General features: G+C 55.8%; 102 protein-coding genes, 2 pseudogenes, 1 CRISPR repeat array and 1 riboswitch (2 of these 106 only partly in view). Of the genes and pseudogenes, 84 read left to right on the top strand and 20 right to left on the bottom strand.

Annotated elements, in window-relative coordinates:
- The 4 genes from ACTHO6_RS06330 to ACTHO6_RS06315 form a co-directional block, all read left to right on the top strand.
- A protein-coding gene (locus ACTHO6_RS06330; RefSeq protein WP_440240530.1) for an MIP/aquaporin family protein crosses the window boundary here: on the top strand, positions 1–577 show its 3' portion. 278 nt of this gene lie to the left of the window's left edge; the window shows 577 of its 855 coding nt (coding positions 279–855); its start codon lies beyond the left edge, outside the window; its stop codon occupies positions 575–577.
- Positions 578–682: 105 nt separating this feature from the next.
- The gene (gene glpK / locus ACTHO6_RS06325; RefSeq protein WP_440240528.1) at positions 683–2,182 is read left to right on the top strand and encodes a glycerol kinase GlpK; all 1,500 of its coding nucleotides are present in this window, start codon (positions 683–685) and stop codon (positions 2,180–2,182) included.
- Between the two features lie 158 nt (positions 2,183–2,340).
- A complete protein-coding gene (locus ACTHO6_RS06320) occupies positions 2,341–4,008 on the top strand; it encodes a glycerol-3-phosphate dehydrogenase/oxidase (RefSeq protein WP_440240526.1) in 1,668 nt (555 codons plus the stop codon).
- 13 nt (positions 4,009–4,021) lie between these two features.
- Complete coding sequence (locus tag ACTHO6_RS06315) at positions 4,022–4,618, top strand: glycerol-3-phosphate responsive antiterminator (RefSeq protein ID WP_440240524.1); 597 nt, start codon at positions 4,022–4,024, stop codon at positions 4,616–4,618.
- A 438-nt stretch (positions 4,619–5,056) separates the two neighbouring features.
- On the opposite strand, the gene ACTHO6_RS06310 is transcribed toward ACTHO6_RS06315, so the two are convergent.
- Positions 5,057–6,250 carry a multicopper oxidase domain-containing protein gene (locus ACTHO6_RS06310; RefSeq protein ID WP_440240522.1) on the bottom strand — a complete coding sequence of 398 codons (1,194 nt, stop codon included), beginning with the start codon at positions 6,248–6,250 and terminating at the stop codon, positions 5,057–5,059.
- 242 nt (positions 6,251–6,492) lie between these two features.
- On the opposite strand from ACTHO6_RS06310, the gene ACTHO6_RS06305 reads away from it, so the two are divergent.
- Both ACTHO6_RS06305 and ACTHO6_RS06300 read left to right on the top strand, forming a co-directional pair.
- Complete coding sequence (locus tag ACTHO6_RS06305) at positions 6,493–7,290, top strand: class I SAM-dependent methyltransferase (protein WP_440240520.1); 798 nt, start codon at positions 6,493–6,495, stop codon at positions 7,288–7,290.
- 120 nt (positions 7,291–7,410) lie between these two features.
- Positions 7,411–9,126, top strand: coding sequence for a methyl-accepting chemotaxis protein (locus ACTHO6_RS06300; protein ID WP_440240518.1), 1,716 nt, complete (start codon positions 7,411–7,413; stop codon positions 9,124–9,126).
- A gap of 81 nt (positions 9,127–9,207) precedes the next feature.
- Here ACTHO6_RS06300 and ACTHO6_RS06295 read toward each other — a convergent pair whose 3' ends face one another.
- Positions 9,208–10,341 (bottom strand): ABC transporter permease, encoded by a 1,134-nt coding sequence (locus tag ACTHO6_RS06295; RefSeq protein WP_440240683.1) that lies wholly within the window; start codon positions 10,339–10,341, stop codon positions 9,208–9,210.
- Between the two features lie 2 nt (positions 10,342–10,343).
- Positions 10,344–11,087 carry an ABC transporter ATP-binding protein gene (locus tag ACTHO6_RS06290; protein WP_440240516.1) on the bottom strand — a complete coding sequence of 248 codons (744 nt, stop codon included), beginning with the start codon at positions 11,085–11,087 and terminating at the stop codon, positions 10,344–10,346.
- Positions 11,088–11,277: 190 nt separating this feature from the next.
- Here ACTHO6_RS06290 and ACTHO6_RS06285 point away from each other — a divergent pair, with 190 nt between their 5' ends.
- The 50 genes and pseudogenes from ACTHO6_RS06285 to ACTHO6_RS06040 form a co-directional block, all read left to right on the top strand.
- A complete protein-coding gene (locus ACTHO6_RS06285) occupies positions 11,278–11,697 on the top strand; it encodes a hypothetical protein (protein ID WP_440240514.1) in 420 nt (139 codons plus the stop codon).
- Between the two features lie 132 nt (positions 11,698–11,829).
- On the top strand, positions 11,830–12,459 hold the full coding sequence (locus ACTHO6_RS06280) for a SurA N-terminal domain-containing protein (RefSeq protein ID WP_440240512.1): 630 nt from the start codon (positions 11,830–11,832) through the stop codon (positions 12,457–12,459).
- A gap of 170 nt (positions 12,460–12,629) precedes the next feature.
- Complete coding sequence (locus ACTHO6_RS06275) at positions 12,630–14,138, top strand: spore germination protein (RefSeq protein WP_440240510.1); 1,509 nt, start codon at positions 12,630–12,632, stop codon at positions 14,136–14,138.
- 28 nt (positions 14,139–14,166) lie between these two features.
- Complete coding sequence (locus ACTHO6_RS06270; RefSeq protein WP_440240508.1) at positions 14,167–15,348, top strand: Ger(x)C family spore germination protein; 1,182 nt, start codon at positions 14,167–14,169, stop codon at positions 15,346–15,348.
- Between the two features lie 21 nt (positions 15,349–15,369).
- Complete coding sequence (locus tag ACTHO6_RS06265; RefSeq protein ID WP_440240506.1) at positions 15,370–15,597, top strand: hypothetical protein; 228 nt, start codon at positions 15,370–15,372, stop codon at positions 15,595–15,597.
- A 93-nt stretch (positions 15,598–15,690) separates the two neighbouring features.
- Positions 15,691–16,026, top strand: a complete 336-nt coding sequence (locus ACTHO6_RS06260) for a DUF2512 family protein (protein WP_440240504.1) — start codon at positions 15,691–15,693, stop codon at positions 16,024–16,026.
- Positions 16,027–16,620: 594 nt separating this feature from the next.
- The gene (gene coxB / locus ACTHO6_RS06255; RefSeq protein ID WP_440240502.1) at positions 16,621–17,652 is read left to right on the top strand and encodes a cytochrome c oxidase subunit II; all 1,032 of its coding nucleotides are present in this window, start codon (positions 16,621–16,623) and stop codon (positions 17,650–17,652) included.
- A 41-nt stretch (positions 17,653–17,693) separates the two neighbouring features.
- Entirely contained in the window at positions 17,694–19,541 is a 1,848-nt protein-coding gene (gene ctaD, locus ACTHO6_RS06250) for a cytochrome c oxidase subunit I (protein ID WP_440240500.1), read from the top strand.
- Positions 19,541–20,167, top strand: a complete 627-nt coding sequence (locus tag ACTHO6_RS06245; RefSeq protein ID WP_440240498.1) for a cytochrome (ubi)quinol oxidase subunit III — start codon at positions 19,541–19,543, stop codon at positions 20,165–20,167. The genes ctaD and ACTHO6_RS06245 overlap by 1 nt, the downstream gene beginning before the upstream one ends.
- Positions 20,168–20,170: 3 nt before the next feature.
- The gene (locus ACTHO6_RS06240) at positions 20,171–20,488 is read left to right on the top strand and encodes a cytochrome C oxidase subunit IV family protein (protein ID WP_440240496.1); all 318 of its coding nucleotides are present in this window, start codon (positions 20,171–20,173) and stop codon (positions 20,486–20,488) included.
- Positions 20,489–20,697: 209 nt separating this feature from the next.
- Complete coding sequence (locus ACTHO6_RS06235) at positions 20,698–20,997, top strand: EthD family reductase (protein ID WP_005830709.1); 300 nt, start codon at positions 20,698–20,700, stop codon at positions 20,995–20,997.
- A 3-nt stretch (positions 20,998–21,000) separates the two neighbouring features.
- Entirely contained in the window at positions 21,001–21,462 is a 462-nt protein-coding gene (locus ACTHO6_RS06230) for a hotdog fold thioesterase (protein WP_440240493.1), read from the top strand.
- Between the two features lie 97 nt (positions 21,463–21,559).
- Positions 21,560–21,949, top strand: coding sequence for a PaaI family thioesterase (locus tag ACTHO6_RS06225; RefSeq protein WP_440240491.1), 390 nt, complete (start codon positions 21,560–21,562; stop codon positions 21,947–21,949).
- Between the two features lie 42 nt (positions 21,950–21,991).
- Positions 21,992–22,774, top strand: coding sequence for an enoyl-CoA hydratase-related protein (locus ACTHO6_RS06220; RefSeq protein ID WP_440240489.1), 783 nt, complete (start codon positions 21,992–21,994; stop codon positions 22,772–22,774).
- A 46-nt stretch (positions 22,775–22,820) separates the two neighbouring features.
- Positions 22,821–24,149 carry a phenylacetate--CoA ligase PaaK gene (gene paaK, locus ACTHO6_RS06215; RefSeq protein ID WP_440240487.1) on the top strand — a complete coding sequence of 443 codons (1,329 nt, stop codon included), beginning with the start codon at positions 22,821–22,823 and terminating at the stop codon, positions 24,147–24,149.
- Between the two features lie 49 nt (positions 24,150–24,198).
- Positions 24,199–24,972: an enoyl-CoA hydratase-related protein gene (locus tag ACTHO6_RS06210; protein WP_440240485.1), complete on the top strand. Its 774-nt coding sequence runs from the start codon at positions 24,199–24,201 to the stop codon at positions 24,970–24,972.
- Between the two features lie 9 nt (positions 24,973–24,981).
- Positions 24,982–25,758, top strand: coding sequence for an enoyl-CoA hydratase-related protein (locus ACTHO6_RS06205; protein WP_440240483.1), 777 nt, complete (start codon positions 24,982–24,984; stop codon positions 25,756–25,758).
- 23 nt (positions 25,759–25,781) lie between these two features.
- Positions 25,782–26,639 carry a 3-hydroxyacyl-CoA dehydrogenase NAD-binding domain-containing protein gene (locus ACTHO6_RS06200; protein WP_440240481.1) on the top strand — a complete coding sequence of 286 codons (858 nt, stop codon included), beginning with the start codon at positions 25,782–25,784 and terminating at the stop codon, positions 26,637–26,639.
- Positions 26,623–27,378, top strand: coding sequence for a 3-hydroxyacyl-CoA dehydrogenase family protein (locus ACTHO6_RS06195; RefSeq protein WP_440240479.1), 756 nt, complete (start codon positions 26,623–26,625; stop codon positions 27,376–27,378). Before ACTHO6_RS06200 ends, ACTHO6_RS06195 begins: the two co-directional genes overlap by 17 nt.
- Positions 27,375–28,574, top strand: a complete 1,200-nt coding sequence (locus ACTHO6_RS06190) for a thiolase family protein (RefSeq protein WP_440240477.1) — start codon at positions 27,375–27,377, stop codon at positions 28,572–28,574. The genes ACTHO6_RS06195 and ACTHO6_RS06190 overlap by 4 nt, the downstream gene beginning before the upstream one ends.
- A 36-nt stretch (positions 28,575–28,610) precedes the next feature.
- Positions 28,611–29,810, top strand: coding sequence for a thiolase family protein (locus ACTHO6_RS06185; RefSeq protein ID WP_440240475.1), 1,200 nt, complete (start codon positions 28,611–28,613; stop codon positions 29,808–29,810).
- A 30-nt stretch (positions 29,811–29,840) separates the two neighbouring features.
- Entirely contained in the window at positions 29,841–30,254 is a 414-nt protein-coding gene (locus ACTHO6_RS06180; protein ID WP_440240473.1) for a thioesterase family protein, read from the top strand.
- Between the two features lie 163 nt (positions 30,255–30,417).
- On the top strand, positions 30,418–31,272 hold the full coding sequence (paaX, locus tag ACTHO6_RS06175) for a phenylacetic acid degradation operon negative regulatory protein PaaX (RefSeq protein ID WP_440240471.1): 855 nt from the start codon (positions 30,418–30,420) through the stop codon (positions 31,270–31,272).
- A 109-nt stretch (positions 31,273–31,381) separates the two neighbouring features.
- The gene (locus tag ACTHO6_RS06170) at positions 31,382–32,260 is read left to right on the top strand and encodes a branched-chain amino acid ABC transporter permease (RefSeq protein ID WP_440240469.1); all 879 of its coding nucleotides are present in this window, start codon (positions 31,382–31,384) and stop codon (positions 32,258–32,260) included.
- The gene (locus ACTHO6_RS06165) at positions 32,261–33,289 is read left to right on the top strand and encodes a branched-chain amino acid ABC transporter permease (protein ID WP_440240467.1); all 1,029 of its coding nucleotides are present in this window, start codon (positions 32,261–32,263) and stop codon (positions 33,287–33,289) included.
- On the top strand, positions 33,286–34,053 hold the full coding sequence (locus ACTHO6_RS06160; protein ID WP_440240465.1) for an ABC transporter ATP-binding protein: 768 nt from the start codon (positions 33,286–33,288) through the stop codon (positions 34,051–34,053). Before ACTHO6_RS06165 ends, ACTHO6_RS06160 begins: the two co-directional genes overlap by 4 nt.
- Positions 34,054–34,064: 11 nt before the next feature.
- Positions 34,065–34,808, top strand: a complete 744-nt coding sequence (locus tag ACTHO6_RS06155) for an ABC transporter ATP-binding protein (RefSeq protein ID WP_440240463.1) — start codon at positions 34,065–34,067, stop codon at positions 34,806–34,808.
- Between the two features lie 37 nt (positions 34,809–34,845).
- Positions 34,846–36,030 carry an ABC transporter substrate-binding protein gene (locus ACTHO6_RS06150; protein WP_440240461.1) on the top strand — a complete coding sequence of 395 codons (1,185 nt, stop codon included), beginning with the start codon at positions 34,846–34,848 and terminating at the stop codon, positions 36,028–36,030.
- A gap of 101 nt (positions 36,031–36,131) precedes the next feature.
- On the top strand, positions 36,132–36,959 hold the full coding sequence (locus tag ACTHO6_RS06145) for a methyl-accepting chemotaxis protein (RefSeq protein ID WP_440240459.1): 828 nt from the start codon (positions 36,132–36,134) through the stop codon (positions 36,957–36,959).
- A 114-nt stretch (positions 36,960–37,073) separates the two neighbouring features.
- Complete coding sequence (gene paaA / locus ACTHO6_RS06140; RefSeq protein WP_440240457.1) at positions 37,074–38,042, top strand: 1,2-phenylacetyl-CoA epoxidase subunit PaaA; 969 nt, start codon at positions 37,074–37,076, stop codon at positions 38,040–38,042.
- 10 nt (positions 38,043–38,052) lie between these two features.
- Positions 38,053–38,400 (top strand): 1,2-phenylacetyl-CoA epoxidase subunit PaaB, encoded by a 348-nt coding sequence (gene paaB, locus ACTHO6_RS06135; protein WP_440240455.1) that lies wholly within the window; start codon positions 38,053–38,055, stop codon positions 38,398–38,400.
- A 17-nt stretch (positions 38,401–38,417) separates the two neighbouring features.
- Positions 38,418–39,251, top strand: a complete 834-nt coding sequence (paaC, locus tag ACTHO6_RS06130; RefSeq protein WP_440240453.1) for a 1,2-phenylacetyl-CoA epoxidase subunit PaaC — start codon at positions 38,418–38,420, stop codon at positions 39,249–39,251.
- Positions 39,252–39,265: 14 nt separating this feature from the next.
- Positions 39,266–39,769: a 1,2-phenylacetyl-CoA epoxidase subunit PaaD gene (gene paaD / locus ACTHO6_RS06125; protein WP_440240451.1), complete on the top strand. Its 504-nt coding sequence runs from the start codon at positions 39,266–39,268 to the stop codon at positions 39,767–39,769.
- A 25-nt stretch (positions 39,770–39,794) separates the two neighbouring features.
- On the top strand, positions 39,795–41,237 hold the full coding sequence (locus ACTHO6_RS06120) for an NAD-dependent succinate-semialdehyde dehydrogenase (protein ID WP_440240449.1): 1,443 nt from the start codon (positions 39,795–39,797) through the stop codon (positions 41,235–41,237).
- A gap of 304 nt (positions 41,238–41,541) precedes the next feature.
- Positions 41,542–42,432: a cytochrome c oxidase assembly protein gene (locus tag ACTHO6_RS06115; protein WP_440240447.1), complete on the top strand. Its 891-nt coding sequence runs from the start codon at positions 41,542–41,544 to the stop codon at positions 42,430–42,432.
- A gap of 35 nt (positions 42,433–42,467) precedes the next feature.
- Positions 42,468–42,926 (top strand): DUF420 domain-containing protein, encoded by a 459-nt coding sequence (locus tag ACTHO6_RS06110; protein ID WP_440240445.1) that lies wholly within the window; start codon positions 42,468–42,470, stop codon positions 42,924–42,926.
- 111 nt (positions 42,927–43,037) lie between these two features.
- Positions 43,038–43,973 (top strand): heme o synthase, encoded by a 936-nt coding sequence (cyoE, locus tag ACTHO6_RS06105; RefSeq protein ID WP_440240443.1) that lies wholly within the window; start codon positions 43,038–43,040, stop codon positions 43,971–43,973.
- A 135-nt stretch (positions 43,974–44,108) separates the two neighbouring features.
- Positions 44,109–45,023, top strand: coding sequence for a COX15/CtaA family protein (locus tag ACTHO6_RS06100; RefSeq protein WP_440240441.1), 915 nt, complete (start codon positions 44,109–44,111; stop codon positions 45,021–45,023).
- 224 nt (positions 45,024–45,247) lie between these two features.
- On the top strand, positions 45,248–46,489 hold the full coding sequence (locus ACTHO6_RS06095; RefSeq protein WP_440240439.1) for an exonuclease SbcCD subunit D: 1,242 nt from the start codon (positions 45,248–45,250) through the stop codon (positions 46,487–46,489).
- Positions 46,486–50,136, top strand: a complete 3,651-nt coding sequence (locus ACTHO6_RS06090; protein ID WP_440240437.1) for an AAA family ATPase — start codon at positions 46,486–46,488, stop codon at positions 50,134–50,136. The genes ACTHO6_RS06095 and ACTHO6_RS06090 overlap by 4 nt, the downstream gene beginning before the upstream one ends.
- 15 nt (positions 50,137–50,151) lie before the next feature.
- Positions 50,152–53,649 carry a helicase-exonuclease AddAB subunit AddB gene (gene addB / locus ACTHO6_RS06085; protein WP_440240435.1) on the top strand — a complete coding sequence of 1,166 codons (3,498 nt, stop codon included), beginning with the start codon at positions 50,152–50,154 and terminating at the stop codon, positions 53,647–53,649.
- Positions 53,618–57,451 carry a helicase-exonuclease AddAB subunit AddA gene (addA, locus tag ACTHO6_RS06080; RefSeq protein ID WP_440240433.1) on the top strand — a complete coding sequence of 1,278 codons (3,834 nt, stop codon included), beginning with the start codon at positions 53,618–53,620 and terminating at the stop codon, positions 57,449–57,451. Before addB ends, addA begins: the two co-directional genes overlap by 32 nt.
- A 100-nt stretch (positions 57,452–57,551) precedes the next feature.
- On the top strand, positions 57,552–58,961 hold the full coding sequence (locus ACTHO6_RS06075; protein ID WP_440240431.1) for an amino acid permease: 1,410 nt from the start codon (positions 57,552–57,554) through the stop codon (positions 58,959–58,961).
- 109 nt (positions 58,962–59,070) lie between these two features.
- Positions 59,071–59,589 carry a DUF402 domain-containing protein gene (locus ACTHO6_RS06070; RefSeq protein ID WP_440240429.1) on the top strand — a complete coding sequence of 173 codons (519 nt, stop codon included), beginning with the start codon at positions 59,071–59,073 and terminating at the stop codon, positions 59,587–59,589.
- An 87-nt stretch (positions 59,590–59,676) separates the two neighbouring features.
- A complete protein-coding gene (locus tag ACTHO6_RS06065; RefSeq protein ID WP_440240427.1) occupies positions 59,677–59,913 on the top strand; it encodes a hypothetical protein in 237 nt (78 codons plus the stop codon).
- 244 nt (positions 59,914–60,157) lie between these two features.
- On the top strand, positions 60,158–61,348 hold the full coding sequence (locus ACTHO6_RS06060) for an HlyD family secretion protein (protein ID WP_440240425.1): 1,191 nt from the start codon (positions 60,158–60,160) through the stop codon (positions 61,346–61,348).
- The gene (locus tag ACTHO6_RS06055; protein WP_440240423.1) at positions 61,345–62,106 is read left to right on the top strand and encodes an ABC transporter ATP-binding protein; all 762 of its coding nucleotides are present in this window, start codon (positions 61,345–61,347) and stop codon (positions 62,104–62,106) included. The genes ACTHO6_RS06060 and ACTHO6_RS06055 overlap by 4 nt, the downstream gene beginning before the upstream one ends.
- The gene (locus ACTHO6_RS06050; RefSeq protein WP_440240421.1) at positions 62,103–63,242 is read left to right on the top strand and encodes an ABC transporter permease; all 1,140 of its coding nucleotides are present in this window, start codon (positions 62,103–62,105) and stop codon (positions 63,240–63,242) included. The genes ACTHO6_RS06055 and ACTHO6_RS06050 overlap by 4 nt, the downstream gene beginning before the upstream one ends.
- Positions 63,243–63,259: 17 nt before the next feature.
- A complete protein-coding gene (locus ACTHO6_RS06045) occupies positions 63,260–63,931 on the top strand; it encodes a TetR/AcrR family transcriptional regulator (RefSeq protein ID WP_440240419.1) in 672 nt (223 codons plus the stop codon).
- 64 nt (positions 63,932–63,995) lie between these two features.
- Positions 63,996–64,151, top strand: a pseudogene (locus ACTHO6_RS06040) (transposase); the annotation flags it as partial.
- A 148-nt stretch (positions 64,152–64,299) separates the two neighbouring features.
- On the opposite strand, the gene ACTHO6_RS06035 reads toward ACTHO6_RS06040, so the two are convergent.
- Positions 64,300–65,466, bottom strand: a complete 1,167-nt coding sequence (locus ACTHO6_RS06035; RefSeq protein ID WP_440240417.1) for a hypothetical protein — start codon at positions 65,464–65,466, stop codon at positions 64,300–64,302.
- A 372-nt stretch (positions 65,467–65,838) separates the two neighbouring features.
- Between ACTHO6_RS06035 and ACTHO6_RS06030 the strand changes: the two are divergent.
- From ACTHO6_RS06030 to purU, 3 genes and pseudogenes are all read left to right on the top strand, one after another.
- Positions 65,839–65,975, top strand: a pseudogene (locus tag ACTHO6_RS06030) (transposase); the annotation flags it as partial.
- A 501-nt stretch (positions 65,976–66,476) separates the two neighbouring features.
- A complete protein-coding gene (locus tag ACTHO6_RS06025) occupies positions 66,477–68,675 on the top strand; it encodes a DNA topoisomerase III (RefSeq protein WP_440240415.1) in 2,199 nt (732 codons plus the stop codon).
- A 457-nt stretch (positions 68,676–69,132) separates the two neighbouring features.
- Positions 69,133–70,029 carry a formyltetrahydrofolate deformylase gene (gene purU / locus ACTHO6_RS06020; RefSeq protein ID WP_440240413.1) on the top strand — a complete coding sequence of 299 codons (897 nt, stop codon included), beginning with the start codon at positions 69,133–69,135 and terminating at the stop codon, positions 70,027–70,029.
- 456 nt (positions 70,030–70,485) lie between these two features.
- Positions 70,486–70,917: direct repeats of the CRISPR family, unit length 32 nt; unit sequence GTCGCATCCTACGCGGATGCGTGGATTGAAAT.
- A gap of 247 nt (positions 70,918–71,164) precedes the next feature.
- Here the strand turns inward: purU and ACTHO6_RS06015 are convergent.
- The 4 genes from ACTHO6_RS06015 to ACTHO6_RS06000 form a co-directional block, all read right to left on the bottom strand.
- A complete protein-coding gene (locus ACTHO6_RS06015; RefSeq protein WP_440240411.1) occupies positions 71,165–72,850 on the bottom strand; it encodes a YndJ family protein in 1,686 nt (561 codons plus the stop codon).
- 224 nt (positions 72,851–73,074) lie between these two features.
- Positions 73,075–73,770, bottom strand: a complete 696-nt coding sequence (locus ACTHO6_RS06010; RefSeq protein ID WP_440240409.1) for an alpha/beta hydrolase — start codon at positions 73,768–73,770, stop codon at positions 73,075–73,077.
- A 188-nt stretch (positions 73,771–73,958) separates the two neighbouring features.
- Entirely contained in the window at positions 73,959–74,615 is a 657-nt protein-coding gene (locus ACTHO6_RS06005) for a CoA transferase subunit B (RefSeq protein WP_440240407.1), read from the bottom strand.
- 57 nt (positions 74,616–74,672) lie between these two features.
- A complete protein-coding gene (locus ACTHO6_RS06000; RefSeq protein ID WP_440240405.1) occupies positions 74,673–75,365 on the bottom strand; it encodes a CoA transferase subunit A in 693 nt (230 codons plus the stop codon).
- Between the two features lie 325 nt (positions 75,366–75,690).
- Here ACTHO6_RS06000 and ACTHO6_RS05995 point away from each other — a divergent pair, with 325 nt between their 5' ends.
- The 5 genes from ACTHO6_RS05995 to ACTHO6_RS05975 all read left to right on the top strand — a co-directional run bounded on the left by ACTHO6_RS05995 (position 75,691) and on the right by ACTHO6_RS05975 (position 82,503).
- Complete coding sequence (locus tag ACTHO6_RS05995; RefSeq protein WP_440240403.1) at positions 75,691–76,929, top strand: efflux RND transporter periplasmic adaptor subunit; 1,239 nt, start codon at positions 75,691–75,693, stop codon at positions 76,927–76,929.
- Positions 76,922–80,176 carry an efflux RND transporter permease subunit gene (locus ACTHO6_RS05990; protein WP_440240401.1) on the top strand — a complete coding sequence of 1,085 codons (3,255 nt, stop codon included), beginning with the start codon at positions 76,922–76,924 and terminating at the stop codon, positions 80,174–80,176. The genes ACTHO6_RS05995 and ACTHO6_RS05990 overlap by 8 nt, the downstream gene beginning before the upstream one ends.
- Positions 80,177–80,394: 218 nt before the next feature.
- On the top strand, positions 80,395–80,778 hold the full coding sequence (locus ACTHO6_RS05985; protein ID WP_440240399.1) for a VanZ family protein: 384 nt from the start codon (positions 80,395–80,397) through the stop codon (positions 80,776–80,778).
- 64 nt (positions 80,779–80,842) lie between these two features.
- Positions 80,843–81,961 (top strand): acetate/propionate family kinase, encoded by a 1,119-nt coding sequence (locus ACTHO6_RS05980; protein ID WP_440240397.1) that lies wholly within the window; start codon positions 80,843–80,845, stop codon positions 81,959–81,961.
- 128 nt (positions 81,962–82,089) lie between these two features.
- Positions 82,090–82,503, top strand: a complete 414-nt coding sequence (locus ACTHO6_RS05975; RefSeq protein WP_440240395.1) for a S1 RNA-binding domain-containing protein — start codon at positions 82,090–82,092, stop codon at positions 82,501–82,503.
- 99 nt (positions 82,504–82,602) lie between these two features.
- Here ACTHO6_RS05975 and ACTHO6_RS05970 read toward each other — a convergent pair whose 3' ends face one another.
- Together ACTHO6_RS05970 and ACTHO6_RS05965 are read right to left on the bottom strand one after the other, a co-directional pair.
- Positions 82,603–83,634: an aliphatic sulfonate ABC transporter substrate-binding protein gene (locus ACTHO6_RS05970; protein WP_440240393.1), complete on the bottom strand. Its 1,032-nt coding sequence runs from the start codon at positions 83,632–83,634 to the stop codon at positions 82,603–82,605.
- Between the two features lie 36 nt (positions 83,635–83,670).
- Complete coding sequence (locus tag ACTHO6_RS05965) at positions 83,671–85,014, bottom strand: LLM class flavin-dependent oxidoreductase (RefSeq protein ID WP_440240391.1); 1,344 nt, start codon at positions 85,012–85,014, stop codon at positions 83,671–83,673.
- A gap of 381 nt (positions 85,015–85,395) precedes the next feature.
- On the opposite strand from ACTHO6_RS05965, the gene ACTHO6_RS05960 reads away from it, so the two are divergent.
- The 4 genes from ACTHO6_RS05960 to ACTHO6_RS05945 all read left to right on the top strand — a co-directional run bounded on the left by ACTHO6_RS05960 (position 85,396) and on the right by ACTHO6_RS05945 (position 89,297).
- Positions 85,396–86,574 carry an LLM class flavin-dependent oxidoreductase gene (locus ACTHO6_RS05960; RefSeq protein ID WP_440240389.1) on the top strand — a complete coding sequence of 393 codons (1,179 nt, stop codon included), beginning with the start codon at positions 85,396–85,398 and terminating at the stop codon, positions 86,572–86,574.
- Positions 86,571–87,344, top strand: a complete 774-nt coding sequence (locus tag ACTHO6_RS05955) for an ABC transporter ATP-binding protein (RefSeq protein WP_440240387.1) — start codon at positions 86,571–86,573, stop codon at positions 87,342–87,344. Before ACTHO6_RS05960 ends, ACTHO6_RS05955 begins: the two co-directional genes overlap by 4 nt.
- Before the next feature lie 15 nt (positions 87,345–87,359).
- Entirely contained in the window at positions 87,360–88,214 is an 855-nt protein-coding gene (locus tag ACTHO6_RS05950; RefSeq protein WP_440240385.1) for an ABC transporter permease, read from the top strand.
- 87 nt (positions 88,215–88,301) lie between these two features.
- Positions 88,302–89,297: an aldo/keto reductase gene (locus ACTHO6_RS05945; RefSeq protein WP_440240383.1), complete on the top strand. Its 996-nt coding sequence runs from the start codon at positions 88,302–88,304 to the stop codon at positions 89,295–89,297.
- A gap of 13 nt (positions 89,298–89,310) precedes the next feature.
- On the opposite strand, the gene ACTHO6_RS05940 is transcribed toward ACTHO6_RS05945, so the two are convergent.
- Positions 89,311–89,679 carry a hypothetical protein gene (locus ACTHO6_RS05940; protein WP_440240381.1) on the bottom strand — a complete coding sequence of 123 codons (369 nt, stop codon included), beginning with the start codon at positions 89,677–89,679 and terminating at the stop codon, positions 89,311–89,313.
- A 124-nt stretch (positions 89,680–89,803) separates the two neighbouring features.
- Here ACTHO6_RS05940 and ACTHO6_RS05935 point away from each other — a divergent pair, with 124 nt between their 5' ends.
- The gene (locus ACTHO6_RS05935; RefSeq protein WP_440240379.1) at positions 89,804–90,697 is read left to right on the top strand and encodes a LysR family transcriptional regulator; all 894 of its coding nucleotides are present in this window, start codon (positions 89,804–89,806) and stop codon (positions 90,695–90,697) included.
- Between the two features lie 5 nt (positions 90,698–90,702).
- Positions 90,703–91,560: an alpha/beta hydrolase family protein gene (locus ACTHO6_RS05930; protein WP_440240681.1), complete on the top strand. Its 858-nt coding sequence runs from the start codon at positions 90,703–90,705 to the stop codon at positions 91,558–91,560.
- On the opposite strand, the gene ACTHO6_RS05925 is transcribed toward ACTHO6_RS05930, so the two are convergent.
- Positions 91,541–93,364, bottom strand: coding sequence for an ATP-binding protein (locus ACTHO6_RS05925; protein ID WP_440240377.1), 1,824 nt, complete (start codon positions 93,362–93,364; stop codon positions 91,541–91,543). The two genes, ACTHO6_RS05930 and ACTHO6_RS05925, sit on opposite strands and share 20 nt — an antisense overlap.
- A gap of 4 nt (positions 93,365–93,368) precedes the next feature.
- Positions 93,369–94,379 carry a BMP family ABC transporter substrate-binding protein gene (locus ACTHO6_RS05920; protein ID WP_440240375.1) on the bottom strand — a complete coding sequence of 337 codons (1,011 nt, stop codon included), beginning with the start codon at positions 94,377–94,379 and terminating at the stop codon, positions 93,369–93,371.
- 198 nt (positions 94,380–94,577) lie between these two features.
- Here ACTHO6_RS05920 and ACTHO6_RS05915 point away from each other — a divergent pair, with 198 nt between their 5' ends.
- Together ACTHO6_RS05915 and ACTHO6_RS05910 are read left to right on the top strand one after the other, a co-directional pair.
- The gene (locus tag ACTHO6_RS05915; RefSeq protein WP_440240373.1) at positions 94,578–94,748 is read left to right on the top strand and encodes a hypothetical protein; all 171 of its coding nucleotides are present in this window, start codon (positions 94,578–94,580) and stop codon (positions 94,746–94,748) included.
- A 118-nt stretch (positions 94,749–94,866) separates the two neighbouring features.
- Positions 94,867–95,220, top strand: coding sequence for a response regulator (locus ACTHO6_RS05910; RefSeq protein ID WP_440240371.1), 354 nt, complete (start codon positions 94,867–94,869; stop codon positions 95,218–95,220).
- A 91-nt stretch (positions 95,221–95,311) separates the two neighbouring features.
- On the opposite strand, the gene ACTHO6_RS05905 is transcribed toward ACTHO6_RS05910, so the two are convergent.
- Positions 95,312–96,298 (bottom strand): ornithine cyclodeaminase family protein, encoded by a 987-nt coding sequence (locus ACTHO6_RS05905; protein WP_440240369.1) that lies wholly within the window; start codon positions 96,296–96,298, stop codon positions 95,312–95,314.
- An 18-nt stretch (positions 96,299–96,316) separates the two neighbouring features.
- Positions 96,317–97,618 (bottom strand): MFS transporter, encoded by a 1,302-nt coding sequence (locus ACTHO6_RS05900; RefSeq protein ID WP_440240367.1) that lies wholly within the window; start codon positions 97,616–97,618, stop codon positions 96,317–96,319.
- Positions 97,619–97,926: 308 nt separating this feature from the next.
- Here ACTHO6_RS05900 and ACTHO6_RS05895 point away from each other — a divergent pair, with 308 nt between their 5' ends.
- From ACTHO6_RS05895 to ald, 3 genes are all read left to right on the top strand, one after another.
- Complete coding sequence (locus ACTHO6_RS05895; protein WP_440240365.1) at positions 97,927–98,481, top strand: helix-turn-helix domain-containing protein; 555 nt, start codon at positions 97,927–97,929, stop codon at positions 98,479–98,481.
- A 554-nt stretch (positions 98,482–99,035) separates the two neighbouring features.
- Positions 99,036–100,277: a PucR family transcriptional regulator gene (locus ACTHO6_RS05890; RefSeq protein ID WP_440240363.1), complete on the top strand. Its 1,242-nt coding sequence runs from the start codon at positions 99,036–99,038 to the stop codon at positions 100,275–100,277.
- A 129-nt stretch (positions 100,278–100,406) separates the two neighbouring features.
- Complete coding sequence (gene ald / locus ACTHO6_RS05885) at positions 100,407–101,531, top strand: alanine dehydrogenase (RefSeq protein ID WP_440240361.1); 1,125 nt, start codon at positions 100,407–100,409, stop codon at positions 101,529–101,531.
- A gap of 76 nt (positions 101,532–101,607) precedes the next feature.
- Here ald and ACTHO6_RS05880 read toward each other — a convergent pair whose 3' ends face one another.
- From ACTHO6_RS05880 to ACTHO6_RS05870, 3 genes are read right to left on the bottom strand one after another with little or no spacing between them, the layout of a single operon-like run.
- Positions 101,608–102,783, bottom strand: coding sequence for a Ger(x)C family spore germination protein (locus tag ACTHO6_RS05880; RefSeq protein ID WP_440240359.1), 1,176 nt, complete (start codon positions 102,781–102,783; stop codon positions 101,608–101,610).
- Positions 102,780–104,162, bottom strand: a complete 1,383-nt coding sequence (locus ACTHO6_RS05875) for a spore germination protein (RefSeq protein ID WP_440240357.1) — start codon at positions 104,160–104,162, stop codon at positions 102,780–102,782. The genes ACTHO6_RS05880 and ACTHO6_RS05875 overlap by 4 nt, the downstream gene beginning before the upstream one ends.
- A complete protein-coding gene (locus ACTHO6_RS05870) occupies positions 104,152–105,252 on the bottom strand; it encodes a GerAB/ArcD/ProY family transporter (protein WP_440240355.1) in 1,101 nt (366 codons plus the stop codon). Before ACTHO6_RS05870 ends, ACTHO6_RS05875 begins: the two co-directional genes overlap by 11 nt.
- 144 nt (positions 105,253–105,396) lie before the next feature.
- On the opposite strand from ACTHO6_RS05870, the gene ACTHO6_RS05865 reads away from it, so the two are divergent.
- The 6 genes from ACTHO6_RS05865 (at position 105,397) to ACTHO6_RS05840 (ending at position 109,925) form a co-directional block, all read left to right on the top strand.
- On the top strand, positions 105,397–106,488 hold the full coding sequence (locus ACTHO6_RS05865; protein WP_440240353.1) for a quinone-dependent dihydroorotate dehydrogenase: 1,092 nt from the start codon (positions 105,397–105,399) through the stop codon (positions 106,486–106,488).
- A gap of 159 nt (positions 106,489–106,647) precedes the next feature.
- A riboswitch (cobalamin riboswitch) is annotated at positions 106,648–106,843 on the top strand.
- Positions 106,844–106,986: 143 nt separating this feature from the next.
- Complete coding sequence (locus ACTHO6_RS05860) at positions 106,987–107,751, top strand: energy-coupling factor ABC transporter permease (protein WP_440240351.1); 765 nt, start codon at positions 106,987–106,989, stop codon at positions 107,749–107,751.
- Positions 107,748–108,032 (top strand): energy-coupling factor ABC transporter substrate-binding protein, encoded by a 285-nt coding sequence (locus ACTHO6_RS05855; protein ID WP_440240349.1) that lies wholly within the window; start codon positions 107,748–107,750, stop codon positions 108,030–108,032. The genes ACTHO6_RS05860 and ACTHO6_RS05855 overlap by 4 nt, the downstream gene beginning before the upstream one ends.
- The gene (gene cbiQ, locus ACTHO6_RS05850; RefSeq protein WP_440240347.1) at positions 108,029–108,820 is read left to right on the top strand and encodes a cobalt ECF transporter T component CbiQ; all 792 of its coding nucleotides are present in this window, start codon (positions 108,029–108,031) and stop codon (positions 108,818–108,820) included. Before ACTHO6_RS05855 ends, cbiQ begins: the two co-directional genes overlap by 4 nt.
- 4 nt (positions 108,821–108,824) lie before the next feature.
- Entirely contained in the window at positions 108,825–109,676 is an 852-nt protein-coding gene (locus ACTHO6_RS05845) for an energy-coupling factor ABC transporter ATP-binding protein (protein ID WP_440240345.1), read from the top strand.
- A gap of 84 nt (positions 109,677–109,760) precedes the next feature.
- Entirely contained in the window at positions 109,761–109,925 is a 165-nt protein-coding gene (locus tag ACTHO6_RS05840) for a hypothetical protein (protein ID WP_440240343.1), read from the top strand.
- A gap of 53 nt (positions 109,926–109,978) precedes the next feature.
- Here the strand turns inward: ACTHO6_RS05840 and ACTHO6_RS05835 are convergent, their stop codons facing one another.
- Both ACTHO6_RS05835 and glnA read right to left on the bottom strand, forming a co-directional pair.
- The gene (locus ACTHO6_RS05835; RefSeq protein WP_440240341.1) at positions 109,979–110,128 is read right to left on the bottom strand and encodes a hypothetical protein; all 150 of its coding nucleotides are present in this window, start codon (positions 110,126–110,128) and stop codon (positions 109,979–109,981) included.
- A gap of 575 nt (positions 110,129–110,703) precedes the next feature.
- Entirely contained in the window at positions 110,704–112,122 is a 1,419-nt protein-coding gene (glnA, locus tag ACTHO6_RS05830) for a type I glutamate--ammonia ligase (RefSeq protein WP_440240339.1), read from the bottom strand.
- Positions 112,123–112,349: 227 nt separating this feature from the next.
- Between glnA and ACTHO6_RS05825 the strand changes: the two genes are divergently transcribed.
- The 3 genes in view from ACTHO6_RS05825 to ACTHO6_RS05815 are tightly spaced (at most 47 nt apart) and all read left to right on the top strand, a layout consistent with a single transcriptional unit that may run on beyond the window.
- Positions 112,350–113,279, top strand: a complete 930-nt coding sequence (locus ACTHO6_RS05825; protein ID WP_440240337.1) for a ketopantoate reductase family protein — start codon at positions 112,350–112,352, stop codon at positions 113,277–113,279.
- 47 nt (positions 113,280–113,326) lie between these two features.
- Complete coding sequence (locus ACTHO6_RS05820) at positions 113,327–114,262, top strand: 4-hydroxy-3-methylbut-2-enyl diphosphate reductase (protein ID WP_440240335.1); 936 nt, start codon at positions 113,327–113,329, stop codon at positions 114,260–114,262.
- A 9-nt stretch (positions 114,263–114,271) separates the two neighbouring features.
- Positions 114,272–115,343, top strand: the 5' portion of a protein-coding gene (locus ACTHO6_RS05815) for an MFS transporter (protein WP_440240333.1). The gene runs 152 nt beyond the window's last position; the window shows 1,072 of its 1,224 coding nt (coding positions 1–1,072); the start codon lies at positions 114,272–114,274; its stop codon lies off the right edge, out of view.

Genomic DNA, 115,343 nt, shown 5'->3' with positions numbered 1-115,343 from the left:
ATTCATGGGCGCGACCTTCGTCTGGATCTTTTACTACCCGCACTGGCGCGAGACGGACGACGCAGCAGCCAAGCTGGGCATTTTTGCCACTGGACCAGCGATTCCCCATACAGCCGCCAACTTGTTCAGCGAGATTTTAGGCACGTTTTTCCTGGTGCTTGGTCTTTTGGCTATCGGAGCGAATCAGTTTGCAGCAGGGTTGAATCCGTTTGTCGTCGGCTTCCTGATTGTGGCCATCGGTCTGTCTCTCGGCGGAACGACCGGCTATGCGATCAACCCGGCGCGTGATCTCGGGCCGCGATTGGCCCACGCTCTCCTGCCGATTCACGGAAAAGGACCCTCCAACTGGGGCTATGCCTGGATTCCTGTCGTCGGGCCGATCATCGGAGCGGTGGGCGGCGCCTTTTTCTACAAATGGACGTTTACCGATCACAGTCTGACCGGAGTAGTGGCCCTGGCGGTATTCATGGTCATCGCGATCGGTGTCGGGATGGCGGGCAAAAAGACAAACGCTGCGCCTGCAAGCGGCAAAGAACGACTGGCAACGGATCGGGCGCGCTCCCAATCGCATGGGTAGGCGGCCAGTCCCCCCGCTTTCGTCCCCCAAAAAAGCAGGGAAAAGACCCTGCCGCACGTAAAAAGAGTAGATTCGATGTTTCGATCAGAAGGAGGAGCAGCCGCTATGGACAACCAATACATGCTTTCGCTTGACCAGGGAACCACCAGCTCCCGGGCGATTTTATTCGATAAATCCGGCGCGATCATCGGGGTGGCCCAAAAAGAATTTACGCAACTGTATCCCAAACCGGGCTGGGTTGAGCACAACGCCGAGGAAATCTGGGAGTCCCAGCTGGACGTGCTGAAGGCGGTCTTGCTGGAGAACCACGTAAAGCCGGAGCAAATCGCAGGCATCGGCATCACCAACCAGCGCGAGACGACTGTCGTCTGGGATCGCCACACCGGAAAGCCGATTTACCAGGCAATCGTGTGGCAGAGCAGACAGACTGCCGATATTTGCAACCAGTTGAGAGAACAAGGCTATGAGCAGATGGTGCGCGAGAAGACGGGCCTTTTGATTGACGCCTATTTTTCCGGGACGAAAGTAAAGTGGATACTCGATCACGTGGAAGGCGCGCGGGAAAAAGCAGAGCGGGGCGACCTGTTGTTCGGCACGATCGACACGTGGCTGATCTGGAAGCTGACGAACGGCCGCGTGCATGTGACGGACTATTCCAATGCTTCGCGCACGTTGCTGTTCAACATTCATACGCTGGAGTGGGACGAGGAGCTGCTCGCCATGCTGCAAGTTCCGAGAAGCATGCTGCCGCGCGTCTGCCCGTCCAGCGAGCTGTACGGCTATACCGATGAAAAAGTGTTCCAGGTGCAGATTCCGATTGCCGGGATCGCCGGAGATCAGCAGGCGGCTTTGTTCGGGCAGGCGTGCTTTGCGGAGGGAGCGGCCAAGAACACGTACGGAACCGGATGCTTCATGCTGATGAACACAGGAGAGAAAGCAGTGGCATCGAAAAACGGACTGCTGACCACGATTGCCTGGGGCGTAGACGGCAAGGTGGAGTATGCGCTGGAAGGCAGCATTTTCGTGGCGGGGGCGGCGATTCAATGGCTGCGCGATGGTCTGAAGCTGCTTGCGAAGTCATCCGATTCGGAAAAGCATGCGCTGGCGGTCGACAGCACGGACGGCGTCTACCTGGTTCCGGCGTTTGTCGGGTTGGGCGCGCCGTATTGGGACATGGAGGCGCGCGGCGCGATCTTCGGCCTGACCCGCGGAACGACCGAGGACCATTTGATTCGGGCAGCGCTGGAGTCGCTCGCGTACCAGACGCGCGATGTGCTGGAGGCGATGGAGGCCGATTCCGGCATCAAGCTCCAGAAGCTGGCGGTAGACGGCGGCGCTGTAGCCAACAACTTCCTGATGCAGTTCCAGGCCGACATTCTGGCGACAGCGGTCGAGCGTCCGCGCGTGAACGAGACGACTGCGCTCGGTGCCGCCTACCTTGCAGGGCTTGCTGTCGGTTACTGGAACAACAAGGAAGACATCGTCCAAAACAAAGTGGTGGAGCGCACGTTTGTGCCGGAGATGGCAGAACAAAGACGCCAGGAGCTGTACGAAGGCTGGAAGCAGGCCGTACAAGCGACGATGGGTTACAAGATTAGGCATTGATTTTTGCGTCGAAGAGGAATAGAGTAAAGGTAAGTTAATCAATTGCTGTGGAGACCGTGGAGACAGCCAGTATCAAAAGGGCAATGGCCGAGTTCGTTGCTTCTTTTGGATAGTGGCTGTTTTTTGTTTTTTTCGGGGGAGAAAGGATGAAACCAACCATGAACGATCAACGAACATTGTCAGCAAGAAAACGTCAGGCATGTCTCGAAGAAATGGCGGGCGCGCGCCTCGATCTTTTGATTATCGGCGGCGGAGTGACAGGAGCGGGCATCGCGCTGGACGCCGCTTCACGCGGTCTGCGCGTGGGACTGGTGGAGAAGCAGGACTTCGCCGCAGGCACGAGCAGCCGCTCGACGAAGCTTGTGCACGGGGGCTTGCGTTATTTGAAACAGGGCGACGTGCAGCTTGTGCGTGAAGTCGGCCGGGAGCGGGCGATTTTGTACCGCAACGCCCCCCATATCGTCATTCCGGAAAAAATGATTTTGCCGATTGTGGAAAAAGGAACGTACGGCAAGCTCGCTACCTCCGTCGGGCTGTACATCTATGATGTTTTGGCGGGAGTCGCGCGCAAAGAGCGCCGCATCATGCTGAACAAACAGCAGGCGCTGGTAGCAGAACCGCTGTTGCGCACGGACATTTTGAAGGGGGCCGGCCTCTACTTCGAATACCGGACGGATGATGCGCGTCTGACCATCGAGGTGATGAAAACAGCCCGCGCGTATGGTGCCCTGTGCGTGAACTATACGGAAGCCGCAGCGTTTCTGTATGAGAACGGCAAGGTCACAGGGATTCGGGCGAAGGATTTGCTCACAGGCGCCGAGTACGCCATACACGCCAAAAAAATCGTCAATGCCGCAGGTCCGTGGGTGGATCAGCTCAGGGAAAAAGACCACTCCTTGTACGGCAAAAGGCTCCATCTGACAAAAGGCGTTCATCTGGTCGTCCCGTACAACCGACTGCCGCTCAAGCAGTCCGTGTACTTCGATGTATCCGACGGGCGCATGCTGTTTGCGATTCCCCGGGATAACAGCACGTATATCGGCACGACCGACACGAACTACGACGGGGTGCTGGAACGTCCGACCGTGACCCGCGAAGATATGGAATACGTGCTGCGGGCCGCCAACGAAATGTTCCCGACGGCGAAGCTGACCGAGCAGGATGTCAGCTCCAGCTGGGCGGGACTCAGGCCGCTCATTCACGAGGATGGCAAATCCCCGTCCGAACTGTCGCGCAAGGACGAGATTTTTTACTCCCCAAGCGGACTGATTACGATTGCGGGCGGCAAGCTGACCGGTTTCCGCAAGATGGCAGAGCGCATCGTGGACGTAGTGGCCAACCAGCTGACAGCAGAGGAAGGCAGAGCGTTCAAGCCTTGCCAGACAGACAAGATCGTGCTTGCCGGCGGCAGCTTCGCCTCTGCCGATCAGATTCCCGCCTATGTGAAGGAGCAGGCGGAGCGGCTGCGCGCGTGGGGCATCGGCGAGGAACAAATCCGCAGGCTTGTAGGAAAATTTGGCAGCAACAGCGAAAAAATAGTGACGATGTGCCAAGAGTATCTGGAGCAAGACGCGAAGCAGTCGGCGGCAGAGGCGCTGCTTTTGGCCGAACTGCATTACGCTGTGGAAGAAGAAATGGTCATGACCGCCAGCGACTTTTTGATTCGCCGCACGGGCAGACTGTTTTTTGAACGAGACACGCTGGAAGCCATCTATCCGCGGGTAATCGATGAGCTTGCCAACATGCTGCACTGGGATGACGCGCGCAAAGACCGTGAACGGACAGCTTTTGCCGAGGAATATCATCTTGCCAAAACATTTCGATAGGGGGGACTTTTGATTGGCTAACCAGATTCATCAACCGATTCTTCCCGCTGCCCGCACACTGAAAGAATTCGATGAACTGATGGAGACGTGCTACGAGCGCATTATTTTGCTGAATGCCCATATCGCGCAAGTCAAGCCGCTGGGAAAACGAGCGAGGGCATTTGGCAAAAAACTGCTGATTCACGCCGATCTCATCGATGGCTTGAAGTCGGATGAGTACGCGATGGAATTTCTTGCGCAGGAAGTGAAGCCCGACGGAATCATCACGACGAGAAACAGCGTGATCTTGGCCGCGAAGAAAAAAGGGCTGATCTCCATCCAACGGCTTTTTCTCATTGATACGATGGCGCTGGACAGCAGCCTCACGCAGTTGGAGCGGACGAAACCGGACTACGTCGAGGTATTGCCGGGGATCATTCCCCATCTGATCGAGGAGATTACCGAACGCACCCGGATTCCGGTGATTGCGGGCGGCTTCATCCGTACGCAGGAAGACGTGGAGCGGGCTCTGCAGGCAGGTGCAACCTCTGTCACCACTTCGCGCAAAGAGCTGTGGGCGAAAGCATGGGAAAACAGGGACGAACAACGTCAAAATCCGGACATTCCCTAAAGGAATGCTCCGGATTTTCTATTTTTTGTCAGGTGGCGCACAGGGAGAGGGGAGTGATAGGAAACATAGGTAGTCACCTGTTTTTCCCCGGCGCAGGATCATCGTCTATGCGGCTGAATCAGTCGCTGCATATAAACGTATAGTCACCAAAACCAACGAGAAAGAAGGCGACAGCATGTATTATCCAAGCACAAACTGGGCGTCATCGTACTCTTCTTCTTCCTATGGCCGCTCTTCCTACTATCCTTCGCAACGGGACGGCCAACGCCCGCCAGGCTGGGATCACGGCAGAGGCAGAGGGCAAGACTGGAATCGCAGACGGAGATGCCCCGATCACTGTCGACAATGTCCGCCGCCGTGCTGCGGACGTCGCTCTTGGTAAGCTCGTGAAAAAAAGGCAGCCTGGCATACAGCAGGCTGCCTTTTTATTGCCTGAAATTATTCCGGATGATTGCGGGTTGCGTGACCGACTTCGTAAGGGGAAGTTACCCCTTCGTACAACAGGTGCATGCTCATGCCGAGCGAGGCGTGGTTCTGGTTGTGGCAGTGATCCATCCACAGGCCGGGATTGTCTGCGCGAAAAGCGACGCCTGCCACGCCGTCTTCGGCATTGGGGACGTTCAGACCGTGCCAGTGGATGGTGACGCCATCCGCAATATCCTTGTTTTCCAGCACGACCTCGACCAGCTCGCCTTGCCTGATTCGCAGCTCCGGCCCCGGGTATTGCCCGTTAAACGTCCAGGCCTCCAGCGTTTTTTCCGATGACAGCCGCACCGTGGCTTTTTGCGCCGTCAATTGGAAGTGGCGATCCGCTTTTCCTTCGCGTGGTCCGGTCAAGTCTGCCACGCTCACTGTCCGGATCGCAGAAGGAGCGGCGGCATGCTCGGCATGGGCCGCCAGCGCCGTGCTTCGTCCGGTGTCGATGTTCGTATGTTCGGCCATTTTGAACTGCGCAGGCAATCGACTGGCCAAAAGCGCCTGTTGCCCCCCGAAAGCGATTGCAGCAGACAGGATCACGAGAACAGCCATCGCGCGCAAAAACCGAAAAAGAGGCGCAGGGGGCTTCCATTCCTCGGAGCAACAGCAACGCTGCTGTTTCCACGATTGCATGATCCAGAGAGCAGAGGTGACTGCCACAAGCACGCCCCAGGCCAGCAGGAGAATCGATGGCTCCAGAGTGATGGCGGGGTAGACAAGCTGGAGGAAGCAGGCCGTCAAGCTGCCAAGAACAGTTGCCTGTAGCGGGACGATCAGTTCAGGGGCTGCTGCGGCTTTTCGCCAATCCGCCTCGATCAGGTCAGACTCCGTCGCCAACTGCCGCAAGCGGGGCAGGGACAGGCAAAGAACCGCGAGCAAAGGGGCAGCTATCAGCGGAAAGAATCCGAGCGTCTGATCCTTTATGTAGAGCCAACCATACGATTGAAAAAGAAGGCAGGAGACGAGCAGCTGTCCGGCGAATACAAGCACGGACGGCCACACCCCAAAGAATGTCGCACGAGCCTTTTTTGCCAGCGCCGATCTGGTTGGCTGATAGACGAGCGCGTTGGCCTTGATTGCAGGGATCAGTGCCGTGAGAACCAAAATGAGAAACAAGCCGTAGTGAATTCCGGCGAGCACTTCAAAATCTGTCATCCATCATTCCTCCCGTATCCATTCCATTCTTCCATGATAGAGAGGTTCGGGGGTCAGCCAAACGTACCGGGGCCGTATTCTTCCTCCGCCTCCGGACGGATACCCGAAAGCAGAGGTGAATAGACCCGCATGTCGTTCGATTTTGTTGAAACGTAACAACGCTCTGTTCGTTGCCGTTCTCCGCCTGGGCTGGCTGTTTTGCGCAAACACTGGCTGTCTATCGAAAAAGGAGGAGAACAAGAATGAACCAAAAGACAGGAATCGAAGCTTGGAAACGCGAAGCAGAAGCGCCGTTTGCCGGTTGGGATTTCAAGCGGCTGACGGAAACAGGCAGGATGCAGGAAGCGCCGTTGTCCTGGAATTATCCGAGCATGGTCCAACGGCACATGAATGGCGTCAGCTCCATGCTCGACATGGGCACAGGCGGGGGAGAACTGTTGGCTGCGTTGAAGCCGCATCCTGCGCGGACAGTTGCCACAGAAGGGTATCCGCCAAACGTAGGAGTAGCGCGGGCAAACCTGGAGCCGCTCTCCATTCAGGTCATCGAGGCGGATGGCGAGGATGTGCTTCCTTTTGAGGATCACTCGTTCGAGCTTATCATCAATCGGCACGAATCGTATTGCCCCGAAGAGCTTCTTCGGCTGCTTGCGCCCGGCGGAACCTTTGTCACACAGCAGGTTGGCGGTCAGGATAATCTGGAGTTGAACCGTCTGCTCGGTGCACCGATTCCGCCGGATTACTTGCATTGGAAGCTGTCGTTTGCCACCGAACAACTGCGGAAGGCAGGGTTTTCCATTTTGCTGGAAAAAGAGGAAATGACCTTCACCCGATTCTATGATGTCGGAGCGATTGTCTACTATTTGAAGGCGATCGAGTGGCAAATTCGCGATTTCAGTGTGGAGCGATACGCAGATGCGCTCCTCGAGCTGCAAAAGCGGATGGAGCCTCTCGGTTATGTCGATATTCCCAACCACCGCTTCGTGATTGTGGCAAAATCGCCGGCGAATACTCGTAATCAGCAGGCTGCCTTTTGTCGATAAGACAAATAGGGAGTGTTTTGACAAAAAAAGCGCCCTTTGGGGCGTTTTTTGCTGGAAGAGCCGTCTTCCTTGTAAGGATGTATCAATCTATTGGACAGGGTGAAGGAGAAGTGAGCAAGGATGAGTAAGAGCCTGGCTAGTCGTGTGGTTGCGCTTGTCGCCGTAATTGTCGTGGTCATGATGGCCGTTACTATTTTCATGATGAACCAAAACAGCGCAACGACCGTTGAACGTACACTTTCGCGCTCAAGCATCGGAACGGCCGTGCATATTGCTTCGAAAATCGATGCGGAAAAGCTGGCGAAATTTTTGGCTCAGCCAGAGAAAAATGAGGATTATCAGTCCCTTCACGAAACGCTGAGGGATTATTTGGAAAAGACGGGGGCGCTCTTTGTGTACATCGTCCAGGCCGATGGAGAAAAGGTCAAGATGATGGTGGATGGATTGGTGGACGAAAACTTCCAGATTGGCCAGCCTACGACTTCGACCACGTTCGCTGACATTTCGCCTGCGCTTCAAGGCGGGACCAACAGTACGCCGATCGTGCATGACCCTGTGTACGGAGCGTACCTCAGTGCGTTTGCGCCGATTCTGGACAAGTCCGGAAAAGTCATCGCCGTGCTTGGCGTCGATACGGCGGCGGAAAAGGTCGAGCAGATCAACCAGCTGGTCCTGGCTGAAACGATGCCGCGCCTGATTGCCTTCATGGTGGCCGTCACAGCGATCGCGCTTCTTTCCGTGTACGTGGCAGTGAGAAAAATGCTGCGTCCGTTGGGGGTCGTCCAGGAGGCATCCGCACGCATTGCCGGAGGGGACCTGACGGAGACGCAGATCGCGGTTACGAACAGAAACGATGAGATCGGGCGCATTGTGGTGGCTTTTCGCGAGATGACGACCCAGCTGCGCCAAATCATCGGCGGCGTCAAGGAGACGACGGAGCGCATCGACAATATGGCTGTTTCCATCCGCCAAGGCGCCTCGTCTGTTCGAGAGCAGAACCAGAACATCGTCATCACCAGCCAGGAAATTGCGTCTGGCAATGAGCAAACCGCCACCGCGATGGAAACGGCCGTGCAAACCGTCCAGGAATTTTTGAGCGAGCTGTCCGAGCTGAATCGCGCAATCGAAGCGATGGACACGGTGTCCAACCACGTATCGGACATCGGTCAGAGCAGTTATCGCGTGCTACAGGAGTTTCTCGCGGACGGAACGGAAACCAACAACCAGTTCCGCGACGTACAACAGACGATGACGATTTTGGAAGAAAAATCGCGCAGCATCAATGACGTGATCGAAACGATCCAGCAAATTGCCGGACAGACCAACTTGCTTGCCTTGAATGCCGCCATCGAGAGCGCTCGCGCTGGGGAGGCGGGACGCGGATTTGCGGTAGTGGCAGACGAGGTGCGCAAATTGGCCGAGCAGACGGGAGCGGCGACACTGGTGATCCAGGAAAGCATCAAGGACATTCAGGACCAGGTGAAGCAGGCGACGGAAAAAACGAACGGGACCTTGAACCGCTACAACGCCGGGACGCAGCGTCTCGATGCGGTGGCAAAGGAAATCACGGAGCTGTCGGACATCACGAACACGCTCAAGGCGTCGCTTGCCAACGTCATGTCCAGCGTGGAGACGATGAAGCACGGACAAAACAAAGTGAACGAATCCATCTTGACGGTCACCGCCATTTCCCAGCAGACGGCAGCCGCCACCGAGGAGGTAACGGCTACGATTCACGAAGTCAGCGGCAACGTCGATCAGTTTGTCGCCGAAATTCAGGAGGTCACGGAAAATATTCAGGAACTGCGCCAAAAAGTGGATGCATTCCGTTTGTAAGCTCTGCCCGCAGTTGGCAAGGCTACGAGAAAAACCAGCCCTTCGCACAGGATTTGTCTCCTGGCGTAGGGCTGGTTTTTTCTACCACATGCCTGCCGCGATATGTACAGCTCCCTGTAGCAGCAGCAAAACCGAGCGCAGCCAGACAAAGGCACGCCGTTGCGCAGGCGCGGGAACAGGGAAGAGCAGCCCCGTGCTTCGATTGCTCTGCTGCCGCCAGAGGCTGTTTAGCTGAATTGCCGTCATGAACAGCAAAAGGGCCGCCGTTACCGCTTTTGCCAGCAGCACGGGCAGAAGCAGCACAAGAACGGTGCCGATCAGGACCAGCCGTCCATACATCCCGGCCAGTTCGCCGGAGCGGAGGAACGTTTTTACGAATAAATGCCGCGCCGTATACGCCTGGCCGTACGGCAAAAGCCGGGTCACCGCCGTCAGCCAAAAGCGCGGCTTTACCTGGCGCTGGATGGCGGGAACGTCCCGAAAGTTGTTCGCGAATTGATAAAACCGCTGCCGCAACCTGCTTTCCATCGCGAGCAGGCGGTACCATTGCAGCGGCAGTTTGGCCTGTATCTTGCGCATATGGGCATGGAGCCAGACGAAGAGAGCCGCGGCAATCACGCCGCCAAAAGGCACGTGCCCGAAGCTGAGAAACTGCCCGGCACTGAATACCCATGCCAGCACGAGGTAGGACAGGCCAAAGCGGACGAGCGTGTACAGCCTCTCCGTTTTTTTCGCGGACAGGCGCAAAAAAGTCCAACTGCTGTGGACGTTCCAGCCTTTCAGGAGAAAAGGCACCAGCCAGTACAGCCACAGTTGCACGCCGTTTGCCCCGACGACTCCCGCGTACATGGGCGAGAGCAGGAGCAACAGCACAAACAAACCACTGCTCTGTACGACAAAATTATAGACTTGCGTTTTGCGAAAATAACCGTCGAGCCTCGTCTCGTGCGGAGCGAGGAAGAGCAGATCCGCTTCCAGCAAAAAGGTGCGATGCGGGCTGCGCGTGACGAACAGGGCAATGACCAGTGCCAGGCCATGCGTCAGCGGAAACCAGGGGGGAATTATCGCGAGCAGGCTGCGGTAATAAAGCGACAGGACCCCGCTCAGGATGACGAACAGATACAGGACGCCGCCATTGGCCATATACCGCGCATACGTGATGAATTCTGTAGAAAAGGCGTGCAGCCTCTCTCGAAACAAGCGATCGGCATTCATCTTCACGGCTTTTCATCCTCTACGATATGCAAATAGATGTCATCCAGGGAATGGTTGGACAGCCCGGTGAACTGACGAAGCTCGTCCAGCGTGCCCTGGGCTTTGATTTCCCCTTTGTGCAATATGATGAAGCGGTCGCAATACTTCTCTGCGGTGGCCAAAATATGCGTGGACATCAGAATGCCTGCGCCCTGTTGCTTGCAGCGTTCCAGCCACGTCAGCAAGGAGCGTATCCCCAGCGGGTCCAGGCCGAGAATCGGCTCGTCCACGATATAGAGCGGGGGCTGTACGAGAAGCGCCATCATAATCATGAGCTTTTGCCGCATGCCTTTGGAAAACTGCTGGGGAAAGCGATTCTTCATTTCCTCCATGCGAAATTCCTTGAGCAGAAGCTCGGCCCGCCGGGAAAACTCTTCTTGGGCCAGGCCGTGGCTCATCGCCATCAGCTCGATATGCTCCCAGAGCGTCAGCTCCTCGTAGTAAATGGGAGACTCGGGAATGTAGCCGTACGAGAGGCGATAGCTGTCTGGAGCGGATGGAAACGATTGGCCCGCAATCCGGATCGAGCCGTCCAGCGGCTGCAAAAGTCCGAGAATATGCTTGATGGTCGTGCTTTTTCCGGCGCCGTTCAACCCGATCAGCGCGACGATTTCGCGGGCGTGAACAGCAAACGAGATCTTTTTGATGACAGGGTGGCTCGGGGAGTATCCGCCCGTCACGTTGCTTACTTCCAGCAAGGCTGCCATGGGTTCCTCCTTCTCCTTCTAACGAATGGCAATGGGTCGTCCCTCTATTGTAGCGCATCGGCAACGATTTGGAAAAACGCGGCGCGCAGCCTTTTTTGCGCCCCGGCTCCAAGGAAGGGATAACCGTACAAGCAATGGCATCACGATTTTCATAAACAAGGTATAAGAAGGGACGGAGGAGGTGTGACCTATGACGCCGGGGAATCAGGACAACCAAAGAGACACCGACACGCAGATGCAGCGTATCTATCAAAAACTGGACAAATTCGGAGAAAGAATCGACCAGCTTGAGGGACAAATGACGATCGTAACAAAGTGGTTGGAACGAATCGAACACAGGTTGGAGCGCATGGAAGACGTACGCATTGATTTGTTGCAAGCGATTGCGAAACTACAGACGGAACTGAAAGTACGAGAAGAAGAAGCGAGTAAAGAGAAAGACATCATTATGCAGCTAGTGAACAACGACAATCGGGACAAGGAAAATCTCGCACAGATCATAGTAGGGGACAAAAGCAGAAGGCAGGAACGTTTTTTACAAATATGGGCCGTTTTGGGTCCCGTCATCGCCTCCGTTCTCACTTCCTTTTTTACCCGATTTTTCATATAGCCGCCATGATTGGCGCGCCATTTGCGCCATTTCGATAAGAATGTGGAAAAGTTGTGGAATGCTCTTTCCATTTTTCTACCGTATCTTCTGACTATACTTGGTGGTCAGATAACAGAAAGCGAGGATATCCAAGTGAAGAAGTTCGACGTTTCTATACTCTCGGTTGCCGTTTTACTCACCGGACTGGCTGTACTCGGTGTCTACCAGGCAGGAGAAGCAGAGAAGGACCCGGTTCTGGTCAAGGCTGGCGATACCTCGATTACGCAATATCAGCTGTATCATGAAATGAAAACGATGTACGGCAAGCAGATGATACACGAGCTGGTCGCCCAGTCGCTGATCTCGCAGGAAGCCAAGGCGCAAAACGTCACGGTGACCAAGGAAGAAATGGACAAGGAAATTGCCTCGATGAAAGAGCAGGCGGGTTCGGAGGAAGCGTTCCAAAACTATTTGCGGAGCATGAGCATGACCGAGCAACAGCTGCGTGAGAAGCTGACGGTGTTGATGACGCGCGACAAGCTGCTCGACAAGGCGTTTCCGGTTACGGATGAACAGATCAGAAAGTATTACGACGAGAACAAGCAGCAGATGGGATCGCCGACGCCGGAATTCGAAAAGGTACGGGAGCAGATCAAATCTGTTTTGACGGATAAGAATCGCAGCGAAAACTACAGCAATTGGCTGAATGAGCTTCAAAAGACGCACAAGGTGGAATGGTACGATCCTTCCTTTGACGAGCCCGACCAGTCGGCTGCGGGCTAAGCCTTTGTCCTGTCAGGCATGTTGTCTCCAATCCAAAGACTTTTCCTCTCGGAAGCGAATGAGGAGAAGTCTTTTTCTTTTGCCCAGGGGACGTTTTCCGTTCTTTTCGTTTAGCAACAGACACGGGTGGAAAAACTGGATACATAATGGCCCATGTAAGGAGCAATGACATGGCTCGAATTGGCCCCTGCCTAGATGAGAATGTTCGTTATGTAAAAGAGTCGCTAGGATACAGCAATGACATTGTGATTCGGGAACTGGTTCTGGACAGCCGAGAGCCTGTCCGTGCTGCTGTGATGTATACGGATGGTATGGTCGACACGCACATGGTGCAGGGTGTTTTGATCAACAGCCTGCTTTACAAGACGCGCTTCAAAGAACGAGAGCTGGAACGCGAGGAAGAACTCGTTTCCTTTTTAAAGGATGCGGTTTTAACCGTGGGCGATATCGGCGATGTTGACAATTTTCCCGAGCTGTTTACGGCCATGCTCTCCGGGTGCGTCATCTTGCTCGTGGATCGATACGAGCAGGCGATTGCGATCGGCTTGCAGGATTGGAAGGACAGAGGGGTGACCGAACCCACAGCGCAAACGGTCATTCGCGGTCCGCGGGAAGGCTTCACGGAGAGCCTGCGGACGAACGTTACGCTTTTGCGCAGGCGAATCGCCAGTGAGAAGATGTGGGTCGAGACGCGGCGAATCGGAGAAGTGACGAAGACGGAAGTCGCGGTCGTGTACATCAAAGGTCTGGTCGAGGAAGGCGTTGTCGAGGAAGTCCGCAGCCGGCTGGACCGGATTGATCTGGACGGCATTATGGAGAGCGGGATGATCGAGGAGCTGATTCAGGATGCCGTGTACACGCCGTTTCCCACGATCTCCAACTCCGAGCGCCCCGATGTGATTGCCGCCAATTTGCTGGAGGGCAGGGTGGCGATCCTCGTGGATGGCACTCCGTTTGTGCTGACTGTCCCTTCCCTGTTTGTCGAGTTTTTTCATTCGGCGGAAGACTACTACCAGCGGGCTGATTTCAGTACGCTGATTCGGATGCTGCGCTTTATCTGCTTTTTTATCGCTTTGCTTGCGCCGTCCCTCTACATCGCGATTACGACCTTCCATCAGGAGATGCTGCCCACCCAGTTGCTGATCAGTCTGGCGGCGCAGCGGGAGGGCGTGCCTTTTCCGGCTTTAGTGGAGGCGCTTTTGATGGAGATTGCGTTCGAGATTTTGCGGGAGGCGGGAATTCGCATGCCGCGCGCTGTCGGGCAAGCCATCTCCATTGTCGGGACGCTGGTCATCGGCCAGGCTGCGGTAGAGGCGGGAATCGTGTCTGCCGCGATGGTCATTGTCGTCTCGATTACGGCGATCTCCAGCTTCATTTTTCCGGCGATCAACATGTCGATTCCCGTACGCATCCTTCGCTTTCCCTTGATGCTGTTGGCGGCTTCCTTTGGCATCTACGGCATCATCGTCGGGGTACTCGCTCTGGTGCTGCATTTGTGCAGTCTGCGCTCGTTTGGCGTTCCCTACATGAGCACGTTTGCCCCGTTTTCGTTCAAGGAGCAGCGGGATACGATCCTGCGCCTTCCCCGTTGGGCGTTGGACAAGCGGCCGGAGTCGATCAGCAAGCGCAATCTGCTTCGCCAGTCAACGAAAATGAAGCCAACCCCGCCTGGCAAGTAGCGCATGAAACGCAAAGGAGTGGACTTCCATGAAAGGCATAAAAGTGCTTCTCTGCATCGCGCTGGTCATGCTCCTGTCCGGTTGCTGGAACCGCAAAGAGCTGAACGATCTCGCTATATGCGTTGGGGTCGGAATTGACAAGGCAGAGCACGGGTATACCGTCTCCGTCCAGGTGGTGGACCCGGGGGAAGTCGCGGCCAACAAAGGGAAGCCAGGGAGAGCGCCTGTCACGCTGTTTTCGATGAATGCCCCCACGGTTTTTGAGGCGCTGCGAAAAATGACGACGATTTCTCCCCGCAAAATCTATATGTCGCATACAAGGATGCTGATACTGGGCGAGGCGATGGCGCGGGAAGGAATTGCTCCCGTGCTTGATTTTGTGTCGCGCGACCATGAATTCCGTACCGATTTTTACATTGCCGTGGCCCGCGGGACGACGGCGCACAATATTTTGAAGGTGATTACCCCGCTTGAGCAAATTCCCGCCAACGAGATGTTCGCTTCGCTGGAAACCTCCTCGCAGACATGGGCACCGACTGTGGCGGTTACACTGGACCAGCTAATTGCCGATTTGACGAACAACGGAAAGCAGGCAGTGCTGACGGGCATTCGACTGACGGGTCCCGCTTCGGAGGGGGATCAGAGGAGCGACGTAGAGCAGATCGATTCCAACGTGTTGCTGGAATACTCCACACTGGCGGCATTTCGCGGAGACAAGCTGATCGGCTGGCTGAATGAAGCGGACAGCAAAGCGTACAACTACATTGCCGGAAACGTGAAGGGTACGGCTGGCAGCCTCCCGTGCAAAGGCGGAGGTCGACTGACGATGGAAATCATGAAGGCGGAGTCCAAAATCCAGGCCAGCCTGAAAAACGGCAAGCCGGAAATCACAGTTCTCATTCAATTGGAAAATGACATCGGCGAAGTGCAGTGCCAAATCGATTTGACCAAGCGGGAGACGATCGAGCAAGTGAAAAGAGAAGCAGAGAAAAGGATGGTCGAAACGGGCATGCGCGCTGTCGCCAACGCCAAGCAAAAGGGAGTAGACATTTTCGGATTCGGCGATGCGATCCACCGCCAATACCCGAAGGTGTGGAAGCAGTTGGAGAAGAATTGGGACCAAGAGTTTGCCAAGCTGCCGGTACAGATCAAGGCGGAGGTCAAAATCAGGCGTTTGGGGACAATCAACAACCCCTTTCACGAGAAGTGACAAAAGCGAGGAGAAGGATGCATGTCTACGCTGACGGTTGTGCTCGTTTCGATCATCGTATGCCTGTACGAGCTGCCCAGACTGATCCGCACGAACCAAAAAAAAGAAATGACCGTCTTCGTCGCGATGCTCGTACTGAGCGTTGGGCTATACGCCGCTACGCAATACGGGCAGATCCCCAATCCCGTCTATGTGATGGAAATGATCTACAAGCCGATGAGTGATGGGATTAGCCAGTGGCTGCGCTGACAAGGGGAAGGAGGGAGGGAATTGTCGGTTCAAAGCGGGGCATACTGAGAAGACCCCAGCAAAGGAGTGGGAACATACGTGGACGGTCTCTGGATGAAGTTGCTTGTAAGCCCGGTCTTGGTGGTTTTGGCCGACGCTCTCTTTCCCGAGGTGAATTATGCGAACCTGTACCAGTCTGTCGGGGGGGGTTTTGTCCTTGCCATTGCCGGTTTTTTTCTGGACAGAGCCATTCTTGCGCCAGGCAGTCTGTGGCTCGCGACCGCTAGCGATTTGATTGCAGGCTTTCTCATCGTCTACGGCAGCGTTGTCTTTTTGCCAGACGCCCGAATCTCGCCCATCGGGGCAGGTTTTGTTGCGATCCTTTACGGGGTGGCGGAATACTTGCAGCATACGTGGCTGCTTAGAGCCATCCGGTCGGGAAATGAATAGAGGACAGAGCCGCGCAGGTTAGAGGACAGCTCCGACGTCGTCAGAAGACGGGAGGGCTGTCCTTTTTGCTACTTGCGTCCAAAAGAGGAGGCACTCGCCGAAAACTCGCATCGCGCTGACTTGCTAGAGAAACGTTTGCGATTTTGTCAAGAGGGCGACTTTTTTCCAGATTCCAAATGGAAGCGTTTACGTAGAATGCAGCCTGGGTCTATGCCCCGGATATGGCTCCATAGAATGGTGAAAGTGGTCTTTTTTGTATGCAAATCTCCTTTAACTTCCCTAAATTGGGTACATTTATCTGGAAAGTTCACAAATTTGTTCATAAATTTGTTAACAAAATGATAACAAATAGCCTGTAGATTAAGGAAAATTTATGTATACTTAAAGGGTTACCACGCATTGGTAGAAGTCTGCTTTCCTGGTCTTTACTCTTTTGTTTGTCGCTGGAATGAATGCTAATACTTTTCCGGATTGGGCATGATAGTGGGGGAAAGTATAGCTAGCTATTCTTGCGCAAAGGAAAGGGTACGCAAGCTTCTAGTTTGCAAGCGTGGCTAGAACGTTACCAACACGAAGAAAGAGGGGTTCATAGGTATGAAGGGTTGGCAACAGTTTTGGCGTCAGCTATCTCTTTTTGGTCTGCTGGCGCTGGTGTTAACCGGGTGTGGCAAAGATGAGCTCTCAGCGCTCAAGCCTTCCGGCCCGGTTGCTGCGATGCAGTATGACCTAATGAAGCTGTCCTCCGCTATCATGATCGGCGTCTTCCTTGTCGTTATGCTGATCTTTACGTACGTCCTTATTCGATATCGTAAGCGCCCAGGACAGCAAGGCATTCCCAAACAGGTCGAAGGCAATCATGCACTTGAAATTCTTTGGACGGTTATTCCTTTCCTGCTCCTGATTGTCATGGCGATTCCAACTGTTACAACCGGTTTCGCTCTGCACAAGGAATATCCAAAAGAGGAAGCGCTTCAAGTGAAGGTGACCGCTCACCAGTTCTGGTGGGAATTCGAGTATCCGGATCTGGGAGTAACGACCGCACAGGACCTGGTACTGCCAGTCGGCAAAAAGGTTCAATTCCATGTGACTTCTGCGGACGTGATCCACGCATTTTGGATTCCGGCGTTGGGCGGTAAGATTGATACGAACCCAGGGCAGGAGAACAAAATTTGGCTGCAAGCAGACAAGCCAGGCATTTACTACGGGAAGTGCGCGGAGCTCTGTGGAGCGTCCCATGCCTTGATGGACTTCAAGGTGGAAGTCATGGATCAGGCTGCCTTTGACAAATGGGCAAACGCCATGAAGGGCGTTCAGTCCAAAGAACCGGCAGTTGCTCTTTCGCCAGGGGCGAAACAAGGCCAAGAAATCTTCAACAAAAGCTGTCTCGGCTGTCATGCCATTGCCGGCAAAGGCGGCAAACTGGGTCCAAACCTGACCAACTTCGCAGATCGTGAGCGCGTAGCAGGGATTCTTGCCCATACGCCAGAAAATGTGGCGAAGTGGCTGAAAGATCCGCAAAAAGAAAAACCGGGCAACAACATGCCTAACCTCAACCTCGACGATGCACAAGTGAAAGCGCTTGTAGAGTACATGTCTACGCTCAGCGTGAAGGAAAAAGATCAATGACATTCGTCATAGGCAGTGACGCTTAAAAAGGAGGTAAACCTGTGTCTGCACATGCTTCTCACGCACCCGCACCAAAGCGCTCAGGGCTGTGGGATTGGCTCACGACAGTCGATCACAAGAAAATTGCGATCCTGTACTTGATTGCCGGCGGTATTTTCTTTCTGGCTGGCGGTTTTGAGGCCCTGCTGATCCGTTTGCAGTTGATGTATCCAGAGTCTAACGTAGTTGGTGCCAAGACGTTTAACGAACTGATTACCATGCACGGCACCACGATGATTTTCCTGGCAGTCATGCCGATCATCTTCGCGCTGATGAACGCTGTCGTTCCTTTGCAAATTGGTGCACGGGACGTCGCCTTCCCTTTTGTTAACTCTCTCGGGTTCTGGTTGTTCTTCTTCGGGGGAGTGCTCTTGAATACCAGCTGGTTCCTTGGTGGAGCACCGGATGCCGGCTGGACGTCCTATACGACGTTGGCTTTGAACCAATATAGCGGCAGAGGCGTGGACTTCTACGTTCTCGGTTTGCAAATTGCCGGTCTTGGTACGCTGATCGGTGGTATCAACTTCCTGGTTACGATCATCAACATGCGTGCTCCAGGGATGACATTCATGCGCATGCCACTGTTCACCTGGACGTCGTTTGTAACATCCGGTCTGATTCTGTTCGCGTTTCCGGCGATTACCGTAGGTCTGGTTCTCTTGATGTTCGACCGCTTGTTCGGCGGTAACTTTTTCAACCCGGATGCGGGCGGTAACGTGGTGATTTGGGAGCACTTGTTCTGGATCTTCGGTCACCCCGAAGTATACATCCTGATTCTTCCTGCATTCGGTGTGATCTCTGAAGTCATTTCTACGTTCTCCCGAAAGCGTTTGTTCGGTTACAGCTCGATGGTATTCGCAACCGCGCTGATCGGCTTCCTCGGCTTCATGGTGTGGGCTCACCACATGTTTACAACCGGTTTGGGAGCGATCGCCAATACGCTGTTCGGTCTGGCAACGATGCTGATTGCGGTGCCGACGGGTATCAAAATCTTCAACTGGCTGTTGACCATGTGGGGCGGCCAAATCAGCTTCCCTACCGCAAACCTGTTTGCAGTAGGTTTCATTCCGACATTTACGATCGGTGGTATGACCGGGGTCATGCTTGCGGTTCCGCCAGCTGACTACCAATACCACGACAGCTACTTCGTCGTAGCGCACTTCCACTACGTTATCGTAGGGGGTCTCGTGTTCGGTCTGTTCGCAGGTCTGTACTACTGGTGGCCGAAAATGTTCGGAAAAATGCTCAATGAAACGCTCGGTAAATGGAACTTCTGGACGTTTTTCATCGGTTTCCATCTTACCTTCTTCCCGCAACACTTCCTGGGCCTGATGGGGATGCCGCGTCGCGTCTACACCTACCTGCAAGGCCAGGATCTCGATGTGGGGAACTTCATCAGTACCATCGGGGTATTCGGTATGACGATCGGTACGATTCTGTTCCTGGTGAACATCGCTGTGTCTGCCAAAGGAAAACGCGCTCCGGCCGACCCGTGGGACGGACGCTCGCTGGAGTGGTCGATTCCGTCGCCGCCACCTGAGTACAACTTTGCGCAAACACCGCTGGTACGCGGTCTGGATGCCTTCTGGATCGAGAAAATGGCCGGCAACAAAGGCATGACACCTGCTGAACCGCTTGGGGATATCCACATGCCGTCGCCATCGTTTTTGCCTTTCCTGATGTCTGTCGGCTTGTTTGTAGCGGGCTACGGCTTCATGTACCACAACTACTTTGTCGTGGCCACCGGCTTGCTCGTAACGTTCGCCTGCATGTTCGTCCGTTCTGTAAAAGATGATCCTGGTTATCATATTCATGAGGATGAAATCGAAGAGAAAGGGGTTAAGGCTTAATGGCTACACATCATGCAAATGCAGTATTACCTGATGAACCGGAAAAAGCCACCCTGGAAGGCAAGAACAAGATTCTTGGCTTCTGGCTCTTCCTTGGCGGAGAGACCGTTCTTTTCGGTTCCTTGTTTGCAACGTTCATCGCGCTCCGCGATCAGGTGAACGGCGGTCCTACCTCCCAGCAGTTATTTGACATGCCGCTGGTTGCAGCCGCAACCATCCTCCTGCTCACCAGTTCGATGACCAGCGTGATGGCTACACTCGCTCTGCACAAGAAAAACCTGAAGATGATTCAGGTATGGCTGACCATCACGGTATTGCTCGGTCTCGGATTCCTGGCGTTGGAGATTTACGAGTTCGTGCATTATGTGCATGAAGGACACAAAATCTCGACCAGTGCATTCGGTTCCGCGTTCTATACGTTGGTCGGCTTCCACGGGGGCCACGTAGCGTTCGGGATCCTGTGGATCGTCCTGTTGCAGCTGTCGGCCGTGAAAAAAGGCTTGACGGTAGTAACGGCTCCGAAGTTCTACCTGGCCTGCCTGTACTGGCACTTTATCGACGTCGTGTGGGTATTCATCTTTACCGTGGTATATCTCATGGGTATGATCGGTGGAAAGGTGGGGTAATCGATGGGGGCACATGCTCAAAATGAAGAGGTACGCAAACCGAAAGTAAAACACGATGGTCCCAAAAGACACGTGGTTGCTTTCATCGGATCTCTCGTATTGACCGCACTGGCATTCATTGCCGTTGCGTATGAAGTGGTTCCGGCCGGTTTCACCGTACCGTTCATCGTCGTACTGGCCTTCGTTCAGGCGCTGTTCCAACTGTTTGTTTGGATGCACATGGATCAAAAAGGCCACGAGTTTGCACGAGTCAGCATTTTCGCCGGGTTGTTCTTCATTCTGGTCGCGATCATCGTCTTCGTTTACTGGGTGTGGATCTAGGGAGCCAGGCGCTACAAAAGAGGGCGGACGCTATGTCCGTCCTCTTTTTTTAGAGTGTGATCGACGCCAGAGTTTTCTTGCTTTTTGAAAAATACTTGCACCTGTCGGAAAGGCTTTATATAATCAAAATATCAACATGCGTTAAAATAACGTTATATTACTATGTCGTCACATATTGGCAAAAGAAACCGATGAAAGTAGGGATCGCAATGGTCAAATTGGTAGCTATTTATCGCAAGCCGGAAGATATCGAAGCTTTTGACAAGCACTATTTCGAAGTACACGCTGCACTCGCTGAAAAAATGCCCGGCCTGGTGAAGATGGAAGTGAGCAAGGTATACGGCACGCCAATGGGCGAATCCGACCTGCACCTGATTGCAGAAATGTACTTTGAAACGAAAGAAGCATTGTTGGAAGCGTTGTCATCGCCAGAGGGTCGTGCAGCAGGAAAAGACTTGCGTGGATTTGCCGGTCAAGTGGTGTCCATGCACTTTGCCGAAGTGGTCTAAGCGATGAGCGGGAAAACGTTTGTCGACGAGCGGGAGCTTCACCGCAAGCACTACGATGAAATTTGCGAAAAGCTGCAACAAGACCAATTTGCCCAATTTTTGGGTGTCAAGCTGCTTGAGCTTGGCGAAGGGACGGCCACAGCGGAACTGACCGTAGCCGAGCACATGTTGAACGCGCACGGCACAGCGCATGGCGCTATCATTTTCTCGCTGGCTGATTTTGTTTTCGCAGCAGCCTGTAATTCCTACGGCAAAACTTCCGTAGCCTTGTCCATGAACATCGGTTTTTTGGCCGCCGCCATGAAAGGCAACCGACTGGTGGCAACCGCTACGGAGGAGAAGAAAAACAACCGGACAGCCTGGTACCGCATCCGTGTAGAAACCGAGCATGGCCTGGTAGCGACACTGGACGCCCTGGCGTATCGGAAAAACGAATACTTCGTCGCGATTGACGAATCGAAGTAAATCAAATGCGAAAATCAGACAGGGAAAGGAAGCCGAATGCCAGGAGCACAGGCTCCTTTCACTGTTTCACGAGGATACCATACACGGGGGCGAGAGGATGAAAGTGGAAATCCGCAATCGGTTTAACCACTACCTGGGCATAGAAGTCGTGCATCGAGATGAACAGGGCTGCAAGGTAGCGTTGAAAATTCGCCCTGAGCTGTTCAATAGCATCGATGGCGTCGTACACGGAGGCGTAACGGCGACACTGGCCGATGTAGCGATGGGACATGGAGCCGCTCCTCATGTAGACGGCGTGCAACAATGTGTCACGGTAGAGAGCAAAATTCAATACTTGCATCCTGCCCGCGGAGAGCGGCTGGAAGCCGAGTCGCGCGTTTTGAAGCAGGGAAAAAGCCTGATTATCATGGAAGCGCGCGTGACCTGCGACGGGAAGCTGGTTGCTTTTGCGACAGGAACGTATGCGCGGGTCAACCCGAACCGCTAACCGCCAGGGAGGAAATGGTTGCACAAGGAGGAGAGGCAGGGCATGGAGGAAACCGTTCGCTTTGAACGAGACGGCCACGTGGCAATCATCACGCTGAACCGTCCGGATGAGCTGAATGCACTGAACTACGATACGCTGGAGCGTCTGGGTGACCTGATCGAGCAGGTGCGGCTGGAGTCAAAAGACATCCGCGTCCTGCTGATAAAAGGCGAAGGCCGGGCGTTTTGCGCAGGGGCGGATTTGAAAGAACGCCGCACGTTAAGCGAGCAGCAAGTACGGCGCAACGTCCGCAAAATTCGCGATGTGTTTACCGCATTGGAGCGTCTGCCGCAGCCGACGATCGCGCTGATTAACGGCTTTGCCTTTGGCGGAGGCTTCGAGCTCGCGCTTGCCTGCGACTTCCGTTACGCAGTAGAAGACGCCAAGATGGGGCTGACCGAGGTGAGCCTGGGCATCATTCCGGGAGCAGGAGGCACGCAGCGTTTATCCCGGCTGATTGGTCCGTCCAAGGCCAAGGAACTGATTTTGACGGCACGCCGTATTCAGGCGACGGAAGCCTGCCGCCTGGGCATCCTAAATGGGGTAGCCCGCGATGGAGAGGAATTGCACGAACTGGCAATGACGCTGGCCCATGAAATTCTAGGCAACGCGCCGCTCGCCGTCTATCAGGCAAAAGCAGCGATCGACCGCGGCAGCAGCGTCGATTTGCAAACGGGACTGGATATGGAAACGATGTGCTACGAGGTCATTATTCCGACAAAAGACCGCCTGGAGGCGCTGGAAGCGTTCCGCGAAAAGCGCAAGCCTGTATTCAAGGGCGAATAAGCAGCAAGCATGCAAAGACATAACGTTACGGAATGAGGGAAACGGCATGATCTTTAACATCGAAATGGAAACGCTGTCAAGAGAAAAAATGACTCAGCTCCAACTGGAACGCTTGAAGGAAACGGTCGCACGCGTCTATGAGCGAGTGCCGTTTCATCAAAAAGCGTTTGACGAAGCAGGGGTAAAACCGGAAGACATCCAGTCCATCGAAGACATCCGCAAGCTGCCGTTCATGAAAAAAACGGACCTGCGGGAAAATTACCCGTTCAAGCTGTTTGCGGTAGACATGAAGGAAGTCGCCCGCATTCACGGATCGTCGGGGACCAAAGGCAAACCGACCGTTGTCGGCTATACGAAAAAGGACCTGGAAAACTGGGCGGAAATCGTGGCCCGCGCGATCTGCTGTGCCGGCGGCAAGCCAGGGGACATTTTCCACAATGCGTACGGCTACGGCCTGTTCACGGGAGGGCTTGGCCTGCATAACGGCATCGAGTATCTCGGGGCAGTTGCCGTTCCTGTATCGGGCGGCAATACGTCCCGCCAGATTACGCTGATCGAGGACTTCCAGCCGCGCGGGATCGCAGCGACTCCTTCCTACGTGCTGAACATCGTCGAGGAAATGAAAAAACAAGGCATCAATCCGCGGGAAACCAGCGTCGAATACGGAATTTTCGGGGCGGAACCATGGTCGGAGGAAATGCGTGTACAACTGGAAGAAGCGCTGGATATTAAAGCGGTGGACATTTACGGCTTGAGCGAAGTCATGGGTCCAGGCGTATCCATTGAATGTCACGAAGCGCAAGATGGACTGCATATTGCCGAAGACCATTTTTACGCCGAAATCATCGATCCGAATACAGGCGAAGTGCTGCCTTACGGACAGGAAGGCGAACTTGTCTTTACCTCCTTGACCAAAGAAGCGTTCCCTGTGATCCGCTATCGCACAGGCGATATTGCGTCGCTGAATCCGGAGCCCTGTAAGTGTGGCCGCACGACCATGCGCATGTCGCGGATCAAAGGGCGCGTGGACGACATGCTGATTATTCGCGGCGTCAACGTATTCCCGACAGAGATCGAGTCTGTTTTGCTGACCTTCAACCAGCTGGCACCGCACTATCAAGTGGTGATCGAACGCGACGGAGCGCTTGATCGGTTTGAAGTCCACTGCGAGCTGACACAGGAGTACGCCGGCGAGATCAGCGGAAATGAAAGCGTCGCTTTGTCCCATCTCGCCAAAGAGATCGGGCACATGATTAAAAATACATTGGGCGTATCCGTCGTGCTGCGCATTCAACCGCCGAACTCCTTGACGCGCAGCGAAGGAAAAGCAATCCGCATCGTCGACAATCGGGGCAAGGCTCAGGCTGCGATCTAGCAGGCGATTGTCCCATCGACTACCTGCGAAAAAAGGGTGTGAATAGCGCATGGCTTACGAATATATCCAGACAGCCAGCGAGGACGGAATCGGGATCATTACCCTGAATCGACCGAAGATTCTCAATGCACTAAATTTACAATTAGTGGATGAGCTGGTCGCCGAGCTGGAGCGGATGGACCGGGATCCGGACATTCGCGCGATCATTTTGACCGGCAATGACAAGGCATTTGCCGCCGGAGCCGACATTACCGAGATGTCCGAGGCGTCCGCGATCGAGATCATGAAGCGGGACCAATTCGCCGTCTGGGATCGGATGTCGCTCATCTCCAAGCCGATTATCGGCGCAGTCAGCGGCTTCGTGCTCGGCGGCGGCTGCGAACTGATGATGAACTGCGATATCGTCATCGCTTCGGAAACAGCCGTGATCGGGCAGCCGGAGATCAAGCTGGGCGTCATGCCGGGAGCAGGCGGCACACAGCGGCTGACCCGCGCGGTCGGCTTGCGCAAGGCGATGGAAATGCTGCTCACGGGCGAGCCGATCTCGGCGAAGGAGGCGCTGCGCTACGGGCTGGTCAATCGGGTCGTGCCGGTAGAGGCGTACTTTCAGGAGGCGCGCAAGCTGGCGAAGCAAATCGCCGCACAGCCGCCGCTCGCCGTGCAGATGATGAAAAAAGCGGTACACAAAGCAGACGATTTGCCGCTGGGAGAAGGCATGGATTACGAGCGCAACGGCTTCTATCTGCTGCTCGCCAGCGAGGATCGCAAGGAAGGCATGCAAGCTTTCCTGGAAAAGCGCAAACCCCGGTTTACGGGTAAATAGGAGGCGGCCATGTACGAAACCATTCTTTATGAAGTAGCGGAAGGCGTAGCAGTCGTGACCTTGAACCGGCCGGATAAATTCAACGCTTTTACCGAGGTCATGCACAAGGAAATCGTTGCGGCGCTCAAAGAGGCGCAGAAGGATGACGCTGTGCGCTGCATTCTCCTGACGGGAGCGGGGCGGGCGTTCAATGCCGGACAGGACCTTGGCGAAGTATCCGGCGGAGACGTGGATTTCGGCGGATTTTTGCGCAAGCGCTACAATCCGATGATCCTTCAGTTGCAAAAGACGGAGAAGCCGATTGTCGCGGCAGTCAACGGCGTGGCGGCAGGTGCAGGCATGAGCCTGGCGCTCGCCTGCGACATTCGCCTGGCCTCGGAAAAGGCGTCATTTGTCAACGCGTTTGTGGGCATCGGGCTTGTTCCCGATTCGGGGGGCTGCTACTTCCTGCCGCGCATCGTCGGCATCGGCAAGGCGCTGGAGCTGGCGATGACCGGAGAAAAAGTATCGGCAGAGGAAGCGCTGCGCATCGGACTTGTCAATCAGGTGTATCCGGCGGAGAGCTTTATGGAAGAGGCGGTAGCCTATGCGCGGAAGCTGGCTGTTCTGCCGACGCGCGCCATTGGTCTCATCAAGCGCACGATGTACAAAGGGCTGGAAATGGGACTGGAAGAGATTTTGGAATACGAGGCATACGCGCAGGAGATCGCAGGCAGCACAGCGGATCACAAGGAAGGGGTCGCGGCCTTCATGGAAAAGCGCGCTCCCCGTTTTATCGGCCGATAGGCATGAAGGGAGGCACAAGTCGAATGAATACGAAAACAGTAGGCGTCATCGGTGCGGGCACGATGGGAGCGGGAATCGCTCTCGTCTGTATCCGCAAAGGGCACCAGGTCGTGCTGCTGGACGCCAATCAGACAGTGCTGGACAAAGCGCTTGCCTATTTGCAGTCCATATTGGCCAAAGACGTGGAAAAAGGCAAAATCAGCGAGCAGGAGCGGGCAGATACCCTGGAGCGGGCAAAGCTTGTATCGGAGATGGAGCAGTTGGCGCCGTGCGATATCGTCATCGAAGCAGTGCCGGAGCGCCTCGACCTGAAAAAAAGCATTTTCAGCGAGCTTAGCCGGATTTGCCGGGCAGATGCGCTATTGCTCACCAATACTTCCTCCATTTCCATCACGCAAATTGCCGGAGGGCTTCCCCATCCCGAGCGCATTCTCGGGTTTCATTTTTTCAACCCGGCGCCCGTCATGCCGCTGGTGGAAGTCATTCGCGGCAAAAAATCGAGCGAAGAAAACGTGCAGGCAGCGTACCGCTTCGCAACGGAGCTGGGCAAGGTGCCCGTGCTGGTGACGGATACGCCCGGCTTCATCGTCAATCGCGTCGCCCGTCCGTACTACAACGAGGCGCTGCGCATCCTGGGCGACCAGGTGGCAGAGGTAGAGCAGGTCGACCGGATCATGAAGCGCGCGGGCGGGTTCAAAATGGGGCCGTTTGAGCTGCAAGACATGATCGGCATCGACATCAATTTTGCCACGACCGAATCGGTCTATACCGACTTCTTCCATGAAGGACGATTTAAGCCCAGCCGGATTCAGCAGCGGATGGTGCAGGCCGGCAGCCTGGGCAGAAAGACGGGGGAAGGCTTCTATGACTATGACAAATAAGGCGGTCGTGCTCGCGGGTACAAGTCCGCTTTTTGCAGAGCTTCATCAGCTTTTTGCAGCGAATGGCTATCAGGTGCTCTCGATGGCTGAGGCAGCGGCAGAGCCTGGGACGGTTTCGCTTGCGGTAGAAGTCAGCAATCTCGATTTGCAGCAAAAGGCAGAGCTGATTCGCGCGTTGGACAGCCTGCTGGCTCCCGAGGTGCCGATTATCACGACTTCGCTTGCCATCACGGCGACAGAGGCGGCCTCCTGGGCGCAGCATCCGGAGCGGGTGTGCGGGTTCGGGACGCTCGTGCCGCTCGCGGAGCGGGAGCTGATCGAGATTGCGCCTGCCCTGCAAACAGCGCCAGCGACGATTCAAGTGGCCGAAGCCTTTTTCCAGTCGCTCGGCAAAGAGACGGAAATCGTCGCGGATGAGGTGGGACTGGTTTTCCCGCGCATTCTCTCCCTGATTATTAACGAAGCGGCGTTCACGCTGATGGAAAAGACGGCGACGGCCAGCGATATCGACATCGCGATGAAAAAAGGCACGAACTACCCGTACGGACCGCTGGAGTGGGCGGATCGCATCGGGCTGGACGAAATTTTTGCGATTGTCAGAGGGTTGCAGCGCGACCTGGCGGAGGAGCGTTACCGCCCGGCCCCTCTGCTCCGAAAGCTGGTGCTGGCAGGACGCGTCGGCGTGCGCAGCGGGCAGGGCTTTTACACCTATGAAGGCAAGGTAGGTGTGAAGGCATGACGATGAGGCGAAACGACGTATACGTGGCGGCTGCCGTACGCACGCCAATCGGCAAGCTGGGAGGAAGTCTGAAGCATACACCCATTGATGATCTGACAGCCATCGTGCTGAACGGAGCATTGGCGCAAGCGGGACAAACCGGGGATGCTGTCGATGGCGTCATCATGGGCAATGTCATCTCGGCGGGGCCGTTTATCAATATTGCGCGCGTAGGCTTGTTGAAGGCCGGGCTGCCCGAGACGGTGCCGGGGCTGACGGTGAACCGGGTGTGCGCATCCGGGCTGGAAGCGGTCAATCTCGCTGCCCAGTCCATCCAGGCAGGACACAGCCAGGTCATGCTCGCAGGCGGCGTAGAAAATTTGACCCGCTCCCCGTACATCCTGGAAAAATTCGAGCAGCCGTATCAGCGCGGCACCCAGACGCTGATCGAATCGTTTGGCGGGCCGCGCTCGGCGCCTGTGTCGCTTTACGGCGATTTGACCATGGGAGATACTGCGGAAAATGTGGCGGAGCAGTTCGGCATCAGCCGCGAGGATCAGGATTTGTTTGCCGCCGAGAGCCAGCGCCGCGCGATCGCGGCGATTGACGCAGGCTTGTTCAAGGACGAGATCATTCCCGTCCTGTTGCGGGGGAAAAAAGGGGAAGAAACGCTGTTTGACACGGATGAGTTTCCGCGCCGCGATTCCACGGTCGAATCGCTTGCGAAGCTGCGTCCTGCCTTCCGCCAAAACGGCAGCGTAACGGCCGGCAACTCCTCGGGGATCAACGATGGCGCGGCGGCTCTTTTGCTCATGAACGAGGAAATGGTGAAGCGCACAGGAGTCGCTCCCCTGGGGCGAATCGTGCATTTTGCCTGCGCCGGAGTCGATCCGCGCATCATGGGCATAGGACCAGTCGCCGCCATCCGCAAGCTGCTTGCCGAAGTCAGCATGACGGTAGAGGACATCGACCTGTTCGAGCTGAACGAAGCGTTTGCCTCCCAGTCGCTCGCCTGCATGCGCGAGCTGGGGCTTGACCCGGAGAAGACGAATGTAAACGGCGGAGCGATTGCCTTGGGCCACCCGCTCGGCATGAGCGGCGCCCGACTGGCAGGCACGATCCTGTACGAGCTGCGCCGCCGCCAGAAAAAATACGGAATCGTCTCGCTGTGCATCGGCGGCGGCCAAGGGCTGGCCACGCTCGTAGAAGCGCTGTAGCAGAAGAGCAGTTCGACTGCATTGGAGGAGTGGAAGATGAAAACGGCTGTGATTATTGATGCTGTGCGGACGCCAATCGGACGGATTGGCGGTGCGTTGAAGGAGGTGCGCCCCGATGATTTGGGGGCACTGGTCATTCAAAAGCTGCTGGAACGAAACGCCGTGGATCCGAAGATGATTGATGACGTCATTATGGGCTGCGCCAACCAGGCAGGCGAAGACAACCGCAACGTGGCGCGGATGTCGTTGCTATTGGCGGGCGTGCCTGTGGAAGTGCCGGGCGTAACGGTCAACCGCTTGTGCGGTTCCGGCCTGGAAGCCGTGAATCAAAGTGCCCATGCGATCAAGGCAGGCGCCGGTCAGGCGTACATCGCAGGCGGGCTGGAGAGTATGACGCGCGCTCCGCTGGTGATGATGAAGCCAGGGACTGCTTTTCAGCGCGGCAATCAGCAACTGGTCGACACGACGCTCGGCTGGCGGCTGGTCAACGAAAAAATGAACGAGCTGTACCCGCCGATCAGCCTCGGGGAGACGGCGGAGAAGGTCGCAGAGCAGTACGGCATCAGCCGCGAAGCGCAGGACGAGTTCGCGCTGCGCAGCCAGCACAACTACGCCCGCGCGCTGGCCGAAGGGAAATGGGCGCAGGAGATCGTTCCGGTCGAACTGAAAGGGCGCAAAGGCGATGTGACCTTGTTTGACCGCGACGAGCACCCGCGTCCGGAGACGACCATCGAGCAGCTGCAAAAGCTGAAACCTGCTTTTCAGGCGAACGGCACGGTCACAGCGGGCAATTCCAGCGGCTTGAATGACGGGGCGAGCGCCCTGCTCGTCATGGAGCAGGAGGCGGCTTTGGCGGCCGGATTGAAGCCGCGTGCGCGCATCGTCGCGTCCGCAGTAGCAGGGGTCGATCCGTCCGTGATGGGCATTGGGCCGGTTCCGGCAACGCACAAGGCGTTGAAGCAGGCGGGTCTGTCGCTTGAGCAAATTGAGCTGTTCGAATTCAATGAAGCGTTTGCTGCTCAAGCCGTAGCCTGCGTTCGCGAGCTGGGGGTCAACCCGGAGCTGGTCAACGTCAACGGCGGAGCGATTGCGCTGGGCCATCCGCTCGGGGCAAGCGGCGCGCGCATCCTCACGACGCTGCTGTATGAGATGGAGCGTCGGGAAGCCCGCTACGGCTTGGCCGCGATGTGCATCGGCGTGGGGCAAGGAATTGCGACCATCATTGAGCGCGTATAGGCGCTTGCGGGAGACGGGAGGCGAAGGCGTGTGAAGGAAGGACTGCAACCGGGGATAACGGCCGAGTTTACGGTGACCGTCACCGAAGACATGCTGCCTACGTTTGAAGGCCAGGTCGTGCATCCGGTCATGTCGACCGTCAGCATGATCTACTACATGGAATGGGCAGGCCGCCAGGTGATTTTGCCGTTTTTGGAAGAGGATGAGGAAGGCTCCGGCTTCGCTGTCGATATTCGGCATGTCGGCCCTGCGGTAGTCGGCCAGACCGTGACCTTCAAGGCCGTTTGCCGGGAAGTGACGGAAAAACGGGTGGTGTGCGAGGTGACAGCGGACACCGTCCGCAACCGCGTCGGGGTCGGGACCTTTACCCAGGCGATCTTCAACAAGCACGAAATCAGGCGGCGGTTTGAGGCGCTGCAAGCTGAAATCAGCGCGAAAAAATAAACATCCAGAATAAATTGACTCTTTCAAAATGTTTTAATATAATTGCGTTACAATAACGTAATACGATTTTATCGTCATACTCTCAATCGATTCACGCACTTCCTAGAGATTATGGTACAATTTCACAGCGAATAGGTATGAATCGATCTGGGGGTTGAAGAACGTGAAGCCACAATCCATGCTTTTTACGATTTACGGCGAATATGTCCGTCATTACGGGAGCGAAATCTGGATCGGCAGCCTGACCCGGCTCATGGGAGAGTTCGGTTTGTCCGAGCCTGCTGTTCGCGCAGCGATCTCCCGGATGCTTCGCCAGGGCTGGCTGGAGTCGAGAAAAGTAGGCAACAAGAGCTATTACTCGGTATCCGGACGCGGGAAAAAGCGGCTGGAGGAAGCAGCGGCCCGCATTTATAAAGTCGAGACAGAGGTCTGGGACGGCAAGTGGTGCATTGCCAGCTACAACATACCGGAGGAGCGCCGCGCCTTGCGGGACCAACTGCGCAAGGAACTGGGCTGGATGGGCTTCGGGATGTTGACGACGAGCACATGGATCAGCCCGAACAACCTCGCGGAACGGGTCAAAGAGCTGACGGAATCGCACCAGATCACGGAGCATGTAGAGATTTTTACCGCAGAGCATCTGGGGTGGAGCGATCCGAAGCAACTGGTGCAAAAATGCTGGAACATCGACGAGATCAACGCCAAGTACAAAGAATTCATTGATACGTATCGCGAGCAGTTTGAAGAGCTGGCCGCGAAGATCAACCGTGGCGAGCAAGTGGCGGATAGCCACTGCTTTGTGGAAAAGACCAAACTCGTCCACGAATATCGCAAATTTTTGTTTATCGACCCGGACCTGCCGCAGGAGCTTTTGCCAGAGCTGTGGCTAGGCAAAGAAGCCGATCAATTGTTCCAAAATTATTATCAGCTTTTAAATCCAGGGGCAGTTCGATTCTTCGAGACGGTGTATGAAGCTGCACCCGTACATGAAGCGGTTGCGACGAAGAAAACGCCCTAGTGACACGCTAGGGCATTTCTTCTGCAATACTATTCTCACTAGTAAAAATGTAAGCGTTTTAGATGGCGGTTTTGTCGGGACGCGAAACAAAAGGGGGTACAGCACGAATATGACGGAACTGTTGCAGTATGTCGCAAACGGCCTGGTCAGTGGCGGGATTTATGCGATTGTCGCGGTGGGATTCATCACGATTTACAACGTGAGCAAGGTCATTAACCTCGCGCAGGGAGAATTTTTGATGCTGGGCGGCATGGTGACGGTGGCCTTGATCGGGATGAACGTGCCGTACGGGCTTGCAGCGCTGCTTGCCATCATAGCCGTGACGGTAATCGGTATCATCATGCAGAAGTATGTCATCGCGTATGTGAAAAAAGCTAGTCCTATTAGTTTGATAATTTTGACAATAGGCATATCCACCTTGATTCGAGGCATCGCCAGCTTTATTTGGGGCAAGGATGCGTTTGCGCTCGCACCGATTACGAGCAACGAGCCGCTCTCATTTGGGGGCGTGACCATCGCTACGCAAAGCGTGTGGATTTTGGCGGCTGTCCTTATTATTCTGTTTTTTCTCTGGTACCTGATGGAAAAGACGATGTTGGGAAAAAAAATCAATGCCTGTTCGATCAATCCGATGGCTGCCCGCCTGATGGGTATTTCACCGACGAAGATGAGCATGCTCGCGTTTGCCATCAGCGGGGCCACCGGAGCGATTGCCGGAATCGTCATTGCCCCGCTTAGTGTGACCTCCTACGACATCGGGGTGCTGCTCGGAATCAAAGGCTTCTCCGCAGCCATTCTGGGCGGTCTGGGCAACCCGCTCGGCGCAGCCGTTGCCGCCTTTTTGCTCGGCATTGTCGAGTCGCTCGGGGCTGGCTACGTCAGCTCCGGCATGAAGGATGCCATCGCGTTTCTGGTCTTGATCGGCATGCTGCTGGTGAAGCCATCCGGCCTCTTTGGAGAACGCAGCGTAGGAAAAGGAGGGCTGTAGATGAGGCAGTTGTTGACGAAATGGGGAAAGGGCTTCGGCATTTATCTCGCCTTGATGGTGGTATTCCCGTTCGTGATGCCGGATGAATATTACCGCTCCGTCGGGATTATTATCGGACTGCATGCCATCGTGACGATCGGGCTTTGTCTGGTGATGGGGCTTGCCGGGCAGATTTCGCTCGGGCAGGCAGCCTTCTGGGGAATTGGCGCCTACACGTCCTCTGTGCTGACGACGAAGTACGGTTTGTCGCCGCTCGTCGGACTGGTCGCCGCCGCAATCGTACCCGGTTTGTTTGCCTTCCTGCTCGGCAGGGCCATAGCCGGGCTGCAAGGCTACTATCTCGCCATGGCGACTCTGGCTTTCGGTTACATCGTCCAGATCGGCATTACCGAGTGGGAGCCAGTCACGGGCGGGGCGAGCGGGATGATTAGCATTCCGCAACTGCCGTTCTTCGGCGGAAGTGAGCTGTCCATGTACTACCTGATCTGGGCAATCGTCACCGGTGTACTGCTGTTCTCGCTCAATCTCATGCATTCGCGGGTCGGCAGAGCTTTTCGGGCCATTCACAAAAGCGAGATTGCCGCCACCTCGATGGGCGTTGACGTGCGCAAGTTCAAGCTGAACGCCTTCGTGGTCAGCGGGATGTTCGCCGGCATTTCCGGCGGCTTGTACGCCCACTACATGGGGATTCTCGATCCGCAGCCGTTCGGACTGCACGAATCGATCAGATTTCTCACGATGGTCGTCATCGGAGGGATGACGAGCATTTGGGGCGCGTTGATTGGCACCGTACTGATCGGCTTTATCAGCGAGGGGCTGATTTTGCTCAGCGAAGTCATTCCAGGCTTGCAGGGCGACGTCGATACGATCGTCTTCGGCGGCATACTCGTCTTGATCGTCATGTTCATGCCGGAGGGCCTTGTGCCGCGTATCCGTTCCGCCTATGAAAAAGCGCAAGCCAAAAAGGCAAAAGAACGAGCCGCGAAGACGCAGTCTGGCGAGCGGGTGGAAAGGAAGGCGGCAACATGACAACTTTGTTGGAAGTGCAAGAGCTGTCCCGCGATTTTGGCGGAGTGCGAGCTGTCAACCAGGTGGATTTTCAGGTGCGAGAAGGCGAGATCCTGGCGCTGATCGGCCCGAACGGCGCGGGGAAAAGCACCGTGCTGAACATGGTGTCGGGCGTCATTGCCCCCTCGGAAGGCGAGATTCGCTTCCAGAACAAGCCGATGACACGGGTCCCCGGCTATGAATACGCCGGTTTGGGAATTACCCGTACGTTTCAAAACCTCCAGACGTTTGATGATATGACCGTCCTGGAAAACGTCATGGTCGGGATGCATACGAAGACGCGCTCCAGCCTGTTTGCCTGCGGCATGAACCTGGGCAGAGCCAAAAGAGAAGAGAAAATGATGGAACAAAAGGCGCACGCCTGGCTCGGGTTAGTGGGACTGGCTACGGAATCCCAGCAGCTTGCGGGCAGTCTGCCGTACGGAAAGCTGAGGCTGATGGAGATTGCCCGGGCGATGGTCGCGGGACCGAAGCTGCTGTTGCTCGACGAGCCGGCGGCTGGCTTGAATCATACCGAAACGGCGGAGATGAGCCGGATGTTTTGCGAGATTCGCGACAGCGGCACGGCGATTTTGCTGGTAGAGCATGACATGGACATGATTATGGCAATCGCAGACCGGATCGTCGTTCTCGATCAGGGCACGAAAATTGCGGAAGGAACCCCGCGCGAAATCCAGGAGAACCCGCGCGTGATTGCGGCCTATTTGGGAACGGAAGAAGAGTAGGGGGAAGGCAGATGGAGAAAGCGATTTTGAAGGTGGACAACATCACGGCTCGCTACGGTCCCGTAGAAGTGCTGCACGGCATTACGATGCAGGTCAACGAAGGGGAAATCGTCTCGCTGCTCGGCGCAAACGGCGCAGGCAAAACAACGCTGCTCAACTGCATCTGCGGGCTGCACAGCGCAAAGGAAGGGAAAATCTGGTTTCGGGATACAGACATTACGGGGATTCCGGCGGAGCTGGTGGTGCCGCGCGGCATGGCGCACGTGCCGGAGCGCCGGCAAATCTTCTCCACGCTGACCGTAGAGGACAACTTGTGGCTGGGCGCTTCGCATCGGATGCCGAAGACGAGCAAAAAAGAAATCGCCAAAGAAATGCAGACGGTGTACGAACGCTTTCCGATTCTGGCGGAGCGGAAGTGGCAACTGGGAGGAACGCTTTCAGGGGGACAGCAGCAAATGCTTGCGATCGGCCGGGCGCTTCTATCGCGGCCGCAGCTGTTGCTGCTTGACGAGCCATCGCTTGGCCTTGCTCCGCTGATTGCCAAGGAGATTTTGACGATTGTGCAGGAGATTCGCTCCCAGTGGGGGACGACGGTGCTTCTGGTCGAGCAGAATGCCCGCGCCGCTCTGGCCATTTCCGACAGGGCCTACGTCCTGAGTACGGGAGAGGTCATGCTGGAAGGCATCGCGGAAGAGATCAGCAACGATCCGCGCGTGCAGTCGGCTTATTTGGGACACTCCCACCAAGCCGTCTGACAGGAAAAAAGATAGAAAATCGAAGGGGGTTTTTACGATGAAAAAACGAACGTTTGGCAAGTGGTTGTATCCGGTTGCGATTGCTTCTCTCGTCATGCTGAGTGCCTGTGGCGGCGGCGCCCAGCCCTCGGGAGACGGACAGAACGCGGCGGGCAAGGACCCGATCAAGGTAGGAGCGATTTTCTCCCTGACTGGTCCGAACAGCCCGCTCGGCGTACCGGAAAAACAGGCAGTTGAGCTTTTGGTCAAGGAAATCAACGGAGCTGGCGGTGTCGATGGCCGTCCGCTGGAGGTGGTGTTTGAAGACGACAAGTCGGATAACACCGAAGCGGTCAAAGCGATCAAGAAGCTGGTATCCAAGGAAAAAGTCGTGGCGGTACTCGGTTCGTCCGGCAGCGGTCCTTCCCTGGGGATGGCGGAGTTTGCCGCAGCCGAGAAGCTGCCCTTGATCTCGATGGCAGCGGCAGACCAGATTACCAACCCTGTACGCCCAGGCATTTTCAAAACGCCGCATACCGATGTGCATGGCACGAAGCGTATTTTTAAATATTTGCAGGAAAAAGGCATTACCAAAATCGCCACGCTCAACGACAGCAACCCATACGGAAGCGGCTGGACGACCCAACTGCAAAAGTATGCGCCTGAGTACGGCATTACGATTGTGGCGGAAGAGAAGTACGGAACGAAAGACCCGTCCATGAGCTCCCAGTTGACCAAGATCAAGGGCACCGATGCCCAAGCGCTGATCGTGGCAGGGACCAACCCTGGCCCGGCGACGATTGTGAAGGAAGCGAAGCAGTTGAACCTCGGCATTCCGATCATCAGCAGTCACGGTTCGGCCAACAGCAAGTTTCTTGAGCTGGTTGGCGATGCGGGCGAAGGCGTGCTGATGGTAGCGGGCAAGCTCCTGGTGCCGGATCAGGTCGATCCGAACGATCCGCAGGCGGCTATCATCAAAACATTCACCGAAGGCTACCAGGCGGCGTACAACACGCAGCCGGACGGCTTTGCCGGATACGGCTACGACGGCTTGAACCTGCTGGTGGAAGGCTTGAAGCAGGCGGGCGGGGACGCCTCCAAGCTGGGCGAAGCGCTGGAAAAAGTGAAGTACGTGGGAGTAACAGGGGAATTTACGTTCTCTGCGGACGATCATAACGGGTTGACGGAAGACAGCATGATTATGGTCGAAGTGAAGGATGGCAAATTCCAGATCGTGAAGTAGCCAATCGATGAGGCAGCAGGAGACGATGGCTGTTCTTTCCGCAGACTTGCCGGTCGCGGGAAGAATAGCCGTTTTCGTCCCCGCTTCAGGAGGGAAAAAGGATGTCTCAGTTGTTAAACAGCTTGCTTGCAGTCGCGCCCATTTTGCAAAAAGCGTTTCTGTTTGATTGCATGGTCGGGGTTACCGACCGGGAAAAGTTTCTCGCCTACTATCCGGCGCAGGGGCTGAACCTGGGGATCAAACCGGGGGACCCGCTGCGTCCGGGCAGCATCAATGCGACGGCGATTGCAGAAAACAAGCGGGTTGTGAAGAAGATCTCCAAGGAGATTTACGGCATTCCTTACATCGCAGTCGGCTATCCGCTTGTCGAACAGGGACAAGTGGTGGGGTGCCTGGCAACCGGGGTGACCACCGACCAGGAAGACCGCTTGCGCAACCTGGCGGAAAACTTGACGGGGGCATTGGAGAACATCGCTCTGCACACCGAAAGCCTGGCGAAAGACGCCGACCATCTGACAGAGGCCAGCCACACGCTGAGCGACGCAGCCAGCCAAATGGCGGGGAAGATCGCGGAGACGACGAAAATCAACCAGCTGATCCGCAACATTTCCACCCGCTCGAACGTGCTCGGCTTGAACGCCGTGCTGGAAGCGGCGCGGGCCGGATCGGCTGGCCGGGGATTTTCCGTCGTCGCAGAGGAGATTCGCCAGCTGTCGCAGACGACCGCGACTTCGGCGAAAGATATTTTTCGCATTTTGGATGAGATGAACGCGCTCGTCGGCACGGTGTCGAGCGAGATGGAAAAGACGCTGAATCACAGCTTGCAGCAGTCTACGCGCATACAGGAGCTGGATGCGGTCATGCAGGAGCTGCGGCATATGGCAGAGCAGCTTCAGAAGGCAGCGGTACTGACCGGGCGGCTGGAATAAGCGGGTTCAAGACGGAAGCGTATTGCAAAAACGTATAACGTTATGTTATTATAACGTTACAAAAACGTATTATAAAATTATCATAATGGACAACGGCAGAAGGAGGTATTCTCCATGCAAACACAGATGGAACGTTCTGATCGGACGGAAAACGAAAAAATGGAAGCGTTTTTAGCGAGAATCGATCGTGGAGAAAAGATTGAGGCGGACGACTGGATGCCAGACGATTACCGGAACCAGTTGATCAAGCTGATCTCGATGCATGGTATTAGCGAGATTATGGGGGCTTTGCCTGAAAAGGAATGGGTTCCCAAGGCACCGACGCTGCGCCGCAAGCTGGCGATCATGGCGAAGGTGCAGGATGAGATGGGGCACGGACAGCTTTTGCTGCGCGTCGCAGAGGATCTGCTTGCTCCGCTCGGCAAGACGCGGGAAGACCTGATGCAAGACTTGTTTGCAAAAAGACTGAAATTTCACAATGTGTTTCACATGGAAGCACCGACCTGGGCCGATGCCGGAGTGATCGGCTGGCTGGTCGACGGAGCGGCGATCATCACCCAGTCCATGTCGCTTGATACGTCGTATGCACCGTATGCGCGGGCCTTGCACCGGATCTGTGCGGAGGAAAAATTCCATGCGCAGCATGGCGAGAGCATCGTCCTGGAACTGGCAGAAGGCACGGAGGAACAGCGCCGGATGCTGCAGGAAGCCATTACCCGCTGGTGGCCATCGCTCTTGATGTTCTTCGGACCGCCGGAAAATGGCACGATCACCAGCAACCAGTCGACGAATATGCGCTACAAGATTCGCACGCAGACCAACGAGGAACTGCGGCAGGTCTTCTTGAAAAAGTATCTGCCACGCATTTTCCACCTGGGCTTCACCGTTCCAGACGAGACGATCCACTTCGACGAAGAAAACGATCAGTGGGTGTACCAGCAGCCTGATTGGGAAGCGTTCAAGCAGATCGTCAAAGGCAACGGCCCTCGCTCTGCTCATCGTCTGAACCTTCGGGAAATATCGTATGCAGAAACCAAATGGGTGCGCGACGCGATTCTGTCGTACGGTCGCCACGTAGGGTAGGTGAATGGATATGAACAAGGATACAGAAACCAAAAACGACTTTTTCATCTACGAAGTATTCAGCCAAAAAAGCGTAAACGCATCGTTTGTCCATCAATTCAGCCTCCTGGCTCCGAACAAGGAGGTTGCGCTCGCAATGGCGCGGGAGAACTTCCTGCGCCGCGAGACTTGCTTTAATATCTGGGTGGTCAAGCGCGACGATATTCACGGCTTGTCGCCGGAGGAGCGCCCGTTCCTGGAGCGGATCGACAACAAGAGCTACCGGGAGACGAGAGGCTACGGGGATTTGCAGGCGAGATGGCGCCATCACCGGGAGCAGTATGAAGAAAAACAGAAGCATGCGGAAAGCGGCAGCTAAGCAGGAGGGATACAATCATGGGCGACTTTTCACGAGTAGAGACAGTAGAAGCGGCGAAGCAAAATCCCGAATATGCGCAAGCCTTGACCGATCTGTTGTTCCAACTGGCTGACGACGACTTTATTCTCGCGTATCGGGGCTCGGAATGGCTCGGGCTTGCCCCGCATATCGAAGAGGACGTCGCGTTTTCTTCCATGTCGCAGGACATGATGGGCCATGCCGTGATGTTTTATGAAATGCTGGAGCAGCTTGGCGTGGGCAAGGCCGACGATCTCGCCCAGCTTCGCGAAGCGGATGCGTTTCGCAACGCGATTCTCGTCGAGCGCAAAAACGGGGAAGGCGACTACAACAGCGATCCTCACTACGACTGGGCGTACGCGATTGTCCGCAGCTACGTATACGGCTTGCACAAGCAAGTGCGCCTGGAGGCATTGCTGCAGTCCTCCTATGTGCCGCTTACGCTGGTCAGCCGCAAAATGCTGACCGAGCATCGCTACCACTTGATGCACTGGCAAGTATGGCTGAAACAGCTGGCGAACAGCACGCCCGAAGCGCGGCAACGGCTGGAAGCGGCGATTGAAAAGGTATGGAAGGACGCCGGAGAGCTGAGCCAGCTCGGTCCGAACGCAGACAGCATCGTCCGCTGTGGTCTGATTGCCGCCGAGGGCGAGCTGAGAGAGAAGTGGCTGACGCTGACCCGGGAAATTTTCGAAAAAGCGGGACTTGTCTGGCCGGGAGAGCCGGGAGTGCCGGCGGAACGCGGTCGCTACGGACAGCATACGGCTGAGTTGGCGCAGGCGTTGGCTACCTTGTCGGAAGTGTATCGCATCGATCCGGCTGCGGGCTGGTAAAAGGAGTGATCTGCATGGCGCAAGAAGGAATGCACGTACACGATGGACGGGAAGCGACATGCTGGGAACTGCTGCAACAAGTGACTGATCCGGAAATTCCGGTCATCAGCATGGTAGAGATGGGGATGATCCACCAGGTGCGGGTAGAGGAAGACGTCGTACACGTCGACGTGCTCCCTACCTTCGTCGGCTGTCCCGCGCTGGAGATCATGAAAAAGAACATCGCAGAAAAGCTGGTAGAGGCGGAAGGCATCAACAAAGTCGAGGTACAGTTTGTCTACGACCCTGCTTGGACGTCCGATCGCATCGCACCAGAGGCGAGAGGCAAGCTGAAAAGCTTCGGCATTGCACCGCCGCCTATTGATTTCAAGCCGGGAGATGTCTGGGAAGTAGCCTGTCCTTACTGCGACTCCCCGTATACACAGATTGACAACCTGTTTGGCCCTGCCGCATGCCGCAGCATTTTGTATTGCCGGCACTGCAAAAATCCGTTTGAGGCCCTAAAGCCAATCTATTGAACAGAGAGTGAGAGGAGCGATAGTCGTGGGAGAGTTCAAGCAAATGTATATCAATGGAGAATGGGTTTCCGCCGAGGGCGGCGAATCGATACAGATCGTCAATCCGGCTACTGGCGAAGTCGTGGGAAGCGCCGCTTTTGGGGATGAGCGCGATGCCAGAAAAGCGATTGACGCTGCGCACGAGGCGTTTGGCAGCTGGTCGCGTCTGACTGCTCGCGAGCGCTCCAAATATTTGTACACGCTGTCCGAACTGGTCAAGAAAAGCCGCGATGAGCTGGCGGGCATTATTTCGGCCGAAATGGGCAAACCGCTCGGCGAGGCCAAGGGCGAAGTGCTGGGCGCCGCGGACAATTTTGTCTGGTACGCGGAAGAAGCGAAGCGCGTCTACGGCGAGACGATTCCTTCGTCCGTACCGAACAAGCGCATCATGGTGCTCCGCCAGCCTGTAGGCGTAGTCGGGGCCATCACGCCCTGGAACTTCCCGGTGAACATGGTCGCCCGAAAAATCGCTCCTGCTCTGGCGGCGGGCTGCACAGTGGTGCTGAAGCCGGCGGAGTCGACTCCTCTGTCTGCGATCCGTCTATTTGAGCTGATCGAGCAGGCTGGCTTCCCGAAAGGCGTCGTCAACCTCGTCATCGGCAAGCCGGAATCCATCGGCCAGGAGTTTATCGAGAATCCGAAGCTCAGCAAAATCGGCTTTACAGGCTCTACCCGCGTGGGCAAGCTGCTGATGGAGGGCGCGGCCAAGCAGGTGAAGCGCGTCAGCATGGAGCTGGGCGGACATGCGCCGTTCATCGTGTTCCCGGACGCGGATCTGGACGCGGCGGTCAAAGGGCTGTTTGAGAGCAAGTTCCGCAACTCCGGGCAAATGTGCATTTGTACAAACCGTCTGTACGTCCACGAAGATGTGGCCGATGCCTTTACCGAAAAGCTGATCGAGCGCCTGAAACGGGCAAAAGTCGGAGACGGCCGCTTGAAGGAGACGGAAATCGGTCCGCTGGTGAACGAGCGCGCGCTGAACAAAGTGCTGGAGCACATTGAGGATGCCAAAGCAAAAGGCGGACAGGTCGTCTACGGCGGCAACCGCCTGACAGAAGGCGAGTACGCGAACGGCTTCTATTGCGAGCCGACTGTCATCACAGGTGTGACAGAAGCGATGAAGATTGCCAACGAAGAAACGTTTGGGCCTGTCGTTCCGCTCGTTCGCTTCACAGACGAGGCAGACGTGGTGCGGCAAGCAAACGATACGCGCTACGGCCTGGCTGCCTACGTGTACACCCGTGACAATCAGCGCTGCTTCCGGATGGCAGAGCAGCTGGAGTACGGCATTGTCGGCATCAATGACGGCTCGCCAACCCAGACGCAAGCGCCGTTCGGCGGATTCAAGGAAAGCGGCATCGGCCGTGAAGGCGGCCGCTACGGCATGGATGAGTATCTGGAGACGAAATTCGTTTCCTTCGGAGTGTAAGCCAAGCAAGGTGTTTCTACGGGACCAGAGGGAATCTGGTCTCTTTATTTTTTACCGGAGCATTTGTCAACACTTTGTTCATTTTTCTTATCAAAGAAAGAGAGAATCAACGGTATAATGGAGATTGGATAGAGGGCACCCTTAGTAGGTAGATTCGCATTTTCCAAAATTCCCATCGACATTACGCGCAGCTCCGCCAGACTGTGCGAAGCGGTCAGCGACCTGTGCCCTGTTGGGAGCGATGGCCTCGCAAACGACTTGCGTGGCGAAGCCCAGGCTTTACTATGAGGAAGGGAGGATTTGAATGGGTCAGCATCAACACGAGCTGTCAGCCATGAACGCGACGGCATCCTTTTCAGATTTGTGGAGTCCCGATGTGATGCTTTTCACGTTGCTTATCGCTACGGTATATTTCCTGGTGACAGGTCCCTTGCATACACGTTTTGCAAATGCCACGACGGCAACCACGAGGCAAAAGCTGCTGTTTCTTTTTGCCCTGTTGCTGTTTTACGCGGCGCAGGGGAGCCCGATCAGCTATTACGGCCATCATTACTTGTTCAGCTTGCACATGCTGCAGCAATCGATTTTATATTTTGCCCTGCCTCCCATCGCGCTTTTGGCGATGCCTGAGTGGATTCTGCAAAAAATCTTTCGGCCAAGACCGCTCCAGGCGATGCTGCAAGCTTTGACACATCCGCTGGTAGCAGCGCTTTTGTTCAATACGCTGTTTTCCTTTTACCACATCCCGTTTATTTTTGACGCGGTAGCTCTGCACCACCAATGGATGACGGTCTACCATCTTGTTTTGATCGTGGCTGCCTTTGCGATGTGGTGGCCGATTGTCAGCCCGCTGTCCGACAGCAAGAGACAGCTGGCCGGATTGAAAAAGCTGGCGTACATCTTCGCCAATGGCGTGCTGATTACGCCCGCCTGTGCGCTGATTATTTTCGCGTCCGATCCGTTGTATGCGACGTACATCGCGGCTCCGCAGCTGTTCCCGAGTCTTAGCACCTTCAGCGACCAGCGTCTTGGCGGAATCATCATGAAGCTGGTGCAGGAGCTTGTGTACGGCTCTGTACTCGCCTATGTCTTCTATCACTGGTACAAGCAGGAGAAGCAGGACGACTTGCCGATGGATGAGCAGCCAACTGCCCTGCGGATGAACACGCCGGCCACGGATGAGGGCAGGGCGTAAAAAATATAGATAGATTATTTGAATGAGGTGTAGAAATGTCCATCTTGCTGCCTACGATAAGCACATCGTTTATCGTCATCAGCGGTATTCTTGTCGCTTGTGGCTGGTATGCGGTCGCAAAGAAACAAATTGACAGACACAGGAAGATCATGAATTGGGCGGCCATCTGTGCGACGATCTTCTTTCTCACGTACGTATCCAGAACGGCTTTTGTCGGCAACACGCATTTCGGCGGGCCGGACAGCTTGAAGCCGCTCTACCAGACATTCCTGATTTTTCATATCGTGCTGGCGACGGTAGGGGGCGTGATGGGGCTGGTTACGCTCCGATACGCCTACAAGAACAACCTTGCTGCCCATAGAAAGATCGGGCCGTGGACGTCGATCGTCTGGTTTGTCACTGCCATTACAGGAGCTACGGTGTACATCTTGCTCTACCTGATTTATCCGGGCGGCGAAACAGCCGGCGTTCTGGATGTTATTTTTGGCAGGTAGGGCGCACGCTTTTCAAGTTGACTAGCTTCTTTGGCATTGGATACAATGAAACTTGATTTTTTTCAGTGGATATTCGCATGTTCAGATAGATTCAGACAGGAGGTACAAAACGTGGACCAGCAAGTGACCATGCAGGAATCGCTTGATACCGAAACGCCCCTGCACGCACACCCGGGAGAACCGGCAACTTTTCGGGACTACGTAGAATTGACAAAACCTGGAATTACCATGTCCAACCTGATGACCACATTTGCTGCTTTATGGCTGGCATCCTACGGTTTTCCAGACTGGAAGCTAGCGATTTTCACCATGCTCGGTACAGCTTTTGTGATTATGTCGGGTGCGACGTTAAACAATTACTATGACCGCGATCTGGACAAGAAGATGAAGCGGACAAAAGGGCGTGCGCTGGCGGCAGGGCGGATTTCTCCGCGCGCCGCGATTCTGCTCGGAATCGGCTTGCTGCTCGCCGGTTTGACCGTGCTTGCGGTATTTGCGAATCCGCTGGCTGCTGTCTGGGGACTGATCGGCCATATTTTCTACGTGCTGATCTACACGCCGCTCAAGCGTGTGACCACCTTGAATACCGTCATTGGCGGGATTTCCGGCGCAGCTCCGCCTGTGATCGGCTGGGTAGCCGTCACAAACAGCATGGACCCGGCAGCCTGGCTGCTGTTCCTGATTTTGTTCTTGTGGCAGCCGCCGCACTTCCTCGCGCTGGCGATGCTGAAAACCGAAGAATACCGCGCAGGCAATCTGCCGATGCTGCCTGTCGTCAAAGGCTTTGCCGAAACGAAGCGGCAAATGGTGCTGTGGGGTTCTGTCCTGTTCCCGGCTTCACTCCTGCTCTTCATTCACGGCAGCGTAGGCTATGTCTACCTGGCTGTCATGAGCCTGATGGGCATCGTGTACATGGTGCTGCTTTTCCAGGGCTTCAAGACCAAGGACGACCTGGCCTGGGCACGCAAGCTGTTCGGCTATTCGATTCTGTATTTGACGATCTTTTGCGCCGTCATTGTCATCAGCACCATGGTGTACCATTATTGACACGAAACACTCACGAAATGTTCACGGAACATCCCTTGCTTGGCAGGGGATGTTTCCTTACTGTAAGAGAGGGCAACAGTTAAGAGGCTGCTTTACCGAAAGTCTCAAACATCACAGGAAACAGGGTGTATTCACATGGAAAAATGGCTGAAACCTCTAGCCGTTCTTGCTACTCTCGTCATGTTCATCGTTATGATCGCCGGGTCGCTCGTGACCAAGACGGATTCCGGTCTGGGCTGTGGAAACGACTGGCCGCTCTGTAATGGCAAATGGGTCCCGGAGTATACGCTGGCCTCCATCATTGAATACATGCATCGGTTGATTACAGGCGTAGCCGGCATCGTTGTGGTTGTTTTCTCCGTGCTGTGCTGGCGTCACTATCGGGGTAACCGGGAAGTGCGCAATCTCTCTCTGTTCGGTCTGTTTTTCATCGTGCTGGAGTCGATTCTCGGCGCTTCTGCGGTGATCTGGCCGCAATCCTCATCCGTGCTGGCTCTGCACTTCGGATTCTCCTTGCTGGCATTTACGGGCGTGTTCCTGTTGACCGGGTTTGTCCTCCAGCGGGATAAAATGGCGAGCATGGTTCAGGATACGGCATCGCGGGGGTTCCGCAACTGGATGTGGGTCGTGGCGGGTTATGCTTACGGCGTTGTCTACCTCGGCGCGTACGTCCGGCATACCGGATCGAGCATGGCTTGCAGCGACTGGCCGCTGTGTCAGGGACAGCTGATTCCGCAGCTTTCCGGTCAGACAGGCATTCAATTCGCCCACAGGCTGGGCGCGTTGATTCTGGTATTCATGCTGTTTGGAACCATGATCTATGCGCTTCGCCACTTCAAGGAAAAACGCCGCGATCTGTACGGCGCAAGCATTCTCGCCTTCGTGCTGGTCATCCTCCAGGTGTTCAGCGGCGGCTTCGTGGTTCTGTTCAAGCTCCACCTCTATGCTACGCTGCTCCATTCGATGATTATTACGATTTTGTTCGGGGTCATCAGCTACATGTGCCTGCAAGCGCACAAGTCGCCGCGACCAGGCCAATGGAAAAGATAGAAGACAGTGATTCGCGCTTGAAAAAGCCGCATTCCCGCTTTGGTGCCGGGAGTGCGGCTTTGTGCGTTTTACGTTTGCGAGATGGCTGTACCCAGCCGACCCTAAAAACCATCAGGGGCATGCGCAAAAGTTACCGGCAAGTACCGCAAATTTCAGCCACGCACTGCTCTGTCTTTTGCTACAATAAAAAGCAAACACATGATCGTGGAGAAAGGATGGGAGTCATGCGCATTTTACATACCGCCGACTGGCATTTCGGGCGGCAGCTCGAAGGCCGCGACCGCCGGGCGGAGCAGGCGGCTTTTGTGGACGAGCTTTGCCGGATCGCGGAGGAACGGGAAGCCGATTTGGTGCTGGTGGCAGGAGATGTGTACGATTCGGTAAACCCGCCAGCCTGGGCGGAGGAGCTTTTTTACGATGCGCTGGAGCGCTTGTCTGCGGAAGGGCGGCGGGGGGTTATCGTGATCGCGGGCAACCACGACCAGCCGGAGCGGGTCCGGGCCGCATCGCCGCTTGCCGCGAAGCACGGAATCGTGTTGCTCGGCTTGCCGAAGGAAGCGCCCCTGATCGCAGAGACACCGTCCCCCGACCGGGTACAGGTCGTCCGGGGAGGCCCTTCCTGGCTGGAGCTGAAGGTGCCGGGCTGTGAGCATCATGCGGTGGTGCTTGCTTTGCCGTACCCTTCCGAATCGCGGCTGAAGGAGCTGCTCAGCGAGAGCTTTACGCAGGAGCAGATGCAACTCGCCTTTTCAGAGCGGATTGCCCGGTTGTTTGCCGACTTGTCCGTTCATTTTCGCGAGGACACCGTGAATCTGGTCATGAGTCACTTGTTTGTGATGGGGGGCATGGAGACGGATTCGGAACGGCCGATTCAGATTGGCGGCGCCTTGACGGTGTCCCCGCAGGCTTTTCCGAAAAACGCCGATTACGTGGCGCTCGGCCACCTGCATCGCCTGCAAAAGCTCAGTGACAAGCCGCTCGTGCGCTACAGCGGCTCGCCGCTCTCGTACAGCTTTTCCGAAGCGGGGCAGAGCAAGGCGGTCGTCCTGGTCGAGGTGGAGCCTGGGCAGGAGGTGCGGGAAGAAATCATTTACTTGACGAGCGGCCGTCCCTTGGCGCGCTGGAAGGCGACAGAGGGAATCGCCCAGGTTGAGCGCTGGCTTGCCGAAGGGCGGGACGCTGGCTCCTGGATCGACCTGGAGCTGCACGTGACAGATGTGATCGACCCGGCGGAGTTCCAGCGTGTCCGCAAGCTCTCGGACGACTTTTTGAAAATCCAGCGCGTCGTCATCCGCGAGGAGCGGGACGAGGAAGAAGCGCAGCGGGTGGAATGGACGGAGCTGACATCGGATCAGTTGTTTCGCCGCTTTTACGAGCGCAAAAAGGGAGCGGCTCCGGACGAACGGCTGGTTGCCCTGTTCCAGCGGCTATTGGCGGAAACCGGGGGAGAGGAGGAGGAAGCGTGAGACCGATTCGATTGAAGCTGGCAGGGATGCACAGCTATCGGGAAATGCAAGAGGTTGACTTCGAAATTCTGTGCCAGGCGGGACTGTTCGGTATTTTCGGTCCGACAGGCAGCGGGAAATCGACGATTCTGGATGCGATCACACTGGCGCTCTACGGGCAGGTCGTCCGGCTCGGCGGCGGGAACCATCCCAAGGAAGTGCTGAATCAACTGGAGCAGCGGGTCTTCGTCTCCTTTACCTTCGAGCTGGGCAAAGGCGATGAGCGCAAGCGGTATACGATTGAACGGGAATTTGGTCTGGATAAAAAAGGAAACAAACGCCAGCCGGAGGTGCGTCTGATCCAATCCGGCGCGTTGACGGGAGAGCCGGATGTCGTGCTGGAATCGAAGGCGACGGCGGCAACGGCGGCCATTGAGAAATTGATCGGGCTTACCTTGCAGGATTTTACTCGCGCGGTCGTTTTGCCGCAGGGGCAGTTTTCCCGCTTTTTGACACTCAAAGGCAGCGAGCGCAACGAGATGCTACAGCGGATGTTCCGGCTTCATATCTACGGGGAAAAGCTGAGCGAGCGCGTGCGGCACGCGCTTGACCAGGCAAAGGAGCAGATGCACCGTCTGCAACTGGAGACGGCGGCTTTGGGAGAAGCGGGACCGGAGGCGCTGGAGCAGGCGAGACAAACCTTCGAGGCAGCGGCGCAAAGGGAGCGGGAATTCACTGAGCAAAAACAGGAGCTGGCCGAAAAGCTCAAGGAGCTGGAGCAGCTTGACCAGTGGCAACGGGAGCTTGCGCAAGTCCAGCAGCAGCTTTGGCAGCAGACCGCGAAGGAAGCGGAGATGGCTGCACTCGCTGCAAACATCCGCGAATGGGAAGCGAGTATCCGCTTGTGGCCGCTGGTGCAGCAATACGAACGGCTCGATCGGGAATGGACCGTGACCGGACAAGCGCTGGAGCAGAGCCGGGAACAGCAGGAGGCAGCGCGGCTTGCCCTGGAAGCGGCAGAAGCCGAGTACGCGCGGGCGCAGGCGGAGCTGACGGGGCGGGAGCCTCAGCTGACTCAGCAAAAAGGCAAACTGGTCCAGGCCCAGGAATGGGAAGCGGAGCTGAGAGCGATTCGCGAAGAGCAGTCTGTGCTGGAGCGCGAGTGGCGGGAGGTATCGCTGAGCCTCGCGCAGACCCAAGAGCAGCTTGAACAAGACGAAGCGGCCCTACAGATATGGGAGCAGGAGTGGGCAAAGCTTGCGGAAGAGAGCAGGCAGGCCATGGTGGCTCCGGAGTGGCGCGACCGTGTCGCGCGGGCGCGGGAAGCGAAGCAGCAGTGGGAGCGGGAAGAGAAGAAGCTGCGCGAGCTGGAAGCGGAGCAAGCGGCGGCTGTGTCCCGTCTGCAGGCGGCGATGGAGAAAGCCAGAGTGGACCAGCGCGAGTGGGAGCAGTCCTTCAATCGTCTGGCAGCGCAAAAAGAACAACTGGCAAAAGCAGCGGAGAAACCGCTCATGAGCGACGAGGAATGGGAACGGCAGCGCAATGTGCTGGCGGAGCTGAAGCAGATAGGCCGCCAGTGGCGCGAAGGCGTGACGGCGATGACGGGCTGGCAGGAAAAGTGGCAGCACATTGAAAAAGAGCGGCAGCAAGCGGCGAAGCGCTACCAGGAGCTGACGGAGGCGGTTCAGACGAGCGAAGCCGAGGCTCTTGCCCGTCTTGCCGAACGCGAAGGGCTGCGCCAGGAGTGGGAGCGCTGGCAAGAGGAAAACATGGCCCGCTACTTGCGTGAGCGCCTGGAAGAAGGCGAGGAGTGTCCGGTGTGCGGCTCGCTGCATCATCCGCTGGGCAGCCGGGAGCATCGGGCAGACGGCGAAGCAAAAGCGGCGGGCGAAGACTTGCGCGCCCGGATCAAAGCATCAGAAGAAGCCGTGAAGGCAGCGGAGCAAAAGACGGCGCAGGCGAAAGAAGCGTGGATGACAGCCAAGGGGACGCTGGCCGCTGCCGAAGAGAGGGCAGCCGCCGCACAGGCCGAATACCGAGAACTGGAAGCCCGGCTGGCCGCCGTCCAGGCAGAGTGCCACGGATACGGACAGCCTTGGCTGGTAGAGACGTTTGCAGAGCTGATTGCCGTCTACCAGCGCGAGGAAAAAGCGCTGGCGAACAAGCAAGCCGAGCGGGAGCAGGCCAGGGAAGAACGGGAGCGCCTGCAAAAGCAGCTGGAAGCGCTGCGCGAGGAAGAAGCCGAGAAGAAGCGGCTGATGGAAAAAAGCGCCCTGCTGCTCGAACATGCGCAGAAGGCGGTGGATGAGAGCAAGGCCCGCCTGACTGTGGCTCTGGAAGCGGCAAAGCTGTCGCGCGAAGAGCTGGACGCGGTGCGCCAAGAGATGCTGATCGAGGAAATCGAGCAGCGCTACGAGGAGATCGGCCGCCTGGATCGGAAGCTGGCAGAGCTGGAGCGGGCGCGTGCCGAGAAGGAAGCCTTGCGCAGTCAACTGATGACTCAGGTAGAGGCTGCCAAGGCGAGAAAGGCCGACTGGAAATCCCGCGAAGCCGCTATCGGAGACAAGCTGGCCGATCGAAAACGGATGTGGGAGCAAAAGCACGCCCAGTGGCTGGAGCGGACCGGCGGCATTCCGGCGAGCGAAGGGCTGGCTCACATCGAACAGACGCTGCTCTCGCTGCGCCAGTCGCTGGAAGCGGCAGAGGCGAAGCGAAAGGCAGCCGCAGAGGCGAGACAAGCCGTCCAAAACGATTTGGTCAAGCATTCGGAGACGTTGGCCGTTTTGACCAGACAGCGTACAGAGGCGCATGAGGCTTTGTATCAGGGGTTGCAGGAGACGGGCTTTGCCACCCTGGAGCAAGTGCGCGAGAAGTACGCAGAGCGCACCAAGCTGCCTCAGGCGAAGGAGCAGGTCGAGGCGTATGCGCGCGTTTTGGGACAGCTTCGCTACGAGGAAGACAGGCTGCTGCAAGCCATTGCAGGCCGTACGATCTCGCACGAGGAGCTTGTGAGCGCCAAAGAAGCGTGGGAGTCGTGGGAGCAGTCTTTTGCAGAGGCGCAGAAGCAAGTCGCCGTCGCCAAAGAGCATGTCACGCGCATGGAGAAAAACCATAGCAGGTGGCAGGAGCTGCATCAGCAAATCGTCGAGCTGCAAGACGAGCAGAGCCGCCTGGAAGAATTGAAAAAGCTGTTCGAAGCGAAGGCGTTCGTCCAGTTTATTGCAGAGGAAAAGCTCGTGTCCATCGCACGGGATGCCTCCTATCATCTGAAGCGGATGACCGCGAACCGCTACGGTCTGGAAATTGGCGACGAGGGCGAATTCGTACTGCGCGATGAAGGCGCGGGCGGGATGCGCCGTCCGGTCAGCACCTTGTCCGGCGGGGAAACGTTTTTGACCTCGCTTGCGCTTGCCCTCGCCCTGTCGATGGAGATTCAGATGCGCGGCGGCCGACTGGAGTTTTTCTTTTTGGACGAAGGCTTTGGAACGCTCGATCCGGAACTGCTGGAGGTCGTCATGGACGCGCTGGAGCGGCTGCGGATGGACGATTTTACGATTGGCGTCATCAGTCACGTCCCGGAAATCCGCGTGCGCATGCCGCGCCGTCTGATCGTGACTCCGGCAGAGCCGATGGGCAAAGGCAGTACGCTGCAACTGGAGATGGAGTAGGGAAGGGGAAAAAACATGGCAGTCCAATTCATAGTGGGACGGGCAGGCACGGGAAAAACGGAGGCGATTCACCAGCGGATTCAAAAGCGGCTGCGCGATACGCCGCTCGGCTCTCCGATGATTTTGCTCGTGCCGGAGCAGGCCAGCTTTCAGGAGGAATACGCTCTGGCCAACCTGCCCGGACTGGGCGGCGCGATGGGGACACAGGTGCTCAGCTTCCGCTGGTTGGCCCACCGTCTGCTGCAGGAGCTGGGCGATCTGACGACGGTAGCGGTCGACGATCTCGGGAAGCACATGGTACTGCGCATGCTCCTGGAGCGGCACAAGGAGGAACTGCAAGTGTTTGGCCGTTCGGCAAGGCAGCCGGGCTTCGCTTCTCAGCTGGGACGTTTGATAAGCGAGTGCAAGTCGTACGGCGTCTCTTTTGCCGATTCGGAAAACGTGGACTGGGGCGGCGCCAGTCTCAATCAAAAGATCAGCGACCTGCGCCTGATTATGAACGCCTATGAGGCATACATGGCAGACGGCTACTGCGATGCTGACGATATCCTGAACCGGGTAGCTGTCATGGTGCGCGACTCTGCCTACATCCGACAGGCGGAAATTTTTATCGACGGCTTTACGGGCTTTACGAATCAGGAGCTGCGGCTGATCGAGCAATTGATGCTGCATGCCAAGCAGGTGACGATCGCGCTCACGCTGGACCCGGACGAACGCGACGCGTCTGTCGACGAGCTGGGATTGTTTCACCCGACTGTGCGCACGTACCAGGCGCTGTCGCTGATGGCGCGAGAAGCCGGCGTCGCCGTTGCCAAGCCGCTATTGCTGCGCGAGCCGCGGCGCTTTGCCGACAGCCCGTGGCTGCGCCAGCTCGAACAGGCTTATTTTCAATGGGGAACGCCGCCCGCTGTCGGCGAGCCGCGAAAAAGCGATGAAGTGGCATTGCTCTCCGCCGTGAACAGACGGGCTGAGGTGGAAGCGGTGGCGCTGAAAATCCTCGCTTTGGCCCGAGAGGAAGGCTATCGCTGGCGGGACATGGCGATTTTGCTGCGGGAAATGGGCACCTATGCCGATGAGATTTCCGCCGTTTTTACCGATTACGGCATTCCCCACTTTTTGGATCAGAAACGAACCGTGATGAACCATCCGTTGGTGGAACTGGTGCGAGCGGCCCTGGAGACGATTGTCACGAACTGGCGGTACGACGCTGTATTCCGCTGTTTGAAGACCGACTTGCTCACGCCAGCCATCGCGGATGAGCGTACGTCCCGCCAGGAGGTCGACCGCCTGGAAAACTACGTGCTGGCACATGGCGTTTTCGGCCCCCACTGGGCAGAGGAGGCTGCCTGGCGTTTTCGCGGTCCGTCTGGTGCCGCCGAGGATGCGGAAGCCGACGAGCTGAGGCGCAAATACGCCGCTCCGCTGCTCGCGTTTGAAAAAGAACTGAAGCGGGCGGCTGACAAAAATGTGCGGGCCATGACAGTGGCGTTGTACAACCTGCTGATCGCGCTGAATGTGCCGGGCAAGCTGGAATCGTGGCAGCGCAAGGCAGAGCAGGAAGGCGATCTCGATGCGGCGCAGGTGCACGCCCAGGTGTGGACGGGGCTGGTCAAGCTGATGGATCAGGTCGTGGAAGTCATGGGCGACGAGAGCATGGAGCTGGCTACGTTTGCCCGTGTGATCGACAGCGGTCTGGAAACGATTGAGCTTGGGCTCGTCCCCCCGGCGCTGGATCAGGTGCTGGTCGGGGCGATGGAGCGTTCCCGTCAGCCTGACGTCAAAGCCTTGTTTATTCTCGGGGTGAACGAGGGTATTATTCCGCTGCGCCCGAAGGAGGAAGGGATTCTGGACGAGGCGGAGCGCGAGCGGCTGGCGGAAATGGGGCAAACGCTGGCTCCAGGTGCCAAGCAGAAGCTGATGGCGGAGCCGTACCTTTTGTATCAGGCGATGACGCGGCCATCCGAGCGGCTGATGCTGAGCTGTGCCCTGGCGGACGAGGAAGGCAAGGCATTGCTACCGTCCCCGGTGTTTTCGCGCGTCAGGGAGGTGCTGCCGGACATTGCCCACCAGATGTTTTACAATGAGCCGACGGGCGAGGTGGATACCGATGCCTTTTTGCTCGGACAACCGAGAAGGGTGTTTCGCCATCTGCTGACCTTGTTGCGCGCGATGAAAAAAACAGGCGAGCTGCCGGTGTTTTGGTGGGAGGTGTACGACTGGTACGTCCGCTCCTCCCCGGAAGCATCGCGGGAAAAATGGCTGCTGTCCGGGTTGCGCTACCGGAATCTCCCGGACGGCCTGGACAGGCAAACGAGCACGACCTTGTACGGCAAGCAGCTGAAAATGAGCGTGTCGCGTCTGGAGCGTTTCCAGGCTTGTCCGTTCTCGCATTTTTCCTCGCACGGGCTTCGGTTGAGTGAGAGAACCATGTACAAGTTGGAGCGGTTCGATGTGGGCGAGCTGTTCCATGCCTCGCTCAAGCGCGCCGTGGAAAAAATGAACGAAGAGCATCTGGAGTGGAGCAAGCTGACGGAAGATAGCAGCATGCAGTTGGCGAGCGAGGTCGTGTCCGAGTTGGTGCCGCAGACAAGGAGCAGCATCCTCACGCGAACGGCGCGGTATCGCTTTTTGGCGGGCAAGCTGATGCGAGCGGTTGGCCGCGCGATCTACGTGCTGGGCGAGCACGCCAAAAGAAGCCGCTTCGCGCCGGTTGGGCTGGAGGTCTCGTTCGGGCCGAACGCCGATTTGCCGGGTCTTGCGCTCACCCTCGATAACGGCGTGGAGCTGCAACTGATCGGCCGCATCGACCGGGTGGATCAGTCGCTGGACAGCGAGGTGCCGTATTTGCGCGTGATCGACTACAAGTCAAGCCCCAAGCAGCTGTCGCTGTCGGATGTGTGGAATGGCTTGAATTTGCAACTGCTCGTCTACCTGGATGTCGTCGTGGCAAACGCGGAGGAATGGCTCGGCAAAAAAGCCGAGATGGGCGGCGTCTTTTACTACCAGGTTGCTGATCCGTTTGTGACGGCAAAGCGCCTGTTGACGTCTGACGAAGCCGCCAAGGAGCGGGCAAAGCGTTTGCGTATGAAAGGTTTGATGCTCGCCGATCCGGAGTTGGCGAGAATGATGGACGGATACGTGGAGCAGGGACCGTCCGAGCTGGTACCGTTTGAACTGAAAAAGGACGGGACGCTCTCTTCGCGCTCCTCTGTGGCTACAGCTGAACAGTTCCAGACGCTGACCGCGTATGTGCGCGACACGGTGAAGCAAATCGGCACGCGCATGACCGACGGAGACATCCAGATCAAACCGTATGCCAACGGAACGATGACGGCTTGCGATTACTGTTCGTACAAGCCTGTGTGCCAGTTTGACGGGGAGGCAGGCGGCAACGAGCACAGACAGCTACCCAAATGGAACAACAAACAAATCTGGAGTATGCTGGCCGAGCAGCAGTTGGCAGGAGAGGAGGGCGGTGCCGATGACGGAGCAACGAATGCAGGCCAAGCCTGAACAGTGGACAGACGAACAATGGCAAGCGATTATTCAACGCGGGAGCAATCTCTTGGTGGCGGCTGCGGCAGGCTCCGGAAAAACATCGGTGCTGGTCGAGCGGATCATTCGTCGCATCATGGACGAGCGCGAGCCTGTCGGCGTCGACCAGCTACTGGTCGTGACGTTTACGAATGCGGCAGCGGCAGAGATGCGGCACCGAATCGGGGATGCGCTGCGCAAAGCGCTGCAAGAAGATCCGCATTCCGCCCATTTGCGCAGGCAGCTTGCGCTTCTCCAGCGAGCGACGATTACAACGCTGCACTCGTTCTGCCTGGGCATTCTGCGCCAATACTACTACCTGATCGATCTCGACCCGGAGTTTCGCATCGCCGATCAGATGGAGGGCGAGCTGCTGCGGCAGGACGTGCTGGAGGAGCAGCTGGAGGGCTGGTACGAGAGCGACCCGGACTTCCAGGCGTTGGCCGACATGATGCTGGACGGACAGGACGACCAGGCGCTGGCGACTTTGCTTCTGCGACTGTACGAGTTTTCCAGAAGCCATCCGTCGCCGGAGCGCTGGCTGGCGGAAGCAGCCGACATGTTTGACATTCGCGCCGGGGCCGGGCTGGACGGACTGGTCTGGGCCAACAGCGTGCTGCGGTCTGTAGAGCTGGTACTCGTCGGCATGGCTGGCAAGCTCCAGCGGACGGCAGAGCTGGCAGCCTCTCCGGAAGGTCCGGCGGCTTATGTGCCGCTGCTGGAAGCGGAAGCAGCGGCTTTGAGGCGGGCGGCTGCGGCTTGCAAGGAAGGCTGGGAGGCAGCGAGCCAGGCTATCCGTGGCGTTGCTTTTGCCAAGCTGCCGCCAGTCAAAGGAACCGATCCAAAGATCAAGGAGCAGGTGCAGGCGCTTAGAAACGGCGTGAAAAAAGAGCTGGCGGAGCAGATCGAGCAGTATTTTTCCATAACAGCCGAGCAATATGCCGCTGATTTGCAGCGTCTCGCCCCGCACATGAAGACGCTGGCCCGGCTCGTTACCGCGTTTGCCGAGGCGTTCCAGCAGGAGAAGCGGTCGCGGGGAATCGTTGACTTTGGAGATCTGGAGCATCTGGCCCTGCGCATTTTGACGGTACCGGACGAAGCGGGCGAGGCGATTCCTTCGCCGATATCGGAGCAGCTGCGCGAACAGTTCGCGGAAGTGCTGGTCGACGAGTATCAGGATATCAACCTGGTACAGGAGACGATTTTGCGTATGGTCTCCCGCGACGGGACAAACGGTGAGGGCGCCAACCGCTTTATGGTAGGGGACGTGAAGCAGAGTATTTACCGTTTTCGTCTGGCGGAGCCGAAGCTGTTTCTGGACAAATACTTGACTTATCAAAAAAGCGCGGCAGGCGGGCAAAAGCCCGATGATGACGCGCCGGGGCAGCGGATCGACCTTGCCGCCAACTTCCGCAGCAGACGCGAGGTTGTGGATGCGGTCAACTTTTTGTTTAGGCAAATCATGTCGCCGGGCGTGGGCGAGATCGACTACGATCCGTCGGCTGAGCTGATTCATCGCGCTGCCTATCCGGAGGCAGAGCCGGGCCGACTACAGGCAGAGGTGCATCTGATTAACCGTAATGCCGCCGAGCAAGATACGGGACAGGCCGTGCTTGCAGAAGCCGTGGATGAGGCAGATGCGGCGGGAATGCCCGAAGCGACGGGCGATGCGGCAGAGGAAGCGAGCGTCGCGCAACTGGAAGCGCGTCTGATCGCCAGCCGCATTCGCCGCTGGATGGAGCCGGGCGAGGGCGAGTCGCCGCTGCTCGTGTACGATAAAAAGGCAGGAGGAATGCGCCCGCTTGCTTACCGGGATATCGTCATTTTGCTTCGGGCCACGTCCGGCTGGGGGCAGACGATGCAGGAGGAACTTCATGCCGCCGGAATTCCTGTGTACGCCGAGCAGACGGCAGGCTACTTTGCGGCGACAGAAGTAGAGACGATGCTGTCGCTGTTGCGCGTGATCGACAATCCGCTACAGGACATCCCGCTGGCTGCGGTGTTGCGCTCGCCCATCGTCGGCCTGCGCGAGGAGCAGCTCGCCCAAATCCGCATCCGGTATGCGACGGGTCCTTTTCATCTGGCTGTCATGCAATACGTGGAGGAACGCTTGCCGCAGGAGCCGTGGGAAAAACGGCTGCGCCAGTTTTTCGTGAAGCTGGAAGGGTGGCGGACCCACGCGCGCAGGGGAGCGCTGTCTGAGCTTATTTCCCTGTTGTACCGCGAGACGGGCTATCTCGACTATGTCGCTGCCCTGGAAAACGGACAGCAGCGGCAGGCCAATCTGCGCGCCCTGTACGACCGGGCACGCCAGTACGAAGCAGGCTCCTATCGCGGGCTGTTTCGCTTCCTGCGCTTTGTCGACCGGCTGCAGGAGGCGGGCAATGACATGGGCGAAGCGCGCACGATCGGAGAAAACGAGGATGTCGTGCGGATCATGACGATCCACAAGAGCAAAGGGCTGGAGTTTCCCGTTGTCTTTGTCGCGGGCATGGGCAAGCAGTTCAACACGATGGATTTGAAAAGCCCGTTTTTGCTGCACAAGGACTTGGGCTTCGGCCCGATGGCCGTGGAACCGTCCATGCAGCTGCGCTATCCGAGCATCGCGGCGTTGGGCATTCGGCAGCAGCTGCGCCAGGATATGCTGGCGGAAGAAATGCGCGTGCTGTACGTCGCCTTGACTCGTGCGCGCGAGAAGCTGGTGCTCGTCGGCTCGGCCAAGGACCTGGCAAAACGTGTCATGGACTGGGGCAGACAAGGGGATGGCGCACGGCTCAGCGACGAGGATCTGATCCAGGCCAAGGGCTATTTGGACTGGGTGGGCCGCGCCCTGCTGCGGCATCCGGCAGCAGGGGAGCTGCGCGCGTATCCCGAGAGAGAAGGGGCGGGCGAAGCAGTCCGGGTGAGAACCGTTCCTGATGACTCTGTCTGGTCGTTTCATTTTTACCAGGCGGACGAGCTGAAAGCGCAGCAGGAGGCCATGAGCGATGATCGGGCACTGTGGGAGCGCGCGACCCGGCGGGAAGCGATTGCGAAACGGCCAGGCGACGAAACGCTGCGCCAGCTGGTAGAAGCGCGACTGGGCTGGACCTACCCGCATCCGATTGCCTCGCGCGTGGCGGCCAAATGGAGCGTCAGCGAGCTGAAGCAGCATGCCAAGGTCAGCAAAAGCGGACAGGCGCTCACCCTGCCTTCGATTACGGAAAAGCCGAAGTTTTTGGCGGAACAAAAATCGCACCGCCTGACAGCCGCCGAGAAAGGCACGATTACGCACCTGGTCTTCCAGCATCTCGATTTGCAGCGCCCGCTGGATGAGGCCGATATACGCGAGCAGGTGGCAGAGCTTGCCGCGCGCCGCTTTTTGACAGAGGAGCAAGTACAGGCGGTGGATGTCGGACAAATGGCTGCCTTTTTTGCCGACCCGCTGGGGCAACGGATGAAAAGAGCCAAGGCGGTTCACTGCGAGCTGCCGTTTACGCTCGTGCTGCCCGCGCATGAAGTGGAGCCGGAGCTGGGGGAAGAGACTGCGGAGCGGATTATCGTCCAGGGGGTAATGGACTGCTTGCTGGAGGAAGACGACAATCGACTGGTCCTGATTGATTTCAAGACCGACTGGGTGGCCAAGGAAGCCTCGGCCGAGGCGATCAGAGAGATGGAGAGAAGGTACGGCAGCCAGATCAATCTCTACGTTCGGGCGATCAGACAGATCATCCAACCGTCTCAGGAAGTCGAGAGCTATTTGTACATGCTCTCTGGCGGTTTCTCCATCCGGTTTACGTAAAGGCAGAACCCCATGCATAATTTTCCTCCTGACTGCCCATACTCCAAGTGTTCGCTTGAAGTTTTCAAGACGGAATGTCCGGGCGGGAGGTACGCATACGATGTCGGTAAAAGAACAGTTATTGAGAAAAAAGTCGGTTGCCAGCTTGTTAAACCAGGTCGAGAGCAAGCAGCTCAAAAAAACGTTGGGCGCTTTTGATCTGACCATGCTGGGTATCGGAGCGATTGTCGGGACGGGCATCTTTGTCCTCACGGGAGTTGCTGCGGCCGAGCATGCAGGGCCTGCGCTGGTGTTGTCGTTTGTCCTGTCAGGGCTTGCGTGCGTGTTTGCGGCACTGTGCTATGCGGAATTCGCTTCCACTGTCCCCGTGTCTGGAAGTGCGTACACGTACAGCTATACCGTGTTTGGCGAACTGGTAGCCTGGATGATCGGCTGGGACCTGATCCTGGAATACGGGGTGGCTTCCGCAGCGGTGGCGAGCGGCTGGTCCGGGTACGCGCAAGGCTTGCTTTCAGGCTTCGGCATCCATCTGCCCGTGGCTTTGACGAATGCGTTCGACGCATCCAAAGGGACGATCATTGACTTGCCTGCTGTTGTCATCATTTTCGTTATTACGCTTCTGCTCATGAAAGGGACAAGAGAATCGGCCCGCTTCAATACGCTGATGGTGATTATCAAGGTCGCGGTGATCCTGTTGTTTCTCATCGTCGGCTTCCTGTATGTGAAGCCGGAAAACTGGAGTCCCTTCATGCCGTTCGGCTTTGCGGGGGTCGCAACGGGCGCTGCAACCGTCTTCTTCGCTTTTATCGGATTTGACGCGGTATCGACGGCCGCAGAGGAAGTGCGCAATCCGCAGCGCGACATGCCGATTGGCATCATCACTTCGCTATTGGTGTGTACGCTGCTCTACATTGCCGTCTCCCTGACGCTGACAGGAATCGTTCCGTATGACAAGCTCAACGTCAAAAACCCGGTTGCCTTTGCGCTCAACTACGTCCAGCAGGATTGGGTAGCCGGATTCATTTCGCTCGGGGCGATCGTCGGTATTACGACTGTGCTGCTCGTGATGATGTACGGACAGACGCGGCTGTTTTTCGCCATGAGCCGCGACGGTCTCTTGCCCGCCGTTTTTTCGCAGGTGCATCCGGCGACACAGGTCCCGCGCAAAAGCACCCTCATCGTCGGCATTTTGGTTGCGATTTTCAGCGGATTGCTGCCGTTGAACAAGCTGGCAGAGCTGACGAATATCGGGACGCTGTTTGCTTTTATTCTCGTCTCCATTGGCGTCGTGGTCCTGCGCCGGACGAATCCGGACTTGCACCGTTCGTTTCGCACACCGTTCGTTCCGCTCGTCCCGATTCTCGCCGTGCTTTTCTGCGGATACCTGGTCTACAGCTTGCCTGCTGTGACGAAGATCGGGTTTCTCGGCTGGCTGGCGGCAGGCGCTGTCGTCTACTTCCTCTACGGAAGACGGCACAGTCATTTGCGGGATGGCGAATATGGCCAATAACCAAACTTCGAGGCATGTTCTCCAGGAGGACATGTCTTTGTTTGTATCTGACAAGACTATCCCATTCATGGTAGAGTAAAAGGAACCAAAACGACGAGGAGAACAGGCCATGAAGCGAAAACGAGCAGACCGACCCGGCTGGAGACGCGTCAAGCGAATGGGCTATCAGGAAAAGTGGGTAGAGGCTTTGACTTTTTCCGGGTACGCTGTCCGTTTGACCTTGGACGAAGTAAACGAGCCCGCCTACATGCCTGTTGGGGATAAACTGTTGTGCGTAGGCGACAGAGGGTATGTGTACCTGCAATACTTTCCGGACAAGAAGCCCTATGCCGTCACAAAAATGCTGGACGAGCTTGGCAACACCGTGCAGTGGTACATCGATATTTGCAAGGCGCATGGCAAGGATGAGAACGGACATATCTGGTATGACGATCTCTACCTCGACATTGTGGTGCTGCCGCAGGGCGAGGTTTATTTGCTCGACCAGGATGAGCTGGATGAAGCGCTGCAAAAAGGGGTGATCGACAGCGACGAGCACAGCTTCGCGACAGAGGTGGCCGACCAGCTGTTGCGGGAGATTTTGGCGGGTAAGCGGGATGTTTTTGACTTTCCGAATTTTTTTGCGTGAAGCGGGTGCTTTGGATGAACCCTCGTACGAAGAGCAAGCAAACTGGTCAGGAAGACAAGGAGGAAGAGGAAAAAAGGAGAGGAAATTGTGGGTTCATACAAACGATTTGTAGGTATTTTTGTCTTGATTTTTTTAGTAGCAAGTATACCTTTTATGCTTGGGTATGGCATTGTGATAGATTTCCAAAGGGAAGTTCATCCGTTTTGGATTATGCTTCTCTATATAAAAGAAGGTTTCTTGTATAATTTTATTGAAAAAGCACTTCTTTCGTTTGCAATTAGTGCAAGCGTATATTTTTATTTACATAAATGTAAAAGGAATTGAAGAGAATTCTTTGACCTGGAGAAGGTCACAAATTTACAGCGCCCTCCCTCAGACTTGGTAAAATAAAAATTGCAAGGTAGGCGCAGGGGGCATATACTCATAGTAAGAAGTGAGTAATCACTCGCTTTTTGTAAGGTTCATCCGGCGACGTGCATCATGATTTGCGCAAAGAGGGCAAATGGCCCGTTTTTTTGCCGTAAAAATAAAGTGATTACTCACTCACTATGAATGGGAGAGGTTCTGCATGAAACGTGTCTTGCGCGCTGTAAGTATCGGCAGTCTGCTTCTTGCTCTGTCAGGCTGCGGCCTGCTCGGGGAAAAGCAGCAGCCACTGTCGGGGACAATCGAGGCGGATGAATGGCCGATCGTGGCCGAGGTAGGCGGGCTGGTGACGAAGGTGATCGCCGAGGAAGGCAGCGAGGTGAAAAAAGGCGAGGTGCTGGCGGAAATCGACCCGCGCAGCTACCAGATCAGCGTGGCGGAGGCCAAGGCCGCATGGGAGCAGGCGAGGGCCAGGCTGGAGGAAGCGAAGGCAGGCTCGCGCGACCAGACGATTCAGAAGGGAGTGGCCGCCGTTCAGCAGGCGAATGCCAGCATCCGTTTGGCGCAGGCGAGAAAAAGCCAGGCAGAGGCCGGAATCGTCCGTGCACAGGAGCAACTGGCGCAGGCCGAATCGCAGCGCGCGGGAGCGGAGGAGACGCTGCGCTACCAGCAAAAGCGGCTGCAAGAGGCGACGGCCTTGTATGAAAAAGGAGCGATCTCGCAAAAGGATGTGGATACGCAAAAAGAGGCGGTCAGCCAGGCGACTACTCAGTTGAACCAGTGGACGGCACAGGTGGCGCAGGCCAAAGCGGCGTACCGTTTTGCCCAGGAGGACGCGGCAGCGGCGGCTGCCCAGGTCGGCACAGCAAAAGCCCAGCAGCAAGGAGCGCAAGCCGAGCTTGATCTGGTGCGGGCAGGCAGTACGGACTACGCCATCCAGGCGCTGCTGGCAGCGGAGGAACAGGCGCAGGCGAGGCTCGACCAGGCGATGCTGCAGCTTGAAAAGACGCGGATTGTCGCCGCAGAAGACGGCGTTTTGCTGCGCTCCTCCATCGAGCAGGGAGAGGTCGCCAAACCGGGGGCCACGTTGTTTACCATGATGAAGGCAGACCAGCTCAAGCTCGTGGTGTACATCCCGGAAGCGCAGTTGAACCGGGTGCAAAAAGGACAGGAGGTCGGCATCAAGGTCGATGCGTACCCGGATGAGACGTTTACAGGCACGATCAGCCGCATCGCGGACAAAGCGGAGTTTACGCCGCGCAATGTGCAGACGCAAGACGAGCGGAGCAAGCTTGTGTTTGCCGTCACGATTGACGTCGCCAAAGGCCAGGACAAACTCAAGCCGGGCATGCCTGCCGATGTGCTGCTGCCAGACGGGGAGGGAGGCCGATGAGCGCCGCCGCCATTACGTGCCAGCAACTGACCAAGCGCTTCGGGGAGCGGGTCGCCGTCAACAGCCTGACCTTGACGGTGCCAAAAGGCTCGATTTACGGCTTCCTCGGCCCGAACGGCTCGGGAAAATCGACGACGATTCGCATGCTGTGCGGGCTGATGACGCCGACGACGGGCAGCGGAACGGTGCTCGGCTATGACGTCATGACGCAGAGTGAAGAGATCAAGCAGCGCATCGGCTACATGTCGCAAAAGTTCAGCCTGTATGAAGATTTGACAGTGGAAGAAAACCTCGATTTTTACGCGGGCGTCTACCAGCTTGGCGCAGCGGAGCGGCGGAAAAGAAAGGCGGAGCTGATCGAAATGGCAGGGCTGACAGGCCGGGAAAAGCAACTCGCAGGCTCGCTGTCCGGCGGCTGGAAGCAGCGTCTCGCCTTGTCCTGCGCCCTTTTGCACAAGCCGGAGCTGCTGATTCTCGACGAACCGACGGCCGGAGTCGATCCGGTGTCGCGGCGCATTTTCTGGGAAGTGATTCACGAGCTGGCCGAGCAAGGCATTACCGTGCTGGTGACGACGCACTACATGGATGAGGCCCAGACGTGCGACTGGATCGGGTTCATTTTTTTCGGCAACCTGCTTGCGGAAGGAACCCCGCAGGAATTGATCGAGCAGATGGGCGCGGCCAGTCTGGAGGACGTGTTCATCGAGCTGGTGCGGCGCGAAGAAGCGCGGCAGGTAGCGGAGGGGGGAGCGCGATGAGACGGTTTGTCTGGGGGCGCTACTGGTCTATCGTCAAAAAGGAAGTAATCCAGATCAAACGCGATCGGCCCAGCCTGGCGATTGCGCTCGTCATGCCGCTGATGCTTTTGTTTTTGTTCGGATACGCCGTCAACACGGATGTGAACGACATCCGCATGGCGGTCTGGAACCAGAGTCCGTCAGCCGCAAGCCGGGAGCTGGTCGATCAGTTCGTGCACACGAAAATTTTTCAGGCGACAGCGAGCGTCGGCGGCTACCGGGAGCTGGAGGCGATGCTGGACGAGGGAACGGCCGATGTCGGGCTGGTGATCGGGCCGGACTACACGCGGCAAAAAGACCGCGGCGAGCCAGCGCACATCCAGCTTCTCGTCAACGGCTCCGATCCGAACATCGCGCGAACCGCTGTGTCCAACGCCCAACTGATCGTGCAGCACCAGGCGATCGCCCTGCAAGAAAAGAAGCTGGAAAAGCAGGGAATGGGCGAGCTGACGCTGCCGCTTGCGCTGGAGACGCGCGTGCTGTTCAATCCGAATATGGAGAGCATCGTCTTCAATATCCCTGGCCTGATCGGGCTGATTATGCAAAACGTCACGATGATATTGACCGCCTTTTCGCTCGTCCGGGAAAAAGAACGGGGCACGATGGAGCAACTCGTCGTGACGCCGATTCGCCCGCTGGAGCTGATGCTTGGCAAAATTACGCCGTATGTCGGCGTCGGGCTGTTTTCGTTTTGCCTCGTGCTCTTCGTCGGGACGGCCTGGTTCGGGGTTCCGGTCAAAGGCAGCATCGGCCTGTTGGTCGCCTTGTCCGTCCTGTTTCTCGTGACCACGCTGCTGCTGGGAATTCTGATCTCGACCGTAGCGAAGACGCAGCTTCAGGCGATGCAGATGGCCTTTGCGCTCATCCTGCCCAGCGTGCTTTTGTCCGGGTTCATGTTCCCGCGCGATTCGATGCCGACCGTGATACAATGGTTAGGCGGGCTTGTCCCGTTGACCTATTTTCTGGAAATTTTGCGAGGAATCTTTTTGAAAGGCGTAGGCGCCGAGGCACTCTGGAAAGAGATCGCCGGGATGGGCGCGTTCAGCCTGGTCATTTTGACCGTTGCCATTGGCAGATTCCGCAAAAAGATCGAATAGAGGAGCGTAAACGTCGTATGAACAAGCCGCCGTCGTTTGAAGAGGGCCTGTTGCAATATGTGGAAGAGCTGAAGGACGAGAGCGAGATGACGGAAAAGCAGCGCAATATTTTGCGGGCCTCCGTCAAGCTGTTCGCGGAAAAAGGCTTCCATGCCAGCTCTACCTCGGAGATCGCCAAAGAGGCGGGAGTGGCGGAAGGGACGATTTTCCGCCATTACAAATCGAAAAAAGACATTTTGCTCGCCGTCGTGGCACCCGTGCTGGTGAAATTCGCAGCGCCGTTCATCTTGAAGGACGTGCGTGAGATCTTCAAGGAGCAGGCGCAAAAGCCGTTTGCCGAAATCGTCACGGAGCTGTACCGAAATCGCCTGAACCTCGTCGTCGCCAACGAAAAGCACATTCGCATCTTGCTCCAGGAGGCGTTTTTCCACGATGAGATTCGGGAAGCGCTGATCGCGACCGTCTTTGAGGATGCCAAAGTGATGGCGCAAAAGCTGATCGAGGCAAAGGTAGATGCGGGCGAGCTGCGTCCGCTGCCGAGCCAGGCAGTCTTTCGCGCCGTGCTGTCCGCAATGCTCGGCCTGGTGCTGTTCCGCCAGGTGCTGGACAAAGAGGACTATGCCACGTTCAGCGATGAACAGCAGATTGCCATGACGGTCGATATTTTGCTGAACGGAATTGGGAAATAAATTTTTCAGGATGTGTCTGAAAACCAAATACTATGCGTGAACAGCGGTGGGAACAATTAAGGACATGTTCCCGCCCCATCAAACCGAACGGCCGTCAAAATTGAGCGATCATCCCATTCTTAGGATCGCCCGAAGTGGTGCAGCTTGGCGAGATTTGCCGGAAGAACGTCATGGGTCATGGAAAACGGTCTACAGTCGTTTTTGCAAATGGCTCAGAAGCCATTCGAAATTGGATTACTGCTGTAATACCCCGATCATATTTTAAATGATAAAAGGCGCTAAAAAGCGCCTTTGCCAACAGTGTCTCTCCTAGTAAAGTTCATTTTTCGTAACATGTAATGTCAATTTGCAGATATCTTGCCTGCCTATTAAAAATCAAATTCTAGATAATCGCTTTCCCATGATGATTCTATGGGATCGTGTAACCATCCATCAGTCCAATTTACCTCAGCTTCAAAGTCTATTTGAGCATCATTGTTGGTAGGGAATCTAAACGTTGCGCCTCCCGAAACATTGGAGACTTGTTCTTCGATAGCTCCTGAGAAATCCCAATACCATCTGCCATAAGTATTGCTTTTGTCTTCCATATCTAAATCATCCCACTCTTGTTCCCAAGTCATACCAGTAGATAAACCGCCAGCACCACCGCCAATAGAATAGCTAGAAGAACTTGAATTGCCAACATTTGTTGGTTTGTGTTCTAACATCTTTACTGTACTGCTATTTCCATCTTCATCGTACCCTCTTACTTTAATTTCTGCATCTAGCGTTTCGTAGTCTTCGTAGTCCTCATCGTTTTCTTCATCTAGTAAAAATGCACCTGGCACAATGTGGGCAGTAACATTACCTATAGCATAATAGTTGCCTGCGTCTATCGCTTTCCTGGCTTTAAAGTTCATGTATAAATCACCGTACGGAGGTGTGAGATCGCTAACCTGGTCACTATCTACGGTCTTCCATCCATAATTTGCCAGATTTTGGGATGGATAATCTTCTTCAGATTTATCACTCTCTTCAATAAACTTTAGATGCTCTTTTGTAACCGCAACAATTTTGGACTCAATTACTTCTTTTTTGTTTACGTTTTTACGCTTTTTATATCCTTTTAAGTCGACAAAAATATGATCGGTCCCAGTTATAATCGCGCCATTCTGGTTTTTCCCAAACCAATATATCTTATAATCTGCGTCTTTAGAGTTTACCTTTTCAACATTCATTATTAAATCATATTGGTCAGCAAGCTCCTGTACATCTACACTTTTCGAATGATCCAGAATCAGCACGCTTGGTGAGTTACTTTTGCTGCGGGCAGAGTTTTTGTTCTCCTTAATAGCTGTTTTCTCCATTTCCTTGATATTTGCATGGACATTTTTTAATTTCTTGTTTACGAAATCTTCTCTAATTTCAAAGCTACTGGCGTTGACAATGTTTACATCAAAGGAATCTTTAGCAAAAGAAACTTGATTTGTTGCTGAGCTAAGTAACAATAATGAGCCTAAAACAGATGTAGCGACAATTCTACCTACATACTTCACTTAAATTCCCCTCCGTATATTACAATTTTTTACATTCAAACCATATCAGATAAGAATGTAATCTGTCAAATTGTGTATATTTTTCCTCTGTTTGCAAGATTTGATGATTAGGCATTACAATAGTTACATGTCTTAGGAAGGAGGGGTCGGTAATGAACAATAAAATACTCCAGCTGTTTTTAGTATTGATGTTCACAATTATTATCTATGTTCTCGCGCACACCATATCCTATGTTAAGAATGAGCCGATTTCTGGTCTCTTGGCGCTATTGTCAGCGATCCTTTTTGTTAATTTACTTTTTGGGAATAAGAAGGTTTGATGCGTCTTGATTTACTTTTGCATCTAGATCAGGAACAGAGCTTTTTTAGTGATACCAGTGTCATGAGAAGGCACTGGTTCCGACTCCCATGGCAATGGTCGTGCAAGGCGTTTCAATCCGGAAAGTAACCCAGATACGGAAGAACTTTGTGGAACCTCTTTTTCAAAGACTACGATTTCCGAGCTTTGCTAAGGGTTGGACGAAGAGATTCAACAGTGGAAAGGGGAATGTAAATTTTTTTGTGTTAATGAGTTTTTAACAGGCGGATGGTTACGTTGGCGGCTTTTTCATGGAGGGGCGGACATGATAGGCTCGTTTGCCATGCGATGCATGGTTGGCTGGCATCGCCCCATCGCAAGAAGTCATGCCCGCAGAGGCTCTATGTCAAGCCGACTCAACAGTTGGGTTATGCGGACAGTTTGCCTTGCAATTGATCTCCAAAGTGGATGGCCCCTTTGTGATAATGGTAGCCCGGAACTGGAATCTGCCAAATAAAAGCGGATGACTTTGGCCCAACCGCTTACCGGGGCGCGGCGCAGAGCCGCTCTTCTTTTTGCCCGAAAACAAAAAGCGAGTGATGGCCGCCGTTAGACCCAGCCTGCTGCAAACCATTTGGCGTATCCCGCGTTGTCATCTACAATGGATGAGAACGTTTCAGCAGCTTGAAGCAGAGGTAAGGTGGTGTCACTGATGAGAAAAACGCTTGTGCTGGCGGAAAAGCCATCCGTCGGCCGCGATATCGCGAAAGTATTGCAGTGCCAGAAAAAAGGGAACGGCTTTTTGGAAGGAGATCAATATATTGTAACGTGGGCTTTGGGGCATCTTGTGACCTTGGCCGATCCGGAGGCGTACGGGCAGCAGTTCAGCGCGTGGAGAATCGAGGATTTGCCGATTTTGCCGTCTCCGTTGAAGCTCGTCGTCATCCGCGAGAGCAACAAGCAGTTCCAGACCGTGAAGCAGCAAATGCGACGAAGCGACGTCAGCCAGATTGTGATTGCGACAGATGCCGGGCGCGAAGGCGAGCTGGTCGCCCGCTGGATCATCGAGATGGCGCACGTGCAAAAGCCGATCAAGCGGCTGTGGATTTCGTCTGTCACCGACAAGGCGATCCGCGACGGCTTTCGCAACCTGAAGGACGGAAAGCAGTACGAAAACTTGTACGCTTCTGCTGCCGCCCGCGCAGAGGCGGACTGGCTCGTCGGCATCAACGCGACACGCGCCTTGACGTGCAAGTATAACGCCCAGTTGTCGTGCGGACGTGTCCAGACGCCGACACTCGCCATGGTGGCCGCCCGGGAAGAAGAGATTCGCCGCTTTACGCCGAAGCCGTTTTTCGGCTTGCGCGCCGTGGCAGAGCAGGCCATTTCGCTGCAATGGCAAGATCAGAAGACGAAGGACGTCAAAACGTTCTCCAAAGAACGGGCAGACGAGCTTCTCGCCGCTTTGAAGCAGGAAAAAAGCGCGGAGATTGTCAATGTCACCCGCACGCACAAAAAAACGTACGCCCCGCAGTTGTACGATCTCACCGAGTTACAGCGGGAGGCCAGCCGGATGTTTGGCTATTCGCCCAAAGAAACGCTGTCCATCATGCAGCGCCTCTATGAGCATCACAAGGCAGTGACCTATCCGCGGACCGATTCCCGCTATCTCTCGTCCGATATTGTCGAGACGTTGCCAGACAGGCTCAAGGCTGTGCAGATGAAGCCGTATGCGCCGCTTGCGACGAGAATCTTGCGTTCGCCGATCAGGGCGGCCAAATCGTTTGTGGACGACAGCAAGGTCTCCGATCACCATGCCATTATCCCGACGGAACAAACGGTGTTTCTCGGCGATTTGAGCGATAAGGAACGCAAGATTTTTGACCTGATCGTAAGACGCTTTCTGGCCGTTCTTTTGCCTCCGTTCGAATACGAGCAGACAACGATTCAGGCAAACATAGGCGGCGAGCTGTTCCTCGCCAGAGGCAAGACCGTGCTGGCTCAAGGCTGGCGGGAAGCCTACGACCACGATATCGAAGACGAGGAAGCACAGGATGGGCTGGCGGAGCAATGGTTGCCGAAGATCGAAAAAGGCGCTCGTCTCGCCATCCAGAGCATGTCCCAAACGAAGGGCGAGACGAAACCGCCGGAGCCGTTCACGGAGGCCACCCTGTTGTCCGCGATGGAAAATCCGGCGAAGTACATGGCGAACGAGAGCAAGGAGCTTATCAAAACGATCGGCGAGACAGGCGGGCTTGGTACCGTCGCGACCCGTGCCGATATCATGGAAAAGCTGTTTAACAGCTTCCTGTTGGAGAAGCGCGGCAAGCATATTTACATCACGACAAAAGGCAAGCAGCTGCTAGAGCTTGTTCCCGATGAGATGCAATCGCCGACGCTGACCGCCCAATGGGAGCAAAAGCTCGCCGCCATCGCCAAAGGGAGCCTGCACAAGCGCGCCTTCATCGAAGAGATGAAAACGTACGCGCGAGAGGTCGTCCAGGAGATCAAAAACAGCGACAAGACGTTTCGCCACGACAACCTGACGAGAAGCAAATGCCCGGAGTGCAGCAAGCTTCTGCTGGAAGTAAACGGGAAGCGCGGCAAAATGCTCGTCTGCCAGGATCGGGAATGCGGCTATCGCAAGAGCATTGCCAAGCAGACGAACGCCAGATGTCCGAAGTGTCACAAGCGACTGGAAATGCGCGGCGAGGGCGAAGGACAAATGTTCGTTTGCGCGTGCGGGCACAGGGAGAAGCTGTCGGCGTTCAAGGAGCGGCGTGAAAAGGAAAAGGGCAGCAAAGTGTCCAAGAAGGAAGTCGCGAAGTATTTGAAAGCGCAGGAGAAGGACAGCGACGAAGGCATCAACTCCGCGTTAAAGGACGCGCTCTCCAGGTTTACATTCGAGTAGCTCACCAGCTATTTGGCGTGCACCCCTTACCGTCAGACCAGGAAACATCCGAGATTGACGGATGAACGGTAAGGGGTGCATTTTTATGGGTTCGTGGGCCGAATCGCGTGGAGATGAACCATGAGAGACGGCTGTATCTGCCGCGTTATGCTCTGGACAGCAAGTTTGTTCGGCTGCACGGGGAAATCGGAAGAGAGCGTACTCCCTCCAAGTTGAATCCGGTATGTGGGATCAGATACATGTTTGCTACCCCTTATAGTCCGGCACAGTATATGATGTTGCACATCAAATAATCCGCAGGCGCTGACGGGGTGTTCTTTTGCTGAACAGATTCGCAGAAAATAAATTTTTATAGATAAACGAACATTTTCTCTCTGAATGGCCTATAGAAAACCTGCGGTGGAATGGTATAATTGCAAACAACTTTTTGCTGTTTGCTGTTGGAGGAGAGAAAACCATGCATTTGTATTCAGAGAGAGAATGGCACCTGTATCGGGAAAAAAACAAGGACCGTGCGCGCATGCTGATTTCCTGTCCGGATCGCGCGGGCATCGTGGCGGCGGTCTCGAATTTTTTGTTTCAGCAGGGCGCAAATATCGTCCAGTCTGACCAGTACACGACAGACCCGGAGACAGGCCGCTTTTTCATGCGAATCGAATTTGATCTGGTCAACCTGCAGGAGCGTTTCGAGGCGATCAAGGCGGAGTTTGGTCAGGTTGCCGACAGCTTCGGCATGGATTGGTCCCTGGTCGAAGCGAACAAGCGGAAGAAGGTTGCCCTGTTTGTTTCGAAGGAAGACCACTGTCTGCTGGAGCTGTTGTGGCGCTGGAAGTCCGGCGAGCTGCACGCGGATATCTCTGTTGTGGTCAGCAACCACCCGGACATGCGGGAGACGGTGGAGTCGTTTGGCATCCCGTACCGCTGCATTCCGGTGACGAAGGAAAACAAGCCGCAAGCGGAACAAGAACAGCTGGCGGCGGCAGCGGGCGTCGATTTGATCGTCCTGGCGCGCTACATGCAGATTTTGTCACCGCGCTTTCTTACGGATTACGCGATGCGGATCATCAACATTCACCATTCGTTTCTCCCTGCCTTCGTGGGGGCCAAGCCATACGAACAGGCGTATCGCCGCGGGGTGAAGCTGATCGGGGCGACGGCGCACTACGTCACTGAGGAGTTGGACGCCGGTCCGATCATCGAGCAGGACGTGCAACGCGTCACGCACCAGGAGGACGTCGAGGCGTTGAAGCAGCTCGGCCGCCAGGTGGAGCGTACCGTGCTGGCGCGTGCCGTCCGCTGGCATCTGGAAGACCGGGTGCTGGTGTACGGTAATAAGACGATTGTGTTTCCGTAAAAATGGTAGCGGGCAAAACGGCTTGATTGTTTTGCCTGGTTTGCTGAATACCAACAAGCTTCCCTGCCCTGGGAAGCTTGTTGCACGAAAGCGGAAGCTGTTGTTGATCGCGTTAGCCGTCCAAGTGGCGGAACCGCCCAACGTGTCCAAAAATTCTGTGGAATTGCTCTCGATCATCGAGTAAGATCAGGATAGCCCTGAATTTTCCAATAGACAATCCTTACAAGAAATAAGATATGGCTTGAGTGAGAAGAGTCGATTGAGATAGAAGAGTCTTTCTTCTTCTGGTGCGAATGTGAAGCGCACACGAATTCCCTGGGAGATTCGCACCCGAAAAACAGGTGAAATGTCTGTTTTTTGTCTGCTTTCACTACACTTTGTTAACGTATGAATGAATTTAGGCGAATTTTGATTACAAATATGAAAATGAAAGCATATTTGGGTTAAAAATTCGCTGTCGCATCCTACGCGGATGCGTGGATTGAAATTCCCCTTTATAAAAAATAAAAAGCCCGCGCTTGGCGGGTCGCATCCTACGCGGATGCGTGGATTGAAATAACAAGGCAGCTGCGATGATTGCGGCCTTGGAAAGTCGCATCCTACGCGGATGCGTGGATTGAAATAATACCAACGATCAGTGCGTCTTTCACTTGCATAGGTCGCATCCTACGCGGATGCGTGGATTGAAATCCCACATACTCCACCTGTTTTTTGCCTGTTGTCGGTCGCATCCTACGCGGATGCGTGGATTGAAATAGCGAAAACTTTCGCGCGCTGGTCGAAGTGCCTCGTCGCATCCTACGCGGATGCGTGGATTGAAATATTTTCGGCCCGACCAGGCGGCGTCGCCTCTACAGTCGCATCCTACGCGGATGCGTGGATTGAAATACGGCTTGGAGAATGGCATCAGAGTAGCTCATTCGTCGCATCCCGCGGATGCATGCATGAAAAGAAAGCTATCTCAAAACAGCAGCAAATAACCTTATGTACGGTAATACTTGACGGCATCGCCCCTCTTTTTGCTTTTCTCCCGACATCCATACACCGGCGCAGGCACGGCAAGCAGATCAGACCAGCGGCTGCGCCGACTGGTCTGCCCATCTGCCCCTTATCTGCCCCTCTAAAGACGCCACAATCAGTCAGCGCCGTGCGTTTTCTTGAAAATGTGGTACTCCAGGGTCAAAAATTTCATCCCGAACAGCCACATCTCGTGAAGCGCTCCCAGGCTCCCTTTTGGCGATGCCGGGTCCTTCCATACCGTGATCGTTTCATTGATCGGAAGGCGGATCGCTTTCTGGTCGAGCACGAGGTATACGCCTTGATCGCCCGGAGTTCCTTCCTGTAGCCAGGAGGTTAATACGAGCGTAGAGTCCGATCCATGCCGCAGATGCAAAATGCTGGTCATCTGCGCGTGCGGAAGCGGGAACGCGATGTTCATATAACGCGCGCCTGCTGACACATGCGTGGAATACAGGGCGGCGTAAATCGCCTGCTGCGATGCCGTGTATGTCCGCACCCAGGCACGGACAGCGGATCGGCCGTCCTTTTCGTCCTGGATGGGGAGGATGGCGCTTTTCACCTGCAAGTCGCTCGTCTCCGCCTCCAGCGGGAAGTTCATCTGCTCCAGGCGGTGGCTGATCTGTTTGTAAAGTTTGGCCGGCAGTCGAAACGCTCTGCTCCAGTTGGGCGTCAGATACAGCTCGTAGTCGTCGGTATGCTCATAAAAATCGATAATATCCGGGTCGAGCCGTGCAGGGTCAAAGTGATCGCTCCGGTACTCGCGCATATCGTCGATGAGCCCGGTTGGCACTTTTGGCGGCGTCAGGTCAAGGACAGACAGCCTGGCAAAGACGTCAGAGCCGATTTTTCCCCTGCCTTGCAAGCGGCTAAACGGAATTCTCACCGTCTCCTTGTCCATCAAGGTGGCGTGCCATGCCAGCACCCCGAAAAAGCAAAACAGCACGGCATTGCCCCAGCCATGGAAGGCAATCATCGTCGAGATCGGCACGATCGATTGCCCGATCCACTCGCCAAATCCGTACGCGACGGCAAGCGCCATCGTTACCCAGATAGCGCCGCTTGACAGCAGGTGAAAGCCCTTTGTCCAGCGCGTTGCTTTCGGAATCACGCGGGTAAACACGAGCACGCTGTAGAGGACCAGGGACGCGGTAAAGACGAGGACAGACAGCCACTCCATCAGCGGGGAGTACGTCATGCCAAGCGCGATCAGGATCGGCGCCATCCCGCCGAGCGCCACGATCAGGCCGGGCACGGCCTTTTTCGTTTGGCTGTCGTACAAAAAACCGAACAATATCGGCGCGACAAAGCCGGCGTAATGAAAATGATTGACCGTAAGCAGCATGATTAGCCCGTCAAAGCCGAGCAAAGGCACGCCGAATTGATGCGCCACCAGCCAGATTCCGCCAATACTGATGTACAGAAAGCCGATCGCCCAGGAGATTGTTGCCAGATTTGCGGATTTGTTCAGGAAAAGCAGGGCGCCACCAACAGCGATGGAGAGAGTGACCAAAGCCCAGGGCAGGGAAAGCAGCCCGGCCACTGCCCCCGGCGGCAGCACAAAAGAACCTGCCAAGGTGAACGCGCCAATCGGCATCAGATAGATGAAGAGGTTCAAAAAGGAATCGGGCGTGTGCGTTGTCGATTCAAACACGCGGTACAACGTCAACGGCACGACTACAAAGGCGGCGAACAAAATGATCCGCTCCGTTTGGTCATAGTAGGGAACCAACCAGAGAAGAAGCCAGAGCAAAAGTCCGGTCGGAACGTACGAATGGATGATTTGGTTTCGGCGATTGGCCAAGATGGATTCCCTCCGAACTACGGTAAAATTAGCGAGGTACGGTTGCTTCCAAGCTAAGCAGGTCGGTGGAGCTATGGGGCGCCGTTGCTCGCGCTCGGGGACATCGTCCCCTGGATGCCAACATGGAACCGCTATACGCATGTTGGCTAGATGAGCATAGAGGGCTGTCCGGCCTATACGGCGTCCATGCCGCAGCGCTTCTGCTCATCGCCGCAGGTGGAGCGTCAGACGAAGGCGGGAGAGTCTGGAAAGCGTTCCTTGAGCGCAGCGAGGACGCGAGCGATGGCCGCTTCCTTGTCCGGGCCGTGCAACAGCATGTGATTGGAATGCTCGTACCAGGTGATGTGCGGCGACGCGGACGCGTCTACGCTTTTGGCGAGCAGCTGTGCGCTGATGGCCTGTACCGTATCATCCCGCTTCGCCTGTAGCAAGAGGTACGGTGTCTTGATTTGCCCCAGGAGAGGCTTCGTTTCCGCCAAAAGTCGGCGAAACTCCAGCATGCTGCTCACAGGGATTTTGCGGATGCTTCTTATGTAGCGGCGCGAATGGGTAGGGAAGTCCTCGCGCAAATAGTGCAGGGCTTCCTTTACGTCCCAGTACTTGTAAGGAGTGTTGATCGTCACCAACAGCTCGACCGGATAGCGGGTCGTCAGATGAAAGCCGAGCAGACCACCCATGGAAAACCCGATCACGACGAGCGTATCTGCGCGCATGGAGAGGCGTTTGTAGCCTTCTTCAGCCGAGCGCAGCCAGTCTTTGCGGGTGCTTTGGGCCATTTGACGGCGAGTCGCCCCGTGTCCTTCCAGAGTCGGACACTCGACCTGGTATCCAGCCTCGCGTAGCGCTTTGGCGAGGGGCAGAACGTCGTTGATGTCTCCGGCGAATCCGTGGATGAGCAGACAACCGATTGTTCCTGACATGTCGATCTCTTCCTCTCAAATGCTGGAAATTTGCTTTGTGTACGTATTATATACCGAATGCGGGCGGGAAGCGACTGCGCGAGTGCAGCTTGCGAGTGAAAGCAAAAAGACCCCATCCGGGTAGGATGAGGCCGATTTTGTGAAAATGGCAAGCAGGCATGAGGCTGTCAGGTGCAGGGGGCAAAGGCTTACAGACCAATCGTTTTCAGTTCGGGCGAAATGATGAGCTTCGGCTCGGTGCACGCCTGAATGTCTTCCGGCGTATAGCCTTCCGCGACTTCGACCAAAAGCAGGCCGTCCGGCGTCACATCGAGAACCGCTCTGTCCGTGATAATCCGGTTGACCACTTTTTTGCCAGTGAGCGGGAGCGCGCACTTGTTCAAAATTTTCGTCTCGCCATATTTGTTGACGTGGTCCATGATGACGACGATTTTTTTCGCGCCGTGCACGAGGTCCATCGCTCCGCCCATTCCTTTGACCATCTTGCCGGGAATCATCCAGTTCGCGAGGTCTCCCTCGGCAGAAACCTCCATCGCGCCGAGAATGGCGAGATCAATGTGCCCGCCGCGAATCATGGCAAACGACTCGGCGCTGGAGAAGTAAGCCGCGCCGGGAATCGCCGTGACGGTTTCTTTTCCGGCGTTAATCAGATCGGGATCGAGTTCGTCCTCGGTCGGGTAGGGGCCGATACCCAGCAGGCCGTTTTCCGATTGCAGCACGACGGTTTTTCCTTCCGGGATGTAGTTGGCGACGAGTGTAGGCATCCCGATTCCCAAATTCACGTAAAAGCCATCCTCGATTTCTTTGGCAGCCCGAGTGGCAATTTGCTCACGAGTAAGCGACATATCTGTTTCCTCCCTTGAATGACCTTTGTCTATGATCGTAGCGTAGCGATTCACAGCTTAGGAGCGGACCGTGCGCCGCTCAATCCGCTTTTCAAACGACGGAGCCTGGATCAGACGCTGGACGTACACGCTTGGCGTATGGATGTGGTCCGGATCGAGTTCGCCGGTTTCCACGATTTCTTCTACCTCGGCAATCGTAATTTTTCCGGCGGCAGCCATCATCGGATTGAAGTTTTGCGCCGTTTTGCGGAAGACGAGATTGCCCATCTTGTCGGCCTTCCATGCTTTGATGAGCGCAAAATCGCCCGTGATCGCATGCTCCAGCAAATACTCCTTGCCGTTGAAGACACGTGTCTCGCGGCCTTCCGCAATCGGAGTGCCGACGCCCGCAGGCGTGTAGAAGGCAGGGATACCGGCGCCGCCAGCGCGGATTCTTTCCGCCAGCGTGCCTTGTGGCGTCAGCTCGACTTCCAGTTCGCCCGAGAGAAATTGGCGCTCGAATTCCTTGTTTTCCCCGACGTAGGAGGAAACCATTTTTTTGATCTGCTTTTCGCGCAGGAGCAGGCCCAGGCCCCAGTCATCCACGCCGCAGTTGTTGGAGACGACCGTAAGATTTTTCACTGCTTTGTCGCGCAGGGCGATAATCAGATTTTCCGGAATGCCGACCAGTCCGAAGCCGCCGACCAAAAGGGTCGCTCCATCGTGAATATCTGCCACGATCTCCGCATAAGAAGAGTAAATTTTTGCCATGACGATCACTCCCACCATGAAAAAATGTCAGTGTACACGCGTAAGGCATGCCCTGTAAGCGCTAACAAGCAATCGGACAATTGCTTGAATATTTCCGCCCTTTTATCATACAGCATGCGAGTTACAAACAAGTGACGAGAATCGGCCCAATCATAAAGAAATATAAAAAGCGACGAGAAAATGACACAACTGTCTGTATTTTCTGTAACATATAGATTGTCCACGGAGAATTCCTCGTGATTCAGGTCAGTGACTGTGTCGCTGTTTAGCGAGGATATTCGCCTGCATGAACGGACGGATTATGGAAGGTTGCAGGAGTGAAAGGATGAAAAAGTGGATCAGCCTCACGATTGTTGCCCTGCTTGTGGCAGGCTGCGAAAAGCTGGACGAAAGAACCGGACAGCTCAAGCGGATAGAAGAAGAGACTGTGATGAAAGTGAAAACGGTAAAGGCGTATACGGTAGCGGAAAACCGGGACGTACCCATGTTAGAGGTGCCCGGCGTAGTGACGCCTCGCCAGGAGTTGAGCCTGTCGTTTGGCACCTCTGGCACAATCGCGAGCATTCTCGTCCAGAAGGGGGCGAGCGTGAAAGCGGGCCAGACGTTGGCAACGCTGGACCAGTCCGGGCTGCAAGCAGGGATTCAGGCAGCGTCCGGGCAGGTAGCGAGTGCCGCAATCAGGCGAAGCAAGGCGCTGTCCGGGCCGGAAAGCCATGAGGTAGAGACGCAGAGGCTGCGGGTGGAACGGGCAAGGGAGCTTGCCGCGAAGGCCGAGCGGGAGTACGCGCAAGGCACTGTGCTTTTGGCCAACGGCGCGATCGCCAAGGATGAGCTGGACAGACTGGCGCTTTCGCAAAAGCAGGCCCGGCTCAGCCTGGAAGAAGAGGAGATCGCCTACAACAGACTGTTGCAGGGCGCGGATCGACTGGATGTCGAGGAGGCAGAGGTTGGGCTGAGCCAGGCGAATGTTCAGCTCAGCCGCGCGAAGCGGGAGATGGACGATGCTGTGTTGAAGGCGCCGTTTTCCGGGGTTGTGGCCGCCATCTCGCAGGTTGCCACCCAGCAGACCGGACCTGGCAGTGAAGTAATTCGTCTGGTTGATACGAGTGCCTGGATCGTCAAGCTGCTGGTAGACAGCGAGCAGATCGGCAACTGGCAGACGGGAGCGACCGTGCAGGTAAAAGCGACGGATGGCAGCGAGGCTGAGGGCCAAGTGACGTTTGTCTCGCCGATCCTCGACTCCAATGCGGGGGCGTATCCGGTCGAGGTGACGGTCAACGGCAGCGCCGTGAACTGGAAGGGCGGCATGATCGTCACTTGCCAGTACGCGCTGTCCGGGAAGCAGGGGGTGCTCGTGCCCGTCGCAAGCATCGGCGTTGCGGACGAAGAGTATTACGTCATGAAAATCAACGAGAACACAGTGGCAAAGACACCTGTCAAAGTAGGAGCGCTGCACGGTACGTTTTACGAAGTCCTGGAAGGGCTTGCGCCGGGCGATCAGATTGTCGGGGCGGGGCTTTCCTACGTGGTGGACGGCGAGGCGGTGAAGGTGGCGGATGAATAACAGAGCGCTTCTGTCCATAGCTCCTGCCCTCGCCCGCCTGATCGCCGTGCTTCTCTGCCTGCTTGCGGTCAGCGCGGTGTTCAGGCTGGATGTGCAGACGTTTTCCGACCGGGGATTGCCGGAGTACAGGATCAGCCTCGTCGCGCCAGGACTGACGGCGGATCAGGTCGAAGCATCGGTCACGCGAAAAGTCGAGGAAGCGATACGCGCGCTGGGCAGCCCCGCGGTGATCTCCTCCACCTCTCGTCCCGGGGCGGGCACGATTACGGTAAAGACAAGGGAAAATCTCGGCTCCGCTTACAAGGAACGCCTGGAACAGAAGCTGTCGGAGGTCGTGAAGACGCTGCCTGTCCAGGAGTACAGCATCAGCCAGGAAAAGCTGGGAGACAGCCTGGTCGGGTTTTACCTGCTGCATGGCAGCGATGTCCAGACGCTGTCCAATGTGGCGCGCTATACCGTCTATGAAAAGCTGATCCAGGCGCCGGGGGTGGCCCGTGTGGAAGTGGACGGCCAGCTGGTTCGCGAGCAGATCGAGGTCGTTTTTCGCCCCGCCATGCTGCTCGCGTACAGCGTGACGCCGGGGGATGTGCTGAATCAGCTTCCGGCTGATGTGATCGGGGAAGAAATCGGCACCGTCGGGAAGGCGGCGGATCGCACCGCCTTTACGTGGACAAGCCGAACGGAGGGGCCACAAGGGCTTGGCAGGAAGCTGATCGCTACTGGAAAAGGATACGTGCCGCTCTCGACGCTGGCGGATATTCGCGACACACGGGGTAGCAAAGGCGAGGCGGTGAGTGTATATCGCGGCTCTCCGGCGGTAGGGATCTCCGTCTACGCGGCGGAAGTGGGACAAGTCCCTTCCATCCGCAAGGAAATCGCCGAAATGGTGGCCGAGCTGAACGAAGAGGCGGCTGGCAAGTATGAGCTGAATCTGTTCGAAGATCACGCCTTGCCCATCTCGGCAGCGACCGGGCAGCTGGCTTTGCTCGCATGCTTGGCTGCGCTTTTGTGCGCGCTGTTCCTGTTCGTTTCCTTGAAGCGCACAGGCCCTGCTGTTCTGTCGCTGCTCGCGGTGGGCATGGCGGCAGGAGGCGTGCTGGGCGGCATGTGGCTGTTTGGGCTGAAGCTGACCTTTTCCACGCTGGGGCCGCTGCTCGTGTTTGCGCTTGTTTACCTGATGGCGGGCGCTGCCTTCTTTTCCCGTCTGGACAGGCGTGGCGCCTATTCGCTTGGGGGAAGCCTGCAAACGGCGTGGACGGTGATGAAGCCGCTGCTGCTCGCCCTCGTCGTCATGGCGGCAGCCTGGTTCACCATCGTCATGACGGATTTGCTCAAGGCAGAAGACAAAGTCGTCCTGTTCGACGCCTGGCCCGTGCTCGTCCTCGGTGCGGCGAGTCTGGTTCTCGTGTACGGCTGGATCGTCCCGGTGCTGGCCGGATCGTGGCTCACAGCGCGCGAGCCGGAAGCGGACGATAGCAGCCCGCGGACGCCGAGCCGATTGACGCGTGTGATCATTCCCCGCTGGGAGCGGCTGGTGCAGCAAGGCTACTCGCCATTTGGCCTCACGCTTGTATCGTCCGTCGTCTTTGTAATGCTCATGCAATCGTTCGTGCTGGTTGAACCGTTTCGCGACGTGAAGCCAAAGCTCAAGACTTTATCGCTGCCGATGGTTCAGGATCGCAGGATAGAAGATGCCCTCCAGGCGGCGAAGATGGCCGAGGAGCGGCTGCGCGGCTTGGCAGAAGTCGCTGACCTGTATACAGTCGCGTCCCGCGAGCGGTTGACCCTGCATGTCAAGCTGACGAACAAGGCGGCTTGGACCCGCTCCGTTTTCGAGCTGGAAAAGGAGTTGGACAAAAAGCTGCGCGATATCCCGCAGACGGACCCGTTTGCACTGGTCGTCAACGAAGAACAGAAGACGCGTCTGGAATTTACCGTCAAGGGACCTTCGCTGGAAACGACGAACCATATTGCCAAGGAAATTCTTGCCTATTTGCAGCAAATGAGATGGCGCGACAAGGACAATCGGGAAATCGTCACCGATGAGCGGATCGGGCCGCCGCAACAAACAGCGGTGATCGATATTCGTCCGAAAGCAGACATGCTGGCACGCTATCATCTGAGCGAAGAAGAGATCAAACGCCAACTGGAGAGCTACCTGGGCGAAAAGCGAGCGGGAAGCATCTACGCAAACGGGAGCCGCGTGTCCGTGGTGGCCCGCTTCCCGGACAAATGGATGGATCACCCGGAGCAAGTCAAGCATATCCTCATTCGCACCCAGCAAGGGCTTGTCCGCCTGGCCGATCTGGTCGATTTGTCCAGCGCCGGTTCGCCCCAAGTGTACGAGCGTCAGGATGGCATGTATGTCGTCACGGTCAGCAGCGCCATCGCCGACCCGCGATGGATCGACAATCTCGCGTACAACCTGCCGCTGGCGATGCAAGAAAAGATCACCGTCCCGGAAAGTTATACGATTTGGAACGAAGAGGAACGGACAAAACAGAGCGAGGAACAGTCCGACCAAAAAGACTGGAGCGGCCGCATCTTCGTGATCGCCGCGATGATTGCCGTTGTTTTGCTGGCAAGTCTGCTGTTGCGGCGCCGAATGAGGGACGGATGGTTTGCCCTGATGCTGTTGCCTGTCCTGTCGGGGGGAGTCGCGCTGGGGCTGCTCTGGCTGGATCATCCGATGAATGTCATGGGTTTCTACGGCGTGGCGGCAGCGGCTGCCCTGCTTGTCTCGCAAGCCTTGCTTCACCTTGACGAAATGGACGCGGCGCATGAGGAGCAGCCTGACAGATGGGAGAGTGTGCGCGTCGGCATGAAGCGTGTGTGGAAAGCGCACACGGGCACAAACGCAGCGATTGCCCTTGCTTGCCTGCCGATTGTCGGAGGCTGGATGGCGGGCGGGGAAACAGTTGCCTCCTTTGGCAGCACATTGTTGTTCGGGATTTTACTCGCCGCCTTCGTCACGCTCGTGCTTGTGCCGGGCATGCAGTACGCCGCCCAATGGAGGGACAGCGCTCCGTCCGATCTGTCGCTGTCTGTTCTCGTGCGAAGCTTGCGGCACTGGCAGGAAAACGAGCGGGTTCGCCGCCGCGACTTGCGGGAATGGAAGCGCAGGCAAAAGCAGCTCGCAAACGAGCGGCGCAAGGAACGACAGGAAGAATCCGTCCATCCGAAAAAGGAGCTGTCGCAGGAGGACTTTTTGCCGCTCCAAGCGACTACAGAGGACGCCAAGCCGTAATGGCTGGCGTTTTTTATTTGTTCACAGGCTCGGCAAGGATTTTTGGTGCCATCTCGGGTAAGATGAGAAAAGAACGGAGGAGGGGAGGGAGCCTACGCGTGCGTCGCATGACAAAACTCCTGGATTACCTGCTGTTGGCGGCCATTTTGATCGGTTTGTTCCTGTCGTCGTCCCAGCCGTAGTACAAACAGGATTTGCGGGGAACGATATCCAAGATCGTGGATGAAAAAAGCTGGAGCGAGCGAATGGAGGGAATTGCCATTCCGTACGCTGGCCGCGAAATCAGCGTGGAGAGCAAGGGAGCTGCGGGTTTTATCGAGTTTTTTCTTCGCAAAGGAACTCATTTTACAGTATTTGCCTTATTAGCGTTCAGCTTGTATCGCGTGTTTTCCCACCGTCTTTCTTTCGCTGTCGCGCTGCCCTGGAGCGCCTTTTGCAGCTTGCTGGTGGCTGTATTGGACGAGTGGCACCAAACGTTTACCCCGGACCGGACAGGAATGGTAAGTGACGTCTTGTTGGATTTATCGGGTTCTGTCACGATGTTGTTGATAATTCTTCTCAACTATCTATATTCACAAAGAGCATATCAGTGTAATATATAGGGGGCGACTGTCATTCTGACCGGGGCAGTTGCTTGATTGAAAGAGTAGGGAGTGGATGAGACTCGTGTCAGACAAAAAGAACGTGCTCGTACTGAACTGCGGTAGTTCCTCGGTCAAGTACAAGCTTTATGAGATGCCAAGCAAAACGTTGCTGGCCCAAGATTATTTGCAGCAAATTCAGCGCGACCAATACGAGGATACCATTCGTGGCGTGTTTGAAACATTAAAGTCCTATCGCATTGATGTGATCTCTCACCGGGTCGTTCACGGTGGCGAAGCCTTTAAGAACTCTGTCATCGTTGACGAGCAGGTAAAAGCGGAAATTCGCAGCCTGTCCCGTTTCGCGCCGCTGCATAACCCGATCAACCTGACCGGGATCGAGATTGCGCAAAGCATCTTTCCCGATCTGAAACACGTGGCGGTTTTTGATACCGCGTTCCACCAGACGATGCCTCCGTCCTCTTATTTGTATGCTTTGCCATACGAGTATTACGAGCATTACGGCATCCGCAAGTACGGATTCCACGGCACGTCCCACCGCTATGTGATGGGCCGGGCGGAGGAAATGTTGAACCGACCAAAAGAGCAGCTCAGACTAATCAGCTGCCACATCGGAAGCGGCGTCAGCATTACGGCGATTCGCTACGGAGAATCGTTTGACACTTCCATGGGCATGACGCCGCTGGCGGGACTGTCGATGGGAACGCGCAGCGGCAACATCGATCCGGGTATCATTCCTTACATTGAGGAAATCGAAAAGACGGACACCGCTGGCGCGATTGCGATTTTGAACAACAAGAGCGGATTGATGGGCGTCTCCGGCGTCTCCAACGATTTGCGCGACGTCATGAAAATGGCGGAAGAGGGGCATTACCGCAGCCAGATTGCCCTGGAATTGTTCACAACCATCCTGCACAAGCATATCGGGTTGTACCTGGCGAGACTGAATGGCGTCGACGGCATTATTTTTACGGCAGGTGTGGGAGAAAATAGTGCTACCGTCCGTGAAATGGTTTGCACCGGACTGGAATTCGCCGGAGTCAACCTGGACCGCGAAGCGAACCGGGTATGTAAGGGCGAAGCATTTATCAGTACCGAATATTCTCCGGTAAAGGTTATGGTCATTCCTACCAACGAAGAGCTTGTCATGGCTATGGATGCGTTCGAGCTGTCCTTTCAGTAGCATGAAGTCGTCGCCTAGTAAAGAATAGGCTTTTCAGTATTGGAATTTCTCTGCTATACTAGGAGAATGAGGCTTCTGGTTTGAGGTTCTCACCATTTTTCTGAAATCATAAAAGGAGTGCAAACTGGATGGCAGTACAAGTGGGAAGCATCATCGAAGGAAAAGTGACAGCGATCAAACCGTTTGGGATGTTTGTAGCAGTCAGCGAAACGGAACAGGGGCTGGTCCACATTTCCCAAGTAGCAAACGGTTTTGTAAAGGACATCAACGATCACTTTACCGTGGGGGAACTGGTAAAGGTAAAAGTTCTCTCCATTGATGATGCAGGTAAAATCTCGCTTTCGGTTCGCGCCGCACTCCCAGCGCCTGAGCGTCCGGAGCGCGAAGAGCGCCGTGGTGGTGGATATCGTGGAGGCGACCGCGGAGGAAATACAAAACGCGATAGCGCTGCTTCCTTCGAGGACAAATTGAAAAAATGGTTGAAGCACAGCGAAGAGAACCTTGCGACTATCAATAAAAAGAACGCAAAACGTGGCTACTAAGCCTTGTGATAACGAAAGAAAGAAGGACGGGATCCTCCCGTCCTTTTTTTTTCGCTAGTTTGGCACGGCCATCTTTCCTCGGCACTCGAACAGGAAGCGTTAATTCCCGATCTCCTTCAGCGCCTGCTCGACGAATTTGTTCTCCATGACCTGGGAAGTGTCGAGCTTCTTTTTGATCGCGCCCACGGAGTAGAGGAAGTCGGCCTGCTCCTGGTGGGCCTTGGCAAATTCCGGCGTGATCGGGGAGAGGATCGGGTCCGAGTTTTGCAGAACCTTGCTGACGATCTCCCGCTCCAGCTTCTTCGTTTTGACAAATTCATCCGTCACTTCGTCGAGGTGGCTGACGTAGTAGCGGCGTACTTCTTCATACGTTTTGAGGAACAGGACAGTCAGCTCAGGGTGATCGGTGGTAAAGCCGGTGCGCGCGATCAAAAAGCCGGGAGCAAACAAATTCAGATCGTCTCCCGTCACGAGCGTTTTGGCTTGCGTCTGCACGACGGCGGTCGTCACGTAAGGCTCCCAGGTCGACCACGCGTCGATCGCTCCGGTGTCGAGGGCGGGCCGCGCTTCATCCGGCTGCAGGTGAATGATTTCCACATCCTTGTCGGTCAGCCCGGCCCGATCCAGCACCATGTACAGGAAGTTGTAGGCGCTGCTGCCTTTGGCGACGGCGATTTTTTTGCCCTTGAGCTGATGGATTTCGGTGATCGGGCTGTCTTTCGGGATGACGATTGCATTGTTGCGCTTGCCATCGCTGGCGACGGCGATCGCCTTGAAATCGACTCCTCCGGTTTGCGCCGAGACGACCGGAGTGCCGCCTGTTGCTCCGAAGTCAAGCCGTCCGGAGGCAATCGCTTCGAAATGCGGGGGTCCGCTGGCAAATTCATGCCACTTCACTTCGGCTCCGGCTTTGGCAAATGCTTGTTCAAAGATGCCTTTGTCCCGGGCATAGGAGAAAATGCCCGTGCTGCCTTGAATGCCGATGTTTACGACGACTTTTTCTTTTGCCTGCGCGCTGGCGGATGTCTGCTCCTGACGGGGTGCCGACGTCTGGCCGCAAGCGCTCAGCAACAAGAGGGACATGACAGCGAGCAGGCGAAGCCAGCGAACGGTTTTACGGGATGGCTGCATACGTTTGTTCATCCTTTCTCTGGGTCTTTGCATGTCCTAGTGGACTTGAGGCGCACTGGCAAACTGGTTGACGGGAATATCCAGTCCATAATGCGCGCGCAACGTATTTCCGGTGTACTCCGTGCGGAACAGCCCTCTTTGTTGCAGCTTCGGCACGACCTGGTCGAGGAAGTCTTCCAGCCCGCCGTTTGTGATTTGCGGCATGATGTTGAAGCCGTCCGCAGCGCCCTGGGTAAACCACGCCTCCAGCTCGTCTGCCACCTGCTCGGCAGTGCCTGCGATCGTCCGATGCCCGCGTCCGCCTGCGAGGCGCAGCAACAGCTGGCGAATCGTCAGGTTTTCCCGTTCAGCCAGGTCGCGGATCAACTGGGTGCGGCTCTGGTGGCCGACGATTGCTTCTGTTGCGGGAAGCGGGGGCAACGGGCCGTCCAACGGGTAGGCGGACAGATCGTAGCCGATGCGATTGGATAGCTGCAACAGGCTGTAGGCGGGATGTGTCAGTTCGTGCAGCTGGGCCTCTTTTTCTTTTGCCTCTGCTTCGCTCTCGCCGATAATCGGGCATATACCCGGCAGGATGATGACTTGTTCCGGGGAGCGTCCGTAGCGAGCGGCGCGCGATTTGACGTCGGCGTAAAACGCCTGGGCGTCTTCCAGCGATTGCTGCGCCGTGAAAATCGCTTCGGCATACCGGGCAGCGAAATCTTTTCCGTCCTCGGAGGAACCGGCCTGGACGAGCAGCGGGCGTCCCTGAGGCGAGCGCGGCAGGTTCAGCGGGCCGCGTACGGAAAAATGCTTGCCCTTGTGGTTGAACTCGTGCACCTTGCTGTTGTCGGCGTAAATGCCCGAAGCTTTGTCCTGGAGGAGCGCGTCGGCTTCCCAACTGTCCCACAGCTTGAGAGTGACGTCGAGGAACTCCTCTGCCCGCTCGTAGCGAACGCGGTGCTCAGGGATTCGTTCGTAGTTGAAGTTCTGCGCCTCGCCATCTGTTCCGGACGTGATGATGTTCCAGCCTGCACGGCCTTTGCTGAGATGGTCGAGCGAAGCAAAGCGGCGCGCGACGTTGAACGGTTCGTTGAAGCTCGTGGAGACCGTGCCGATCAGCCCGATCCGGCTGGTCACGACCGCAAGCGCGGACAGGAGAGTGAGCGGTTCCAGTCCGCTGATTGCTCCGTACTTGACCGCTTTGCGCGAGGTGGCGTAGCGGTCGGCCAGAAAGAGGGAATCCAGCTTGGCCTGCTCCGCTTTTTGCGCCAGCCGCTGAAAGTGGGAAAAGTCGAGGATGTCCTGAACGGGAGAGGACGGATGGCGCCATGCCGCCTCATGATGACCCATGCTCGCGACAAACAGATTCAGGTGCAGCTTGCGTTTTTGATTGCCCATGTCGATCACCTCAAGGAAAGAGTGGAGAGTGCAAGACGCACAAAAGACCTCGCTCCCGGCCGCAATCTTTCGCGGTCAGAAGGAGGCCTCCAGTGGTCTGGTCGGCAAATGAAGTAAATTCCGAGTTGTGAAGTATGAAATGGATCATAGCAACAAATGGAAAAAGAGTCAACTCGAAATAGGGAGAATAGCAAGACAATTTTTGGGAAGAATCTATTGACAGTGTTTGGAAGCTGGTGATACGATTACGCACAATACCGACTATTCAAGTGTGAATAATTAGTTTTGCCAACCAGAAAACTGGAGGCACAGTCTCGTGGGTAACCGCGGCTGTGCCTTCTTTTCATTTCCAATTCAACGATAGATAAAGGAGTGGGGAAGATGGGGAAATCCAAGCGACAGGTCGAATTTGGCTGGTTCATTCCGACGACAGGAGACGGCAAGTACATCGGCGTCGAGCCGGAGCGGAAATCGACTGCTGACTACATGGTGCAGGTGGCGCAAACAGCGGAGCGAGCGGGTTTCACCTTTGCCCTGATTCCGACAGGTGGAGCTTGCCTTGACTCCTGGATCGTCGGGACCACAATCGCTGCCCACACGCAGGTGCTCAAGCCGCTGGTCGCCATGCGTCCCGGGCTGATTGCCCCCGTGCTGGCAGCGCGGATGGCGGCTTCGCTTGACCAGGTGTCGGGCGGCAGGGCGCTGATTAACGTCGTGACAGGCGGCAGTCCGCAGGATTTGCTCGCCACAGGCGATCCGCTTGCCCACGATCACGACGGTCGCTATGAGCGTACCCGGGAGTTTCTGGAGATTGTCAAGAGCGTCTGGACGAATTCGCACGCCCAGCCCGCCCAGTTTTTGGCGAGCAATCAGACCGCCGAGCCGGGGACGCAGCCGCTGCACTATTCCGGGCGCTACTACGAGATCAAGGGAGGGGCAAGCCTGCCGGCCCCTGTGCAGCATCCCCATCCGCCGCTCTACTATGGAGGAAGCTCGCCTGCGGGCAAACGGGTTGCCGTTCAGACAGCCGATGTCTATTTGATGTGGGCGGAGCCATTGGCGTGGATTCGCGAGCAGATTGCCGAAGTGGAGGCGCTCAAGCAAGAGCTTGGCCGCGAACGCGAACTGCGCTATGGACTTCGCGCCCAGGTGCTGGTGCGCGAGACGGAGGAAGAAGCGTGGAAAGAGGCGTGGGAAATCATCAGCAAGGTAGATCCGCAGGCGCTCCAGCAGTCCGGTCAGCGGTTCACCCAGACCGATGCCATCGGCCAAAAGCGGCAAAATGAGCTGCGAGAAGCCTCCAAAAAAGACAACTACGTGATTGGCCCCAATCTGTGGTCGGGTCTGTCCACCGTGCGCGGAGGCGGCGCCGTCCTGCTGGTCGGCACTCCGGAGCAAGTATCCGACCGCATCCTGGAATACATCGACCTGGGCATCTCGTCCTTTATTTTGTCCGGCTATCCTCATCTGGAGGAAGCGGCGATTACCGGCGAACTGCTGCTGCCAGCCGTCAAACAGAAGCTGGAGCAAAGACAAGAGGCGAAGGGAGTCCACGTATGACAGCACTTCTGGAAATCACCCGACTCGACAAGACATTTGCAACGTCCAAAGGAGCGACGCAAGCGCTGCGGGACATCCGGTTGACCGTAAAGGAAGGCGAGTTCCTCACCGTTATCGGGCCAAGCGGCTGCGGGAAGAGTACCCTCTTGAAAATTATCGCGGGGCTGGACACGGAATACGCGGGAAGCGTCCGGCTTGCCGGCCAGCCGGTGAGCGGTCCCGGTATCGACAAAGGCTTCATTTTCCAGGAGCCGCGGCTTTTTCCCTGGTTGACGGTCGAAAAAAACATCGCGGCCAACCTGTCGCTCAGCGATCCGGCGATCCGCCAGCGGGTAGCGGAGCTGATCCGGCTCGTCCATCTGGAGGGATTTGAAAAGGCGTATCCCCGCGAGCTGTCTGGCGGGATGGCGCAGCGGGTGGCGATCGCCCGGGCGCTTTTGCGCAATCCACGGGTGCTTTTGCTGGATGAGCCGTTTGGGGCGCTCGATGCCTTTACCCGCTCGCACATGCAGGAAGTCCTGCTCGATATTTGGCAGGAAAACAAGATGACAATGATCTTCGTGACGCACGACATCGACGAAGCGATCTACCTGGCCAACCGGGTCGTCATTATGAACGCCCGCCCCGGTTCCATCAAACGAATCGTCCCGATCGACCTGCCCTTTCCCCGAAAGAAGGCAAATCGTTCCTTTCAGGAGCTGCGCCATCTCGTCTTGAACGAATTTGAAAAGGTGGACGAACTGGAATTGATCGATCGCTCAGGGATTTGACGGAGGTGAACGAAAATGAGCAATCAAGCAGAAGGAATCCAGGCGGCCGCGGCTGCTCCTGCCAAACCCGTCCTGCCGACGAAAGCAAAAGCGAAGGCAGGCACTAGCACCAAGCTGGCTATCTGGTTAAAGGGCCTGATCTTGCCTGTAGCCGTCCTTCTCGTCTGGCAGACGGCCGGCGAACTCGGGCTGGTGTCGGAAACCATGCTCCCGACCCCGTTGCAGATTTTGGCTGCGGCCGGCGAGCTTGTGGCGAGCGGAGAGCTGTTCGGCCATTTGCAAATCAGCATCATGCGGGCAGCGACGGGCTTTTTGCTCGGCGGAGCGGTCGGACTGCTGGCAGGACTGGCAGTCGGCTTTTCCAGCCGGGTGGAGCATGCGCTTGATCCGTCGGTGCAAATGCTCCGAACGATTCCGCATCTGGCGGTGATTCCGCTGTTTATTTTGTGGTTTGGCTTCGGCGAGCTGTCCAAAGCGCTGCTGATTGCCAAAGGAGCCTTTTTTCCGCTCTACGTGAATACATTCCTGGGGATACGCAGCGTGGACGCCAAGTTGTTTGACGTCGCCAGAGTGCTCCAGTTCAGCCGCTGGAAGCAGATCACCCAGTTGATCCTTCCGGCGGCGCTGCCGAACATCCTGCTTGGCGTCCGGCTGTCGCTGGGTGCCGCCTGGTTGGGACTGGTCGTGGCGGAATTGATGGGGTCGAGCGAAGGAGTCGGTTATTTGATTATGGATGCCCGCCAATTTTCCCAAACGGCCATCGTGTTTGTCGGCATCGTGATCTTTGCCCTGGTCGGCAAGGCGACGGATTCGCTGGTGCGCTATTTGGAGAAAAGGTGGCTTAAATGGCGGGACCATTACAGCGGGTAGGGGCGGAAAGGGCTGGCAGGGATTCACCCGGTGCAGCCAGAACGGTTTGGAAGACGGGATCAATCATGAAGGAAAGAGGCGAGGGGAATGCAGTATCAACGACTGGGCAGGACAGGTTTGAAGGTGTCGAAAGTTAGCCTGGGCACGATGGCCTTCGGGCGCTGGATCGGGGAACAGGAAGCGGGGCAAGTGCTCGATGCGGCGCTGGATGTCGGAATCAACCTGATTGATACGGCCGATGTGTACGGCAGGGGAATGGACCAGAACAATCCGCTTTTGACGGGCGAATCGGAGGAAATCCTGGGCAGGCTGCTGCAAGGAAAGCGGAATCAGGTCGTGCTGGCAACGAAAGGAAACGGCCGGGTGGGCAACGGGGTCAATGATGCCGGCCTGAGCCGATTCCACATCATCCGTGCGGTCGAAAACAGCCTGCGCAGGTTGCAAACCGACCATATCGACTTGTACCAGGTACACCGTTTTGATCCGCAGACGCCGTTGGAGGAAACGCTGCGGGCGTTGGATGACCTGGTTCGCCAAGGCAAGGTGCGCTACATCGGCGCTTCCAACTTCGCGGCGTGGCAGTTGGCCAAGGCGCACGGAATCAGCGACAGGCTCCAACTGCACCGCTTTGAGAGCATCCAGCCGGAGTACAGCATTCTCAGGCGCGACATCGAGCGGGAGCTGCTGCCTTTTGCCGAGGCGGAGTCGGTGGGCGTGATTGTGTACAGCCCGTTGGGACGAGGGCTGCTGACCGGAAAGTACCGCCAGGGAGAAGCGCCGCCGCAGGGCAGCCGAGGGGCCGCAGGCGAGCAGCGGTTACTTGCTCTATTGGAGCAGGAGCGTCATTTTCACATCGTCGAGGGACTCAAGCCATTGGCCGAGAGGCGTGGTTGGACGCTGCCCCAACTGGCACTGAACTGGGTGCTGGGCAACCCTGTGGTGACCTCCGCCATTTTGGGCGCGTCCCGGCCCGCGCATGTGACCGAAGCTGTGCGCTACATAGGTGAACGGCTCAGTACACAGGAGCTGGAAGACATCGACAAGCTTACGCGGCAGGCAGAGACGCCGTTGTTTGTGAAATAGAAAAGAAAAGCTCTTACTCCAAATGATAAAAAAGACCCGATTCTTGGTCGATAATCGGCGTGACAACTTCGTTTTCAGCCTCCATGGTTTGGGTTGGATTTCTTGTTGCCCCAAGGTAGATGGTGAACGTCTTGTTCGAGCGTGTCGTAACCGTTGTCTTCGCGACAGGTGTGGGTTCTTGCTTGTTGTTTTGAACAAGAACGGGATGATTCGTTCGGTACCAGGCAAACTTGCCATCCGCTTTGGCAAGGCTTGCGACTCCAAGACCTGTGCCATCAGGCAGCGTCATAGCAAATTTTGTTAGTAAAAATGACCTAAACAAAACAAACTCCGCTGCCAGACCAAGCCGCACGGTAAGCAGATGGCTGTTATCCTTCCACATGGATGACAGCCATCTCTTGTTGTTGCCTGTTTCCGCTTGGCATTGAGCAAATCATCACAGTTATCTATACTATCTAATAAATACCATCATCTGTTTCTATAGATGAACAAAGGGGGGAGCCGCCATGGAGCTGGTGTATCTGCATACGTTTCGTGAGGTGGCCAGATGGGGCAGCTTTACCAGGGCGGCAGAGGAGCTTGGCTATGCGCAGCCGACGGTGACGGCCCAGATGCAAAAGCTGGAGCAGTCGTACGGGGTGCCGCTGTTCGAGCGCTATGGGCGCAAGCTGCGGCTGACCCAGGCTGGGGAAGCGCTTTTGCCGTATGCGAGGGAAATGATTCGGCTATATGGGGAATCTAAGGAGGTCGTGAACCGCCAGGAGAGCGGTCCGTTGACGATTGGCACGATTGACACGCTGGCGGCTTTCTTTTTGCCGCCGTATTTGCAGAGCTTTCGCGCGCATTATCCCAAAGTGGATCTCGTGTTGCGCACGGCCGGCGAGGAAGCGATTTTGCAGCAGCTTCGCGAAGGGTATCTCGATCTCGGGATCATTTTTAATCGCCGTTGTACCGACAAAGAGCTTGTCGCCGAGACCATTGCCCAGGAGGAACTCGTGATCGTCATGCCTCCCGAGCATCGGCTGGCGGGCTTGCCTGCCATCACGGCCCGCGATCTGGAAAACGAATCGTTCATTCTCACCGAGGAAGGCTGCACGTACCGGGGCATGCTGATTGACGTGCTGAACGAAGAAGGCATTGCTCATCGGGTCGCGTGCCAGTTCAGCAACCCGGAAGCGATCAAGCAGTGCGTGCGCTGCGGGTTGGGAGTAGCGCTCTTGCCGTCCATGGCTGTGCGCAGAGAGCAGGCGGAGGGGATACTGGCTGCCGTGCCTTTTCAAAACGACAAGCCTCCGTTTTTCATCCAGTTGGTCTACCACCAAAAGAAGTGGCTGTCCCCGTCCATGCAGTTTCTGGTAGAAAAATGGACGTCCAAAAGAGCGAAGAGAGAGGAATCGTGAAGAGGATGCAGGTTGATTTATCGCCATTTGTTACTGCTGTGTGCGAAGAGTCGGTCGTGCCGAACGTCGCGCTCTACACGGTCAGCTACTACAGCGACGGCTTGCTGGTCAAGGCGGCTTTGGCTGTACCGGAGAGCTTTTTGACCGACGGGGCCAGACTCCCGGCGCTGCTCTACTGCCGCGGCGGGATCAGAGGGATTGGTCGGGTCAGGCCGGAGCGGATCAGCCAACTGGCGGCCTTTGGCTACGTGATCCTCGCCCCGCACTACCGGGGAAATGAAGGCGGGGAGGGGCGCGACGAGTTTGGCGGAGCCGATCGGCAGGACGTGTTTGCGGCGTACGAGCTGCTTTGCAAGCTGAACATCGTCGACGCCCGCCGGATCAGCGCGTACGGCTTTTCCCGGGGCGGGGTCATGGCGTTGTTTGCGGCCATGGAGTGCAAAGGCTTGCTGGCGACAGTCGTCTGGGGCGGCGTCAGCGACATGGCGTTGACGTACGAGGAGCGGGTGGACATGCGGAGAATGCTGCGCAGGCTGATCGGGCACCCGCGCAAGCAGGAGGAAGCGTACCGCTACCGCACGCCGCTGTATCGGGCGGCAGAGATCGCTTGTCCGGTGCTTATCATCCACGGCACAGAGGATGAAAACGTGAGCGTGGAGCATGCCCACAGGCTGGCAGAGGCGCTCAGCCAGGCAGGCGTCCGCCACGAAAAATGGCTGGCGGAAGGGGCCAGCCATCTGTTTGTCGGAGAGGAGATGGAGTTGTACACGCGCAACATGTTTGCCTGGCTGGATGAACGCGGGCAGGAACGGGCCGTTTCCGCGCAGGCTGTACCTGATCGCCCTAGTCGTCCTTCGGGGTGAGCGGCAGCGTGATCGTCACTTCTGTTCCGTGTCCGGGCTTGCTTTTCACTTGCAGCTCCCCGCCGTGGTTTTCGACCATGCGGCGCGAGATCGGCAAGCCAAGCCCGGTTCCGTCTTCCTTTAGCGAGAAGAACGGGTCGAAAATCCGCACGAGGTACTCTTGGGGAATCCCTTCTCCCGTATCTTTCACATGAATATGCACGGCTTTTTCGTCCAGGTCGCTTTCGATGACAAGAAGGCCGCCTTCTTTCATGGCCTCGATACTGTTTTTCATCAGGTTCAGCAAAATTTGCTTGAGCTGTTCGACATCGACATGCAAGCGAATCGTGGGCGCACAACGATCAATGATCTCGATGCCGTGCAGCATGGCCTCGGCGTTCATCAACGGAAGAATGGAGTGGATGACGCCCGCGAGATTGACCTCGCGATAGTCCGGCTTCGACGGCTTGGAGAGCATCAACATCTCGGTGACGATCCGGTTGACGCGCTCGATTTCCTGCAAGATGAGCGGGAGGTAGTAGCGTTCCCGCTCCTGGTCGGACAGGCGCTGTTCCAGCAACTGGATAAAGCCGTAGATGACAGTCAGCGGATTGCGGATTTCATGCGCCGCTCCGGCTGCCAGCTGGCCGACCATCGCGAGCTTTTCCGACTGGTTCAAGTATTCTTGAATCTGCTCCTGCTCGGTAATATCGAGGAAAGCGACCATCCAGCCCGATTCCTGATCGTGCTGGTGATTGTGCAGCGGCACATGCGAGACAAGCGCGATAAAAGGCGTATCATCCTGCTTGTAGAGCGTCATTTTGCGATTGACGAACCAGGGAGACTCCTCGTTGTCGGCTGACGCCAGAAACGAAGCATCCTTGGCCATCGGGTAGCCCGCTTCGTCGACTTTGACCAGATGACTCGCCAGCTTGTTGACGTGAATGCCAGCCCCGGCAGACGGCTGCGTAATAATCCCGACGGGCAGCGAGTTGAGGATTTGCTCCCGAATATTTTTTTCTTCCGTCAAAATTTGGCGTTGCATCGCGTCCTGGGCAAACAAATTGGCAATGTTGCTCGACATCTTGTTGAACTCTTGGGCCAATTCGCGGAATTCATCCTGGTGCGTGTAGACGATTTGCTGTCCGAACGTCCCTTTGGCCACTTCGCGAACTTGCTTCATCAACGACTCGATGGGGCGAAGCAACTCGTTGCGGAAGTAAAACGTGCAGAAAAAACCGAACAGGATCGCGGCGACAGAGACCGTGTAGGTGAGAATCAGCGATACGCGGATGCTTTCGTTGGTGTGCTGAAACTCTTTGTTCGTCTTGTACTCCAGCTGGTTGAGCGAGAAGGACAAGTCCCGTTCCAACTGGTCGATCAAGGGCTGGACCTCCTGGCTGAGCACATAGCTGACGGCTGTTACGTTGTTGGCCTTCAGCAGCGGGTTGATTTTGTTCAAAAACAGAAAATCGAGCTTGGAAATCGATTCGATGATGGAGAACAGGCCGCTGTTTTCCTCCGTTTTCGTCAGCGAGGCAAAGCGGGCGGTGTCGATCAGATTGGTGTAATACTGGTCGAGATACGACTCGTCGCGGGTCAAGGTGTACATATTCAGGGCGTAGGTCTTGGTGTAGATCTGGTTTTTGACCTCCAGCAGCGCGCTCGTTTGCGGCAAGACGTATTGCGTCAGATGCACTTCGTCGGAGGTCACTTTTGTCATCTGGTAGCTGAACAGGCTGGTGACACATCCGATCAACAGCATCATGACGAGATAGCTGAGCATGATTTTTTTCTGGAATCCAAGATTGCTGAATAGGGACATCCAATTAACCTCCAAACGAGCCACGGGAAGAAGTGAGAAGCTGCCACTCCCGTTCTAGATCTTCACGAACCTCCGGGGGCACCATGGGGCCGAACGGGCTGAGATGATTCACGCCCTCGGCCAGACCGTACACGACTTTGCCGCTCGGAAGCCGGCCTGCCGTATATTGTTCCAAAATAATGCGGTAGCACTGGCGGACGTCCTGCACCAGCGAGGCGAGAACATAGTCCGGTGCCATGTAGCGCTGATCGGCGATATAGCCGATGGTGTACACCTTGGCTCGCTGCGCTTCGGTAATGACGGCAAGGTTGAAGCTGTCGCCCGTTGTGTAGATGACATCGACGCCGCGTGCGATCATCTCGCGTGTTTTCTGTACCGCACGGTCAATGTCGTTAAAATCCGCTACTTTTCCAATGACGACTTCCGTTTTCGGGGAGACCTTCCTTACCCCTTCGCGAAAGCCTTCGACCTGGGCCATTTCCGGCGGCTTGTCCACCACAATATAGCCGACTTTGCGGGTGCGAGACATTTTCGCTGCAAGCATGCCGACGAGCTGACCGGCGGGCTTCATGTCGTAGCGAATCGTCGTCTGGTTGGGATGCGGGGCTTCCCCGTTGAAGGAAACAAAGCGGGTCTGCGGATAGCGGGGCGCCACGCGGGTAAACGGCTCGGAAAAAATCACGCCATGTCCCAGGATGAGATCGTAGTCGTTTGCGGCGTATTTTTGCGCCGCGTTCAGAATTTGCTCCGGTTTTAAATTGTTCGCGATTTCCAGGGAAAAGCCGAATCTTTTTTGCATTTCCGTGATGCTTTCCATCGCGCTGCTGTTCCAGCCCTGATCGTAGGTGGGGCCTTCCAACAGCAAGGCGACGCGCAATATTTCGGACGAAGGGCGGCGTTCATTCATGACGGCATCCAGATGCTTCATGCTGGTGATGAACTGACTGGTAATGAGCAGAAGCAGCCCGACAACTAAAACGGTGAACAGGGCAAAAAAAGGCTTCAGCTTGAGCATGGATGATTCTCCTCCAAAGGGAACAAGCGTGGATTCATGTCATCGACATAGAAGTGCACTCCTATTATATCGGAAAATGGCCGCAATGAAAAAAGAGGAAATGCTGGCGGCGGGTGGAGTGGCATGAAAAAAACGGTTCGGGACACGCTAAAGAGGAAAAATCCGCAGCAGAAGCAAGAAAACAAGGAGGAGTCTGTCATGAACAAAGAGATCGTGGAAATTCCCCAAACCGACATACCGGATGAAGTTCGGCAGGTCGATCTGCCGGAAATAGGCGAGACGACCCCGCATCCCAAGCCGGAGAGTCCGCTTGCCTCCCACGGGCGCGATTCGGGCGAAACCGCAGGGCCAATCGGCTTTCAACCGTAGGGAGTGGCGACAAACGTTTGTTTCGACAAAAGAAGTCATTTTCTCTCGTGGACAAGGCTTGCGATTTCTGCAAAAGTAATAGGTAGAATGTGAGCAAGATGTGAGGGGATAGGACATCATGGCCCGATTGCTGATTGTAGATGACGCAGCCTTCACGAGAAGGATGCTGACGGATATGCTGGGCGAGCAGCACGAGATTTGCGGAGAGGCGAGCAATGGCTTGGAGGCGGTCGAAAAGTACAAGGAGTTGAAGCCGGACATTGTCACGATGGACATCACGATGCCGCACATGCACGGCATTGAAGCCTTGCGCGAAATTTTGGATTACGATCGGGATGCCAAGGTGCTGATCTGCTCCGCAGTCGGACATCGCCAAAAAGTGCTGGAAGCGATGAAGACGGGGGCGAGTGATTTTGTCATCAAGCCGTTTCAAAAAGAGCAGATTCTCGATGCGATCTCGCGCTTGCTGTAAGCTAAGCGAGAAACAGCCGCCAGGGCGATGGCCTCTGGCGGCTGTTTCTTCCTTGCTCCGAAATAAAATCGGAAATCAGATGGGAGCAGACCTACAAGGAAACCATGGTCCCGATTCCGGCGGCTTTGGCCCGTTCGTAAACCGTCTTGGCGACGGCCGTATCCAGATAGGCGATCCCGACAGACTTGTACAAGGTGATTTCCTCATCGTTTTCCCTGCCTGGCTTTTCCCCGATCAAAATTTCTCCCAATTCCCCATGCAATTGTGCGAAGCTCCATTCGTTCTGCTCGATCGGAATGAGCAGATCGCCTGCCTCGTGCGCGGCGCCTTCCAGCGTATCGACGACGACCTTGCTCGTCTGCACGGTGGCAGAATCGACCTCGCGCATGTGGGGGAGGAATGCCCCAATCGCATTAATGTGGGTGCCAGGGCGCAGGCTCGCGGCGGCAAACAGCGGCTCGGTCGCCTTGGTGCTACAGATGACGATCTGTGCCTGCGCGACGGCTTCGTTGGCATTGTCCACTACCGTAATCTCTCCCTGCCAATCCGGATAGAGCGCCCGCAGACGTGCCTTCAACTCGTCGGCCTTGGCTCGCGTGCGATTGTAGAGGAAAAGCTGCCGAAGCGGGCGAACCTCCATGATAGCTTGAATCTGGCCGATGGACTGGGCACCGCAGCCCAACACGGCGCAGCTGTGGGCCTCTTTCTTTGCCAAGTAGTTGGTGGCGACGCCGCTGCTAGCCCCCGTTCGCATGACGGTCAAGAGATTCGCATCCATCATCGCGACATGCTGCCCGGTTTTGGCTTCGGTCAGCAGGATGACGCTTTGCAGCGCTTTGATGTTGTGTTTGTGGTTCTCCGGGAAAATACTGATGATTTTCACGGCCGCATAATCGTCGCTTGCCAGATAGGAGGGCATGTACAGGCTGGTAGCGCCGTACTTCGGATGGTCAATCGCGGTTCGCACCGGGGTGATGACACTTCCTTGCCGATGCGCGCGAAAGACGTGTTCCACATCCTCCAGGCAATCTTTCATCGTATAGATTTGTTCGATATGTTCGCGGCTCAAGACTAACAAGATGCCTCATCCTTTCGATCAGGATTGGTCCATGTCCAAATCCTTTGTTTCTTTTGTTGCGAAGATGGCAACGAGAGAGATGATTCCGCAAAGCACAATGTACAAGGCAACAGGGACCCACGAGTGATAAGAGCTGAGCAGGGCTGTCGCGATCAGCGGCGCAGTACCGCCAGCCAGCGCCGCACCGAGTTGGTAGCCCACGGTGACCCCCGTATAGCGCACATTGGTGCTGAAAATCTCGGAGAAAAGGGTACCGAGCACGGCCGTCACCGGAGCCCAGAGAATGCCCAGACCGACCACCGTGGCGACCGTCAGCCACAGGGCAGATTTCAGGGACAAGAGGTAAAAGTAAGGAAAAGCAAAGAGGATCATCGCAATCGTGCCGCCGATGTACAACGGCTTTCGGCCGATTTTGTCGGAGAGCTTGCCCATGAACGGAATCGCAATCGTCGCGACCAGCGTGGCGATGGTGACGGCATTGAGCGCGGTAACCCGTTCGTACGCCAGGTAATTTGTCGCGTAGGCGATGACAAATGTAGAGAATATGTAGAACGGTCCCGTCTCCACGACTTTTGCTCCCACTGCAATCAGTACGGACTTCCAATGGTAGCGGAACGTATCGACAATCGGCACCTTGGCGATATTTCCGGTGGCTTTCGCCATTTGGAACGCCGGAGTTTCGTCAATGCCATTGCGAATCCACAGTCCCACGAAGACAAGTGCGGCACTCAAAAGGAACGGAATGCGCCAGCCCCAGGACAAAAATTGTTCTTCCGGAAGCGCACTCATCAAGGAAATCGCCAAGGTGCCGAGCAGCATGCCAATCGTTACGCCCATTTGCGGGATGCTGCCGAAAAAGCCGCGACGGCCTTTGCCGGAATACTCAACCGCGAGCAAGAGCGCGCCTCCCCACTCGCCGCCGATTCCCAAGCCCTGGATCAGTCGCATGAGGACGAGCAAGATCGGAGCCCAGACGCCGATGGAATTGTAATCCGGCAGCAAGCCGATCAGCACAGTCGCGCCCCCCATCAGGGAGAGCGTCAGCACCAGCGTCTTCTTGCGGCCGATCTTGTCCCCGATATGGCTGAAAAGAACCCCGCCAAGCGGACGGATGAAAAAAGGAAGACCAAACGACATATACGAGAGCAGTAAGCCGACAGTGGGATCGGTAGAAGGGAAAAACAGCTTGTTGAAGACGAGCGACGCCATCGTTCCATACAGAAAAAAGTCGAACCATTCAATCGAGCTGCCAACCAGGCTGGCGAACAGCGCTTTGTTTTGAATCTGTTTGGAAATTCCCGTTTGTGGTTGAAGTGCCATCTGTTTCGGATCCTCCCTTGTTGTGATGATGCTTGCTGTAAAGGGGCGTGTATAGCGCGGACAGACACCTTCCTTTCTGCACAGGCAAGTGGTAGCCTGGATGAGGAGTGCGGAGAATGGAAGCAGCACTTCAATTCATGATTGAAGTGACACTTCAATTTTCGGGAATAAAAAATGAAAACGCTTGTTGTCTGATAATAAGTAAGATTATAAAAGATCTCGCTATTTGTCGCAAGCGCGTTTTGCACCTGATTCGCACAAACGGTATGATAAACCTATCCTGCAAAAATCAAGTCGAGGGAGAGCGGATGAAACCTACGATTGGCGTCTTGATTAAGTCGTTGCGGCTTGGCCAAAAAAAGACCCTCAAGCAAATAGCCGAAAAAACCGAACTGTCGATCAGCTTTTTGTCTCAGGTGGAGCGGGGGAAGTCGTCGATTACGCTGGAGTCGCTGAAAAAAATCTCGGAGGCGCTGGAGGTCAGCCCGAGCTATTTCTTTTCCGAAAAGCCTGCGACGAAGAGCAGCCGTGTGCGGCGGGGCGGCAACAAGTCGGCTGCGCCCAGCAACTTCCCGTTTGTGTATGAGGATTTGTCAGGCGACCTGAAGACGCGTCTGCTGGAGCCGATCCTCGTCACCTTGCAGCCCCACGAGGACAACGGAACGCCTTTTGGGCACAAAGGAGAAGAGTTCGTCTACGTGCTGGAGGGCGTGCTGACGCTGCTGTTGGGAGAGGAGGAGCACGACTTGCACCCGGGGGACAGCATTCACATGGATTCCTCCACCCCGCACAACTGGCTGAATCGCACGGGGGAGGTCGTCCGTTTTTTGTGCGTCAATTCCGTTGGGGAGAAAGAGCAGTAGAAAGAAGGTCGACCTATGCGGCGATCGCTTCCCGGTATTCTGCCGGGGGCGGTCGCCGATTTTTTGGTGGAAATGTTCGTTGTGAGTGAATGTATTCACTCATGAGTTTGGGATAAACTTGCTTAAAACCAATTGAATGTAAGTATATACTTGATGTTGGATGAAAGGTAATCTTGATTAACGGAGTTTTCGATATGGGAGAATACATACAGTACATTAATGATCTAAGTCATAGTATTCGAGAAATTGGGGATAAATTAAGAATGCCAATTGAATCAATAAGTGGACCAATTGGGAATGTAACGAGTACATTGGAAGTTACCAACTTACTTTTGGGTGTATTGGCGATTACATCCATTGCAAATGTATATCTGAAGTGGAAGAGCTATAAAAAATAGTTACCGTTGCCGCTATGCAAGCCAACAAATGGTGGTCATCCACAAAAAGAGCAGCCATGTCCTGCTCTTTTTGCATTGGCGGAAAACGTGCGTGCCGCTCTTGCTTTCTTGTATAATAAAGGAACCACACAGAAAGCGCGGTAAAGAGGTGAAAATGTGTCCGGAGAGCCTAATTATTTTCAGCAGTATCAGCATGCCGATATTGAAGAACTGGCCGATGTGATTGGAGAGCTGTTGCAAAACCCGATTACGGTTGAAGATGCGGATCACAAGCTGATTGCCTACAGCTCCCATGGGGACAGCACGGATCAGGCGCGCTGGTCGACGATCATGGGCCGAAGAGTGCCGGAAAAGGTGTTGACCCGGCTGTGGAAGGACGGCGTGTTTCAGGAGCTCTTGACGCAGGATGACCCTGTACACATCCCGGCCAAGGACGAAGTCGGTCTGGGCAAGCGGGTGGCGATCGCCATTCGCCGGGGCAACGATGTACTGGGGTATATTTGGGCGCAGGAAGTGAATCGGCCGATTACGCGCGAGGACGATGAGATATTGCGCCAGGCCGCACGGGTCGCGGTTTCGCGTCTGATGCAGCGGCAGGGGAAGCGCAAGGCCGAGGAGCAGCGGCGCAAGGAATTTTTGTGGGAGCTTTTGCTCGGCAACCACAAGAGCGAGAGCGCCATCCGGCAAAAAGCGGACAGTCTGCAAATGCAGCTTCCGCCCGCGTATCTGATCTGCGTCATTGAAGCGGCCGGAGCGCGGCTCGATCAGTATTTGTACCCGCTGCTCATGCGCGACAAGCTGCTGTGGGTCGTAGACGGCTCGCAAATCATTTTGCTCATCGGACTTGGCGAGGACCGCAAAAAAGACGTTCGCGAAATGCTGATTCGCAAGGTCGAGCAGTTTTTGGCCGATTCCCTGGGCAAGCTGGAAGCTCACGTGACCGAGGGGCGGCAGGTGATTGCAGGCTACGGACTCGGCTACCGGACCTATCTGGAGATTGGGAAAAGCTACAGGGAGGCGCTGCACGCGCTCAAAATCAAAAAGCTGTTCCCCAAGGAAAACGAAGGCATCTACGGCTACCACGAACTGGGCATTTACCGCTACCTGTTGCAATTGAAGCAGTGGGAAGCGGAGCAGGGCTACCACAATGAACGTCTGGAGAAGCTCAGGCAGTACGATCGCGACAATCAGACGGCGATGCTGGAGACGCTGGAGACATTTCTCGATGCCGCAGGCAAAGTAAACGTAACGGCCCAGCGCCTGCACATCCACATCAATACATTGAGCTACCGGCTGCGGCGGATCGAGGAAATCATGCGGGTCGATCTGGAGAACATGAACCAGCGGGCGGCCCTCTATCTGGAGCTGAAAATGGCGAAGCTCGATCAGGAACCATAGTTCGTTTGTGGATTTTCACAAACAGAAGGACACCAAAATTAAAGGAATCCCCAAGGAAACGCTACCATTTGTCGCTGTACAATGATAGTGATCTCATTAAATCGGCGTTTTCAAGGAGGACTACCTATCATGATCGTTGGAATTCCGAAAGAAATTAAGAATAACGAAAACCGCGTTGCCATCACGCCAGCTGGCGTAGCTGCTCTGGTGCAAAACGGGCACGCAGTTCGCATAGAAACCGGCGCAGGTCTTGGCAGCGGTTTCACCAACGAAGACTACACCGCTGTAGGCGCTGAGATCGTTCCGACCGCGGCAGATGCATGGGCTGCTGACATGGTGATGAAAGTAAAAGAGCCGCTTCCGGCTGAGTACGGCTACTTCCGTGAGGGGCTGGTTCTGTTCACGTACCTGCATCTCGCTCCAGAGCCTGAGCTGACGCGCGCCCTGATTGATAAAAAAGTGATTGCGATTGCATATGAAACCATCCAGCTCGACAACGGCGCTCTGCCGCTCTTGATGCCGATGTCCGAAGTGGCGGGCCGCATGTCCGTACAAATCGGTGCGCAATTCCTGGAAAAACCATACGGCGGAAAAGGCGTACTGCTCGGCGGCGTACCTGGCGTGCCAAAAGGTGAGGTAGTCGTAATCGGCGGCGGGATCGTCGGTACAAACGCTGCGAAAATGGCGCTCGGTCTCGGGGCAAACGTCACGATCATCGACGTGAACGCAGACCGTCTGCGCCAACTGGATGACCTGTTCCAAGGCCGCGTGCAAACGCTGATGTCCAACTCCTTCAACATTGCAAACGCTGTGAAAAAAGCAGACCTGCTCGTAGGCGCTGTTCTGATCCCTGGCGCGCGTGCTCCGCGTCTGGTAACCGAAGAGATGGTAAAAGCGATGACGCCGGGTTCCGTGATCGTAGACGTGGCGATCGACCAGGGTGGCTCCATCGAAACCATCGACCGCATTACGACGCACGACAACCCAACCTATGAAAAACACGGCGTCATTCACTACGCAGTAGCGAACATGCCTGGTGCGGTCGCTCGCACCTCTACGCTGGCGCTGACCAACGTGACCGTTCCTTACGCAGTACAACTGGCAAACAAAGGCTACGCGCAAGCGATCCGCGACAACCGCGCGCTGGCGAAAGGCGTCAACGTCATCGACGGACAAGTAACGTACAAAGCTGTAGCCGATGCGCACAACCTGCCATACGTTTCCGTAGAAGATGTTCTGTTGGTGAAAAACTAATGTCGTTCTCTGCCATCTAATAGAAAACTGCTTGCCGCTGATTGTCGGCAAGCAGTTTTTTTTGCTGAGCAGGCTTTTACTCGTGTCCGAGCGGGGACGGGTATTCGGTGGAATCCAGTTTCATCTTGCCCGAGTCGCTCAAATGGACATGGACGTGAATGCTGGCAATCGAGTCGGGAGTAGGCGCGGTGCGATGCTCTTTTTCATACGCCCGCCATGCCCGGTAGTCTTTTTTGAACAGCTCCTTTTCCAGTCCGTACAGATCGGCGCCCTTTTTTAGTCCCTTCAGAAACGTTCCTCTGATTTGCTCGCGAACCTGCTCTTCCGCGTTTTTTTGTATATGGGCGGGACTGACCTCGCTCATCAGCTCCCGAATGAAGCCGAGCAAGTGAACATGCAACTGGTAGCGCGGCACGGGGCCGGTTGTGATCGGTTCGACTTTGAGCCCGACGTGCTTGATGCTGATCGTGGCTTTGGGGATGTTGCGTTCGCGGATGATGAGTCCGGCAAAATCGGTATTCTCGTCCATCCAGCGTAGTCCCATCAAGTCTCCGCTGGGGAAATATCCTTTCCATGTGCCGCGATGAAGCGCGTGTACGCCATCCATGGTAAGCCGAGGGACATAGTGGTTGTTCTCCTTCCAGGAACGCTCGTAGATCGCGATATTCGGGAGCAGAACCGTACTTGACGGCTCCCAAAAATCAGAGATGAAGCGAAAAAACTGGATCGGCTCGATAAAGGAGCGCTGCTGGTAGAGGTCCTTGGGCTGATGCAGCAGGGACGTCAACGGGGAGAAGCCGGACAGGGAATAGTTGCCAAGCACCTTGTCGAGGGGCTCCCGCGTGGCGAACACCCATTTTGTGTAGCGAATCAAACCGTAGCGGTTCAAAATGTCATGCGTGCTGATAATCCCCTTTTGCAGAATGCGCTCGTGAAACACAAGCGACGAGACAAACCCGAGAAAGAGCGGAATCTGCGAGTTTTTTTGCAGATTATCGTACGCGGACATCAGCGTCTTGCCTCTTCCGATTGAAATCGTGGCGGGTGGGGACTTGGGATAGCCGGCTGTCTCCTGTTTGGCTACGCTAGCCAGGTCGACTGACTGGGCGTAGAAGACGTATTCATTGTTGATAAAGTCCACGCCAATGGCCGACAAATAGCTGAGATCCTGAATCGATTTCTGGTCCCAGCACCCGCTGATGATACTTGTGGCCAACACAAGCAACGCGCAGGCTATCCGGGCGGCCTTCATTTTGCATCTCCGTCCTTCACCGATTTTGTCCGGAAAAAGTAGATCAACGGGCGGAACAGAACCTGGTACAAATTCCCAATGATATTGGACGAACCCATCAGCAGATAAGGTCTGCCGAACGAAGTCAAGGTGGACAAGTAATAAATAATCGCGATCATGCTGATGACGAACCCGTACATGCCGATGGTAGAGGACAGGATGAACACGAGAAAGCGGGCGGCCGTAGCTGCTCCGCTGAGCGCCTGGTTGACGAGCGTGAAGGAAGCGACGACAGTCAGGGAGCCGACGAACAGCATCGATGGAGAAGTCAGCCCGGCGCGAATCGAAGCGTCCCCGATAATCAGCGCCCCGACAAGCGCGAGTGTTTGCCCGACGTTTTTCGGCAGACGCGCTCCGGCCTCGCGCAGAAATTCAAAGATGAACAGAATCATAAAAAGCTCCATGGGAGCGGAAAAAGGCAAGCCTTTTCGCCCTTGGGTAATGGTGGCGAGCAGTTGAAACGGAAACTGCTCCACGTTATAAGCGGACAGGGCAATCCAGAATCCCGGAAGAAACGCGGCGATCCAAAAACCTCCGAGACGCAGCAAACGCTCCAGCCATACGTAAACGATCGGGTACTGATCGTCCTCCGGAGATTTAATCAGCTCCAAAAGCGAGACAGGAGCAATCAGGGCCAAGGGCGAGCCGTCGACCATCACGATGACTTTTCCTTGCAGCAGCATGTAAATGGCGAAGTCGGGCCGCCCTGTGTAATCCACCAGCGGAAACAGGGAGTTGCGGTTGTCGCTCAGCATTTTTTCCAGGAGAGCGCTGTTCAATATTTTTTTGCTGTCACAGGTGAGCAGGCGGTCGCGCATCATCTCGATCAGATCGGAAGGGGCGCTGTCTGTGAGGTACATCAGCGCGATCCGGCTGCGAGAGCGTGTGCCGAGAATAAATGGCTCATAGGCAAGCGTAATCGTTCGCAGGCGCTTGCGGATGAGCGCGACATTGGTAGACAAATCTTCCACGAAGCCGTCTCGCGGACCTTTGATCGAAATCTCTGTGTTGGCTTCTTCTGTGCCCCGTTGCGGACGATTGGAAATGTCCCAGGAAAACGGCGGCGATCCTCCCAAAAAGATGAGCAGATCTCCGGCGAAGAGCCGCTCTGCCCACAGCTCGGGATTGCCGTACAGCGGAATCAGCGGAAGGGAGCGCAAGTCTCCCGCGGTCAGGCAGCGCTCCAATTGGGGCAACGCCGTCTCCTGCAACAGCCGCACGTCGGCCAGACCTTCACAGTACAGCATGAGAATCGTCTGATCGTTCGGAGTGACCGTCCGCAAAAAGATGACATCCGCACAATGCGCGAATTGTTCTCGCAGCTCCTCTTCAAGGGTCATGGCTCGCATCCTCCAATCCGGTTGGTTTTCGCAGGGACAATAGGAGCAGGAAGAGCGTGACAGCTACCATAACGAGCAGGTACATCGGATAGTAGATCTTCGACAGGAAGTCGACGAACTGCATGTCGCTGTAGGGGAGGCTGGCGAGAACGATCATGCTGGCGCCGAGGGCGAACATGACATACGTTCGCTGTTTGTTTGTACGCAGGACCAAAAGCTCCCCAAGCAGCAGCAGACAAAGCGTAATGCGGATAAACGAGCCGGACAGCCATTGGAAAATCGAAAAAAACTCCATGTTCTCGATGTCTTTGCCGATCGTTAACAGCCGCCATTGTTCGAAGGCGGGAAAGCGCTGGCGTGTCGACTCTACAGGCCCGAATTCCGCGATGGCCCCCGTCAGCGGGCTGAGCGTCAGCATCAAGGTGATGGCGATCATGACGAGAAAGTGGATGAGACGCAGCGGCTTTCGCACGTGATGCTGCAAAAGCAATAGCAGGAACATCTCAGTAAAGCCTCCTCCCACGAAAACCATGGCGTGCAGGGTCGGGGCCATTCCGTTCTGGAACAGCGGCAAGAGCTGCGAGTAGTCTTTTTTGGGAATATTGCCGAATGCGATGAACATGCCGAGCAGCGAAACGATGGGCAGCAAAATCCCCGACGTAATGCCGACCGAGGCGATCCCGCCATAGGAGGCGAGAATGCACAAAAGCATCAGGGCAAGCGCCGTCACCCACTCGGGAGTCTGCGGCAAATAGTTCACGGTTGTCCATGTTTGGGTATCAACCAGATTGACGAGTGCCATCATGTACAGGCAGAACATGACGGGGGCGAGCAGCAGGAAGCGAACGGCTTTTCCGGACCGGAGCAAAAGCCATTGGGACAACGATTGCTGCTTGATCCGGCTGTTGATGAAAAACAGCGCATACGCCCAAAGACAAAAGGGGATGGTGCCAAAGATGACGCTCAGCCAGGCATCGCGCCCGGCTTTGCTGAGGAGCAGGGGGATAAGAGTAACATGGTTGGTGATTCCGATCGACAGCATCATCACCATAATCGCCTGGCCAATCCCGATTTTTCCATCTGCTTTCATGAACCAACGTCCCCCCGACTTGGTGGTTTTGTTAGGGTTTGTTTGCCCGGCTGGAAATATGTATCGCGTATAAAGGTTAGCCCACGATAAATCAAGTGTGGTATTCTACAATGAGGTGAAAATGGAGTAAGGAGTGTAACCGGGATGTACAAGCTTATCAGAAACTATCTGTTCCAGATGGATACGGAAGAGATTCATGAAAAAACGGTCGGTGCCCTGAAGCTGGTGGAAGACTCTGCTCCGGGAAAAAGCTTGCTGAGAATGATGTTCCAAGTGAAGGACGAACGGCTTGCGACAAAGCTGTGGGGACTGACGTTTCCCAATCCGGTCGGACTCGCCGCAGGTTTTGACAAAAACGCCGAGGTGTATCATGCGCTGGGGGCGTTAGGGTTCGGTTTTGTGGAAGTCGGGACGCTGACCCCGCAAGGACAGCCGGGCAATCCGAGGCCGCGCCTGTTCCGCTTGCCTGAGCACGAGGCGATCATCAACCGGATGGGCTTCAACAACCACGGTGCCTATCTGGCTTCGCAACACCTGGTCGATTACGCGTATTCCGATGTTCCGATCGGGATCAACATTGGGAAAAACAAAGTCACTCCCAACGAGGATGCGGCTTCCGACTATATCAAATGCCTGGACATGCTCTATTCGTACGGCCATTATTTCGTCATCAATATCAGCTCTCCGAATACGCCCAATCTTCGCGATTTGCAGGAAACCGAGAGCATGCGGCTGCTGGTGCGGGCGGTGCGCGAAAAAGCGGCCGAAATGGAAGCGCGCGGCATTCGGAAAAAACCGATTCTGCTCAAGGTAGCGCCTGATATGTCCGACGAGCAGATGCGCGACGTCGTGCAAGGTGCAGTGGAAGCGGGCATTTCCGGTATTATTGCCACCAACACAACGCTGTCGCGGGAAGCGGTTCAGGGGCATCGCTATGCCGAGGAAGCGGGAGGACTGAGCGGACGACCGCTGGCAGAACGCGCGACTGCCTGGGTAAAAGAAATGTACCAGGAAGTGGGCGACAAGGTGCCGATCATTGGCGTAGGGGGTATCTTCACAGGAGAAGATGCGTACGCGAAAATCCGCGCGGGCGCAAGTCTCGTCCAGGTCTATACCGGAATGATTTATCAAGGCCCTGGTATCTCCAGACAAATCAACAAAAAGCTGCTGAAGCTTTTGAAGCAGGACGGCTTTTCCCATATCAGCGAGGCGGTCGGCGTTGACGCCAAGGCGTAAAGGATGGGGAAGCTGCGCTTATACGAAAACCGATGACTTTCGCAAGATAGCGGGTCATCGGTTTTTCTTTTTCGCGGCTAGGCGCCACTGATTCTATTCTTCCGCTTTTTTCCTTGATTCTGTATAATAATGTGGGACAAGCATGAACTGTCTAACAATTGCATATTGTCGGCGATAGGTGCCTTTATGCAAGCGGCATAAAGGGTAACAGGGAATCGGGTGAAAGTCCCGAGCGGTCCCGCCACTGTAATCAGGGAGTTCTCTTTGAGACAAAGCCACTCATGTTCCAGATGGGGAAGGCCAAAGAGCGCGATGAGCTGAAAGCCAGGAGACCTACCTATCGGCCACACCCAGAAATGCCTTCGCGGAAAGGAGCGGTGAATACGAAGCAATCTGACTGTGCCAACGGTCTGTTGTTTTGGTGCGCATACCTCGTCTGCTGCCGGATGAGGTTTTTTTCGTTGGTGAAAAAAGAACAGCAAAGGAGGAGGAAATGTCTTGAATCGGTCACGTTTTGTATCGACTTGTCTGTTGATAGCAGGCTTTGTCCTGTATTTTCTTGTAAATGAACCGCAGACGACTTACGCGATGCACATTATGGAAGGGTATTTGCCCCTGTCGTGGGCGCTGTTTTGGTGGGTTGTCTTTCTTCCGTTCTTTATTCTCGGCATTCGTTCCTTGAACCAAATCGTCAAAGAGCATCCGCACATGAAGCTCTTGATCGGCGTATCCGGCGCGTTTGCCTTTGTGCTGTCCGCTCTGAAAATTCCTTCGGTGACAGGCAGCAGCTCCCATCCGACGGGAACCGGGCTGGGCGCGATCATGTTTGGTCCGTGGGTCATGTCTGTGCTCGGCAGCCTGGTGCTGCTGTTCCAGGCGCTGCTTTTGGCGCATGGAGGGCTGACGACGCTCGGAGCCAATGCGGTGTCCATGGCGGTGGTGGGGCCGCTGGTAGCCTACGGCGTCTACCGCCTGATCGTACGCGCAAACGGCGGACAGCGTTTGGCGGTATTTGCTGCCGCTGCGCTGGCTGACCTGGCGACCTATGTCGTGACCTCTATGCAGCTGGCTTTGGCCTTTCCGGCTGAGTCCGGAGGGGTTTTGGCATCGTTTGCGAAATTCGCAGGGATTTTTGCCATCACGCAGGTTCCGTTGGCGATCAGCGAGGGGCTGTTGACCGTGCTCGTCTGGAACTGGCTACAGTCTTACAACGCGAAAGAGCTGGCGCAACTTCGCCTGCTGAAACGGGAGGAATCGCTGTGAAAAAAGGGATGAACTGGCTGCTGCTTTTGGGCGTGGTCGTGCTGGCGGTTGTGCCGTTACTGTTGGTGCAGGACTCGGAGTTCGGGGGAGCGGACGGAGCGGCTGAGGAAGCGATCAAGGAAATCGCACCGGATTACGAGCCTTGGTTTGAGCCACTGCTGGAGCCGCCGGGCGGCGAAACAGAGAGCTTGCTGTTCGCCGTGCAGGCGGCGCTCGGAGCGGGCGTCGTCGGCTATGCCATGGGCTTGTACAAGGGTCGGCTGGACAAGCATAAAAAATGAATGGGCAAAAGCTTGATTCGCTTTCCTATCAAAATCGGCTGCGAGGTTTGCCGCCCGAGCACAAGCTCCTGCTCGCGGGCGTACTGATGGTGCTCGTTTTGACGGGACATGTATGGGTGCAGATGGCGATTTGCCTCTGGATGGGCGTATGGGTGACCGTATATGCCCGTATTCCCGTCCGTTTCTATTGTGGATTCTTCATCCTGTCTCTTTCGTTTTTTGTTCTGGGTCTTCCGGCGTTGGTGCTGGAAGCGGCGAGGATAGAGACGGCCACCGCGGTCCGGGCCGCTGCGGCGTGGCAGGTGGGGCCATACCTGGTCTACGTTCCCGTAAGCGCCAGCGGCAAGGTGTGGGTGCTGTTTTGGCGGACGATGGCCAGTCTCGCCTGTTTTGCCTTTGTCTTGTTTACCGTGCCGTTCACCGAGATTTTGCAAGTGCTGCGCAAGCTTAGGCTGCCGGTTATCGTGACGGATTTGCTGATGATTATGTACCGCTTTATTTTCGTGCTGCTCGGCGTCTCGCATCAGCTCTGGATTGCCCGGCGCGCGCGTGGCGGGCACTCTGGGTTCCGGTCGATGCTGCGCGACGTCAGCGGACTGGCCGCCCAGCTGTTCGTCAGGTCTATGCGCCAGTACGATGCGCTGTACAAAGGGATGGCAGCGAGAGGCTTCGGGGAAAGCCTGCGGGTGCTGTCCTTGCACACTCATGCTCGCTCCAGCCGATATGAAGCAGAATCCATCGCAGGCTGCATGTTGCTGATTTTGCTGGAGTGGTGGACAGGAGGATAACGCGTTGACATCATGGCTGTTGGAATTTGTTGATTTGCACTACGCCTATCCAGGCGGTCTTGGCCCTGTCCTGAGAGGATTGTCCCTGGGCATTCCGGAGGGAAAAAAATGCGCGCTGCTCGGGCGAAACGGCTGTGGCAAGTCCACTTTGTTTTTGCACGGAAATGGGATCATCCAGCCGCAGCGAGGACAAGTGCTGTGGAGAGGGACCCCGCTCAGCTACAAACGGGCGGCCTTGCAGGAGATGACGCAAAAAGTCGGGCTGGTCTTCCAGGACCCGGAGCAGCAACTGATTGCCGGCACGGTGGCCGAGGATGTTTCCTACGGACTGTGCAACCGGAACGTGCCTGACGACGTCATCCGCGAGAAGGTACGGGCTGTCCTGGATGCGTTTGGCTTGACAGAGCTTGCGGACGTTCCGATCCATCATCTCAGCCTGGGACAAAAGCGGCGTCTCGCCCTCGCCGGAGTCATGGTGCTTGCGCCGGAGCTGCTGCTATTGGATGAGCCTACGGCCTACCTCGACCGTTACCAGACCAAACAACTGCTGCGCGAGCTCGATGCCATCCACCAAAGCGGCACAACCGTGTTGATGGCTACCCACGATATGGACATCGCTTTCGAATGGGCGGAGTGGATTTGCGTGATGGAGGAAGGAAGACTGGTATTTGCCGGAGAGCCCCAGGAGGCGCTGGCGCGAAAAGAAATGCTGGAAAGCCTGCATTTGGGCCTGCCGCTGATCGCCGAGATATGGGAAGCGTTGCCGCCTGAATGGAGACGGGGAGCGGGCGAGCGGATTCCTTGTTCGCTGGAGGAAGTAAAAAAACGCCTGGCCGGACAGGCTGTTCTCCGGTAGAGGCAGGCAAGCGGTCGTCCCGGCGTGCATGCCAACGGTTATTTTGGGGTATCTTAACCTCAAAATTCCTCTGGAGGTATCGCGATGGAACACGACTCCTTGATGAGCTCAGGGCTTGCTGGCGAGGAGCAAACGGAAATCCCCGGCAAAGTCAAAGACCAGCTCATGTTCAATGTCCTGGAAAAAGAAATGACAAACGCAGAAAAGGAAAAAAAGGCGAAGGACGAGTATCTGACGGGAAAGTCGTAGTCCGCGCCAAAAGCCCTTCTCGGCCTGCACAAGACGAGAAGGGCTGTTCCTTTTTATTTGTCTTTCTTTTCTGCTTTTTCTTTTTCTTCCTTTTCCTGTCGATCTTTCAGGATGGACAAAAAGGCCAAAAAATCGCCCAACAGGACCAGAACGGCCGCCATCAACGCCAGATCTTCCGCAGAAAAACCATTGTTCTGCTTCATTTTCCAGCCTCATTTCCGTAGGATATCCGCCCTTGCATCTTATGCTTGGGTGTCTGGGACCGTCACGCTTTCCGCTAGCCCTGCCGCTTGTGACACAACGTGAAGCAGTCCCTCCGCATCTTCGCGCAAGCTGCTTAGGACGGATAAACGGGTTACGTCCGATGGGGGCGGTCTGGAGACGCCAAAAATCGCCGCGGGTCATGCGGGCAAAAAAAAGACACCGCCCGCATGTTGCGTTCGGACGGTATCAGGCTCCCCTTACCTAAAAGAAGCGGCGACAGCGACGACGACGGCAACCACAGCCGAAGCGACGACGACGACCGCAGCCACAGCGGCGGCGAAAGAAACAGGACATGACTCCACCTCCTCCTTTTGTTGCATACTCTATGTGTACGCAAGGCTAGTCGAAGTGATTGGACGAACCTTCATGGCCATGTAACACGATTCTTCTTGATGATGCGCCTGTTCGCCAGTGTTCGTAGGTGGATGTCTGTAGAGAGGCCAGAGCCAACAAGATCAGACAAAAGAAAAACTGCCGACAGTTGCTTCGTCGGCAGTTTGATTTTTTTCTAGGCTTACAGATCGTAATACAACTCAAACTCTTTCGGATTCACAGTCCGCTCCACTTGTTGAATATCTCCGCGTTTTAAGGCAATCCAGTTTTCGATGACTTCCTTGTTGAAGACGCCGCCTTCGAGCAGGAAAGCGTGGTCTTGTTCGAGGGCTGTCAGAGCTTCCTCCAGGGAGCCGGGAGCGCGCTTGATTTCATGCTTTTCCGCGTCGGACAGATCGTAAATGTTGCGATCCAGCGGGCCGTAGCCGAGCTCACGCGGGTCGAGCTTGCGCTTGATGCCGTCCAGGCCAGCCATCAGCATGGCAGCGAAGGCCAGGTAAGGGTTCGCGGTGGAGTCTGGCGTGCGGAATTCGATCCGGGACGCTTTTGGCGTTACAGCGGCGACAGGAATCCGTACGGCAGCAGAGCGGTTTCCTTTGGAGAAAACCAGATTGACAGGCGCTTCGTAGCCTGGAACCAGACGTTTGAACGAGTTGGTGCTCGGGTTGGTCAGCGCGATCAGGGCAGGAGCGTGGTGCAAAATGCCGCCGATGTAGTGGAGCGCTGTCTCGCTCAGGTTGGCGTAGCCGCCTTGTTCATAGAACAGCGGAGTATCGCCGTTGAACAGACTTTGGTGAACGTGCATGCCGGAACCGTTGTCTCCAACGATTGGCTTCGGCATGAAGGTCGCTGTTTTGCCGTGTTTTGCCGCTACGTTGCGCACAATGTATTTGAACAAAAGCAGGTTGTCTGCGGTGCGAGTCAAGGTGTCGAAGCGGAAGTTGATCTCGCCTTGACCGGCAGTCGCTACTTCGTGGTGATGACGTTCTACGTGCAGCCCGGCTTTGGTCATCAGGGTACACATTTCGTTGCGGATGTCCATTTGCGAATCAGTTGGCTGTACAGGGAAGTACCCGCCTTTGTTGCGCACTTTGTAGCCCAGGTTGTGTCCTTCTTTTCCGGTATTCCAGAACGCTTCCTCGGAGTCGATGTGGAAGTAGGAGCCGGACGGACCGGAGTCGTAGCGCACGCTGTCGAACAGGAAAAATTCCGCTTCCGGTCCGAAGTAAGCAGCGGTAGCCAGTCCGGTTTGTTGCAGATACGCCTCTGCCTTGAGGGCAATGCTGCGCGGGTCGCGTGTGTATGGGGTGTTGTCCGGATTGACAATGTTGCAGAGGATGTTCATGGTTTTGGCTTCCACGAACGGATCGAGAAATGCGGTGGAAGGATCAGGCATGGCGACCATGTCGCTCTCTTCGATGGATTTGTAGCCGATGAGGCTGGAGCCGTCGAAGGCAACGCCGTTGCGGAAGGTGCCTTCATCTACTGCGTAAGCAGGGATGGTAACATGGTGCTGACGACCGAGCAAATCGACAATGCGGAAGTCCACATATTCTACTTTTTCTGCCTCGATGGTGGACAAGACCGTTTTCATATCCAAAACAACCCACTCCATTCGCGAAATATTTTCGTATTTGAATATTAATCGTTCGTGTTTTAGTGAATTTCTATATTTCGAATTATAGCTACAACAGACAATGTTCGTCAAGAGGTTTTCTTACTCCAAATGTTAGTTTTTCTAACATGATATTGTGGGGTTCAGAAATTGGTTCCCATTCTGTAGAATATAGACGAACGATTATGAATACATGCGGAGGCGATCGTTGGATGAAGGTACTGGTTCTTGGGGCAGGAGGAATCGGCGGTTATTTTGGCGGCAGACTGGCGGAATCGGGTGTCGATGTAACGTTTCTGGTGCGTGAACGTAGATACAGACAACTGCAGGAGCGGGGCCTGCGGGTGCAGAGCATTCATGGCGACCTGCATCTGGAGCGTCCGCAGATCATCCGGGCGGGCGAGGCGTCAGGCCCGTTCGATGTCGTTCTGTTGTCCAACAAAGCGTACACGCTGACAGAGAGCATCGATGCGATTGCCCCTTATGTCGGAGACTCCACGGTAGTGATTCCGCTGTTGAACGGGATAGCTCACATGGAGCCGCTATGGGATCGCTTTGGACGTGAACGGGTGCTTGGCGGCCTTTGTTTTATTGAAACGACGTTGAATGCGGAAGGCGATGTCGTGCAAACCAGTCCGATTCACGAAGCGGTGTTTGGCGAGTGGGAAGGCGGAAAAAGCGAGCGCGTCGAGCGGTTGGAGCAGGCTTTTTCCAACATCAACGGAACGATGCGGGGGAGCAACAACATCCAGCGCGAGGCTTGGCATAAATATTTGTTTATCGCGACGTTCTCCGGGATTACCACGCTCATGAATGCGGCTGTCGGTCCGATTCGCGAGTCGGCCTATGGGGTGGAGCTGACCAGGCAGCTGGCGGAGGAGATCGTGTCCGTCATGCAGGCGCTGGAAGCGCCGATCAAGCCGGATATCGTCGAAAAGCAAATGGAAACCTTCCGAAACCAGCCCCCGCAAACGAAATCGTCCATGCTGCGCGACATGGAAAAAGGACTTCCGGTCGAGGCCGACCATCTGCAGGGCTACCTCCTGGAGCGCGCGGAACAAAGAGGGTTGTCCACGCCGCTGTTGAAAGTTGTCTACAATAATCTGAAGGTTTACGAACAGAAGCGGGAAGCAGGGAAATAAGGTATAATAAGGGGCGAAACGTCATTAGAAATGTAGGAGGGGTACAGATGGAAGTCATCAAGATTTCCCCCCGCGGTTATTGCTACGGTGTTGTCGATGCCATGGTGTTGGCACTGCGTGCAGCGCAAAACGTTGACCTTCCTCGCCCGATTCACATTTTGGGCATGATTGTCCACAATGCCCACGTCGTCGAGGCGTTTGAAAAACAAGGCATTAAAACATTGGATGGAGAAGATCGGCTGGCTCTCCTGGACCAGGTGAACGAGGGAACCGTCATCTTCACCGCCCACGGCGTCTCTCCGGAGGTGCGGAAAAAAGCGCGGGACAAAGGCTTGACGATCGTGGACGCGACCTGCCCGGACGTCACCAAGACACACGACCTGATCCGTGAAAAAATCGCCGATGGCTATCATGTGATCTACATCGGGAAAAAAGGACATCCGGAGCCGGAGGGAGCAGTCGGCATCGCGCCGGATCGCGTGCATCTCGTGCAAAATCTGGAAGAGCTGGACGCGCTCGATGTGCCGAGCGAAAAGCTGATTGTCACCAACCAGACGACGATGAGCCAGTGGGATGTCAAGCACTTGATGGATGCCATCATGCAGCGTTTCCCCGCGGCAGAGGTGCACAACGAAATTTGTCTGGCCACACAGGTTCGCCAGGAAGCAGTCGCCACGCAGGCAGGGGAAGCAGACCTGTGTATCGTCGTGGGTGACCCGCGCAGCAACAACTCCAACCGTCTGGCGCAGGTGTCGGAAGAGATCGCGAATGTGCCGTCCTATCGCATCGCAGATTTGTCTGAGCTGGACATCGAGTGGCTGCGCGGAAAAAGAAACGTGGCGGTTACGTCCGGCGCATCCACGCCAACGCCTTTGACCAAAGAAGTGATTGCTTTCCTGGAGCAATTTGATGAGTTCAACCCGGCTACCTGGGAGAAAAAACGAACCGTCGACATGGAGAAAATATTGCCGAGGGTGAAATAGGAGAACAATATGCCAGGATCACATTCCGGTATGGGATTTTCGGGCGCCGGCGGAAGATACTTCAGTCTGTGCGCCCTTTATCTTTTTGTTTACTACGGGTTTGGTGCGTTTTCTCCGCTGATTACACAGTATTACAACTCGATTTCGCTTACAGGCACCCAGATCGGCTTGATTAGCGCTGTCGCTCCCGTTGTGTCGATTGTCGCCCAGCCGATGTGGGGAGTCTTTTGTGACCGCTTTCAAATTCGCAAAACAATCTTGATTCTGACACTTGTCGCTTCCGGACTGCTTGGACTTTTCTTCATCGGTGTCTCTGCCTTCGCTGTTGTCTTCTTGCTCTCTATGATTCTTTCGTTTTTCCAAAGCGCCGTTACTCCGATTTCAGACAGCCTGGCGTTGGGCTACGCCAAAAACCACGGCCTGCAATTTGGCGATATCCGGTTATGGGGCGCGGTGGGCTTTGCGATTGCCGCCTTTGTGACAGGGCTGTTGGTCGAACAGTGGGGGCCATCCGTCCTGTTTTACTCCTACTGTCTCGCCCTGTTGGTCGCCACGCTGTTTCTGTTGCGGGTGCCAGACGAATCATCCCAGGAGACCCCGCGGTTTCGCGTCGGCATGCTGGCTGGCATGCGGGATTTGCTGCGGATTCCGCGCTACCTGCTTTTTTTGCTGGCGTCCTTTTTCGTGCTTGGTGCCGTGAATGCCAACAATATCTGGTTTTCGTTGTTTTATCAGGAGATTGGCGGCTCGGTGGCAGGGGTCGGGCTGGCTTTTCTGTTGTTTGCGGGGAGTGAAGCGCCGTTTATGAAGCTGGCGGGTTTCTTTGTCCGGAAGTGGGGTCTGGAGCTGACGCTTTTGCTCGCGGCTGTATTCGGGGCGGCACGCTGGCTCTGGTACAGCTCGGCACCCAGTACGACGCTGGTCATCGCCCTGTTTTTCATTCAGGGCATCTCTGTCGGCTTTTATTTGGCTACGGCGGCCCAGTTTGTGCGCGAAAATACGCCCGCCTCTCTCCAGGTGACGGCGCTGGCCATCTTCTTGTCGGTGGGAGGCGGGCTTGGAACGATGCTGTGCAACCTGG

The sequence above is a fragment of the Brevibacillus sp. SAFN-007a genome (genome assembly GCF_051967035.1).
GTDB lineage: Bacteria > Bacillota > Bacilli > Brevibacillales > Brevibacillaceae > Brevibacillus.
Note: the sequence above shows the minus strand (reverse complement) of the source record. Positions and strands in the feature narration are given on the sequence as shown.

What these genes read in the sequence shown, in the direction of transcription:
- glpK (WP_440240528.1), top strand. Translation starts at nt 683, where the DNA reads ATGGACAACCAATACATGCTTTCGCTTGACCAGGGAACCACCAGCTCC.
- ACTHO6_RS06320 (WP_440240526.1), top strand. Translation starts at nt 2,341, where the DNA reads ATGAACGATCAACGAACATTGTCAGCAAGAAAACGTCAGGCATGTCTC.
- ACTHO6_RS06310 (WP_440240522.1), bottom strand. Translation starts at nt 6,250, where the DNA reads ATGACAGATTTTGAAGTGCTCGCCGGAATTCACTACGGCTTGTTTCTC.
- ACTHO6_RS06305 (WP_440240520.1), top strand. Translation starts at nt 6,493, where the DNA reads ATGAACCAAAAGACAGGAATCGAAGCTTGGAAACGCGAAGCAGAAGCG.
- ACTHO6_RS06300 (WP_440240518.1), top strand. Translation starts at nt 7,411, where the DNA reads ATGAGTAAGAGCCTGGCTAGTCGTGTGGTTGCGCTTGTCGCCGTAATT.
- ACTHO6_RS06295 (WP_440240683.1), bottom strand. Translation starts at nt 10,341, where the DNA reads ATGAATGCCGATCGCTTGTTTCGAGAGAGGCTGCACGCCTTTTCTACA.
- ACTHO6_RS06290 (WP_440240516.1), bottom strand. Translation starts at nt 11,087, where the DNA reads ATGGCAGCCTTGCTGGAAGTAAGCAACGTGACGGGCGGATACTCCCCG.
- ACTHO6_RS06285 (WP_440240514.1), top strand. Translation starts at nt 11,278, where the DNA reads ATGACGCCGGGGAATCAGGACAACCAAAGAGACACCGACACGCAGATG.
- ACTHO6_RS06275 (WP_440240510.1), top strand. Translation starts at nt 12,630, where the DNA reads ATGGCTCGAATTGGCCCCTGCCTAGATGAGAATGTTCGTTATGTAAAA.
- ACTHO6_RS06270 (WP_440240508.1), top strand. Translation starts at nt 14,167, where the DNA reads ATGAAAGGCATAAAAGTGCTTCTCTGCATCGCGCTGGTCATGCTCCTG.
- ACTHO6_RS06265 (WP_440240506.1), top strand. Translation starts at nt 15,370, where the DNA reads ATGTCTACGCTGACGGTTGTGCTCGTTTCGATCATCGTATGCCTGTAC.
- ACTHO6_RS06260 (WP_440240504.1), top strand. Translation starts at nt 15,691, where the DNA reads ATGAAGTTGCTTGTAAGCCCGGTCTTGGTGGTTTTGGCCGACGCTCTC.
- coxB (WP_440240502.1), top strand. Translation starts at nt 16,621, where the DNA reads ATGAAGGGTTGGCAACAGTTTTGGCGTCAGCTATCTCTTTTTGGTCTG.
- ACTHO6_RS06245 (WP_440240498.1), top strand. Translation starts at nt 19,541, where the DNA reads ATGGCTACACATCATGCAAATGCAGTATTACCTGATGAACCGGAAAAA.
- ACTHO6_RS06240 (WP_440240496.1), top strand. Translation starts at nt 20,171, where the DNA reads ATGGGGGCACATGCTCAAAATGAAGAGGTACGCAAACCGAAAGTAAAA.
- ACTHO6_RS06235 (WP_005830709.1), top strand. Translation starts at nt 20,698, where the DNA reads ATGGTCAAATTGGTAGCTATTTATCGCAAGCCGGAAGATATCGAAGCT.
- ACTHO6_RS06230 (WP_440240493.1), top strand. Translation starts at nt 21,001, where the DNA reads ATGAGCGGGAAAACGTTTGTCGACGAGCGGGAGCTTCACCGCAAGCAC.
- ACTHO6_RS06225 (WP_440240491.1), top strand. Translation starts at nt 21,560, where the DNA reads ATGAAAGTGGAAATCCGCAATCGGTTTAACCACTACCTGGGCATAGAA.
- ACTHO6_RS06220 (WP_440240489.1), top strand. Translation starts at nt 21,992, where the DNA reads ATGGAGGAAACCGTTCGCTTTGAACGAGACGGCCACGTGGCAATCATC.
- paaK (WP_440240487.1), top strand. Translation starts at nt 22,821, where the DNA reads ATGATCTTTAACATCGAAATGGAAACGCTGTCAAGAGAAAAAATGACT.
- ACTHO6_RS06210 (WP_440240485.1), top strand. Translation starts at nt 24,199, where the DNA reads ATGGCTTACGAATATATCCAGACAGCCAGCGAGGACGGAATCGGGATC.
- ACTHO6_RS06205 (WP_440240483.1), top strand. Translation starts at nt 24,982, where the DNA reads ATGTACGAAACCATTCTTTATGAAGTAGCGGAAGGCGTAGCAGTCGTG.
- ACTHO6_RS06200 (WP_440240481.1), top strand. Translation starts at nt 25,782, where the DNA reads ATGAATACGAAAACAGTAGGCGTCATCGGTGCGGGCACGATGGGAGCG.
- ACTHO6_RS06195 (WP_440240479.1), top strand. Translation starts at nt 26,623, where the DNA reads ATGACTATGACAAATAAGGCGGTCGTGCTCGCGGGTACAAGTCCGCTT.
- ACTHO6_RS06190 (WP_440240477.1), top strand. Translation starts at nt 27,375, where the DNA reads ATGACGATGAGGCGAAACGACGTATACGTGGCGGCTGCCGTACGCACG.
- ACTHO6_RS06185 (WP_440240475.1), top strand. Translation starts at nt 28,611, where the DNA reads ATGAAAACGGCTGTGATTATTGATGCTGTGCGGACGCCAATCGGACGG.
- ACTHO6_RS06170 (WP_440240469.1), top strand. Translation starts at nt 31,382, where the DNA reads ATGACGGAACTGTTGCAGTATGTCGCAAACGGCCTGGTCAGTGGCGGG.
- ACTHO6_RS06165 (WP_440240467.1), top strand. Translation starts at nt 32,261, where the DNA reads ATGAGGCAGTTGTTGACGAAATGGGGAAAGGGCTTCGGCATTTATCTC.
- ACTHO6_RS06160 (WP_440240465.1), top strand. Translation starts at nt 33,286, where the DNA reads ATGACAACTTTGTTGGAAGTGCAAGAGCTGTCCCGCGATTTTGGCGGA.
- ACTHO6_RS06155 (WP_440240463.1), top strand. Translation starts at nt 34,065, where the DNA reads ATGGAGAAAGCGATTTTGAAGGTGGACAACATCACGGCTCGCTACGGT.
- ACTHO6_RS06150 (WP_440240461.1), top strand. Translation starts at nt 34,846, where the DNA reads ATGAAAAAACGAACGTTTGGCAAGTGGTTGTATCCGGTTGCGATTGCT.
- ACTHO6_RS06145 (WP_440240459.1), top strand. Translation starts at nt 36,132, where the DNA reads ATGTCTCAGTTGTTAAACAGCTTGCTTGCAGTCGCGCCCATTTTGCAA.
- paaA (WP_440240457.1), top strand. Translation starts at nt 37,074, where the DNA reads ATGCAAACACAGATGGAACGTTCTGATCGGACGGAAAACGAAAAAATG.
- paaB (WP_440240455.1), top strand. Translation starts at nt 38,053, where the DNA reads ATGAACAAGGATACAGAAACCAAAAACGACTTTTTCATCTACGAAGTA.
- paaC (WP_440240453.1), top strand. Translation starts at nt 38,418, where the DNA reads ATGGGCGACTTTTCACGAGTAGAGACAGTAGAAGCGGCGAAGCAAAAT.
- paaD (WP_440240451.1), top strand. Translation starts at nt 39,266, where the DNA reads ATGGCGCAAGAAGGAATGCACGTACACGATGGACGGGAAGCGACATGC.
- ACTHO6_RS06115 (WP_440240447.1), top strand. Translation starts at nt 41,542, where the DNA reads ATGGGTCAGCATCAACACGAGCTGTCAGCCATGAACGCGACGGCATCC.
- ACTHO6_RS06110 (WP_440240445.1), top strand. Translation starts at nt 42,468, where the DNA reads ATGTCCATCTTGCTGCCTACGATAAGCACATCGTTTATCGTCATCAGC.
- ACTHO6_RS06100 (WP_440240441.1), top strand. Translation starts at nt 44,109, where the DNA reads ATGGAAAAATGGCTGAAACCTCTAGCCGTTCTTGCTACTCTCGTCATG.
- ACTHO6_RS06095 (WP_440240439.1), top strand. Translation starts at nt 45,248, where the DNA reads ATGCGCATTTTACATACCGCCGACTGGCATTTCGGGCGGCAGCTCGAA.
- addB (WP_440240435.1), top strand. Translation starts at nt 50,152, where the DNA reads ATGGCAGTCCAATTCATAGTGGGACGGGCAGGCACGGGAAAAACGGAG.
- addA (WP_440240433.1), top strand. Translation starts at nt 53,618, where the DNA reads ATGACGGAGCAACGAATGCAGGCCAAGCCTGAACAGTGGACAGACGAA.
- ACTHO6_RS06075 (WP_440240431.1), top strand. Translation starts at nt 57,552, where the DNA reads ATGTCGGTAAAAGAACAGTTATTGAGAAAAAAGTCGGTTGCCAGCTTG.
- ACTHO6_RS06070 (WP_440240429.1), top strand. Translation starts at nt 59,071, where the DNA reads ATGAAGCGAAAACGAGCAGACCGACCCGGCTGGAGACGCGTCAAGCGA.
- ACTHO6_RS06060 (WP_440240425.1), top strand. Translation starts at nt 60,158, where the DNA reads ATGAAACGTGTCTTGCGCGCTGTAAGTATCGGCAGTCTGCTTCTTGCT.
- ACTHO6_RS06055 (WP_440240423.1), top strand. Translation starts at nt 61,345, where the DNA reads ATGAGCGCCGCCGCCATTACGTGCCAGCAACTGACCAAGCGCTTCGGG.
- ACTHO6_RS06050 (WP_440240421.1), top strand. Translation starts at nt 62,103, where the DNA reads ATGAGACGGTTTGTCTGGGGGCGCTACTGGTCTATCGTCAAAAAGGAA.
- ACTHO6_RS06045 (WP_440240419.1), top strand. Translation starts at nt 63,260, where the DNA reads ATGAACAAGCCGCCGTCGTTTGAAGAGGGCCTGTTGCAATATGTGGAA.
- ACTHO6_RS06025 (WP_440240415.1), top strand. Translation starts at nt 66,477, where the DNA reads ATGAGAAAAACGCTTGTGCTGGCGGAAAAGCCATCCGTCGGCCGCGAT.
- purU (WP_440240413.1), top strand. Translation starts at nt 69,133, where the DNA reads ATGCATTTGTATTCAGAGAGAGAATGGCACCTGTATCGGGAAAAAAAC.
- ACTHO6_RS06010 (WP_440240409.1), bottom strand. Translation starts at nt 73,770, where the DNA reads ATGTCAGGAACAATCGGTTGTCTGCTCATCCACGGATTCGCCGGAGAC.
- ACTHO6_RS06005 (WP_440240407.1), bottom strand. Translation starts at nt 74,615, where the DNA reads ATGTCGCTTACTCGTGAGCAAATTGCCACTCGGGCTGCCAAAGAAATC.
- ACTHO6_RS06000 (WP_440240405.1), bottom strand. Translation starts at nt 75,365, where the DNA reads ATGGCAAAAATTTACTCTTCTTATGCGGAGATCGTGGCAGATATTCAC.
- ACTHO6_RS05995 (WP_440240403.1), top strand. Translation starts at nt 75,691, where the DNA reads ATGAAAAAGTGGATCAGCCTCACGATTGTTGCCCTGCTTGTGGCAGGC.
- ACTHO6_RS05990 (WP_440240401.1), top strand. Translation starts at nt 76,922, where the DNA reads ATGAATAACAGAGCGCTTCTGTCCATAGCTCCTGCCCTCGCCCGCCTG.
- ACTHO6_RS05975 (WP_440240395.1), top strand. Translation starts at nt 82,090, where the DNA reads ATGGCAGTACAAGTGGGAAGCATCATCGAAGGAAAAGTGACAGCGATC.
- ACTHO6_RS05970 (WP_440240393.1), bottom strand. Translation starts at nt 83,634, where the DNA reads ATGCAGCCATCCCGTAAAACCGTTCGCTGGCTTCGCCTGCTCGCTGTC.
- ACTHO6_RS05965 (WP_440240391.1), bottom strand. Translation starts at nt 85,014, where the DNA reads ATGGGCAATCAAAAACGCAAGCTGCACCTGAATCTGTTTGTCGCGAGC.
- ACTHO6_RS05960 (WP_440240389.1), top strand. Translation starts at nt 85,396, where the DNA reads ATGGGGAAATCCAAGCGACAGGTCGAATTTGGCTGGTTCATTCCGACG.
- ACTHO6_RS05955 (WP_440240387.1), top strand. Translation starts at nt 86,571, where the DNA reads ATGACAGCACTTCTGGAAATCACCCGACTCGACAAGACATTTGCAACG.
- ACTHO6_RS05950 (WP_440240385.1), top strand. Translation starts at nt 87,360, where the DNA reads ATGAGCAATCAAGCAGAAGGAATCCAGGCGGCCGCGGCTGCTCCTGCC.
- ACTHO6_RS05945 (WP_440240383.1), top strand. Translation starts at nt 88,302, where the DNA reads ATGCAGTATCAACGACTGGGCAGGACAGGTTTGAAGGTGTCGAAAGTT.
- ACTHO6_RS05940 (WP_440240381.1), bottom strand. Translation starts at nt 89,679, where the DNA reads ATGTGGAAGGATAACAGCCATCTGCTTACCGTGCGGCTTGGTCTGGCA.
- ACTHO6_RS05935 (WP_440240379.1), top strand. Translation starts at nt 89,804, where the DNA reads ATGGAGCTGGTGTATCTGCATACGTTTCGTGAGGTGGCCAGATGGGGC.
- ACTHO6_RS05930 (WP_440240681.1), top strand. Translation starts at nt 90,703, where the DNA reads ATGCAGGTTGATTTATCGCCATTTGTTACTGCTGTGTGCGAAGAGTCG.
- ACTHO6_RS05925 (WP_440240377.1), bottom strand. Translation starts at nt 93,364, where the DNA reads ATGTCCCTATTCAGCAATCTTGGATTCCAGAAAAAAATCATGCTCAGC.
- ACTHO6_RS05920 (WP_440240375.1), bottom strand. Translation starts at nt 94,379, where the DNA reads ATGCTCAAGCTGAAGCCTTTTTTTGCCCTGTTCACCGTTTTAGTTGTC.
- ACTHO6_RS05915 (WP_440240373.1), top strand. Translation starts at nt 94,578, where the DNA reads ATGAACAAAGAGATCGTGGAAATTCCCCAAACCGACATACCGGATGAA.
- ACTHO6_RS05910 (WP_440240371.1), top strand. Translation starts at nt 94,867, where the DNA reads ATGGCCCGATTGCTGATTGTAGATGACGCAGCCTTCACGAGAAGGATG.
- ACTHO6_RS05900 (WP_440240367.1), bottom strand. Translation starts at nt 97,618, where the DNA reads ATGGCACTTCAACCACAAACGGGAATTTCCAAACAGATTCAAAACAAA.
- ACTHO6_RS05895 (WP_440240365.1), top strand. Translation starts at nt 97,927, where the DNA reads ATGAAACCTACGATTGGCGTCTTGATTAAGTCGTTGCGGCTTGGCCAA.
- ald (WP_440240361.1), top strand. Translation starts at nt 100,407, where the DNA reads ATGATCGTTGGAATTCCGAAAGAAATTAAGAATAACGAAAACCGCGTT.
- ACTHO6_RS05880 (WP_440240359.1), bottom strand. Translation starts at nt 102,783, where the DNA reads ATGAAGGCCGCCCGGATAGCCTGCGCGTTGCTTGTGTTGGCCACAAGT.
- ACTHO6_RS05875 (WP_440240357.1), bottom strand. Translation starts at nt 104,162, where the DNA reads ATGACCCTTGAAGAGGAGCTGCGAGAACAATTCGCGCATTGTGCGGAT.
- ACTHO6_RS05870 (WP_440240355.1), bottom strand. Translation starts at nt 105,252, where the DNA reads ATGAAAGCAGATGGAAAAATCGGGATTGGCCAGGCGATTATGGTGATG.
- ACTHO6_RS05865 (WP_440240353.1), top strand. Translation starts at nt 105,397, where the DNA reads ATGTACAAGCTTATCAGAAACTATCTGTTCCAGATGGATACGGAAGAG.
- cbiQ (WP_440240347.1), top strand. Translation starts at nt 108,029, where the DNA reads ATGAATGGGCAAAAGCTTGATTCGCTTTCCTATCAAAATCGGCTGCGA.
- ACTHO6_RS05840 (WP_440240343.1), top strand. Translation starts at nt 109,761, where the DNA reads ATGGAACACGACTCCTTGATGAGCTCAGGGCTTGCTGGCGAGGAGCAA.
- ACTHO6_RS05835 (WP_440240341.1), bottom strand. Translation starts at nt 110,128, where the DNA reads ATGAAGCAGAACAATGGTTTTTCTGCGGAAGATCTGGCGTTGATGGCG.
- ACTHO6_RS05825 (WP_440240337.1), top strand. Translation starts at nt 112,350, where the DNA reads ATGAAGGTACTGGTTCTTGGGGCAGGAGGAATCGGCGGTTATTTTGGC.
- ACTHO6_RS05820 (WP_440240335.1), top strand. Translation starts at nt 113,327, where the DNA reads ATGGAAGTCATCAAGATTTCCCCCCGCGGTTATTGCTACGGTGTTGTC.